Genomic DNA, 115,343 nt, shown 5'->3' on the forward strand with positions numbered 1-115,343 from the left:
TTTCGATCTGGGTCCCGATCTGATTCAGGTGCGCCTTATAATGCTCCAGGTTTTCTTGGTCCGGTTCATTGTTGAATACCAGGTAATGGTGGGTATCGAGCATGACGTTATCGAAAGTCCGGTCCTTGAAAAACCCTTCCCACGCCATTAAGTCAAAACCGTCATGGAACACGATGGTCTTGTCGGAAGGCAGAACCTTACGCAGCCGGTCGTAGGCTTCCTGATAAAAATCATAGAGAAAGGCAAACGATATCGGTCCGCTGCCTTCAGCGAGCTCTTGATCTCTCGGCTCGAACTGGTCCTGGGGATCGATGATGTCCCACATCTCAGGAGTCAGCGGTTCGTTCAGGACTTCGATGCCAAACAGGGCCGAATCGTCTTTATAGCGTTCGGCCAGCCGCGTCAGGACATCCAGGACGAACTCGACTTCTTCAGGATGCTGGGCCCACTTACAGACCCCGGAGATCCCGCCGTTGTCGAAGGCATTCTGACTGTATGGAGCCGTGTGCAGATCGATCAGCACCTTCAGTCCATATGCACGTGCCCAGTTGAACGCCCGGTCCAGCTCGTCGATGCAGCCAATAAAAGGCTCGCGGTCACCGAAGATGAAATGCGGCACCGGGATGCGCACCACATTGAAACCGGCCGCAGCAATCTTAACAAAATCGCCTTCTGTAATAAACGTCGCTCGGTGGGTTTTGATTTTTTCTTCGTAAGCCGCTGGATCCATGTCATGCGCTAAGTAATATTCGTCGGTTGAAGGTGTTCGGTCGAAAAGCCGCGGTGTCATCCACTTCTCCAAGACCAGCCAGGCGCCCAGGTTCACGCCTTTGATTTTTTCTTCCATTAATCAATCGTCTCCTTTTTCTGCAAAATACATCTCTATTCGTCAGGTCTTGTCTTCCATGTCGCTCATTTAACCCTGAAGGCCGTTTGCTTCAATGACCTTCTGATACCAGGCAAAGGATTCCTTCTTCCGGCGTTCCAATGTCCCATGGCCTTGGTTGTCTTTATCGACATGAATAATGCCGTAGCGTTTCTCCATCTCGCCGGAGCCGAAACTCACGATGTCGATGACTCCCCACGGCGTATAGCCCATCACGTCTACACCATCAATAGAGATGGCTTCATGCATGGCTTTGATGTGTGCCTCAAGGTATGCGACCCGGTAGTCGTCACGTATCTTGCCGTCGGCATCTATCTTATCATAAGCACCCATCCCGTTTTCTACGATAAATAGCGGCTTATTGTAGCGCTGATAAACGGTGTTCAGTGTATAGCGCAAGCCATCCGGGTCGATCTGCCAGCCCCAGTCGTTCGTGTCCAGATACGGGTTCCCGACCACTTTGGCTTCCGGGAAGTCTCTGACTGGATCACCGTACACGTCATCAAGGGTCGTGACCGCTTTGGACATATAATAGCTGAAGCCAATGTAGTCCACCGTCCCTTGTCTCAAAGCATCCAGTTCCTCCGCAGTGTATTTGATGTCGAACCCTTCATTCTTCCAGCGCTTGAGGGCATAAGTCGGGATCTCGCCGCGCACGTGCACGTCACTGTAAAAGAAGCGGCGCTCCATCATCTTGCTCGAAGCCAGCATGTCTTTCGGGTGGCACGCATAGGGATAGACCGGGACATAAGCCATCATGCAGCCGATCTGAAAGTTTGGGTTGATCTCTTTTCCAATTTTAACTGCCTTGGCACTGGCGATCAGTTCGTTCAAACTCGCCTGCACCGTCACTTCTTCTTTATTGTCCCCTTCGTCAAATAAAACAGCCGAATTCGTCCAGGTATGCAGCTCATCAAACCTATCCAGCTGGTTGTTGATCTCGTTGAAGGTCATCCAGTATTTCACTTTATCCTTATACCGGCGCATGACCGTTTCCGCATACCAGGCAAAAAAGGTAATCAGCTTTCTATTCTTGAATCCGCCATAGTTCTCATAAAGCGCGTAGGGGATCTCAAAGTGGGACAGGGTCACGACCGGTTCGATGCCATTTCTAAGCAATTCATCGAACAAGTCGTCGTAGAACTTGAGTCCTGCTTCATTCGGTACACTGTCATCCCCGTTTGGAAAGATCCGTGCCCAGTTGATGGATGTCCGGAAGGCTTTCAGCCCCAGTTCCTTGAACAGTTTGATGTCTTCTTTATAGCGGTGGTAAAAGTCGATCGCTTCATGGTTCGGATAGTATTGGTCGCTCAATACCCCCTTTGTGATCTGACGTGGGGTCTTCTGGTTACCCGCCGTCAGCACATCAGCCGTCGACAGGCCTTTCCCGTCCACATCATACGCCCCTTCGACCTGATGCGCAGCGACCGCCCCGCCCCATAAGAAATCCTTGGGAAATTCGTACTTCCTTTCTTCCATTATCCACACTCCATTCATTTACTTCATTCACTCATCAGTCTGCGGGTTCAATGCATGCTGGCATAAACGGCGCCCAGGATGTTGGAATTGTTCTTGAAGGCGCAGGTATCGATGACCAGCGGTTCAAAAATCGTTCCAAATACTGGGGAGAGGGTCCTCAGTTCCGCATACTGCCGCTTGAGTTCTTCAAGTACGATCGGCTGCGCACTGATGCCTCCGCCGATCAGGACTTTTTCCATATTCAAGATGGCCTGAAGGTTCACGATGAGGTTCAGGAGTCGGGTTATGTAAGCCGAAAACAACGCATTCAGAGCGGGGTTGTTTTTCCTGTTTATGGCTTCAAAGACTTTCTCGCCGTCATAAGGCTTTTGCATCCTAAGCATTTCGCCGCATCTTGCGATGAAATCGACCGCCGACAGTTCATAACCTATGATGTTATTCTTATTGGGATCAAAGGGATTCTTTGTAATAAAGCTCAGTTCCCCAGCCTGAAAGGTATTCCCCTGGTGCAGCTTCCCGTCAATGATGACACCGCCGCCGACGCCTGTGCCCAGGATGATCGCGATCCCGTCTTTGACGCCTTGAAGGTTCCCCAGCCAGAGTTCGCATAAAGCGGCTGCTTTGCCGTCATTGATGATCGTACAGCGTTTCCCGTACGTTTCCTTGAAATACGTTTTGAAATTGAAGGTGTGCAGATACTTGAGGGAGCCGCCGAAATACACGATCCCTTTTTCGGAATCGACTTTCCCCGGCAGACTCATCGCTACAGCTTCAACTGAATCCATGTCGACTTGTCGGCAGATCTCGTCGATCGTTTCTAAAAAGCCCTTTAAATTACCGGGCGACGGCACTTTCTGTTTATTATCCAGCATGCCGTCTGCATAGACACAGGCAGATTTGATATTCGTTCCGCCCACATCGATGCCAAGCGTACAGGTTTTATTCATATTATCCCTCCATATCGAACAATTATGTTAAGCGCTTAACTGAAAGCGCTACAGTTATTCCTATTATACGCTAAATCGGTTGGAAGTGTAACCGGGTATTTATAAATTCTCGAGACAGACGGCTCAGCGGTAAATCTACGCCGTTTCGTTTGTGAAGGTTTCTAAGTAATTTTTCGCCTTGTGCTAAATATCCTTTTATTGAAGGTCCAGTATGTGCTATTCGTAAGTGACTGCTTTTTTTGGATCCGCTTCTAGCAGTAAATGCTTCTCGGTATAAGTGCAGCTTAAAATCCTGTTCACTTGTACCGAATAAGGCTATTCGATATGAGTGCAGCTGATAATTCCATTCACTCATACCGATAAAGGCTTTTCGGTATGAGTGAGGCCTCCTTTCTTCCAAACTCCTCCCGAATAAAATGGAGCGAGTGGATACTATCAAAAAACGTGCATCACATTACCCGCATGTATCATAAGCGGGTAATGTGATGCACGTCTTATTGCTATTTACAGATTATCGATGATTGAAAAGCAACGCACTCCCAGACATATGCTCTAGAATATGTCTGGGAAAGGCGCAAGGTAATCATTCAATACAAGAGCCTTGTTCCTGACTTTGTCCCTTACAAACGAACCAGCCTTCAACTAAGCCAATCCATAGTCGTTGTCGAACCGTTCTTGGGCTTTGTGGTAGAGCCTTTTGAGTCCTTCTCTTTCTCCGCGTATTTCTTTGACGACGATGTCGGCGGCTTCTTCGGTGGTGAAGATGCTGAACGGGAGCTGGAGACGGTTCATGGGCGTAATGAGTTTCGTTCTTAAGGCGTCGTCAGTCAAGGCGTTTTTCAGCTGATAGGCCTTGATTTTTTCAGTGATGTGAGAAGCCACAGTGGCTCGGGATTTCGTGTATGGGAAGTAGGCCGCTGCGTAAGTTTCCAGGTAGTCCATGCTGAACCCATTGGAGACCCCGCTTAAGTCGATGCGGATGACTTCTGCTAAATAGATGAAGGCGGAATCGTCTTTACCTTCTTCTTCAAGAAACTCGGCCATCTTGAACCGGCAGTTGCGGTACTTGCCAAACTCGGAATGCTTATAGTACTTCAGGCTTTTCTTGTTCATGTATTCCCAGATGATGTCTCTGTAGGCATATCCCGGGTTATCTTTAACTTTTTCATCCAGGGACCAGATATCTAAATGAAGGATGCTGTGGTGGTGGATATAAGGAATGTGTCCGTTCGCTGCCAGGACTTTTTTCCCCAGATCCGTCAGCTCATAGGTCCGTCTAGGAAACAGGCTGTCGAGCTGGGCTGCCGAGAGCTCTTCCATTAAACGCTGCACGTGATCCGACTTCCCCCCAAAAACTTTGAGATCCTTGGCATAGAGAACCTCTTCCAGGTTCTCTGTCGTTTCATTGCTGATCGCTGACTCGATGGACCCGACTTTAAGAAACCCCTGTTTTTTCAACGATTTCAAGAGTTTATCGATATTTTTCACTCCATAGCGAGACCACCAGAAGGTCGGGTAGGACTTCTGATCGATATAGTACGTTGGCGCGTAAGACAGAAGTAGGACTTCATGCGGGTATAAACCGGCTTCATTGGGTGAGCTGTTCTTGAGCATCTTTTTTACAGGTACGACATCCCGCTGCTCAGATCGCTTCATCCCCTCTAATTCTCTTGTGTCAGTCCTTCGGTTCTGCTGCTTTCCTTTGAATATATTGAATAGTTCCATCTTCACTCTCCCCTTCATTAACTATACCACTTAGATCAAATCACTGTGAACGTTTCCAGTGATAACTGGTTATATACATGAAATCATACTAAGATAAACGTCAGTTAAAAATGACCTATACTGTGTTTTTTAAAAGTATAACTGTTTTTAGGTGAAAAAGCAACAATTTTCACAAACTAATTTTAAAAGATTCTTGCCAGAGTAATTACTCGGAACAAAGGTTTTCTTGCAGTTGTTTAATGTTTCCATACAGCATTGATCAGCAGACTTTGCTCAATCGATCGATTCTTTCATTCATTTTTTTATCACAAGCCGTCGTTTTTTCTGTCTTCAAAAACTCCTGTCCCCTCCGCATACCTGACGACTGTACCACTGTCATTACTTTCATTTTGATTATAAAAATATGGATGGGTTCTCTCTTCAGGAGCTATGGAGGAAGTGTCTTGGGAGACTCGGCACAAGGCATTTTTGTCTTTTCTGCAAAGGACTAGCGCCGCTGATCACTATTCCGCTCAACGCTCCCTCACTGTTTCTTTTGTAGGGGTTTCTTATACGTTGTGATGAGTCTTTATCAACCTGCTTGAAGTAAGCCGCAAAAGTGGTGAGCTTCCCTTCCTGCTGGATACGCTGACGTAGGTCATCCTCTGACCAGATGTAATAAAAAAAGAACCTGCCGTTATGAGCTCAAGGCAGATCCTTTCTTCTGATCGTTTGATTTGATTAGCTAACACTCACATACACTGGACTGGCAGTGATGAAAAACATCTTCCCTTTCGAGTTCTTTACTTTATACTGTGTTCCCCGTCCGACACTCACTTTCTCCAGAACAGTCGGAAAGCCCTGTCCTTTGGTGACATAACCAAAGACATCCTTGTCTTCCCAGCTGGGTTTAGTGTAAAAGCGGAGCTGGCCGTCATGGTGGCTCACCAGTCGCTTACCGCTATATTTCTTAACCTGTATTTCATTCTCTACCTTACTGGAACCAGTTACCTCTGGACTACTATAAGCGACACCGATTTTCTGACACAGACTCTCAATGACTGCTTCAGCGGCTGCATAGAATACCTCGGTCTTTAAATACGCCTGATGATCCGTCACATTATCGATAAAGCCGTACTCGATGATCACAGTCTCGGTCTTGCCGGTCAGCCTTTGCATGTAGTAGTAATCGACCCCCGGCTTCATAGTCCGTGAGAACACGCGGCGTAACGGGAGTTGTGTCGCTTTAACCAGACGTTCAGCCAGATCTTCTGCAAAAGCCGGCTTGGCGTGGACAGAATGAATCACTTCGATTCCCCGTGCCTGTCCATTAAAGGCATTCCAGTGATTAGACACACAGACGGCATACTGATTCTTGATCCGGGCCACCCGCTGCACATGTTCTAGCGTCAGGTCTCTGTCTCTCGTCAGGTGGACATCGGCACCCAGTTCCTTCAAACGCTTGTACTGATACAATGTAATTTTTAAGTTCCAGTCTTTTTCCAGTACCCCAAAACCGCTCGCACCCGGATCACTTCCGCCGTGTCCCGCATCCAATATAATAGATTTACTCATTCCTTTTCCTTCTTTCTCCGATTAATTTTTTAATACCGTCTTGTACTGCACCAGCCTCTCAGCCACACGTTGACGCCAGGCATATACGGTCTTCCGGCTCACACCCCGTTTCTTTGCAATATCCGTGACCGACAACTGATGGATCACCGCATCGTTCAAGTACGTCTGTTCCACTTCAGTAAGACACGAAAGCATCGACTGATACACATCCCGCATCAGTACATCTTCATCCACCCCAGACCTGTCCTCCACGACCATCGGCTCAAAGTCTTCCGGCATCGGCATCTCCCTTTCAGCCCGGCGGACCATGATCCGGATCTCATCAAGGACACCCCACTTCACTTTCTGAAAAGCATAGCCTGTGAACTGATAGAATGCCTCTTCTTCTAATAAATCTTTCGGGAAGGCTTCATACGCCTCCACCAGTTTCAGCCGTCCGATCTGGACATAATCCTCGTAGTCCGGATGATTATACGGAATCTGACATTTCTTCAGTGCCCCGTAGACGATAGCATCGTGCACAAAGAAAAAGTCAGCCGCCATCTCTTCCGTCAAATATCGTTTCTTCTCCTGCGTTTTCATCTGTTATCCTATTCCAGAAGATCTTCTAAATATATTCGTACATGGCCTGTGTACACCCTTAATTTACGCTGGAAAGCTTTCTCATTCAAAGTGACGGAAAGGAGCATTTAAAGGACGAAACAGACTGAATCTGGTTATTTGGTTGTGGTATAGGGTAAAACGTCAGTGAAAAAGCTATTATTTCAGTGAATTTTAATAATTTATTTTTGAAATCTTTACAAGTGAAGCCAAAATCTTGGGTCACTTGTCATGTTTTCCGTTAATCGTTACAAGTGAACCTACTTTTTATTCCGACTCGTTAAGTTTCTGCTTAATCGATACAAGTGAACCCACTTTTTCTCTTCATTTGTAACAAGAAAAGCTTTAGATGTTGTCATATTTTTCGCCGGGCGAAAAATTACCTCATTTATTTTCGTGAGATTTCATTTCTTTTGCATATATATAGTATGTAGAGCAATCAATGACTTAAAAGGAGTTTGATGACATGATACTTAAAGAACGTTCGAAATCGGTCATTCACCGCATTCTAGAATCTTTGAATCACCGAACGGGTTTGTCACATGCAGAGAAGGTACAGTATGAAAACCAGATTAAGGGTTTTGACGGGGAGCTGGCATTTGACCGTATCCTAAACGAGTCGGACATTAGCGGTCTTATACTAAATGACCTGTTGCTAAATACTAAAGATACTTTTTACCAGATCGATTCACTGTTGATCACAGATGAAACCATCCATTTGTTCGAAGTGAAAAATTACAGTGGGACGTACGTTTATAAAAACGATTCTCTCTATGCATCGTCCGGTCATGCACTGCAGGATCCGGTTGCTCAGGCAGAACGTAAACGGGCTTATCTACACAATTTACTGATAAAGCTGGGGCATACCCTCGACATTCAGGTATGCGTCGTCTTTATTCATCCCGATTGTTACATTTACGATCTACCAAAGAGAGAAACGATTTTGTTTTACGGACAGCTCCCTGGTCACTTGAAAAAACTGGCTGGAACCTTGCCGAAACAGTCAGATGAGAACCTGAATCTTGCCCAACAGCTCATCATTAGGCACGACGATTTATATCGCCCGACTAACTTGCCTGCCTACTCCTTCGATCAGCTGAAAAAAGGGATCCGCTGCTTTAACTGCGACTCTTTTTCTTATAATAAAAGCCGTCAGAATATTTATTGCAATGTCTGTGGTCACAAAGAAGAGGCTACTAAGGCGATTTACCGCAGCATTGAAGAATTCAGAATGCTTTTTCCAGACATCCCGCTGTCGAAAGAGGTTGCGCATACCTGGTGCGGGAATGACTGGAAGAAGTCTAGAATACGAAGAGTGTTGGAGAGTAACTACCGAGTGCATAACCGTGGACGCGGCAGTTACTATACTGATGACTGATCAAGATGTTATTTTTCGCCGGGCGAAAAATTTCCTCCTTTTGCTCTGAAAACGTGACAAGTGAATTAAATAATTCGCTTCACTTGTCACGTTTCGGCTTAATCTTTACAATTGACCCCACTATTTCTTTTCACTTGTTAAGTTTTCGCTTAATCGTTACAAGTGAGTCCTAGATTTACTCTCGCTTGTAATGATTCAACTGTTTCGTATGTCAGAACCTCTGTGATTTCTACACCACTTTTGGTATCATAAAACTACAAAAATCAAAGAAGGTGCGAGTATGATCTATCAATTCAAAGTAACATTGAAAGACATTGGGATTCCGGTGTGGCGGCGGCTTCAGGTTGACAGTGAGGCGACGTTTGAGGAGTTTCACTACATACTTATGGCGGCTTTTGACTGGATGGGATACTCCTTATATGAGTTTGATATAAGAAAGACACGCGGTAAAAGATTGAACGGTACCCGGATCGGTCCTAAGGAAGGTACCCCAATGACAGAAAGCAATCCGCTGCTGCTTATGCTTAGACAAAGGCTTGCAAATCCGGAAGACTATGATCTCCCCCGATATCTGATTGACAAGAACGAAAAGTTGTCGGACTGGTTCAAGCAGGAAAAAGACCGGGCGCTTTTCACCTACGATTTCAGAGACGACTGGGAACACGAGATCGTTCTAGAAAAGATACTGAATCCTGATCCCAATGTTCAGTACCCGCTCTGCACGAAAGCGAAAAATGATGCACCTTATGAAGACGGCCGCCGTGATCTGATGACCAGTCAACTCGATTTGACTAATCCGAACGGCAAAGAAATCGTTTAAGACATCAACGACACCTACAGATACGACGGCTGGAAAGACGAGTTTATGAACCGAGATGACTTTATAGAATAACTATCGTACTGATATAGTAAAACCAGAAGCCAACTCAATTACCGATCAAAGGTAACTCTAGATATAAACAAAACAACCATCGAATCAAGGATAATATTCCTTGATTCGATGGTTGTGTTTATTGTAATACTTTTTAGTGTTTACTGAAAAGCGACTCTATACCAGTCCTATTCTTGGGCAAAAGTTAGAGTGACTATTATTAGAATGGCAAATCATCTTCTGCTTGGAAACGTCCTTTATACATTAAATGGTTATCAAATTTTAATGTGATATCATATTTATCCCTTGGCTCTTTAAAAGGAATAGTAAGTACTGATTTAGCTGTCCAATCCATTATAGTCTGTTTTTTCACAGTTCCGTCAGCTTCTCCTAGTTCAGCTTCCAAGTCAAACTGTACAGGTTTTGAATTATTTAGATACTGCTGGCTGATCCTTAAGTCAAACCTCATATATTCACTTTTTAGTTGAGCAGTATGAAAATAAGTCCATCGACTGAAGAATATAACGTTCGAGGTATCGATTTGAACATACTTTTCATATTTCTCTCGAAGGTCCTCACTCATTAAAGCTAACAACGTTTCTTTTTCTGCCGGTGTCCGTACAACGATTTTCATTAAGTACTCATCTAATGGCAATGAATTGGGAACTATAATTTCTGCATGACGGTGGCCAATGATTGAGCGCTTTTCATCATGAGATAAGGCTCTGTCGTGATAAATTTTATCGAATGGTAACTTCTTGAATTCTTCCGGTGTTGAATAAAGAGAAACGGGTCCACTTCCAGCTAAACTGGTTTCAGTAAATAAGCACTCAGGCTGGGATAAAAGCTTTCGTATATCCAACAACAGAAAAACTGGAACAGCACACTGTGCTCCCAGCTCACTGATTTCCAGTTGTTCCCTCGTCTTAAATCCCTCATTATGATACTGTGTCGGTGACTTGGGTCTAAAGTAGAAACGGACATAGTCTTTATATTCTGGATTAGTTTGATCGATTACTTTTTGACTGGCATTATCACTTTTCATTTTTCCTTCTCGTATGGCCTGGTTTCTGGATAACAGCCTGCCATCATTTAAAATAGAGACGATATTCTCCACATGAGAGAAATGGTAGCAATACTTAAACCAACCTCTTCTATTCGAATTATGAATACCCGTATATATTTCTCCAGATTCTAACTGATCTAAGACAGTGTCGAAAGATAGGCTCATCCAAATATCAACTCCGTTTGTTCTTGAGAAGAGACTGATTGTTCCTCATCAGGAAGATTGATTTTTTTGACTGCCACTCCTGTGGTTATCTGTTTTTGATGGTTAATAGACTTAATCGGTTCAATGTAAGGCAATAAAGTTAGAAAGCGTAATATATTAGTACTTCTATTCTTTTCCCGATAATTTTCAGGTAAGTCACGAGAGAACACATAGCCGAAATCTCTTAGCTTTATCCACAAATCAAAAAAATCCTCTTTATTGAACTCAATATTATCATCTCGAGTGTGTATCAAAAGTTTGGATTCCTCTTTCTCATCACCCACTAAGCTATCAACTGACCATCCGAAGATTTTCAAATCGGCATGTGTAACAATGTGAAGCAAATCTTCCCAGACAAACTCTGCACTTAAAGCACTGGGTTGTTTGCGAAGCCATTTTCTGGTTTCTTTTATATTTTTATGTTCAGTAAACGTTTCAAATCCGTCTACGATGTGCACAAAGACATCGATCGGTAGATTTTTAAGGTATTTTTCCATTAATGGCTTCACTTCTGTTTCCCAATCCAATCCACCATTACCTGTCCCTAGCTGAGGGAAAGATATTGAATAGATGCCTTTTTCTTCATAGGTTGAAACAAATTTTGCCAGACCTTTTTCAATATACTCGATTTCAGATGGATTTCTCCAGTGTTTCTTTGTAGGAAAGTTTAATACCCATTTCTTTTCATCCTTGTATAACCATAATTTTCCAATATCCAATAAGCCCTGTTCACAATAATGACGGTATTGTTTATACATGTCAGGATAAAGCTGCTTATATTTTTTGGCAATACCTTTTCCCATAACACCGACCGTATTCACCGTATTTACAATAACTTGTGCCGGACTTTCAAAAATGTCTTGCTTGACGTAAAGCAACATCTTTCTCACCCTCTCTTTAAACAAAACATGGATGTCTTCTATATTATACCATATAAGCAATACTGTACATATCTATACAACCATTTAACTCAGCGTAGAAGAAGGAAGACTAACCTTTGGGTTGTGGTTTCATAAAGAAAAAGCTGGCTCTGCCAGCTTTTTCTTTATGACAAAATCGTTATAAGTGAGAGGCAAATAACTGTTCGCTTGTAACGTTTCTTCTTAATCGTTACAAGCGAATCCAAATTTTCTAGCGACTTGTTAAGTTTCCGGTTAATCGTTATAAGTGGACCACAAAATCGTCTTCACTTGTAAAGATTCCTTCCTTTACATCTACAAATGCCCCTGTCTCACGGTTTGTCGGTGAAAAAACTGTTAGAATGCAGGGGTTTTATGGTACACTTGTTATATCTGGGTAAAAGGAGAAAATTAATTATGAACGAACAGTTAATCGAAACAATCAAGGAAATGGAAATCAAGGGTGCGCCTGAGGAACAGACACTAGAGGCAGCACTCAACCAGTATACAAAGAAGCAGCTGGCTCATTTTATCGAGCGTCATGATTTGGACATTGCTAAAAGCTGGAAAAAGGCAGAGATCATCGAGGCCTTGATCGAGTGGATGAGTTCAGTTCAGCCGGAACTGATGGAGTCTGACGAAGACCTTAACGCATTTTATTCAAATCAAGTCGTGAACGCAGACCAGCCGCTTGAAATCAGCGACGACCTGTCTGAAAAAGATCAAGAACGTGTCTTGAAACTTATCGAACACGGACTCGTCTTTAACGCTGACAATGAGCTATGGACGCCTGAAGCAGTCGCTCAAACGGTTGATTCAGAATCAGAAAAATCAGCTGATTCAAATGAATCTAGTAAAGAAACAGCTTCTCAAGACGAAGCAGCCGAAGTCAAGTCACAACCAGCGCAACCTAGAAAACAGCGCAAACAAACATCAGCTCTCTCGCTCACTCCTGAAGAGCGAATCGCGCGCGAGAAAAAAATGCGCTTAAAGTACTTCAAAAAACAAGCCAAAAAGAAAAAGAAGAAAAGATAAGCAAACGACTACTTATCTTTTCTTCGCAAAAAAGCGTTGAGCGAAATTTCAGCTCAACGCTTTTTGTATTGCAACACTTTTTTGTTGTCTTTCATAGCTCTTCTTAACTCGCGTTCCCGATTTAGTCACATACCACTAGACAGCACGTGTTAGCTGTTGTTTTTCGCTGCAGCGAAAAAGTTCATACTTTCAATAAAGACCTTTGAATTCGATTTTCGGTACAAGTCAGCCGCTAATTCAGCTCCACTCATGCCAAATACAGATTTTCGATATTAGTGAAGCCTTAATTTTCGTCCACTTGTATCGATTACGGCTATTCGGTATAAGTGACAAGGATTTTTTTACTCAGTACTATCGATTAGCCTGCACAAGTCCCTTTTTTTGATAACCACTGTCTGTATTTCAAGCTATCATATCTCATTCTAACCATGCCCAGCATTCAGCCAAATTTTAGACTGCTTTAAAAGCACGTCATTTGGCGACTGGTAATCGAGCGACTTTTTAGGGACTGAATTATAAGAGTCAGTCAATTTAGACTGAAAAATTTTATTCGGTTCAAGGTTCATCAATTTTCTATTCACATGTTTTGCCGCGACCGTGTTTTTAGAAAGCTGCTTTATTCCGCTTGACGATGTGAAAACGAACCCTTCGGACTGGTCCGTATATTCTTTTATAAATAGATTAGAACACTTTGCCAGTAAAAAGAGTTGTTTGATAGCCGGAGGTAAAAAAGCATCTAACTGATTTTTTACTGTCACACTATCCTTCATATGAAAGGCGGCAGCGACCCCTGAAACATCATGAGTCAATAGCAACAAATCAGCCCCGTTGACCTTCAAGTTATTCAAATGCCAGTGCAACATTTCATCTCGGATCGCTACTTCTTTTACAAAAGGAGACTCATTACTATGGTCATTGAATAACCCCGATTCTCTTAAGACTTTCTCTGCTTTCTTTGTGCAGTGGATAAACACTATGCGGTCGCTCCTTTCCCTAAATGACTAAGAAGATTTTTTCTAGCCTCAACCGCTCCTCATTGCCAGTACGTTTTCATCTCATTCTATACATCTTTATCATACTATTCTCCAGCCTTGACACGTTTAAACGGGTTGTTCAGCATCATAATCAACCATTTTCACAGTGTGTTCTATATTTAAATTTAAAATTTTCTGACTACTGCCAGCGAAATATACGCTCCCGGACTCAGACTTTAATACCTATGTCTTCACAGTAAAAGTGTCCCATGTCTTTACTCAAGATGGAACAATAGAAAGAATCGTTACGAGTGACGCGATTATATCTGGCCACTTGTCACGTTTTTACCGAAACGTTATAAGTGAGCCGTAATAAACGAGTGACTTGTAAAGATAACCGATAAACGTGACAAGTGGACCCAAACGACACGCTCACTTGTCACGTTTTAAAAATAAAGCGCAACACAGTTTAAGCCTCTTCGTAGTTTCGCCACTATAGTTGAGTCTTAGCTTCCTGACAATAAATTTTCAATCCAGCTATCCCCTCTATATTTTCGCCTTAGTCAATTCGTCCATAAAGGCAGGTTTCCGGCTGAATGTTTTTCGCAGGTTTTCTGTGACTTCTCGCGCAGTATCTTTTCCTAGAATCCGGCCGCACTCTTTTACCAAAACAGCAATCGCCTTGTACTGCGAACGATTTGCTGCATCGGACGCATTGTGGACGATCAGCTGCTTGTATGCTTTGACGACGAGTTCTTTGTGTGTATCAACTAAGGCTCCTGCGTAGTCCCGTACATATCTGACATCTGTGGTGACTACTTCAGCGAGGGCTTCGAGGTCTTGTTCCTCCATTATCAAACTAAGATAGGTTTGACTGTAGCCGGAAAAACGGTAAGATTCTTTTAGCGTCTTTTTGAGTGTTTCATACAAGGTACTTTCATCATTCTCAGATAGCTTTTTCAAATCAGCATAGTAATCAAAATCGCCAGCCAAGAAGAGTTCTTTTGCCAATAATCGTTGCTCTTCCACCATGACCGCCTTCTTATATGCATCATATTTAGCAGTTTTCCAGGTTTTCACATAACCTGCATACTCTTTATCGTGCCGTTCTCCTTCTTCAGCTAATTGAATCACTTTTAGATAATCTCTTTTTTCAGCATAGATGTCGATCAGCTTCATTCTGAACGTCCCATATTCTACATGGTTTAGCAAGAAGAGCAGCTGTTCATCCTCGTCGCCAGTTTTCTCGATTAAACGAAAGACCTGATTCAAATAGCGCTCATTATCATATCGTACTGACCAGCTGTTTCCCTTCTTTACTCGTCCCATCAATTCTTCAATATAGGCTTCTCTCAGGCTTTCTTCCTGTGCAATGACTAAAAGTGCTTCAAACAACGGTTCCTGATAATCCGTCCACCACACGGACTCGCTATCCTGATTCAAATTTTCAGTGATTTTCTGATACAAAATCTGCTTACTCTCTACTGTCAGCTCACTGGAAACAATACTCTTCACGACTTCTATACAACCATCCACTACTTCTCCAATTGCCCAGTCATCATCCTCGATATATTCTAACCTTTCCACCGCTTCATTCATGACTAGGAACGCAATATCACAAGCAACTAACGGATTATTGATCGCTACCGTTCTATTAAGTATTTGTCCCATCTCTGCAGCGTAATCAGAAATTCGGTCCGCATATATAACTTCTCTATAATCGCTGTACTTTTCACTTATCGCCTGAAGTAATCGTTTGCTTTCATTTATCTCATCTTCAGGAGAAAGTTTACCGAATTGCAAGCGTAAGTGATGTTCCAGGCTTAAATCGTCAGCTGCCCTTTGCGTAATTAATCGAACAAGCTCTTCCTTCGGTAAGGAAAGAAGAAGCTCTTTTAGTGTCCGGTCACTGTTTCTATTTTCTTCGTTCGGCACCCTGACATTATCCTTATTATCTAATTGTTTTCTCAATTCATAAAATGCCGCAACCTCGTGTTTGCAGACCTTTCCCCTATTATACGGACACGTGCAGGAAGATAGAATGTTATTTTTATTATCTTTTTTTACTTTCACGCAGTAAGTTTCGGTTCCAAACACTTCGCATTCATATGTATCGGGATCTATTCTGGAGACTTTTTTTACAAACCCCTCCTCGTAATAACCTTTCCCTCGTTTTAAAATCGTCGCATTCACTTGACTCTCAAATCGATTTAAATTGATCATCTGCCCACCCTTTTCCATTGGCACAATCCGGTTTATCTATATTTTATCACACGACGACTCATATAAGAACCAGCACATTACCTTTCATTATGAAAACTACAAATTACTGAAATATGCTTGGAAGACGGTTCAAAGTCGACCCCCATGCGATTGAATATCAATAAAAGTGACCTATGTATGAAGTTAGATAAATACGGTATGAAATCGTTACAAGTGACGTGATTGCAAGTCCCCACTTGTCACGTTATTGCTGAATCGTGACAAGTGGGTGATGTTTAACGAGTCACTTGTCATGATAAACGGTAATCATGACAAGTGAGACCAGAAAATATGTTCACTTGTTATGATTCTGGGTTCAGATGACCATTTCTACACATTTGTACCCTGGCTCCAACTTTCTTCCCACTGTTTGCCAAAGAATGTACCACCTTTTGCCAGCTTGATGTACCACTAAAGAAATATCCCATAACCACTATGATTTAAGTTGGTCATGGGATACTATTACGGTGATCGGAAAAAGCTCCACTTAAATCAATAAACCCCTCGACCCATTATTTATCAATGAATCGAAGGATGTCCCTTTATATAAAGTGTTTTTAATAATACATTCTACTCATAATCATCTTTCAAATTCTAGTTACTCTTACAATAGTCTGAGTAAATCGTAATTGACATACACTTTGTTTTTTCTTTTTCTATTATCTACATCCAGTAATCCCAATTTCACTAATTTATTTAATCCATTTCTTGAAGTGGATACTGCAATACTCAACTCATCAGCAACTTCTTTAACAGTTAAGTAGGGTTTATTAAACGTAGCCAACCAGATATTGTTTATAACATTCCTATCACTATTTATTCTAGATAATCCTTCAGATGCTAATGCAGTAATACTTTCTAATTTATTCAACATACTGTCAACCATTCTTTGACACGCATCTAAAAAGAAATTAATCCAGGCAAACCAATCTGGATTCTTGCCTCTTACACCATTTAATAAGTTATAATATCTGATTCTTTCTTTTTCTAATTCTTCACTAACAAAGAAAACGGGTTTATCGATAAGTCCATCCTGCATCGTATTCAAGACAATAAGAATCCTTCCCATACGTCCATTTCCATCTAAAAAAGGATGAATGGATTCAAATTGGGCGTGCGTAATAGCAGTTTTAATTAAAGGATCGGAAGTCTCATCTAACAATACTTCATAGCCGTCATTAAAATCTTTTTCAAAAGAGCGGTGTTTCTCAGAATTTATAAAATATTCTAGATTAGTCATGTAGTCCCCAATTTCCTGGGCACTAACCGGTATATATACAGCATCTTCTATTTTTTCAGTCGGTCCAATGAAATTTTGAATTGCTCTGTATTCTCCTGAAACAGATGTTGTCCCTCGCGTATTCTTTCCCATTAATATTTTATGCAGTTGTTTTATCAAACGGGAAGAAATTGGCGTTCCATTGTTTATTATATCAATTCCTTTTGACAAAGCTTCCATATAATTATTGACTTCAACCACTTCATTACTTTTATTTTTCTTGGTTGCCTCTTCAATCATATCTGCAAAAGTAACTTGTGTTCCTTCTATTCGAGTTGATTGTACAGACTCTCTGAGACTTAACATCTGTATAAGCTGAGATTTAACAACAGAGTGTTCTAACTCTGAATTAAGTTTCCCAATAGATGATTTAATTTTTGCTATTTTCTTGTAAAGCTGCAATACTTGTGAAACACTTACTTTTGGTGGAAGTAGTTCTATACCTTTTACTGCACTCACCTTTGGAACCCCCAATCTATTTTTATCTACTTCATTATCTTATTTTATTTGATTAATATCAATAATAATAATCAAATAGATTGCTTGAGTAGAAAACAAATCATTCTCTCGTACATTTTATTTATACGACTGAAATCCTTTTTTCTTCTCCTCACTCCGATAAGGGTGCATACTAATGAATGGTATTCCTAACAAAAGAGTATGATAATTAGTAAGCGATGAAAAGCTGAGTACCTACAAATAAAAATCGGACACCTCTATACTGAGTAATGTCCGATTTTTCGTCACTGGATAGGTAGTCACTGATCAGTTCCAGCTGCAGCCGTGCAGGTCTGATATCATTTAGTATTTTGCTGTTTTTCTGCTCCACTTTAATGATTTTAAAACGTATCTCTTCACAGTAAAAGTGTCCCATATCTTTATTCAAGTAGGATTTGAATATTGTGAACGAACAGAGCCACTTGTGCGGAAAAATGAGTCAGCAATTACGGCCAAGTGAGCCACTATAGATATATAGCTAAATCAAAGAAACCTTCTGTATATTGTAGTACATGCCTGCCGACATGACACGATATATAGAAGGTTTCATATATGATGTTCTATTTTAGCACTAACTGGTTATAAACTCAGATTCCAAAATTCGATTAGACTTTGCTGTACTTTGAATCTTTGCGACATCTATTTTATTTCTGTTTTTCTTTTCTCTTCAAACCGAACAAATTAAAACGCTTTCTTTGTTGTCCATACATCTGCTTGTTGACTATACTAAGTCTCAATGCAATAGCCAAATTCAACTCTTCACAGCCATTGGTTCACTCTTTTGATAGTCAGCTATCCGTTGATCGAGGATTACTCCCTTGTCTACGATGAACGCGTCTTGTAATGTTTTATTCTCTTCCCACGTATCTTCAATGAGTAGATCAATATAATCGACTATGACATTGCTGAAGGATTTTGACCCGGTTTGATAGAAGATACTCGGTGTATGATCGACAGCGTAATGCAGGACACCTTCTGTATAGTAAACCGGTTGGTCAAAGGATGTCGGTCTAGAGCTTTCAATTGCCCCATTATGATCGCAGCTGACATCAACGATCATCGCTTGACGTTTCATGTTGGTTAAATCTTCAGTGTATAGGATATGATCGTCTCTGGCTGTGTCCCACGCCACACAGTTGACGATGACATCAAATCCGCTGATTTCTTTACGTAAAAGAGCTTCCATTTTTCTGTTATATACCTTGATGTCCGCTCCCAAAGAGGCTAAAATCCGGTAAGCTCCTCGTGACGTATTGCCTCTGCCGATGACGGCTGCTTTACATTCATAAGGAAGTTTCCCGTATAAGGAGAAGGCATGCATCATGGCCGCTTCGCCGGCTAGTTCATTATTTCTCCAGAAAAGATGTCGCCCGTCTTCGTTCATATCCTCCCATGCGACAGCAGACAGCGCGTTCTCAACCATCAGGTCGGTCACCTCTTTGTTTTGTACCGCATGGACATAGCCAAATAGCATCTGATTTCTCAACTCCCCCAAATAATCCGCATCACCGACTTTAGGGTCACAAATGATATCCTGTTTCAGTGCAATATCTTTGGTTGTGACGTTAACGCCCGCCTGTTCATACTCACGGTCCGTATAACCCAGAACATCCCCGTACCCTGATACCATATAGACAAATGCCTTGTTCTTTATTTTCCCGATATCATCCGGAATCAAGGCACGTCTCTTCTCGTTATGTTTTGTACTTTTCATAAAACTGATCGTATTCATTCAATTCCTCCTGAGTTGACGTCTAGTCAAACTACACGTTAATTAACTTTCTTGCTTTCAACGGGTATTGAAGCGAACAGTAATCGTTGATCTATGGATATTTCTTATTCCCTTAGCTAAGTATAACACAATACAGATAAGCGCATTCCTATCACAAGCCTATCTCCTGCGTCGTATGCGTTCAAGGGTGTCTTGGATACTTTGTTCCGTTGCAGCGTCAACGGGCTGGTCTAAACAAGTGTCGTCTGAAGTCACCCACTTCGGCAGTGACTCTTCCCTAGGTTTCGGTTTGGTAAAAGACTGCTGTGGTGTTTGAACGAGCGGTCATAGGCTTCGATGTTTTTCAGCGTCTTGATATCTTTCTGCTTGAAAACAGTCAGGATGGCATTTAAATAATTGAAAGACTTGCCGTTCTGTTGTGTACGTGTCAGTGCTTCTAAAATAATCTCCGCATCAAAGACGCTCAGCCAGTTCTTCAGCTTCATTAGCCGCACAAGTCTAACCTCTTTCTGCATTTTGTCATGTTCCTGCCTCCACTTTTCATCATCTAAAAACATGTCTCTAGTTAATAAACGTGTATCATGTCTTCATACAGATGAAATAAAGGAAGAAAACATAACAAGTGAGGAAATTGCAGCAGCTCACTTGTGACGTTTCCACCGAATCGTGATAAGTGGGCTGTGCCAGACAAGTGACTTGTTAAGATAAAGGATAAACGTGACAAGTGAGACTAAACGACACGCTCACTTGTTAAGTTTCTGAGATCAGGAACTTAATACAGTTGAAAAGTTATTTTTCGCTCTGCGAAAAATGTCTGCTTAAGATTTTACTCAACCTTTTTTTAATCAGATCTCCTAGCGGATTTCTGATAAGATTGTCCGATTTTTTTATCAGGTATGCTATGAAATGAACCACGTTTTCAAATTAACTCTGTTTTTTATAACTAAAATAATATTTTTCTCATAATGTTCAAAAAATAAAAAATATATATTATAATAATTAGTGAAACCGCTAACAATAAGTGGTTTATTATTTTGCTGGAGGAATGTTTATTGGATTATGATAAAAAATACAACGACAGCATGATGGACCGGTTCGATGCCGTCATCAGATGTTCAGAAGCAAAAAAGACGAGGCCTTATACTCTGGTCCCGGTACAAGCAAGTACAGATTCGCGGGTATTGTCTATCACGGAAGACAGCGTGCTCGACTTTTTAGACGTCGCGCTTGAACAGACTTATCTACTGCTCGATGACGACTCGTTTTACATCTGCGATTTATCTAAAGAAACCAGTAGACATTACAATACCCTGGTCTTTCAGATCAATGGCAGCGTGCTTAAGTCCAAAGAGACCACGACCCACGTCATCACCCGCTACATGAAATACATAGGTGTAGACTATCAAGCAACGATGCAGCTAGGCAAATCACTAGGCATCTTAAGTCAGTGCCCATTTGTCTGCTGTTCACTCTGCTTCACACCACTTAACGGAGCGAGCAGGAAACCCGTCAGCTGGATCGGTCTGCATCATGTGCAGGCTATCACGCCGCATTTGAAGGCGACGTATTTCAATATCGACGCTAAACATGAACTGATACTCAATATCCCGCACAAAAAAGCCAGCCGTTTGATCCGCCAGACAAAAATTTTGTCCGATTCCCTGAAAAAGATGGCTACTGAATGGCTGACACTCATGCATCACCAAGAAGCATTCAGCAGTCGGCCAAACGTCGTGACACGCTGCACTGTAAGCAGTCATTTCTCACAGCCCCTTCCTCTCCTGTCGACTTGGCTGATGACCCAAAGTTTCCTTCAGGGACGCTGGATGGTAAAGGACATGCTGAAAGAAGGCGATCCCCTCCTGGATTATCTGCCACCGGAAGAATTAAGTAACGACAATGAGATAAATGACGAAGACTGATTGTTAATCTCTACAGGACTGCCGTACCTTTGGTGGTCCTACTTTAGTGTTGCCGTTTTCCCCGTATACGATTAAGTGACTCAGTGATCTTCTGATTCATTGACTCATCAACAGGATCGTCTACATCGGTGTAGCCTTCTTTCGCCCACTCTGGTAGAAATTCACTCTTTGGCATGTGGTTAGTAAAAGACTGCTGGCGATACTTGAATGACTGGTCATAAGCTGCAATGTCTTCATAAGTATGCACACCCTTCTGCTTAAAGTCAGTCAAAATAGCATTCAAATAGCCAAAAGATTTGCCATTTAAATGTGTTCGCCTGATGGCTTCTAGAATGACTTCCTTATCCAAGGCTATCAGCCAGTCTTTCAGCTGTTTTTCTATTTGGGTTGTAGGAACTTGGATCTTTGATTCAAACTCTTGAAGTATATGTAATAGATCATCATCGGAATCATCTGATCTTTTTTCACTTCTTGATGATGATTTACTTTCTTTTACTATACTTTCCTCTACTTTACTTTGTGTAGTTAATGTAGACATTAATTCCGTTGAGTCCACATCACTGTCAACATGATTAGTTTCTGCTGGTACTACAGGAAAAAGTGAGACGATATTTAAATTAGGGTATTTCTCTAGTTCCTGTTCGCTTAGAAGTACATATTCTTTGACAACAGGAACGTCTTTGCGTCGACCAACGGCTTCAAAATACCGTTTTTGAATACCGCGACTGGTTAATATATTATAGTCATAGAAAAGAGATAAATCAAATATACCCCAGCGCAGACCGGCCTCAACAATGTCTGAAACTGTAGTGGCAACAACCCCGGTCCTTCTGCTAAAAAGCTTCACTTCTTTCTCGCCCCAGTGATAGCTATACCCTTCGGAGTAAATCTTCATCAACAATTTGACGATAACTGAAAAACCTTCGATGCCAAAATCGGATTCGATCAATGCAATCTTATCATCCTGATCAAACGTAACATCCAGTGGAAAATAATTTAAACCTGTTTGTAGTGGTCGCGCCATAGTGAACACTCTCTTTTCTTCGTTATATTTTAGGAAATAAACCTTCCCTTATTAATAACGCTATGAAGAAGGAAATTGTTACCAGAATTGCATTTTGCCGTCTGCAGAGTTGTGTCCTTTCACCCTGCAATCTTATGTATTTTACCTTGCCATAAACAGCAATATTCAAATAGTATAACTGAATCGACTAATTTTAAGATAAAAAGTGCAGAATCTTATTTAGCAATATCTGTTGTTTTTAGTTTATCATTCACAACTTCAAGCTTAATCAAGAAATAAATAATGAATCTTTCAAAAAAATGAAGAGTACATCTCAGCTGAGCCGACTCCCGAAAGTTAGACCTAAAAAATCTAACTTTTGAGGGTATTTTTATGGCTTGAATATAGCTATGAGTTAAAAATGAAAATCATACAAGATTATTTTGATCAAAGAGGAGGATATTTATTCCTTGCCAACAAATATAGTGGATAGGTTACACTGAGTTGGACAGAAAAGATAAGGTGTGTATACTATAAGAAACACACTGGAGGAATCTATCATGTCAACGCGTAGAAAGAGACGCCATTACTCAGATGAATTTAAACATCAAATCGTAGATCTGCACAAAGCAGGAAAACCTAGAAATGAAATCATTTCAGAATACGAACTCACCCCTTCCACTTTCGACCGCTGGGTCCGTCAAAATACTACCTCCGGTTCTTTCAAAGCTCAGGACAATCTGACCCCAGAACAAAAAGAACTGAGAGTCTTAAAGAAGCGAAATGCTCAACTGGAAATGGAAAATGATATTTTAAAGCAAGCGGCGCTGATATTCGGGCGAAGGTCGAAGTAATCAAAGCAAACAAACATAAGTATTCTATATCAGCGATGTGCCGCGCCCTCAAAATCAACAGAGGTTCGTATTATTACGAAGCCAAAAAGAAAGAGAGTGAATCAGAACTCGAACAAGCAATCATTGAAGAATTCGCAAGAAGTAATAATGCCTTCGGCACGCGGAAGTTGAAGCCTGTACTTGAAAAGAGGGGGTTTACTGTTTCACGCCGCCGTATCGGTCGTATAATGAAAAAATTTAATCTCGTCTCAAAATATAATCGTCCCTCGTACAAACCCCAGAGTACCGGTGTCAATCAAGCCAGAATTGAAAACATACTGAACCGTGAGTTCTCCCAGGAAGAGCCGATGAAAGTAATCGTCACAGATTTGACTTACGTCAAAGTCGCTACCAGCTGGTTTTATGTGTGTTTCATCCTTGATTTATTTAATCGTGAAATCATTGGTTATTCCGCTGGACCGCATAAGACCACTGACTTAGTCATGCAGGCATTGGCGACAGTTAAAGGCGATCTACATATGGTGGACACTTTTCATACTGATCGAGGAAAAGAATTTGATAACCATACGATTGATGAATTATTGGACACCTTTGACATTGAACGCTCGTTAAGTAGGAAAGGAAATCCGTATGATAATGCCGTTGCGGAATCGACATATAAATCGTTTAAGTTTGAATTTGTCTACGACAACCGATTCGATACACTCTATGACCTGCAAGTCCAACTTATGGACTACGTCCATTGGTGGAATAAATTCCGTCCACACGGCGCACTTGATTATGCATCACCCATTGAGTATCGCAAACGTTGGGAAGAAGAACGGTCTGAAAATGGAGACTCTGAGTCATTCGTCTATCGGTCGGCTACTTCGTCAAAACAGTGTGAGGCCAGGACGGAAAGGGTGGTCTTGCCCTTGTAGTCGTGGACACACACTGTTACATTAATGAGCCGATCGGTTGAACGAAAGGCTTTCGCCATTCGGTTGAGAGAGGCAAAAAGAAAGTGAACTTAAACATTTTTTACACTTTATAATTTCTGTTCAAAAATGTGTTGACATACCATTGAATTGGCCGCGTAACCAGAACGAGATTCAAAAGTTAAGTGCGCAACAGCTGCGTTGGCTGCTTGAAGGATTATCTGTCAACCAAAAAGTCACCATTAAACCTGCGGTTAAAGGGAGTATAGCCTAAAAAATGAGAGAGAAATTGATAAAAAAATCAATGACTCTCTCGTTTTCTTTTCCTGATTAATGTAAAATATAAGTACTATTTATGCGAGGAGAAGCAGACATGTCTATCAAGAGCGAAAAACAGTTTGAAGTGATTATTGAAAAATTAGATCAGCTGTTAGAAGAAAACAAACAACTGAAGACCCTTATCGCTCAAAAAGATGATGAGCTTTCCTTACAGAAAGAACAAATCGAGTTCTTAACTCAGAAATTGTACGGCCCAAAGAAGGAAACGTTGAACGGTGATCCCAACCAAGGCAATCTCTTCAACGATTCCCTTTTTAGCGAACCAGAGCAGACTGGTGACCAAAGCGACGAAGATGAAGTCATTATTACAACAGAACGTCGCCGCAAAAAACGTAAAGGATTAAAAGATAAACAGTTGTCATCTCTTCCTACTGTTGACCACATTCATGAGCTTGAATCTTGCACGTGTCCAACATGTAAGGAAGCAATGAAAGACATCGGCACGCAACTCATCCGTCAGGAAGTTAAATTTATCCCGGCGAGAGTTGAAAACCACAGACATTTCCAGAAAACATATACCTGCGCAAACTGTGAGAAAAGTGGAACGCGCACGCCGTTTGCGAAATCTGAAATCCCCAGACTTCCTTTAAATAATACAGCCGCTTCTGCGTCATTGATAGCGGAAACCATGTATCAAAAATTCGAGCAAAAAGTCCCGGGCTATCGCCAAGATGCTTATTGGAATCTGCTGGGCTATCCGATCCCCCGGCATACCATTGCGAACTGGCACATTAAAACGTCCCAGTATTATTTCGAAGCACTCGTGGCTGTAATGCGACAAGAACTGTTGAACCAGAAGGTTCTACACGCTGACGAAACGACATTCAGAGTACTGAATGATAAAGACCGACAAAAGTCCTATATGTGGTTATTCAGTACCGGCAAATACAGCGAACGTGCCATACATATCTACAAGCTTGGTCCATCACGCAGCGGATCTGTCCCTAGAGATTTCTTAGAGGAGTACACTGGCTATCTACATAGTGATGGATTCTCCGGGTACAACAATCTTCCAGGGATGACGATGATTGCCTGTCTGGCACATATCAGACGGAAGTTCTATGACGCCCGTCCAAAGAACTATTCCAGTAAGAGTGTCGCTCATAAGGGAGTCACGCTGTGTAACGAGTTATTTGCGTTGGATAAGTCCCTCAAGGACTTAACTGTTAGCGAACGGTATGATCAGCGCTTAAAACTAGTGAAGCCGAAACTTGAGGCCTTTTTTGACTGGTGTGAATCCCTGACTGCGCATGGGAAACTTGGCACAGCGATCAACTATGCACTGAGTCAGAAAGAGCGGATGATGAACGTTCTGGCAGATGGCCGTCTCGTGCTATCCAACAATCTAGCCGAACGCGGCATCAAGTCACTCGTTATGGGCAGAAAGAACTGGCTGTTTTCAAAATCGTTTGATGGCGCTCATGCCGTTGCGACTATTTTGAGTCTCGTTGAGACGGCCAAATCCAACGGATTACATCCACGAAAATATCTGGACTACCTCTTAACTTACCTTCCAAATCGACAAAATACACCTTTGGAGGCTTATTTGCCATGGAATCCAAAGGTGCAGATGGAATGTCGCTAGACATTCAGTATATTATACTCTTCGGACATTTCTCATTATAGAGGTGTCCGATTTTTATTTGTAGGTACTCAGCTATTCATCGCTTACGAATGAAAGAAAAACTTAATTGGTTAAGTCCGATTGAATACCGTTTATTACCACCTTCTTTAAAACAAAGCGCATAAAAAAACAGAGTAGGATTATCTACTCTGTTAAAAAGTCTAACTTTTTGGAGTCACTATAAGCTGCCTAGGCAGCTGAGATGTACTCTCCGAAAATATAAAAATGTTTGGTTATTATTCTTCACCAACTTTAGTTAACGTAGAACCATTAATGGTCTAAATGAATCCTCATCTTTGCATCATTTTTTTGAAAGTACTGAAGTAATTTTCTTTAAGTCATCTTTATTTATAACAATTAAGTCTAGCAGGTTTAATGAATATTCTCTTTTAAAATCTAACAAGAATGCTAAACCCGCTATAGAATAAGATATAATTGATGAATAAGCAGCTCCATTGATGCCCCAAATAGGTATCATTAAAAGATTAAAGAAAATATTTGATATAACTGATAGGCTTAACACTATTGCATAAAATTTCCATTGTCCTTTAGCAATATAGAGTGTACCTATTATCTTAGTATAAATCATACTATAAATGCCTAGGAAAATAATTACTGTAACACTATAAGCATCTATAAATTCATTTCCGAATAGTATTAAAATCATTTTTTCCCCAAATGTTACAATTCCTATATAAACAAAAATCATCGTTGTTGATGAAATTCTTAGGGAAAAAGTCATATTGTCAATATCATCTTTAACTGCAGTACGATTTATCATTACATCCTTAAAAATATCAGGTACTAACCATCCATACTCAGCTAATGATACCCCCACAGTATAAAGTCCAATTAAAAGTAAATTTATATTAAGAGTTTCTAGTAATATGACATCAATTTTATAGTTAATGGATATTAATAATGTAGTATACATTGGAACTAAACCATAAGTAATTATTTCTTTCCACATTTTAAAGTCAAAATCTTTCCAGACGAGTTTCCTTTTTATACTCTTGAAAGATAAAACTATAATTATTGAGTCTTTTAATATATAGACTATATATGCGAAAAGCAAATTAGATTCTGGCAACATATATATAACTAAGATGAATATAAAGTTAAAAAAGGCGGCAATAATTGTAATGTAACTATGAGAATGAATATTTTCAACTAAATTAAAATAGTTCAATTGCATTCTAAATACACCTATAGCTGTAAGTAAGATTATTAGAAAAATAGCTGGATCATTTGTAAGTAAAAATGAAATTGCGCTTATAAATAAAAGAAATACAAATTCAAATATACTTAAAGCTTGAAATATTGGTAAATAGTTCTTATCTTGACGGCGTTTGAAACTTGGATAGGTCAAATTAATTCCAAAATTTAATAGTACTACTAAAATATTTGCGATACTTAAAATATATGCATATTCACCTTTATTAGTAGGACCAAGGTATCTATTTAGTAGGGCAGTTGAGAATATACCAAAAAGAATTACATTGAATTTTTTCAGCACAGAAATTGTATATATATTACTTGTTAATTTTTTATTTATTTTCATGTCAACTACCTACCGATATTTTATTTGATACGATTTTTTCCCAAGTATCTTGTGTAATGTAAAATTGATTTGATAAACCATAATAAATAATACTAAATTCATACTCATATCATTGATTATATTCATAGTATTTTGTCCCATAAAAAATCCAAATCTAACCACAACTAAAGTTAAGAAATAATATATTTCTAAATTATTCGTATTATTCAAAATCTTTTCAAAATAATAATAGATCCTTATTAACAACATTCCAAAAAGAGGTGCTAAAAAGAAACCAAAAAACAGATTGCCTTGCCCTATCATAGGTATGATTTGCGATCTTCTATCTACATTTAACCACATCCTTTTATTATAAAAAATATTAGAATAGGAAAAAGGAAGATTCTTAACTAAAAGATTAACACCAATCATCGGTCTGAAAATATCAAAAAAAAGTACGCTTAAATCATTCGAACTAGGAAAATAATCTTTAGTCTCTATCGCAATTGCTACATTATAAACTCCACCGGTATATACTTGAAAAGTATCAGTTATATCTATGATAGAATTTGATCCATTTGAAATACTAATGTAATTTCTAGCTCCTGAAACAATAGCAACAAGAAAAAATAAGATAACAAGACCAACAATTATATATTTTTTCACTATTTTACCGAATAATTTATATAAAAGAAGAAAAGAGACAATAGCTGATATTATTATGTCTGATCGATTCGTTCCAAAATATATAAATATATTTACTAATGAAATTATAAAACTAATTGAAATATAAATCCTATTTTTTTTCAATTTATATTTTTTGTACATCCTTTTCAACAGCATTATAAAAATAAGTTGTTTAGAAACAATAATACAATATAGTATAAAATTTTGAATAAAACTTGGTTCTACGTTGTTCGATAAACTACTAGGAACTATAATATTTATGAATGATAGTACTGATGGAAAGAATGTGATTCCTATCAAGGTAAACAAAATGAAAAATATATAACCGATGTGGTGATGATCAAGTTTAAAAGTTTGATTTTTAATATTTGAATCAGTGGTATTTATTTTACTATTTCTTCTTACTTCCATAATTTTGATAAATAACGCTGTAATCAACAACTCATAATTCATCAATAAAATTGCTTTAAAAAAAGAGTCCGAACTAGGCTCGACAATAGATCTTCCACCATAATATTCTGTAAAAGATATTAATAACGGTAATAAAACATACCTAATCGCTGAGACACCAGATAAAATTATAAAAAAAAGTCTTGTATTATCTTCAAAAATAATAGTACTATACACGAATATAAACACAATTAGATATAGTAAAGGTTGAGTATACAATAATTCATAGCCATGATAGTTCTGGAAAAACCAAATTAATACTGAAGATAATATACAAATAAAAGAAACAAAATAGTTTAATAATACTTTTCCAAAAGTCTTTTCACTATATCTCAACATTTTAATACCAACTTCCTAACTAATTATTCAAAGGTTTGATAATTTTTGCTGGAACTCCTCCGGCAAAGCTATTTTCTGGAATATCTTTTGTCACAGCCGAATTAGCTCCAATTATACATCCAGCTCCGATATTAATATTCATAGTAAGAGTAGAATTACTTGATATCCAAGAGCCATTTCCAATATTAATTGGACCATTTTCTGAAGCTACGAGGCTTACTGCACCGTTAACATACTTATGCTTAGTAGTTGCAATAACTACTTTAGGTGATATAATGACACCATCTCCAATAATTAACCCACCAGTACCGTTTATCCAAGCATCATGAGCTATATAGACATTATCTCCAATTTGAATATTTCTAGGTAGATTTATTATAGCACCTTTTGCGATTTGGAAATTTTTTCCACATTCTTTAAAGAAAGGCTTAATTAAGAACCCTCGAATTTGATTAGAAAGCTTAAAATTAGGAAGTAGGTTAAGGACTCCTAAAATTAATTGCATTAATAATATATACACTAAGAAATTATAAGCTTTCTGTAATATATTTCTAGAATTCATTTGATACCTTCCATTCTTTCAATATCAATTTTAAATTTAGTAAGGAACTTTGAACGCTTATCTTCAATATTATACTTATAATATTGTCTAGCTTCTTGAAAATTTCTTTTTGACTGTAGTATTTGATTTTGAGGATCTTCTACCATATTTAATATTTTTTTCGATAATGAAGTGTAATCTCCCGCTTCAATTAACCAATCAGAATCAATTAATTCAACAATGCCTCCTACCTTGCTTGAGATTATTGGACAACCTCTACTCATTGCTTCAATAATACTTCTTCCCTGTGCCTCAGCATAACTTGGTTGTAAAATAATATCGATTTTATCCATCCAATTATAAACAGACTTCCCACTAGGTAAAGTTCCCACAAAAAAAACATTGTCAGTCATATTATTGTTTTCTAATAGTTTTCTCCACCGATTCTGATCCCCTTCACCTAAAAATTCGACTTTGAAATCTGGCAACTTATCTTTTATTAATCCCAGAGCTTTTATTACTGTTTCATGCCCTTTATAATCGACATCTAATGAACCAATTAGTCCAAATCTTAAGTAGCTTCTTTTTTCTATAATTCTATTCAATCTTTCAAACAGAACATGACTGTTGACGGGCTTAATATTTACATTTGGGCAGACTTCAATCTTCCCATTTGTAGGGTATCTTTTCTGTAAAAAATTTTTAGTTATATATATTGTGTACTTCGAATGTTTTATATGAAATCTATTAGTTAAGTAATCATAAGGAGCTAATATTTTACCTGCCAAATTACCATAGTTTATATTTGCATCCCATGCACAACCAACAACTTCAACCATATAAGGCTTGTTGTACTTCTTTGCATACTTAATCGCAAGATTTCCAATCAAACTTGGTAACCTAGCAATAACACAATCAGTTCCTTTAACCGCTTCTCTTATAACTCTCTTTGCTCTAAATACCTTATACATTTTTTTTATTGATTTGTAATTAGGAACTTTACAAAATTTGACATTTTTTCCACTAGCAAGTGTCAAGTTTTTATTTACATCGTCAATTTCTACTTGTCTTGAAATTATTTGTAAATTATCAAAGACGCCCAAGTAACGAGATAAGACCTCATACGACAACCCACCATTACTTAAAAATGTTTCATCAAACTTATAAAAAATATGATCATGAGCGAATAGTGCATTCATTTTATCTCTCCTTAATCTTTTTTCCTGGCACTCCTCCGTAAATATAATTGCTCTCTACTGTATTCTTTATTACAGCTCCTGAAGCAATTATAGCTCCTTCATTTATAACTGAACCAGCCAATATTCGAGCTCCTGCTCCTATCCATACGTTAGATTTTATGATTGTTTCACGGTAAATAACTCCTTGATTTTTTATTAAAATATCACAATCAGTATATTTATGTTCTGAAGACATTATTGTGGTACTATGTGCAATTGAAACGTCATCTCCAATTTCAATTCCACCAATTGCATCGATATAACACATTGGATGAATACTAACGTTATCACCTACAACCAAATTTTCTAAATGAAATATGTAAACCCCTGGATGTATACTCACATTATAACCACATTTATTTGTCAGTGATCTTAAAAGAATATACCTAATAACCAATCCTGGTATTCCATTCTGATTTCTAAAACTATTCATGAGCAACATTCTCAATCTTCTTGGCAATACAGAAATAATATTTACTAATAAGTATATAATGTTTTTGTATTTATCAAACTTGTCTCTTCCTCTTGACTTGTTCTCCATATTAAATATTGTCCTTATACCATTCTATTGCTTCTTCAATACCACGACCGAAATTCCAACTCGGATTATAATTAAGTAGATTTTTTGCTTTCTCAATATCTGCATTACTATGTTTTATGTCACCTTTTCTATCCGGCCCAAAAATAGGTTCGATTTTTTTATCGAGCGCTTCAGATAATGAATTATACACATCAATAAGATATTCTCTTCCACCGTAAGCAATATTAAAAGCTTCTCCCGCCACTGCAGAAGATGCTTTACAGGCTTTAAGATTTGCTTCAATAACATTTTCGATATATGTGAAATCTCTACTTTGTTTGCCATCACCGTTAATAGTTGGGCGCTCATCATTTAATAGTTGTTTGATAAATTTTGGCAAAACTGCTGCATATGCCCCTTCTGGATCTTGTCTTTTACCAAACACGTTAAAGTATCTTAGACCATAAGTATCTAACCCATAAAGCCTAGAATATAATTTACCATATTCCTCATCAACTTTTTTTGTGAGCGCATATGGAGATAACACATTACCTTCTCTGCCTTCTTGCTTAGGAAGCTTTGGTTCATCACCGTATACTGAGGAGCTGGACGCGTAAACAAACTTTTTAACTCCATTTTGTCTGGCAGCCTCCATCATGTTTAAGGTACCTCTGATATTTACTTCTTCATATAGTAGAGGCATCTCTATACTCCTAGGTACACTTCCCCAAGCCGCTTGATTTAATACGTAATCAACACCTTTACAGGCATCCATACAAGTATTTAAATCCCTAATATCACCTTTAATGAATGTGTAGTTAGGATTATCTATGAATAAATCTATATTGGCTTGTTTACCGTTAGATAAATCGTCCAAACACCTCACGTTATAACCTTTATCTAGTAATACTTCACACAGGTTAGAGCCAATAAACCCGGCTCCGCCTGTGACAAGAAAGACACTATCTTTTGGAAATTCTACATTTTCATATCCCATTAATAATCCACCTTTAAATTAAAGTCTCCAGTATCTGTATCCAGCTATCTCATATTCTTTTCTGTCAAGAATTCCTTTTATATCGATTAGTACCTTAGTATTATTTGAACCTTCCTTAAATAATTTACTAATTTCATCTTGAGTTAATTTCAAAAATTGATCGTGTCCGACGGCTAATATTATTGTATCCATATTCTTAATATCTTTTAAAGAATTAAACTCTAGCTCATATTCATGCTTGGCTTCTTCGGCATCTGCTACAGGATCAGCAATCAGCGGTGTGATTCCATATTCGTTTAATTCGTTATAAATATCAATAACTCTAGTATTTCTTGTATCTGGAGTATTTTCTTTGAAAGTAAAACCAAGTATTGCCACTTTAGCTTCTTTCACTGGGACGTTAGCTTTAATAAGGTTTTTAATAACGTTTTCAACAACGTATTTACCCATGTTGTCATTAATTCTTCTTCCAGATAAAATTATCTGTGAATGATAACCTAACTGCTCTGCTTTATAAGTTAAGTAGTATGGATCTATCCCTATGCAATGACCACCAACTAAACCAGGTGAGAATTTCAAGAAATTCCACTTTGTTCCCGCTGCTTCTAATACAGCTTTCGTGTCTATATTCATTTTGTCAAAAATAATTGATAATTCGTTCATGAATGCAATATTGATATCTCTTTGAGAGTTTTCAATAACTTTTGCCGCTTCAGCAACCTTAATAGAAGCTGCTCTGTGCACACCGGCGTCCACTACAAGTTCATACACTTTTGCGATGGTATCTAGAGACTCATCATCCATACCTGAGACAACTTTAACAATTGTTTCTAGTCTATGTATTTTATCGCCAGGATTGATTCTTTCTGGAGAATAGCCTACTTTGAAATCAACACCACATTTTAATCCTGATTCTTTCTCCAGTATCGGAATACAATTATCTTCCGTGACTCCAGGATATACTGTAGATTCAAAGACAACGATTGAACCCTTAGTTAAGTTTCTGCCAACTGTTCTGCTAGCTGACTCTACTGGTCTTAGGTCAGGAGTATGGTCTGAATTTACTGGCGTAGGCACTGCTACAATATGAAACTTAGCTTCTTTTAGCTTTGTTTCATCTGCAGTAAATTCTACAGTAGTATTCTTGATTACTTCATCCCCAACTTCTTTAGTTGGATCGACGCCATTTTTATAAAGTTCAACCTTTTCTTTACTGATGTCAAACCCAATGACTTCAGCTATTTTTGCAAATGATACAGCTATTGGCATACCTACGTAACCAAGGCCTATCAGTGATATTTTTTCTTCTCTATTTTTAATCTTGTCATATAAATTCATTTTACATTCTCCTTTGTTATTTTGATTTGCTTTAGATAAGATTGTATAACTATATTTCTATCAAATTCTGTCTCTATTTTTTTTCTTCCTGCTGCCCCCATATCCTTCTTTTTTTCATAAGGAAGATTAATAAAAGTTTTTATAGTTTCTACTAATGACTCTGTTGACTTAACATCAAAACCAAAACCACTTATTCCTTCATCAAACGTTTCTTTACATCCGTCTACGTTTGACGCAAGGACTGGTCTACCAGCAGAGGCAGATTCGAGCAAAACATTCGAGAGGCCCTCATGGTAGGAAGGTAATATCGTGGCGTGAGCGTCCTTGATAAATTTATGTACATCATTTTGTTGCCCGTGATAATGTATTACTCCTTCATCGTCTAATTCTTCCAATTCCTTTAAATAATTCTCTTCACAAAATCCTACTATATGAAATTCTAGCTTATTATTATCTTTGAATCTTCTGGATGCATCAAGTAGCTCATCGATTCCTTTATTTTTCATGATTCTACCTATGTATAATAACCGGATAGTATTATCTTCCAGAGGATACTCTTCAATTTGATGTTCTTCAAGATTTACTCCAGACCCCGGAATAACAATAGGAGCACTTTTTAATATTTCTTTTTCACAGAAGAATTCTTTATTTGATTTATTTTGGAAAAAAACAGAGTCTGCTTTCTTTAAACCCATTTTATAAAGAGATAATGTTAATTTTTGCATCATCCCCTGATTCTCTATTGCAGTGCCTAACCCTGTGATATTGGGAAGGTAAGGTGTATTAGTAAATCTACACGCCATCCCACCATAAATATTTGGCTTGATCGTATAAGTAAGAACAATATCTGGTTTTATATTATGAATCATCCTTATGTAAGAGAGCATCAATCTTATATCAGAAATTGGATTTTTACCTCTCCGGTCTAAATTTGATTCAATATAATTGCAACCCATACTTTTTAATAATGGAATATAATCGTCATCTGGCAAGGACACATAAACATTGTGACCTTGATCAATCAATTCTTTTAATAATTCTTTTCTGAATTTATATAGACCCATACCAAAGTTTGATAAAATTAATACTTTTGACATTAGAATGCTCTCCTTGCTGGCACACCAAAATACGTTCCGGGTTCTTTGATATCATTTATAACCAACGTACCTGCACCGATTAAACACCCCGGACACAAGATGATATTGTTACTTACTACACTGCCTGTGCCTATCCAATTATTCTTACCTACCTTTACAGTACCTGCTAAACTTACTCTAGGTGAGATATGCACAAAATCTTCAATTATATTATCGTGATCGATGTTAGAGCTAGTATTAATGATACACCCTTTCCCTATTCGGGTTGAACTATTGATCACTACACCTGCCATGACTACAGATCCTTTATCAATTTCGACATCAGTACCAATCGTTGCGTTTGGATGTATCAACGTGGTTACTGATAATTCCTCATCCGTCAGCATACACTGAACTTTTTCTCTAATCTTATTGTCTCCTATAGCCACAATAAATTCTGCTATATCTTTATATTTAAAAGCGTCTTTAGTTTTACCAATGATATTCAAACCCATAGTCATGTTTTTTGACTCGTCATCATCTAGAAAGGAAATGTTAGTCCATTTATTAAGTTTTAATGCAATATCCGCTATAACTTTTCCATGCCCACTTGCACCAATAATTAATAATCTCTTTCTCACTATTTACTACAATCCTTTCCACATTTTTAGTTGTAAAAAGCTTTATCATTACCTTCGAATTTTTCCATGGTAGAAGAAGAGTTCGAACTAATCCCTTCCCTCACGAATACCTTTTTTATAGTCCGAAAAACGATCCTACAATCAGTAATAAATGTGACATTATCAACATATTCAACATCCAAATCAAATTTATCTTCCCAGCTGATCTCATTGCGTCCATTTACTTGTGCATGACCGGTAAGTCCTGGCCTTACTTCATGTCTTCTTTTTTGATGGTCGTTATAAAGATCCAGATACTGGATAAGTAACGGTCTTGGACCTACTATGCTCATATCACCTTTAATAATATTGATCAGTTCCGGAAGTTCATCTAACGATGTGGATCTCAGTGTTTTTCCAAAGTTCGTGAGTCTTATATCGTCAGATAACAAGTTACCATCTTCATCAGTCTCATCTGTCATTGTTCTGAACTTATACATGGTAAAAATCTTTTCATCAAGTCCGGGTCTCTTTTGCTTGAAAAGCACCGGGCTGCCCAGTTTAATTCTTACTAGTACGCCAACAATTATTAGTACTGGACTTAGTACTACCATCGCTACTAGTGATAAAAATAAATCCAACAATCTTTTAAAGTTTTTTTTATATACACCATGGTTCGCTGTATTATCTTTTATCATTATTATGACCACAAATCCTTGATAATTGAACAAATTTTCTCAAGGTCTTCATCTGTCATCTTTGTATCTGATGGCAAGCAGACACCATTCTCAAATAGTTTTTCACTTGTGTTTGATCCAATGTAATCATACTCTTCAAAAAACGGCTGCATGTGCATGGGTTTCCAAACTGGTCGGGATTCGATATTTTCTTTCTCTAATGTCTCCATCACGTCTAAAGGTCTAATTTCACCATTTAAAGTCATAACACTCAGCCAAAAGTTTGGCTCATTCCAATTATTGACAGGCATGAATTCTACACCTTCTAAATGCTCTAGTTCTTTTTTGTAAAAATCGAAAATGTACTTCTTCTTAGCGACTCTTCGGTCTAACACTTTAAGCTGTCCCCTGCCGATTCCTGCAACAACATTACTCATGCGGTAATTAAAACCTAATTCACTGTGCTGATAATGTCTGGCTGTATCTCGCGATTGAGTAGACCAGAATCTGACCTTGTCAATTTTCTCTTCATCATCTGAGACTAACATTCCGCCCCCAGACGTTGTAATGATTTTATTCCCATTGAATGAGAATATCCCATATTTTCCGAACGTACCTGTGTGTTTTCCTTTGTAATAAGCCCCCAGAGATTCCGCCGCATCTTCTATGACTGGCACATTGTACTGGTCGCATATTTCAATGATTTTATCCATATCTGCAGAAAAGCCATATAAATGAACCACGATTACAGCTTTAACGCGCTCACCGTATTTTTCAAAAGCTTCTTTCAAAGCATTAGGATCCATGTTCCATGTTTCATAATTACTATCAATGAATACTGGTGTAGCATTCTGATAAATGATTGGATTGGCAGACGCAGAAAATGTAAGGGTTGGACAAAGGACGATATCTCCTTCTCCTACTCCAGCTGCTTTTAACGCTAAGTGAATAGCCCCTGTGCCAGAAGTAAGTGCTGCGGCATGTTTAGAACCCACTTTTTCAGCCAACTCTTTTTCAAATTCATTTACGTTTGGTCCTAGTGGCGCAACCCAGTTCGTATCAAAGGCTTCCTGCACGTATTGCTGCTCGTAGCCTTCTTTACTCATATGTGGAGAAGCTAACCAGATTTTTTTATTTTCTGCTGTCATATTCGTCACCCTGCCTTATGTATGTGTTTTACGATTAACTATATCATTATGTATTGAAAGGCCCCACCTACTTAGCGTAGCTAAAGCCTTTACCCTTACGCATAGACCATTTCTGTATCTTCATTTGTGTCGGGTTCATCTAGTTTGATCTTGTTGTTAGCGAATGCCACGAGCTGTACTTTAAGTTCTTCGTCAGAGAGTCGTTCTAGCCTTTTAACAAAATTCAAGACTTCATTAAGCGGTGCATTGGTAACTTTACCGATAAAGATTTTTTCATAAACTTGTTTCTTCGTATTCTCACTCTTACTTAAAAGTTCTTCATACAGTTTTTCACCAGGACGAATCCCTGATTCAGTGATCTTTATGTCTTTGTTCTTCGCTCCGCTGAGCTGAATCATTTGTTTAGCCAAGTCAACGATCTTGACTGGCTCGCCCATGTCCAGAACAAAGATTTCTCCTCCACGAGCCAGTGATCCTGCTTGGAGGACTAAACGGCTGGCTTCAGGAATCGTCATGAAGTAGCGGGTCATACGGAAGTCGGTGACAGTGATCGGTTCGCCTTTTTTGATCTGATCTTTAAAGACTGGGATCACACTCCCACGACTGCCTAGGACGTTCCCAAACCGTACGGCTACGAAGTTTGTTTTGCCTTCTTCATTCAGTCCAGTCACGATCATTTCGGCGATTCGCTTGGTGGCGCCCATGACGTTAGGTGGGTTAACGGCTTTGTCCGTTGAAACCATAACGAAACTCTGGACCCCGGCTGCTTTAGCCCCTTCTGCCATGTTCTTCGTACCGTAGACATTATTCTTGACTGCCTCTGTTGGATTATACTCCATTAGAGGGACATGCTTGTGTGCTGCCGCATGATAGACACGGTCCGGTTTGTACTGGGCCATGACTTTAAAGATACGGTCGCGGTCCTGAATATCTGCGATAACAGGGACTAAATCGATCTCGTTCTTGTCCGCAAAAGGTTTTAGTTCTCTATTGATCAAATAAATCGAATTCTCTCCGTGTCCCAGAAGCAGGATACGTTTTGGTGAGAAACGGATGATTTGACGGCAAATTTCTGATCCGATCGATCCGCCAGCTCCAGAAACAAGAATCGTTTGACCGGAGAGCTGTGTCGCGATTTTTTCCATGTCTAGTTTCACTTCGTCACGACCGAGCAAGTCGGTCACATCAATCTCTTTGAATTCATTGACTTCATACGTGCCTTGAACCATATCTTCCACTGAAGGCATCTGGTTCACTTTGATATCTGTCTCATTACAGTAAGATACGATACGCTCTAAATCTTTAGATGAAAGAGATGGGATAGCGATCGTCACCTGGTCGACATCATACGTATCGATCAGCTTTTCGATGTCTTTCGTCTTGCCTAGTACCGGAACGCCATATACGGTTGTGTTTTTCTTGTTGTCGTCGTCATCCACGATACCGACAAATTCAATCGCCGGATCGTGCTGAAGGTTACGGATAAATAGTCCACCGCCTTCACCTGCTCCAACGATCAAGGTACGGAGTTTGGTGACGTCTTCGTTTCCGTTCAGCTTTTCTTTCTTCATGCGGTGCTCCATCAAAATCCGCCAGCCCACACGACTGGCAGGAATGATCATGGCTGTCAATATGTACCACAAGAACAGGAAACGCATGCTGAGGGGAGCGAAGGACATCGTGACGATATCACTCACTGTGAAGGCGAGGGTGATGATCAGCCCATGTACGATCGTCTCTCTGATACTCGTGTAGCGGTTGATCTTATCGAACAGCCTAAAGTAAAAGGCCAAGCCTATGTAGATACCCGCACTGACTAAGAGTGACCAGATCAGTGGCTCAGAATCTAAAGCGACAAGCGGACTCAAGAACAAATAGGCAAAGAGACCGGTCAGATAAAAGACCGTCAAATCCAATGTGATTAAGGTGATGCGTTTCATTGTCCGATTCATGACTGTTTCCTCTCCTACTATTTATTTGAACCATTTTGATAAAAATGACTGTTTGACTTCCTTGGGTGTTGGTGCGACAACGAGTTCCCCGTTGATCAAGTCTTTTGTCACTTTGTGAAATTCACCAAGTTTATTGGTACCGTATTCTTTGCTTAATCTATCGTAAGCGTCCTGCATGTGGAAGGCTCTGTTCGTGACATTATGAGCATCGGATGCGAGGAAATGGACGAGATTCGCTTCGATCAGCTGCTTGGAGAATTTCTGTATCTTACTGCCAAAGCCGCCCGTATAACTGGCTGCTGTGAGCTGAGCCAGTGCGCCTTTGTCGATGAAGTCTTTTAAATGGTTGGGATGTTTCAGTATTTCATGGTTTCGTTCAGGATGAACGATAATGGGTATCTTCCCACTGGACTGCAGATCGAAAAAGAGTCGTTCAGCGTAAGTCGGGATCGTTGCAGTCGGAAATTCGATGAGTATGTACTGCTGCTGTTCATCGGTAAAGAGGATCTTGTCCTCTTCTATGTCTTTAATAATGTCACCGTAGAGACGGATCTCCTGACCGGGGAAGATCGTCATAGCGATCTCCTGCCGGTCAAGTTCGGATTGTAGTTGGTTGACGAGCTTGATGACGTCCTGCTTTTCATTGAACCAGCTGCGGTTCATATGATGCGGGGTCGCCAGGATATGGGTGATGCCTTCTGAAGCAGCCAGCTTGGCCATCTCCACAGATTCTTCCATCGTTTTAGCGCCGTCATCCACGCCCGGTAAAATATGACAATGCAAGTCGATCATCCGCTCGTCTCCTCTCTCTTAATCCAGTCCGTAGTAGTACGTATACGTGTCTGTGTCTTCTACTTTATTCAATACGGCGCCTAAGACATTGGCCTGTACTTTATCGAGCAAGTCTTTCGCCTTCAGGATACTGTCTTTATGTTCCTGGCCTTTCGGTATGACAAACAGCACACCGTCTGCGCGGGATGCCATGACCTGAGCATCGGTGACGACCAAGACCGGCGGCATATCAAAAATCACCAGATCAAAAGCGGCCATCATTTCTTTCTCGACTTCTTTCATACGGTTGGATCCAAGCATCTCAGCCGGGTTCGGTGGGATCGCACCGCTCGACAGGACATATAAGCCTGCTGAACGGGTCCTTACAACCAGGTCATCCAGTTCTGCTTCCCGGTCAGTCAACAGCGTGGTCAAGCCTTCAGTGTTTCTGACTGAAAAGATTTTATGTACCGTCGGTTTTCTCAGATCCGCATCGACGAGCAGGACTCTTTTTTCTTCCGAGGCAAAAGTCGACGCCAGGTTCGCAGCCAGGGTCGATTTCCCTGCATCAGAATTTGCAGATGTCACGACGATCGATTTCAAGGTATCATCGATCATTGAGAACTGAATGTTCGTGCGGATCGTTCTGAACTGTTCAGAGATGTGTGACATCGGCTTGTTCAATGTAACAAGTCCCGGTGATGTTTGGTTCAGTTGTTTTTTCTTTTTAAATAACATGGGCTCTCTCCTCTATACGCGTGACCGTGTGCGTCTTGATTCTGCTGGCTGGAATGTCAGCGGCTGATGCTCGTCTGCCTTTAAATCGTCTGGGTTCATTTTTGAGACGATACCCAAGCTTGTCCATCCCAGCTCTTCTACGATGAAGTCTTCATCCTTAACCGTGTTGTCCAGGAATTCCAGCAGGAAGGCTAAGCCGACGCCGACCATCCCGCCTAAAACCAGGCCAATGGCCAGGTTCAGTGTATTGTTTGGTGAAACTGGGCTGGTATCAGGTACCGCAGGTGAAATGACCGTTATGTTATCCACGTTCATGATTTCATTCAATTTTTCCTGAAACACTGAGGCCGTTGTATTGGCTAGCTCAGCTGCCGCATAAGGGTCTGTATCATTGACCGTGATCGAGAACACCTGTGAATCACTGGCGTTTGAGATTGAAATTTTGTCGGCAACTTCAGTATGCGTTAGTGATAAGTTCAAATCTTCTCTCACGTCGTCTAAAATGACCGGTCCTTTGATGATGTCTTTATATGTATTGATCAATTGCAGGTTCGTATTGATATCGGACTGCTGGATCATTTCAGTCTGCTGCGTCCGGTTCACCAGCAATTGTGTGGTTGCGCTGTACTCCGGTGTGGCAATAAAAAAGGTGTAGACCGCAGTAATAAGCAGGCCCAGTAATGTTAAGTTTATAATAAGGGCTAATCTCTTCTTGATAATGGCGAATAACTCGACCAAACTAATTTCTTCTTCCATCTTTTCCTCCTGAAAATCACTAAATTTACTTACTTTAGGTTCATTTACCTATACTTTATATAACAGTTTTAATAGTACCATATTTAGCTGTGTTATTTTAAGACGTTTTAATAAGTTAAACATTTTTGTTTTTTAGCCCGACAAATTTCAGACAAAATTGGTATCGCTTCCAATGTTTGTTTGTAATTTTAGAACTTTTTAGCAAAAAAAACATTCAAAGTTTCCTAGAGAAACTTTGAATGTTTTAATGACTATCCATATAATAGATCAACAATTAAATAAATGGGTACGATATTGTATTTCTATCTAGTTATTGTTGTATAAATCTCTGGTGTAGACTTTTTCTTTCACATCTTTAATATCGTCTGTGATCCTATTGGCGATGATAATATCCACTTCGTCCTTGAACGACTCGATATCATTGTTCACTTTTGAGTTGTAGAACGTGTCTTCTTGAAGAACGGGTTCATACACGACCACTTCGATCCCTTTTGCTTTGATGCGTTTCATGACACCCTGTATCGCGCTTTGTCGGAAGTTGTCCGATCCTGATTTCATGACCAGACGATAGATCCCGACTTTTTTAGGATTTCTGGCAAGCACCTGTTCTGAGACGAAGTCCTTACGGGTACGGTTGGCATCCACGATCGCCTGGATCAGATTGTTCGGCACTTTGTCATAGTTGGCCAAGAGCTGTTTCGTGTCTTTCGGCAGGCAGTAGCCACCGTAACCGAATGACGGGTTGTTGTAGTGATCCCCGATACGCGGATCTAGTGATACCCCATCGATGATGGCCTGTGTATCCAGACCATTCACTTCTGCATAGGTGTCCAGTTCATTGAAGTAAGCCACACGCAAGGCGAGATAAGTATTCGCAAACAGTTTCACTGCTTCCGCTTCTGTTGAATCCATCAACAGGACATCGATGTCTTCTTTTTCAGCACCTTCTACTAAGAGATCCGCAAACTTCTCGGCACGTTCTGATTTCTCGCCTAAAATGATCCGGCTCGGGTGCAGGTTATCATAAAGCGCATGCCCTTCACGCAGGAATTCCGGCGAGAAGATGATGTTCTCTGTGTTGAACTTTTGGCGTACATCATTCGTATAGCCGACGGGTACCGTAGACTTGATGATCATCGTGGCTTTCGGTGCATATTTCAAAACGTCTTCAATAACTGTCTCTACTAGAGACGTATCAAAATAATTCGTTTTGTCATCATAGTTCGTCGGTGCAGCGATCACGACAAACTCAGGGTTGTTCGCGTAAGCGACCGCTTTGTCTGTGGTCGCTTCCAGATCCAGGTCTTTATTCGCTAAGTACTCGGATAATTCCTTATCGACGATCGGTGATTTTTTATCATTCACTAAATCTACTTTTTCCTGTATGACATCAATGGCTTTCACTGTGTTGTTTTGTGCCAGTAAAACGGCATTAGACAGACCAACGTAGCCTAAGCCCACTACTGTTATATTCATTTCCTTCATTCCTCTCAATTTTCATTCGTCATTTTCAATTTTACCACGTCCCCATTTTTATCACAATGCAAAAGGAAAGAGCCCTTCTTAATAGAAGCGCTCCACCTATTTTAAAGCTCCAGTTCATCCTTCAAATGCTCCTGCACCCGGGCGATTTCTTCGTCCGGGATGATTTCATAGTAGATACCGTCGATCATCGTGCCGCTGCCTGACAGCTGGATCTGCTCGACTTCGTTCACGGCGCCGCGGTACTTGTTGAACATATCCACCATATCGTCAAAGGACATGTTGGTCTTCATCGAACTGCTCATCGATTCCAGAACAGAGCTGTAGTTGCGCACGGAATCCAGCGTGGCGATCTGCTTCATCGTGGCTTCAATGACCTGCCGCTGCCGGTACTGGCGCCCGTAGTCCCCTTCAGGATCTTCGTAACGCATGCGTGAATAAGACAGGGCCTGAGCCCCGGTCATGTGGGTCTCCTCTCCGGCGACAAAGGAGTTGCCGGAATGTTCGAAGGAGAGCGGTGGGGTGATCCTGATCCCGCCGATCGCATCCACGATGGTCTGCATGCCTTCCATGTTGACGGAAAGGTAATAATCGACAGGGATGTCAAAGAGGTTCTGGACCGTGTTCATGGCCATGCTGGTCCCGCCAAAGGCATAGGCATGGTTGATCTTGTCTTTAAAATCTTTGCCTATGATTTCTGTATAGGTATCTCTGGGGATACTGACGATACTCGTCTTTTCCGTATTCGGGTTGACGGTCACCAGCATCATGGTGTCGGAGCGTCCCGTGTATTCCCTTCCCAGATCCCCAGTGTCCACCCCCATGATCAAAACGGAGAACGGATCCTCCCCTTCATCCACGACCAGCGGTTTTTTGAGACGGCTTTCATGCGGCTCCTGTTCTTCCGCCGGTTCATACATGACTTCGGTCGTCTGTTTCACATCGTCATATACGCGCCAGACCACATAGCCGCCTACGCCTGTGATAAGGACCAGCAGTCCTAAAAGGATACTGAGGAAAATCTTCGTGGCCGATTTTTTCTTTTTGGAGCTGTTTCTCTGTGTCCGGTTTGACTGATCATCCATCTCTCTCCAACTCTCTGTAGTTTTTTTTGATCGAGCAGTTACTATATCTGATTGACCGTTGTGCAGTTACTTTATATTATACCACGCCTGGAGATGATGTCATTTGAAATATCCTGAATGCCTATCGGAGATACATTTTAATAAGAGAAAAAAGCCGCCAGCGCTGGCGGCTTTCCTTATATCCGTCACTGATCGGTACAAGTGAACGACAATTTTCAGGTCACTTGTCTCGATTCAGTAAAAACGTGACAAGTGAGGCTCAAAACTGCGGTTCACTCGTCACGCAAACGGGTTATCGGAACAAGTGAGCACATGATCCAGCTCCACTTGAGATGATAGCATTCATTTACAGTTCCAGTTCAGTTTTCAATTGACTCTGTATGCGAGCGATTTCTTCGTCCGGGATCACTTCATAGTAAACCCCGTCCATCATCGTGCCGCTGCCAGCCAGCTGGTACTGTTCGATATCTTTGGCTGCCCCGCGGTAGTTGGTGAACAGATCCTGCATCTCGCTGAAGCTCATGTTTGTTTTCATCGAGTCGCCCAGAGTCCCCAAGATGCTGCGGTAATTCATGATCGAATCGACCGAGGCTAAACTCTTCATCGCCCCTTCGATGATCTGACGCTGACGGAACTGGCGGCCGTAGTCGCCTTCTGGGTCTTTCTTGCGCATGCGGATATAAGCCAGCGCTTTTTCACCTTCCAGATGCGTCGGTTCGCCTTCCGTGAACTGATACTCGTCTTGAGTAAACGACAGCGGCGGGGTGACTGTGATCCCTCCAACGGCATCGACCATCTGCTGCATGCTGTCCATGTTCACAGACACATAGTAATCCACCGGGACGTCCAGGAGGTTCTGGACCGAGTCCATCGCCATGCTGGCTTTACCGAAGGCGTGCGCGTGATTGATCTTGTCTTTGGTGCCTCTGCCGACGATTTCTGTATAGGTGTCTCTGGGGATGCTCAGGATGCTCGTCTTTTCCGTATTGGGATTCACAGTCACCAGCATCATCGTATCGGAACGCCCGTACTCGACAGAGTCGCCCTCGTTATCGATCCCCATGATCAGGACGGTAAAGGGATCCTCTCCCTGGTCGACATCCACAGGCTTGGCCTTACGCGCGGTGTGTTCCTGGCGGTCTTCCGCCCCTTCGTACATGTCATCCGTGGTGCTCTGGAGATCACTCCAGACCTGCCAGGCCACATAGCCTCCGCCAGCCGTCAAAACCAGCATAAAGAACAGAACGATGCGCAGAACGATTTTACCCGCTGTTTTATTTTTACTTTTATGATTTCTTTCAGAACGCGTTTGCTTAGTCATACGATTCCCGCTTTCCTCTTTTTCATTCTTTCTTATGATACCAGTTTTTTCCAGCAACTCAATAGACTGGACAAATAATTCACGAAATCCTCACACATGAAAAGGGCTGCCTCAGTCAAGAGACAGCCCTTTTTCGTTATTTTGGAGTCACGTTGTACACAGGGATATCGAAGTTCAGATGCAGATCGTATTTCTGCGACACTTCGACCAGTGTGTTCAATGTATGGGTCTGCTTGTACGCCCAGCCGATATCGGTGGCATACTGGTGGGCACCCGGATCAAGCGGGTTCCATCTCATCTTGTACAGGGTATCCTGCTTGTGTGTAGCATGGTTGACGTACTGTTTGGAGATCCATTCAGCACCGCCCATGATCGCTTTATCCACCGTGTCCCAGCCCATCTTGTAGGCATACTCGGAACCGGATTTCAGCGGTGAGCTGTCAAAGGCGGCAATACCGAACATGTTATAGACGACTTTCGGTTCGACTGCCACTCCATCCACTTCACTCACTTCGATTCCTTGAGCCAGGGAGGACGAACCGTTCCCTGTTTCCAGTTTCGCATGAGCCAGCAGATAGATCTCGTTAATGTTATAGCGCTGGCTTGCTTCCAGGAAGATGTGGCCTTTGCCTGTCAGGACGCCGCTGTTTCCGATTTCCTGATTCAGCTTCACTTCATCGATACCTGAGGACACAGACAGTTTCAAAAACTGCAGCAGGTCTTTTTCAAGCGTGTTGGATACGGTGACGTAATCCCCTGAGACCCAGCCAAGCTGGCCGTTGCCCAAGTCGAGCTGATACCAGCCGCTTTCGCCTTTTAGGATCGTATAGCGCTGACCACTGTTCACCGTGGTGATGATGCTGTGGCTCGTTCCCGGTCCCTGTCTCACATTCAAGGTCGTAGCCGTGATGCGTGCGACCGGGTTATAGGCTTCATTGAAGTCATGCTTGACTGTTTCTTTGCTGTCTTTTTGGACATAGTCGCCGTGGACCCAGCCTACCCGGGTCTCGCCGGAAACGATATACACGATTTGATACCAGCCGTTGTCTTCATCGATGATCGTGACAGATTGGCCCGCGTAGACCTGATCGATGGCACTGTAGCCCGTTCCGTTGCCACTGCGCACATTCAAGGCGCTGGCGGTGACTTCTCCGGTCACTTTGTACGCGGCTGCTTCAGTATCGATGCTCTCAAGGAAGTTGGCCGGGTTCAGGTAATATTCTGTCTGCTCGCGTGACGCATTCACCCAGCTGCCGCCTGACTGAGTCTGTGGGGCACGGCGCATCTGCTGATCAAGTGCTTCGTCTAAGGTCGCGAAGTAGTAAGAATTCTGATAAGACGCATGGTTCGGGATCAGATCGTTCAATGCCAGGATCTTGTATTTTTCGGCGATGTCTTCGTCATCATACAAGTCAGCCGGCCCATGGATCAGAAGATCATAACGCTGGACGGACCGGTCATACTGATAGGCTTTATGCAGCGTGATCGCTTCATCAAGAATGTTTTCGGCCTGAGCGGTAATGTAGTCTGAGATCCGTGTGTCATCCGGATGGTCTACGACGGCTTTGGCCGCCATCTCCCAGGCGATGATCTGATTCGGCTCTTTCAGTATTTCCTGATAGACATAATCGGAATCCATGAGCCGCAGCATCTCCTCTTTCGAGTTGAACGCCCGAGTGTACAAGTCGTTCGGCAGCCACGGGGCATTCAAGACTCTGTCATAGTACAGGATCGACCCGGCCGCATTTCCTTTTGCCTCGAACGTGTCGGCATAATTTAAATTACGCACAGCCGCTTTTCTAATGGCATCCTGGAAACGTGTATCGGTCGGGTACGTCGTGTAGCCTTCGACCGCTTTGTTCCAGGCTTCGGTCACCGTCGATGCATTGATCGAAGCATTGTATAAGGCCGTTTTATTTATTTCTTCGATGACTTTCAGCATGCGTGCCTTCGATGTCTCAGCGCGGTCTAAAAGCGCCTGGGTCATCCACGGGGCATCCAGGGTGCGGTCGTAATAGGGGATAGCACTTGACGCTTTTCCTTTTGCTTCCAGTGAATCAGCATAGTCCAGGCTGCGGATCGCCGCTTTTTCGATGGCGTCTTTAAAACGGGCATCGTCAGGGTATTGATTATAGCCTTCAAGGGCTGTGTACCAGGCCGTCGAAACGGAACTGGAGTCAACAGACGCCTTGTAGAGGGCTTCTTTCTTTTCTTCTTCTATCGCTTTCAATACACGTGTTTTAGAGGTTTGCGCACGCTCTTTTAACGCAGCGCTCAGCCAAGGGCTATCCAGAGTCCGGTCAAAATAAGCGAGTGCTCCGTTCAGATTGCCTCTCGCTTCCAGAGAGTCAGCGTAATCGAGACTGCGCTCGCCGGCTTTCTCGATCGCATCTTTAAAGCGGGCATCGTTGGGATACGTGTTGTACCCTTCGAGGGCTTTATACCAGGCCGTCGTGACGGATCCGGACGTGACAGATGCAGTATACAGTTCCTGTTTCTTCGCTTCTGCTTCGGCCGCTACTTTCTTCTCCACACGGTCCTGTGATGTCAGAGTCCGTTCTGTCAAGGTCTTAGACAGCCACGGACTGTCCAGGGTCCGGCCATAATAGGCAAGTGCACCGGCATAATTACCTCTGTCTTCCAGGCGGTCGGCATAGTCCAGGCTGCGGACACCGGCTTTTTCGATCGCGTCTTTAAAGCGGGCATCGTCGGGATAGGTAGTGTATCCTTCAATGGCTTTATACCACGCTGTTGTGACGGATCCTGAGTCGACCGACGCTCTGTATAAGGCTTCTTTTTGTTTTTCCTCTTCACTGTTCAGTAAGGCATAGAGTCTATCATAGGCACTTTGTGCACGCTCGGTCAGCGTTTCTGAAAGCCACGGGCTATCCAGCGTACGACCAAAATATGCCAGCGCACCTGACAGATTGCCTCTGTCTTCCAGACGGTCGGCGTAGTCCAGGCTGCGGACACCGGCTTTTTCGATCGCATCTTTAAAGCGGGCATCATCAGGATAGGTAGTGTATCCTTCAATAGCTTTATACCAGGCTGTCGTGACGGAGCCCGAGTCGACCGACGCTCTGTATAAGGCTTCTTTCTTTTCTTCTTCGCTGCTGCTTATTGAGGCATGGAGCCTGTCGTGGGCGTTCTGGGCCCGTTCAGTCAAAGCGGCTGACAGCCACGGACTGTCCAGCGTCCGGCCATAATAAGCCAGGGCGCCTTCTACATTGCCTCTTTCTTTCAGAGAATCGGCGTAATTCAGGCTGCGGACACCGGCCTTTTCGATGGCTTCTTTGAACCGTTCGTCTTCCGGATATTTACTGTAGCCTTCAAGAGCGGTGTACCAGGCTGTCGTGACGGAGCCGGACTGCATCGACTTATTATATAAGTCCGTTGCTTCAGTGGAACTGGAGATCGTGACGACAGTTTCCTTGGCATCACTCTCATCCTCCGTTACCTCTGGTTCTGCTGCTTCTCTGCTCACGACTTGATCCGCTGTAACAGCGGCTGTCTCGACAACCGATTCTTCTGTTGGTTCAGCTGTCGCTTCTGCTGCGTCCGCTACCGGTTCTTCGACCAGCACTTCTTGTTCTGCAGTTTCCAGCTCGGGAGTCACTGGCGCAGTCAGCAGCTCAGCCGTCTGATCGCCGGTGAGGATGATGACCGTTTCATATTTAGAGATCTGTTCATCATTCAGTGTCCATTCGACTGGCTCGGCTTCATTCAATGCTTGTGTTTCATTGGTATGTATTTGCTTCAGGACTGCTTCATCAAGGTCAGCATATGTAGATAGGAAACGGTATAACTCTGTGACCTGTTCATAGTTCCCTTCCAGGTGCAGTTCTCTTGCCGTCATCATCAGTCTGAGGAGAGACAGATCCTGACCGACTAAGTCTTCATTATTTACCAGTACGTTTTTCATCATTGATTCAAAATTGTCTGCTTCCATATTTTCTATAGAAACGTTCGTATCGACAGGCTCCGTTTCTTGAGCCTTTGCTTCCACTGAAGGTGAAAGAGCTGCTAAAACGGCACTGCTGTAAATCAGATTCTTGAACCTGGAACGTGTTTTTCCAATTTGTTTCACTATAACTCCGCCCTTCGATCGTATTTATTTGTAATAATTGTCTTACATCACGAATTATATCATAAAGAAATAAATATTCAGAGATATTATTAAAATATTTGTATTTTTATACCCAAATGAAACAATTTTTTGACAAATGAGAATCCTTATCTAATAAAAACCCACATTACATTTATGACAGGTACATTTATATACAGTTGTACCATAATTAATCAAAAAACACACCCTCTGATCAGCTGGAGATCTCTCTCTCTGCTGACTGGTGGTGTGTTTTTTTGCCTGTGTTTAGTGTTGGCTTAAACTGATTTATAGGCTTTTTTATATTCCTTTAGTTCGATGGCGACGATTTTGTCCCAGTCAAATTTATCCACTACTCGGTCCCGGTACTTACTGGTTTGTGATGCGTCGTCCAGGAGCGCATTGACCCGTCTGGCCATGTTTTCCGGCAGCTGTTCATCAAAGGGAATGATATTTTCTTCAAAGCCGATGGCTTCAGGTATCCCTCCAGAACTTGTACCCACGACGGGGATATTCATTGCATTGGCTTCCAGGATGACCAGGGGCAAGCCTTCATTCCGGCTGGGAACGACCAGCACATCGATCGTCTTCATGATTTCAGGGATCTCATCGTAATCGACTAACCCGAGCAGCTCACAGTCGATATCCATCTGAGCGATGTTTTTTTCTACCTCTGCCCTTAAAGGACCGTCGCCGATGACGGTGAAGCTCACGTCACGGTCCGCTTGATGAATCTTGTGAAAGATATCCGGAAGGAAATCGGCCCCCTTGATTTTTTTCATCGATCCGATAAAGCCGACGCGCTTGTGTTTCTGCATTGTCTGCTGTTCAAATAATGCTGTATCTACACCGTTGTAGGTGATCACGGAATTTTTCCCAGAGTACCCGAGTGCTTTGGCCTGTTTGAGCAGGCGTTTGCTCACAAAAAAGCAGGCATCGGCCTGTTCCATCGCCTCGACCAGACGGCTGATGTTATGCTTCCATACCTTGTTTACGTCACTGCCGTGAAGCGTAATAAAATAAGGCTTGTCAAAGATCTGACTTAATCGGTAGGCGATATAGCCGTTCGTCCAGCCAAAATGCGCATGGATCAGATCTGTACTTTCCAGTTCCTTTTTGTAACGCTCTGCATAATAGTCGATCATACCGTTCTCGGTAGATTTCAGATGGAGCAGCCGTTTCAGGTAAAAGAAAACCGTACGCTTATAGTTGGCGTTAGTGATCTCTATGTTTTTGTAGTGGCTCTTATCCGGTTTTCTGTTCCGGATATCGTTCATGCGCAGCAGCTTTTTCACGGCAGTAATGGTCGTGCTGTCATAAAAATTGTTATTGATGATGCAGGTACTGTCCACACGTTCCTTCATCCTTGAGATGCGTTCGAAGGTGGCTTTAAACAACCCGCCTTTGACATGTAAATTTAAATTGGCAATATACAGGACTTTCACCCGGTATCCTCCTTACTTTTCTGCTCGCATACCTCAGCGTTTTCTTTTCTTTCGTTCGAGCCGGCGTGTCTGCAGGCTACTGTATAGTCTGCTCTTATATAGAAACGGGAACAGCAGCTTCGTTTTTACTTTCCGGTACTTTGTCTTCCGAAAAGCCGGCAGCAAGTCGTTTTTCCTGATGGCCTTCAGTTCAGCAGCCAGCCGCTGATAGGTCTCTTGACGTTCGGTCCTGTCCTCGATCTGAGGGATCTTGGACAACTGGTCGGAGTAATACTTGAATTTCAGGGAACTGAACAGCTTTTTACTGTAGCGTCCGGCCTGACGGTAGAATGCCTCCACATCGTTCAGGCTCCTGATCGTTTCCAGAATCACCGGCGAGACTGTGTGACTGATGCTGTTTGCTCTGATCCGGTACAGGTAAGTGGTATCCGACGTCGTGCACACTTTGTCAGCGTATGAAAGGAATTTGAGGTAGAAATTCAGATCCTGGGCCCGCTTCAGATCACTGAAATAAAGATCCTTCTCTCTCAGCAGTTCGGCATTATACAGCTTGTTTCCAGGGACAGGCGAAAAGAAGAATAATCGTTCCAGGCTGCTTGATGCATCAAAAATACCGTCTTTGGTGAACGCCATTTTTTTAAACTCTAAAGGTTTGCCCGTTTCATCGATCGTGTCGTACTGGCCGATGACCAGATCTGCCTGCTGCTTTTGAGCGACCCGATAGAGCCGTTCGATCCCGTCTTCTTTCAACACGTCATCTGAATCGACGAACATGACATACTTCCCGTGTGATTCTCTGAACCCGTGATTCCTTGCAGCCGGGGCGCCCTGATTCTGCTGTAGATAGTAGCTGAACCGAGGATCGTTCAAACAGAATGCCTGAGCGATCTGCGCCGATCCGTCTGTGGACCCGTCATCTACCAGCAGCACCTCAAGGTTCGCGTAGGTTTGCTTCTTTATAGAGTCTAAATTGTCTCTCAGAAATTCTTCGGCATTATATATCGGCATAACTACGGATACCAGTTTCTCGTCTTTCATCATTCTACTCCTTTTCATGCATCTCACTGACGCTTTTTTACTCGTCTTAAGTTCAGACGATCATCCCGTTATTTTTTGAATTTATGCACACCATATTTTAAGAAGGTAGCGAGATAATACACATATGACTGTTGAGTCAGGGCATTGGCCAGTCCTCCACCTGAAGTCAGCGAGATATCTAACAGTTCAGGCCACTGCTTTGCTATGATCATTTCGTGAATAGCCGTGTCGACACGCTTGGCCCGCGGAATAGCTGACCAGCTTTCGATCAGGTGACGGTTATTAAAAATGAGGACAGGATCGCTCATCGTATCATAGTTGGCCATGTTATTAGGCAGCCAGCGGCCTAAACGCATTTCCCAGAAAAAAAGATCGTACAGGGAGACCTGATTTTCATGTGCTGATCCTTTGACCTCATTGAGCCATTCCGTGATCCGTGCCTTGTTTTCTTTGGAATAGTTGTGTGTCTTAGTCACCAAATAACTCGGCGTGGCAAGTTTTTCCGGAAGTTTCCTGCCGAAATTACTTTTAACGAGCGGGATGATGTCCCCTGTGACAAACGACTGGTCACGGTATTCTGATTTTTTCAATGTCAGCGCATTTTCCAGTATCCGTTTGTTTTGTGTACCGGAAAACATTGTCTGGTAGTGTTTATAATCAGATTCTTCCAGCTGTTCTCTTGGAAAGACCCGATAGGTCAGTCCAAGCTTTTCAGTCAGCTGTTTGGGTATGCGGATGTCATCCGGTTCCGGGCTCTCAGGATGATGGTTGAATGTGTACAACTTGATCCTGTCCTGATACTTTCTAAAAAAAGACAGGACGAGACGGCTGTCCTTCCCTGCAGTAAGCGGGATGATGAGCTCGCGCTCTGCCATGTAATTGTCTACAACATTCTGGGTCAGATGTATGGTTTCTAAGGCAACTTCCTCCACCGTTTTCTCCTGCATTTTATACGAAGGAAAATGTCTGACCGCTCTCTGTTCGTTCACGTTCAAGTAATGATTGGGGATTACGGCCTTCATTTCATCATACATCGCCGAATCATACGGCAGCGACTGCTGCTCTTCAGCTGACGCTTTGATTTTCACAGCAGATGCTGACAGCTCAAATCCCAACACGTCGGCTATGCGCTTCTGACTGGAAGCCACAACTGTTTCATGTCCGGTCACCGTATAATAGACAGGGACCGAACTCGTGGCATCCGGCAGGACCCATAGCTCCTCTTTCACCCTGAACAGAATGACATAACGTCCGGCCAGATATCTTGAATATGCGAGGAGCTCAGTCATGTTTTCGGCTGCCAAAAGATCAGCAGCGATTTCCCGGGGAGTCAGAGCGGCATTCCGGCTGTCAATGACTTTACCGTAAAGGATGATGCTTTTGTCTGCATGGTCTATCTGAGTAAACAGCTCTGTTGCTTCATAGTTAAAGATAAACGGCCCCAGCCGGCCGTATTGGTCAAAGGATCTATCTCTGTCTTTTCTGATCAGATAATCAGCGTGCATATGCATGTTCCTTCCTTATGTAACGAGAGGCTGCCACTTTGGCACCTGCTCTGTACCTGTAAGTTAAAGAAAGAGACATATCCTAAGCAGGACCTTCTTACTCAGCATATGTCTCTTCATCTCATTGACGTGGTCTAGTAATACTTGTACTCCAGTTCCCGCCGGTCTGATTTCGGTACTTTATACTCATCGACGTAATTGCCGATACCGATAAACATAATAAAGTTTTCATAATCCGGTATCTCAAAGGCGGCTCTTAAATTATTTTCCTGATTCAAATTCAGTGAGCCACTTAACGGCACGGCAGCAATATCGTAATAATGCAGGGCATATAAAAGGTTCATGGCATACATCCCGCCGTCGATATTAGCCTGATTGCGTTCACGGATGCGGTCATAATACTGCACGTCTGCAGTGATGATGATGAACTTGTCGATATAATCACCGAACCCGCGGTTCCCGTTCTGGTTCTTCTGGATCGTTTTCTTCAGCTTCGGATCTTCAACGACACGGATCTTCCAGGACTGTCTGTTACAGGCTGAGGGTGTACGTTTTGCCAGTTCGAACGCTTTTTCAAGAATAGACCTGTCCACAGGTTCTCCGGAATAATCACGGACACTGTGTCTGCTCTCGGCAAATGTCTTGAAATCAGCTTTGGACTGTTCCATGACAGTCGCTTTCGTTTTGTACAGGATACCACCGGAACAGGAATCCTCCAGACCCGATTCCAGCTGTTTGACTTCTTCTTTCAGCTTATCGACATTGAAGCCCGCTTCATCATGAACGGCAATATAACTGTGCAGATTACTCAAGGCAGTCTGATACACATGAGAGTCTAAGGGATACCCTTTTCTTCGATATTCTTTCATCAGATTCAACACATTTTCAAGGACCTGCTTGCCGAAACCTAAACGCAGTTCTTTATATGACAGTCCTTTTTCAATGGAATGGTACTCTTTCGTCAGTCGGGCTTCGATCTGGTTGAAGGCTGCAATGTCTTTTTTACCGAAACTGTACTTCAAAAAGCGTTTCTGATCATTTTTCATTAATTTCTTCATACGGTATTCCTTGATCCACTTGACTATCTGAAGTCGCAATGAATCGGGAACCATTTTCTTGATCAATTTTTTCATTGGTTAATCCTTTCAGTCATTTATCGTTTCACGACGAGGTCTTTCATGCCAGTCAGTGTTTGTTTATCTATCAGGACATAGACGCCGAGATAGGCCGCTGAACCAGCGAGTATGCTGATGATCATCTCTGCCAGCTCACCCACATTCCCAACTGCGAAGTAACGCACGCTGAGGACGGCTGCCGTCATCACGAGAGAGGCGATCACCGTGTATTTGAACAAGGCCAGGTAGCTTCGGAAGGTGGAATGCAGATACATCGTCGTCATGAACTGAAGCGTCATCGTTTTTACCACCAGGTAGACAGCATAGAGCGCAACGACAAAGTAAATACCCATTTCCATCCATGAAAAGACCAGCAGCAGCAGGATATAGATAGAGTTTACAACAATATCCGTATATAAAACAAGGTTGGGTTTATTGACCGAATACAGCAGTGACGTGGCCAGATTGGCTGTCAGGATATACGGGATATACGCCAGTGAGAGGACAACAAAGAATGGCGTGCTTTCCAGCCACTCAGATCCAAACAGTACAGGAATGAACGAATGCGCGGTCAAGGCGATCCCAATGAATATCGGAAAGGCAAACACGCCTAAGTATTTTGAGATCCTATTGTACGCATTGGTCAACCTGGCACGATTGTTCTTGACCTTGGATAATACCGGGAACATCACTTTGGCAAAGGACGTCGTGATCAAGATCCTCAGTTTTCCTAACATGTTTTTGGCGAAGTGATACAGCCCCAGCGTTTCCGCGGACAGGAAGTAACCAATGATCAGTTCATCGATATGATGGGTGATCTGAGTCATCATCTGCTTGGCCGCAATGAACGCACCAAATTTAATGAAAGGTTTGATTTCCTGGATATTGAAATGCCAGTATAAATGCAGCAGATCCACCCTGTAGGCTTCGATCATTATCAGGATGGCCATCACGCCAACTGAAACGACCTGCCCGATGACCACACCGTACAGACCAAAATCCAGCATCAGCAGGATCACGGTGGCGATCACAAGTGCCGCTTCCCTGATGATCTGAATGATAGATAAGGCCTTGAAGTGCAGTTCTTTTTCAAGAAAAGCCGTAAAGAGGATGACCGGTCCGTTTAAAAAGACAGATAGACTGAGTATCGGTAAAAGTTCCACTAACGCACTCATATCGTAAAAAGATGAGAGGACTGGCGATATCAGCACGATCAGTATGCCAATAATGATACTGAACGTTGTTTGGAAAATGAACAGTGACGAACGTTCATTTTTGGTGATGTCATCTTTCTGAATGATCGCCGTGCTGACCCCAAAGTTTTCCAGGACAGATATCAGCGAAACGAACACGCTGATGATAGCCATGACACCAAACTCAGCTGGTGAAAGGTACCTTGCTTTAAAAACGAGTAACAACGGTGCCGCTAATGAATTGACTGCGGTTTTGATCGTTGTCCACATAATACTGTTTACTGCTTGATCTTTTAGTTTTGACATGTGATGTTTCTCTCCATTCGATCCTTAGAAAACTTTAAATAAATTCGTTGAATTCTGAACCTCAACGAGTTTTTCACCGATCACTTGTGATTCTTCCTGATAATTATTCAAAAGCTTCACCACAGCGGCGTTCAGCTTGTCTTTATCCAAGTCTTCCCGCACATCAAAGATGTAGTCATACTGGTTGAATAATTTCAATAGTTCATGATACTTTGTTGCCCAGCCGATCGCAATACACGGCACGTGATTCTTGTATGAGTGAACGATGGAATGGAAGCGTGATCCGATGACAAAGTCCAGCTTTTCGACCAGGTTATCGAATTCCAGCGAACTGATGTCTCTGTCCAGCAGGATGACTGCCTCGTTGTCTTTGAACATGTTCTTGATATCCAGACACACCTGCTGGTCATTCTGAGAGTGTCTCAGAAGATAAACCTTTCTCCCGTGTTCAAGTGCCGTATCGATCGCATACTTGTACGCTGCGTAGACTTCTTCGTTGTCGGCGCGCTTGAAGTTTTCTTCATTCGGCACAACTCCGATGGCACTTTCGACGTCTTCATATGTCGGGAAATCAGGAACCTCTGTGTAAATGTTTTTCAGGTTCAATTCCTTGTTCATCAGCACCATATCATAGGTCCGTTCAACGTTCTGCAGCTTGCGCTCCTTTGTCAGCAAATCATAGCCTTCCTGTTCTCTGGCATAGATCCTGACTGGATACGGCAGCGTTTTTTTCATCAAGTAATCAAACAGATACTTGTTCTTGCCTTCATATGCGAAGGGACCGAAAGACTGAGGCATGATCGCCATTTTGATATTGTGACGCTTGGCCGTTAAAATACGCAGCAGAAAATCCAGCGAACGGTTGGATGCAAACTGGGAAGACAAGGCGTATCCGCTGATATCGATCCAGGCCACGACATCGTTGAGCATGCGGCCGATCGTTTCTTTTTCAGTACTGAATTTGTCTTTCGACGGTTTTTTCACCATATTTTTCAGACTGTAAACTGTGCCTAGGGCTCCCCCGACATAGTCATATATCCACCCTGTAGAAAACGGCAGAATCGTAAAGTTGTAATGGCTTTTATCTTCTTCAGAACGTTTATAGTCACTCGTGGACAACAGGACGATTTCCGCATCAGGAAAGCGTCGCTTCATCTGGTCAACGGCGATGAACGTCATGGCCTGAGCACCTTTATTGAATAATTCTCCACCCGAAATAAATACGTACTTTTTCATAATAACACCTCTGTCATAAATTTTATTTGTAAACCAAAGTCATGCCCCATGAAAGCTCTGCTGCTCAATGGGGCATGGTTCTGTTTTCATTGTACTTGACTGTCAGGAATTGATTTGCACCACTTTAACAGGCAGCTGGTATGTGTCTGCAAGCAGCCGCTGTTTTCTGTACCATTTCTTCGAGTCATTCAGACTATCGATCATTATCACGACTTCTGTTCTATCGGACTTGACTGAGGCATCAGCCATTTTTGGTACATAATCGACAGATTGCGGCAGACTTTCTGATTTCTTTTCAAGAGCGTCTTTCAATGCATCCGGCAACCTTGAGTGATGGATGACAATTTTATTATAATTCAATGGATAAACAATAAGCTGCGCCACTTCGTCCGCATTGTTTTTATCTGCATCATACAGCAGGAAAACATCGTCGCTTCCCCGGTTATAAGTGAAGGCATATAAATCTCTATCTCTCAGCAGACTCCAGAAAATCAGGACAAGGGTAGATATGATGAAGCCAAAGACCGTCCCGATGGCCCAATCGATCATATAGTCAACGACCGTTGTATCTCCGACGTCATTGCCAAGGTCTCCGCTTTCAGGAACAGCATCTTCAGCGTCGCTCAGCACTTGCGGTTCACTCCATACGTGAAGCTCTTTGCTCTCGAGGAAACTCACATCCTCTGTGGTCAGCTCATCCAGGTAGAATTCTGCGACCGCCACATTCTCGCTGTCTGTTCCCACATTGACCAGAACAGTAAAGATGTCGGAGTAGGTTCCTCTGATCACACCGAGGACACCTCTATCGTCTCCAGACTTTTCAAACCCAGTAGCTTCAAGTTGTTCTATTCGGCTTAAAATTTCAACACCGGTGCTTGCTTCTGCTTCTTCAATCAGTTCAGGCTGAAGAATATATTCTTCCAGCAGGGTCGTGTTGGCAAAGGATCTGCCATCATCATATTCGATATAAACCTGAAACCCTGAATAATACTCTGCCAGCTCTTCGGTGACTTCCAGAGTGTCGTCAGTCTCATACATGCCATTTTGACCCATCAGCATATTGGCTGCTAATGTATAAATCAGGCCAATAACTACTGACAACACGATCACTTTTTTTACATTGCGTTTTATGAAACGTTTGATTTCAGTCCATAATATTTTTTCCATTATTCTCTCCTACTTTTTGAAGTATACGCTCAATTATTTAAGCATTGTTTAAATTGACATCATCACGGTAGTACAGCATTCTTGACGACTGTTTCACCCGTGTGCGCTTATCGACTTTGGATGAAGAGGCAGACAGGAACAAGGTATATACCGTCGGGATCAGCGGAATGACCACTTCGCCTTTCACTTCGAAAACGAACAAGATGAAAATCAGAAGAAAGGCAAGGAATCTGTTTTCCTTCTGCATCGATCCGACACCCAGCGCCATCAATACCGGAACCAGATAACTTTGGATCAGCATCGGCAAACCTCCAAATAGTATCGGTCGGAGATACCCGACATCGATCCGCATATAATAGGTCCCCGTTTGAAGATTGGTGTAAAACCCATCGCCTAAAAGCAGGGTTCTCGGTTCAGGAATAAAGTACATGCTCCACAGATGATTCGTGGAACCCACATTGAATGAACCCGTTGTCACAAGATTCTGAATCGGGGTGACGACCCAGCTGTACCAGTCCGCCAAGGTTTCATTATACGCCTGCAGGAAAGTAAGCACGAAAAAGAGCAGTACAAGCAGTCCAGCAAAAGACAAGGCCATCTGGATTTTTCTATACCGGATAACAATGTAAAGAGCGCTGAGACCGATCACAGCCACGGACGTCAATAAGCCCGACCGACCGTAGAAAGCATTACCCATCAGCAGAATGACTGTATTGAACAGATCACTCTTTCTGATCGGCTGCAGTTTGCTGATATCTTTTAAAATGAACGTCATGGAAAAAATCACGGCTATCGTGATCATAAAAGTCACGGCAAAACCTGAATAGCCAGCCCAGCCGAACCGTGCAATGTAGGCGGAATTGTTGGTGATCAAATCCAGGCTTCTATCATTGATGAGTATGACGCTCGCCCAAAAATCTTTGATTTGCGGGACAGTCAGCATCAATACGGAAACCAGTACATAGTTTCTGGATGACAGGACGAACAGCCTCAAAAAATTATCCTTCAGTTCGCTTCTCCCCATCCATCTCTTTATTAGATCAAGGAGCACCACATAAGAGACCAGGAAAGACGCATATCTCACATGCACAGAAAAATAGGTGAAGTCATACGTCTTATACAGTATCGGCGTGAAGAAAGAAAATAATATTGCTGATATATAGAAAAGATTACTCATCATGAATATCGTTTTGTACCTTCCCACATTATGGAAAAATTCCCAGATACTTTTAAAATTCACGATGATATACAATCCGAGCATTCCAAAAATGACGAGCTGCTGTAAAGCAGTGCTGACAAAATCGAAATAAAACCGGTAGATAAAAAAGTGAGACACTAAAATCAGGATGAGTTTTTTCTTTTTATCAATCAATATTAGCCTCCTTTCTGTCTTGTAGTACCTTAGCGTAGTTTTCTTTATGTTCCTCTGAAATCGTCTGCCAGTTGAACAATTTGTACTTCTCGATTGCATTCGTAGAGATCGTTTTATAATCCTTGATGATATCAGCCAGTCTGTCAGCGATGTCTTCAGGTTCATAAGGATCCACCGGGAAACCGACCTGTCCGTACTGGAACTGGCCGTCAAAGCCCTGTCCTTTTGAATAGATGACGGGCAGTCCCTGACTCATCGCTTCAGGATAGACGAGTCCGAATGTTTCTGAGTAGGACGGCATAATGAAGATATCACTGTTTCTATAGAGATCCAAAAGCACGTCCTTGCCCGCGGGTGGCAGGAGTTTCACCGGCACGTCTTCCACGGCGGCCAGTTCATCATGGATGTCCTGATCCACGATTTTTCCGATGAACGTGGCATTGGCCTCTATGTCGTATTTATCTTTAAGTATCCGCATGGCTTCGACCACACTTGGAGCATTCTTGGATTTCTTCAGTTTGCCTACATACAGCAGGTCCACTGATTTATCCGACCTCATCTCTTTCGGTCTGTACTCATGTTCGAACCAGAAATCATCGATACCGTTGGGAATGACCTTGGATTTCTTTTGTAGAGCCGTCCGGTCATTTTTTATGTACTCGGAAAGCAGCGTCTGTTTATTGGCTTCTGAGAGAAAAACGATACGTGACGCATCTTTCAGAATCCTTCTGCCGCGGGCTCGTAAGTTGATCCGCTTTTTGAAGAAGCCGTCGATGTCCGTCATGCCTCTCACTGTCACCACGTAGGGAATGTCATATTTTTCTGAAAGATAATGCGCCACGTTGCCGTCCGTGAACAAGGTATGCGCATGGATGATATCGATCGTTTTGAAATCATACAGTTCTTCCATTTTTCTGATGATCTTGTGCTGTTTCCAGGTAAAGATGAATTTATCCCGGTCTTTAAACGTCACCGGTGCCTTTACATCGAAGCGGGATTCATAAAGGAACTCATCGATCGTTTCTTTCTTCACCGGCATATATATCGTATTGTGTATTCCCTTGTTTTCAAGTTTCTCGACCAGGTTCTCGTGGAGTCTTGACGTCAAATAATTTGAATTGATATGAAAGACGTTTACCATCTGTGATCACCCTTTATTTCTTTTTAAGAACGGTATAGATTTTATGAAAAAGTAAAAAGACAGATTTCATGACAGGCAGTTTTTCAATGTCCCTGTACACTTTCCACTGATATTTGATCAGTTTCTTTTTATCTTTGGACAAGGAGCCTTCTCTGACTCTGTAATAGGTCAGGGCTTCAGGCAGACCATAGACAACCTTGGCTTTCTTGATGACCTGCAGCCACATGACAAAGTCGTTTCTTCTTTTGATGTCAGGGATGAAAAAGATCCCCAGCTCCTGCGCGTTATACATGACCGTCGAATTACCGGGACAGTACTTCAGCACCCCTTCATAGTCAAGTTTGGGGTGAGATTTGACCACTGTTCCTGTCTTTTCACCGGACTCATCGATCTCCGCATAATCGGTACTGGTAAACAGATAGTCATTTTCTTCCATGAATGTCAGCTGTTTGCTCAGCTTCTCTTTATCCCATAGATCATCGCTGTCCAGAAAAGCAATATATGCCCCGGATACGTTCTTAAGAGCCGTATTCCTGGCGACCGCTGCTCCCTGATTCTTTGACAGTTTGATAAGATGGATCCGGTCGTCGGCATAGGCGTTGATGATCGACACAGTTTCATCCGTTGAACAGTCATCGACCACGATCAGTTCCCAGTTCTCATAGGTCTGGCTGATGATGGAATCAATGGTCTCTTTGATGAACTGCGCCGCATTATATGTTGGCATGACGATCGACACTAGCTTATTCGTACTCATAATTATCCCCTACTATTATACTATTTGTTGTCCTTGTTGTTTAGTTTATCCACAAAGCGTCTCAGTTTCTTCAATAATGGCCGTCTGTCTTCTCCGACCAAGCCGATCAGCTCGATAAATATCTCCAGTCCGAGCAGTAAGGCAATGGTGATCAGGATCGATCCATAGAGTGAAGATAACGGATAAAGCAGCGCGATCATAGAAAAGATCCCGGCGATCAGGTAGATGACCAGAACCGTCTGCTTGTGGGTCAGCCCCAGAGACATCAGTCTGTGATGCATGTGATGTCTGTCCGCACTGGACATAGGCAGTTTATTCAGCTTTCTTCTCAGCATCGCATAGACCGTATCTGTGATAGGGATACCCAAGATGACGATCGGAATGATCAGGGTGATCAGGGTGACGTTTTTCAGGCCATATAACGACAGGACTGAAATCATGAAACCTAAGAACAGTGCCCCTGTATCTCCGAGGTATATGCGTGCCGGGAAGAAATTATAAGGCAGAAAACCAGCGATCGCGCCGACTAAGGTGAAGATCATGATGCTGGTCACAAAACTTGTTGCATCCAGAAAGAACACACCAATGATCCCCATCGTGGTCAAGGCAATGACCGAGACACCGCTGGCCAGTCCATCCAGTCCATCGATCAGATTGATCGAGTTGGTGATAGCCAGGATCCAGAAGATGGTCAGTGGGAACCCTATCCACGTGGAAAGGAAAATATCGTCTCTAAAAGGGACACTCACCTGGACCACCGTCAGATCATTCATTAAAACAACCAGGACTGCTGCAATGATCAGACCGAGCATTTTCGCTTTGGGACTGATTTCTTTGATATCATCGACGACACCTGTCAGCAGCACGATCGTTGACGCAATGAAGATCGGAACGGATATACTGAACTGGACCGGCTGCAGGACGAAGACTGAGAAAAAGAACGTCAGATAAATCGCCAGCCCTCCCATGGAAGGCATCACTTTGGTGTTTACTCTGCGCTTGTTAGGTACATCTACCGCACCCACTTTAAACGACAACCTCCTGACGAGAGGTGTCAGGGTCACGCTTATTAAAATCGTCAATAAAACATTGACGAGTACTTGATACATATCATACATAAATGGATGCCTCCTTTCATTATTATAGCCTGTCCTGCTGCTGTTCTTTTGTTAAGCCGTATAGAAAGACAAACAGGAGAAACAGCCAGAACGCGGGATTTAAATAGCCGCCTTTGGCCATGTTCATCATCACGAAAAAGATGAAGGCCGGCAGGCTGTTCATGAGTACATATAAAGTCAGTCCGAGATAAGGTATAAAACCGATCAGGCCAAAATCACTCAATATGTAGGCGTAAATATTTGTGATCGGCGGGGTATGTCCGATCCCGTTCCCCATCAGCAGGCGGTCTGGTTCGACATACTCCCAGGCTCCAAAGAGACGGATGTTCGCTGACCCGTCTTCCCCGCTGAGGATAATTCGCGTCCGTTCGATGATCGTCACATCGATAAAGTCCCAGAAATAAGTGACCAGTGCCCCCAGTAAGACTAAGGGTGCCAAGTACCAGTACGACCAGGCGAATTCCCCTTTCAGCATGCGTGAAACAAGCAGTGTCATGCTCGTCAGCACGAAAATGAGGATCATGCTGTAGCTCAGCGTCAGCAGTATCCCTGCCGCCAGGATGAACAGCACTGTTTTTTTCGTTTTGACTTTCCTGTCCATCACATTCGCGAAAAACAGCGTATTCAGATAATAGCCCAGGTGCGCCGGTTCGGAGAAAAGGCTCCGGGTCCTGACGATGGCATCGTTGCCGGCATACAAGTAACTTCTCGTATCCTGACGCGTGAATGTCCAGACGAAATGAGGCAGTTCAAGATTATCCAAGTATATGGAAAGGGTCAATAAGATGCCGATGACTACAGCGATCGTCGCCAATCCATTGTTCAGTCTCAAAAAAGAAGGGCTGAGCTGGTTCTGTTTGATATAGTTGTATATAAGGACTAGCGACACTGAATAGAAAATCAGTTTCACTGTCGATAGCAGCGCCCGCTGCAGGCTGAACCAGTAATCATTGTAAAGATAAGAAAGTATAAAGGTCAGCGCTAAAATCGTGAAGATGACGGCGAGCGCAAGCATCTGTTTCTTGTCGATATGGACCTTTCCCAGCAGGAAAATCAGCAGCACGGCGAAAGCCAGCAGGAAATCTCCAAAAGAGGAGTAAAGGATGGCCCAGTCGCTGACTAAAAAGGTCAGGGATACGAGAGATAAAAAGAGCGCTGACCAGCGTTTAGGGTAACGTCTGTAAACGTTCGTTTCATTAAATGAAATGTCCAAAGTCCATGTCTCTCCTTCACTCGAAGTACTGTGTGATTTCTTTTACGATCCTGCTGCTTGCCAAGCCGTCTCCGTATGGGTTGACTGCTTTGGACATTTTCTGATAAAGCTTCTGGTCATTCAGCAAGGCGGTGACTTCGTCTTTTACATTTGCCTTCTCTGTACCGATCACTTTTAAGGTCCCGTTTTCCAGACCTTCCGGGCGTTCTGTTTTATCTCTTAAAACAAGGACCGGTTTATCCAGCGCCGGTGCTTCTTCCTGCAGACCGCCTGAATCGGTCAGGACCAGATACGCTTTGTTCATCGCCTGATGGAACACATCCACTTCCAGCGGTTCGATCAGATGGATGCGTTTATGGTTGCCCAGATGTTTTCGGGCCAGTTTCTGCACGACCGGACTCAAATGCACGGGAAGCAGCACTTCCGCATCCGGATGCGTGTCGACAACGTCCACTATAGCTTCGAAAATATTGCGCATCGGTTCGCCGTAATTCTCACGCCGGTGTGACGTCAGGAGGATCCATTTCTGATCGGGTTTGGCATCCATCAGATCCAGCGCCGAATGATTGACCAGACTGTTTTTTGTGTAATGGATCGCGTCGATCGCGGTGTTGCCTGTGACAACTATCTGCTGTTCGTCCTTGCCTTCTTTAAGAAGGTTCTGTTTCGTAGTCTCCGTCGGAACAAAGAACAGATCGGTGATTGTATCGATCAACTGTCTGTTGCCTTCCTCTGGAAACGGGAAATATTTATCATGGGTCCGGAGTCCGGCTTCCACATGTCCGATCGGGATCTGGTGATAGAAGGCCGCCAGGGCAGCCGCAAAACTCGTGGTGGTATCCCCGTGGACGAGGACCATATCCGGCTGTTCTTTGACAAAGACCGTTTCGATCCCTTTCAGGACATCGGAGGTGATATCCGATAAGGTCTGGTTGCGTTTCATGATGTCCAGATCGTAATCCGGGGTGATATCAAAAACGGACAGGACCTGGTCGAGCATTTCTCTATGCTGGGCAGAGACGATGATGCAGGGTTCAAATGCACTCTGATATTTTTTCAGTTCAAGAATGACTGGCGCCATTTTGATCGCTTCCGGTCGTGTCCCGAAGACGATCGCGATTTTCTTTTTCTTCATCTCTGTCTCTGCTCCGTTCTCTTTATTCATTATATTCAGTATCTCTAGTGTGACACAATCAAAAGCCATTTTACCATAAAAAGAACCTCTACCGACAAATTTTCAGCGTATTGTCATAATCTGGTAAAGGGAAGTGCTTTCTTATTCACTTTTTATTCTCATCTTTCCAGGTGCTGTTTGAGTCTTGCCCCCAGCACGAACAGTTTGTCTTTGAACGTCACCGTTTTAAACTGTTTCAGCTGGCGTTTCATCTCCGGATGCACGTCACTGACCACAAGGGCGTTATAGATGGAAAGCAGCTGACGCTTGATGAACTGTTTCTGCAGTTTTGAATAGTCAGACAGTTTGTACTCGGCTTCCAGCGCCTGGAACACTTTAATGTAGGAATTGAACGACCTTAGCTTGTGCTGTTTCGTCTGTTCCGTCATGGTCGATGCGGTCCGGTAGCGGCGGTGGTAATAGTTTTTGTTCAAGTAAGTCATGCTTTGGGTGTTCGCAAACAGGACGGTCGTGAAGTACTCGTCTTCATGCAGGACCCCTTCAATGAATGACAGGTCGTTCAAGTCGATCACAGCTTTGTTGACCAAGTAGAGACAGGGGGACGGATTGAAGGCTTTTCTGTTTTTTAAAAGGGCCTCTTCTCCTTTGTAAAGCATGTTGTTTTCAAGCATGCCGGAAAAGTCGTAGTTGTTCTCCCTGATCAGTGCCTGATCGCCCTGATAAAAAGCTGTGCCATTGAAGCGGACCAGTTCGGCGTGAGTGTCCTCAGCTTGAGAGACGAGTTCTTCTAAAGCCTCTTTTTCCAGCCAGTCGTCGGCATCCATGAAATAGATGTACTTTCCTTTGGCTATCTGGAGTCCCTGATTGCGGCGTGCCCCCTGGCCTTCGTTCTTTTCATTTTCGATCAGGATGATCTCTTCGGTGTACTGTTTTAAAAGATAGACGGTCGCATCGGTCGACGCATCGTCCAGGACGATGATCTCGGTGTTCGGATAAGTCTGAGCGAGCAGGGCATCGATGCACTCCTCGATATATCTTTCTACATTATAAGTCGGCACGATGATCGAGACTAACGGTTTTTCCATGTCCTTACCCCTCTCTATTTTGATGATTTCTACTGGACCGGTTTGGTGCCGCGCGCACGCTGCAGTTCCAGCTTCAGCCGGTTGAATTCACCGGTGACGAACAGGCCGATGACCCAGACGACAAGAAACACGACCCCTTTGACGACCAGACTGAAGAAGACGTTCAAAGGCAGTTCCGGCAGCAGCCAGAATGCTCCGACCTGCATGACCGCGAGAATAAACGGTTTGGTGAGCACTTTGAAAAACTCCAGCAAATTTGATTGAAACATCTTGATCATAAGCAGATAGTTGGCCTGAATAAAGTTCAGGCTGAACGCCAGGACCAGAAAGCCGGCGACGTATTCGATCTGCCCCATCAGGATACCGATCACGATGCCGGTGATGTTGAAGGCGGTCGACAAGACGCCTGACAGCAGCAGAAGATCCGTCCGGTTCCCCGACTGGAAGATGCCGCCGGTGCTTGAGAGGATCATCTGGATCCAGATCGACAAGGCCAGTATCTGAAAGGCCTGCACACTGCCGTCCCATTGGCCCCCAAAGAGGAACAGGATCACTTCTTCGGCGGCGAAGAACAGAAAGACCGATAGCGGCATGCCCAACGTTGCCAGCAGATTAGAAATCCTTAAGTAGACACGCCTGATGCGTTCCTTTTCCTCTTCATAATCGGATAATATCGGATGGATCACCGACGTCACCAGACTCGTCAAGACCTGGTTGGGATACAGTGAGACCTGATAGGCCTTGTCGTAGTAGGCCAAGGCACTGGCACTGAAGTAGCGCCCGATCAGCAGGTTGTCCAGGTTTCGTGAAAAGTAGTTGATGAAATTGAACAGGAACTGGTTACGCGAAAAGGCAAAGATCTTCTTGAGCGGGCCCCTGTTGAATTTCAGACTGAACCTGGTGTCTGTCTTCATATAGAAGACGACGAACAGCGTGAAGGCTTTAGCCGTATTGCCGATGATGATGGCGTAGTAGCTGAAGCCTAAAAGTGCCAGGCTGATGGCGATGATGCCGGAGACCGACGCCCCGATGACTGTCGTGATGTTAACGAGCCTGAAGTTCTTTTCCCGGAGCAGGATAGACTGCGGGACGACCAGGATGCCGTAAAAGAAGACGGCAATGGCCAGGATCCGGCTGATCGGGATGAACACCTCGTTGCCGTAGAAAAGACTCATCGGGTAACCGAGAAAGACGAACACGACGGCTAAGCCGAATGCTATGTACAGACTGAACGCGAAGATGGAATTGACTTCTTTTGTGTTCAGGTCCTTGTTCTGGATCACCGCCGGGCCGATCCCGAAATCCGCCAGCAGCTGGAAGAAAACGAGGAAGATATTGACGGCCGCCACGATCCCGAATTCTTCCGGCGTCAGGATCCTTGAGACGATCGCATTGACGAGCAGCTGGACGACGACGATGGAATACTTCCCTATGGCTGTATAAAAAAGTGCATGTTTGAACTGTTCCATCATAGCGGCTGACTCCTCGACTGTCGATTTCTTTTTTGTTGAAACGGATTATTTCGTATAGCATTCTGACATTTGAGTTCTTAATGACTGCTGGGCCGTTAGTTCTTAAAGAACGTCCGGACCGTGCTGAAGACTTTCGTGTAGCGCTCTGCGACCTGATTGCGGCTCTTCATCAGGAACAAGGCCTGACTGAAGTTCTCCTGCTTGTAGGTCTTTAAAAGCAGGTTTCTGAACGGGTTATGGTCGCCCTGTTTATAGGGACCGATTTTTGTGGTCCCGATGGTCCGCCAGATGTCACGCAGACGTTTGACTTTCTCTTCGTCAGACAGGGGACAGTCTTTGTGGACCAGATTGGCTGTTTCCAGATAGAGGGCATGAAAATACTCTTCACCGATCAGATCAGTGAAGGTCCCTTCTTCGCCCCACTCACTCATCAGCTGTTCAAAGGCTTGAGCGATGTTCTGCTCCATGAGATAACGTTCCGGACGGTACCGGTTCACGGATGACCCTTCATGGGACACATAATGGTAGTAGGCCTGCCGGTTCACGGCGACGGATGACAGATGCTTATACACCTCGATATTGAAGAGGGCATCCTGGCCGGTCTTTTGGCTCGTGAAACGGATATGATGCTTATTCAGAAATTTTCGTTTGTACAGCTTGTTCCAGAGGGCATACGGCGAAAACTGGTAGACATTGCCAAAATGCCGGCGGAAATCCTCCTGAGACGTCAGCTGCGGAAAGTTCGGCCGTTTCACTTCCCGCTCTGAAGGATCTGACGCCTTTTCCTGCGTGTAGCCGAAAACGACCATCTCGGGCTTGGTTTCTTTGGCCAGACGCAAGTTACTCTGCAGGAGTGTGTTGTCAAAGTAATCATCGGGATCCGCAAAATAAATGTACTTCCCGATCGCCTGGTCCAGCCCGGTATTGCGGGCGGGCCCTGATCCTTTGTTTTCCTGATGGATCACTTTGATCAAGAGAGGTTCGCGCTCCGCATAGTCGTCACAGATCTCTGCACAGCCGTCCGTCGACCCGTCATTAACAAGGATGATCTCCGTGAGTATTTCTTTCTGATTCAAGGCCGATTCGATGGCTCGCGCCAGATGCTCCTTGACGTTGTAAACAGGCATAATGATGGAAACTTCAAACATAACTCAAGTCCTCTCTGTAGGGTGCTGCTTCTTGAAACGCTTTTGTCCTTTTTATTTATGATTTCATCTACTCGCATTTTTCAATTACAGCAAATTATACCACAGTTTTTATTTATACGTAGTGTTTTCATTAATTCTTTACATTTGTTTAGAGAGTTTAACCGTTTTGTTATCTTACACGAAAAGCAATGCACAGAAGCAGAAGTCTGTGGTACAATAAAGATGGTAAAAAAAGAGTAAAATTTAGTAAATAACTGACTTATGAAGGAGCGAAATCCATGGCTATATTAGTTACAGGTGGTGCCGGTTATATCGGGAGCCACACGGTCGTTGAACTCATCGAAAAAAATTACGATGTGGTGATCGTGGACGACTATTCCAACTCAAAACCGGAAGTCCTGACCCGCCTGAAAGAGATCACAGGAAAAGATATCCCGTTTCATGAAGTGAACATCTGCGACAAGAAAGCGTTAAGAGAAGTCTTTGAGCAGCACGAACTGGACGCTGTCATCCACTTTGCCGGCTACAAGGCTGTCGGCGAATCCGTCGCCCAGCCCCTGAAATATTACAGCAACAACCTTTACGGCACGATCGTTTTGATGGAACTGATGAACGAGTATAATGTGAAGAAAATCGTCTTCAGTTCAAGCGCGACGGTTTACGGTATGACGAATGAAGCGCCCTTCACCGAGGACATGCCGCTGTCGACCACGAACCCTTACGGGACGACGAAAATGTTCATCGAGCAGTTCATCCAGGATCAGTATCTCGCTGACAATCAGTGGAGTGCGGCATTATTGCGCTACTTCAACCCGATCGGCGCGCACGCATCCGGACGCATCGGCGAAGACCCTAACGACATCCCGAACAACCTGATGCCGTATATCACCCAGGTCGCTGTCGGCAAGCGCGAGAAACTGTCTGTGTTCGGTTCAGACTACGACACCCATGACGGGACCGGTGTGCGCGACTATATCCACGTGGTCGATCTGGCGAAAGGGCATATCAAGGCGCTGGAGAAAGTCATGGGCATGACCGGCGTTGAAGCGTATAACCTGGGGACCGGTAAAGGCTACTCCGTGCTGGATGTGATCCATGCGTTCGAAAATGCCAATGAAGTCGAGATCCCGCACGAGATCGTCGACCGCCGTCCCGGCGACATCGCGACCAGCTACGCCGACGTCACTAAAGCCAAGAACGAACTCGGCTGGGAAGCGACCTATTCGATCGAAGACATGTGCCGCGACTCCTGGAAGTGGCAGAAAACGAACCCGAACGGGTACGAAAGTTAAGAGAGTATAAGGAAAGCCGCCAGCGCTGGCGGCTTTTTTCGTGTGATGAAGGTTTTGCGGAACAAGCGGGACCGTTAATGATCTTCACTTGTTTCGAATAGCCGGCTGCGACATAAGTGGCGCTGATTTTAGGGCCCACTTGTACCGGAAACAGCTATTCGGGACAAGTGAGCCTTCTTTTCCGTCCCACTTGTCCCGCAGTAGTCTTTTCATGATGGTCATACGCGCACGTCTGCGCGTATGGTCCACTTTTGAAGGTCTTTGGGTGGGAACTTCAGGAGTTTTCGGATTATAGTATTGTACTTCTGACGTTTCCCGGTTATCTTAAGGACTTTCGCTGTGTGATAGAGTCACTTCTTAAGATCAGGTCTGATCTTAAGAAGTGAGGATCAGAATAAAGAAAACTGATGAACTTCTTCTTTGTTTTTATGTCTCAAGGTCAAAAAGACCCTCTTTTAATAGAAAAAGCGCGGCGAATCGACGCACTTTTCTCTCTTAGAAGATATTGTGATGTTCATACGCGCATGCCTGCGCGTATGCTCCTCTTATTCAGTTCTGTGAAGCGGTTTGGAACAAGTGGACTGTGTTTTTTACAATGAAACTTGTCCCGAACAGCCGGCTGCAACCCAAGTGGTACTGATTTTGAGACCCACTTGTTCCGGAAACAGCTATTCGGGACAAGTGAGCCAGATTTTCCTAATCACTTGTTCTGTAAATAGCTTTATATGATTTTCAAATGCACCCACCTGCGCGTTTGTTCTATATACAAGTATATTAATGCGAAACCCTGCTTTTTCTGCTAATTTTATGCGTTTATTATTTAGATTATATTGGTTTTCTCATTTGTCCTTTCCTTGCTTAAGCCTTACAGCACCAGGGACTTTTCACTTTTTTGTCACTTAATGCATAAAAAATAACAGCATTTTATAAACAGCCTTGACTCCCTTCTTATTGAGCGTTACATTAAACTCAAATAAAGAAAGGATGTATTAAAATGCTCCCAAATCTGATGTCTGTCCCTTGCAGCAATCCGGAGTGCAGATCAACCCTAAAAGGGACTAAGTTTAAAGAACACCCCCATCATTCCTATTGTTATACTCAACGCTGCCCTAAATGCAAAAAGAAAACGTACATCAAAGCAGACGGATCCCCTTACGACCTGTAATACTCTTGAAGTCTTTACAGCGCTTCTTTATTTCGTAATTCAGGTAAGACATTATACCATGATATACCGATCAGTATCTATTATAAGGAAAGCCGCCAAGCGCTGGCGGCTTTTTTCATCTTAATTAAGTTCTTTTGGAACAAGTGGGACCCTTTATCGCTGGAACTTGTCCCGAATAGCCAGATGCGACACGAGTGGTGCTGATTTTGAGCGCCACTTGTTCCGGAAACAGCTCAGCGGGACAAGTGTGCCAGAATTTCCTCGTCACTTGTCCCACAAAAGGCTTTTCTTGATGGTCATACGCGCAGACCTTCGCGTATGGTCTACTTTTTAAGGACTGTCCTGTTCACGTAGTCATCCAGCATATAAAAACCGATGCCTGAAGCGATGGGGATCGTCAGAAACATTAGTACATACACGATCCCGGTGAAATCCGGCAGGCGTTCGTGCAGGAACCAGAAATAGAACATCTGAGTCAGGTAGATATGGAGCGACGCCTGACCGATCAGGATGAACGTCCTGTCCAGCAGCGATGCCTGGTCCACTTTCAGATACTTCATGCCGATCATGATGATGAACAGCACATAAAAATAAGACGGCGCATGCTGACTGTGCCAGTATTCTTCAACGATCAGTTCCCAGTTATAGTAGTGAACCGCCGTGATATAAGTCAGACTCGCTGCGGCTGGGATCACGACCCACTTTAGCTTGATGGTCGACTTTTCCAAGGCATACCATATCCCCAAGGTCACTGAAAACAGATGCCGGATGATCAGGATGCGGTATAAGCTCCCGGAGATGTTCAGCCAGAAAGACATCAGATCGATCAGCAGACTGACGAAAAACAGCAGGATCATCATTTTAGTCGGCTGCTTTTTCAGGATCAGATAGATGAACGGGATCAGGATCGTTGCCTGGATCAGCAGCGGAATAAAGTAACTGCCCGGACCGTATCCGCCTTCCAGAAATCTCAGTAAGAGTTCGCCTATATTCCTGTTGTCAAAGTAGAAGAACTGGATCAGCACCTGCATGAGCCAGATGACGCCAAACGGCAGCAGGATGCGTTTGGCTTTGTTCAGAAAATAATGGCGGGCAAAGATGTCAGGAAGATTTTCATATCCCTTTCTCATAAAGGCGTTGGCGGCGTTAAAGCCCATTAAGATCATAAACACCGGAACTGTCTGCCAGATGTAAAAAGGCGCATAAATATCATACAGCGTGGCATTGGACAGGCCGTGGATAAGGATTACGGAAATGATCGCCAGTGCCTTGATGACATCGATCGTAACATTTCGCTTTGCCATAGTACACCTCTTTCTTAAGAAAGAGTATACGGCCTTATGATTTTTGGGACAACTTAAACGCTTGTATCCAAACAACGCAAAAGCGCGTGTCAGGATAGGTGGTATCCTGACACGCGCTCTCGCTTTCAGCTGATCTTGCTTAGTCTTTTTTAAAGACTTTCATTCCCAGTCCGCCTGCAAGCCCGGTCAGACCGAGTGCACCGACTGTCCAGATGCCTGTTGCTGTGTCAGGCAATTTCTCGCCGTCTTCATCATCAGCGTCTGATTTATCTTTGTCTTTCTCTTCATCCTTGTCATCGTTCATATCGTCTTTCTCGTCATCTGTTTCGTTTTCTTTCTTATCGTCGTTCTGGTCGTCTTTACCTTCTTCACCATTGACAGGGGTTTCGCCATCGACAGGTGTGTCGCCGTCTTCAGGGTCTTCTTCGTCCACAGGTTCTTCTTCATCTGCAACGAACTCGACTTCTGTCAGGCTGACATTGTCGATCATGACATTGTAAGGCGTTTCCAGTTCTTCTCCATCCGGCAGTCTGCCTAAGCCAAACAACAGCTGTAGGTCTTCACCGTTTTCGATCTCGACGATTGCTTCATAAGTGTTCATGTCTTCGTTCACCGTAAAGTCCATGACTTCAAGTCCTGAACGAACGAGTTCGACGCGCACGTTTCTTTCTTTATCCGAAGCCATATCAAAGGAGAGTCTGTAGGTGCCGTCTTCGATTGCACCAAGGTTCTGGTACAATTGGATCTGCCACCAGTCCCAGCCGACCTGGGTGATCTCAGCATTGACGACACCGTCAACGACTGAAAACCCTGCCAGACCTGCCCAGTTTTCATAGTCGCCCTGGTTATGGATGTTCCATGTTGACAGGTCATCCGCAGTGCCGAAGTCAGTTGTATTATCAAACATACCGTCTTCGATCAGGTTGTCGCCGACTTCGACCCATTCGCCGTCTTCTTCATCAGGCGCTGGTTCTGCCGGTGCTTCTTCGACAGGCTCCGCTGCTTTCAAGACGATGTTGTCCAGGGTCATGTTGTAAGGAACTGCCAGCTCTTCTTCGTCGATTTCGCGACCAAAGCCGAACATGAGGCTTTCCGTGTCCGCGCCGACGTGGAAGACCATTTCATATGTTTCTTCTGTTTCATCGACAGGGAAGACTTTGATTTCATCGCCTGACCCCACTAATTCCACACGCATGTCTCTTGCCAGCTCGGAAGACATATCGAAGGTCAGCTTATACGTGCCTTCTTCCAGTTGCATGTGCTGCATCAGTTGTATCTGCCACCAGTTCCAGCCTACTTGCTGGATCTCAGTGTTCAAGACGTTGTCGACAACAGAAAAGTCTGCTTTTCCGCCGTTTGGATCATGATCCGCCATCAGGAAAGTCTTCCATGTGGCGTCGCTGTCAGGGTCTCCGAAAGTCGTTGTCGTATCAAACGATCCGTCTTGGACAAGGTTCTCGCCGACGCCTTCCCAGTTTGCAGGATCGCGGTCCAAGTCGTCTGACGGTTCTTCAGGTTCTTCGACCGTTTCTTTTAACGGTGATGGAGACTTGTCATAGTTGGCATTGGCATCTTCATAAACACGGACATAGTCCACTTCGACTTGTCCCGGGAATGCTGTTGACGCATCCGGTTCGCCGCCGTACCAGCCGCCGACAGCCAGATTCAGGATCATGTAGAAGTCCTGGTTGAATGGTGCTGGATATTCGTAATGCTCTGTATACCAGTCGCCTGTTTTATAGTACAGTTCATCGTTGACATACCATCTGATTTCTTCCGGTTCCCATTCGACACTGTAGGTGTTGAATTCTGTCGTGCTTCCTGCGTCAAAGTGATAATCGCCGGCCAGATAGGTGTTGTTCGGCCATACATCGCCGAAGTGGATCGCTCCGCCGATTTTATCCGTATTGGCCCCGGCATTTTCCATGATGTCCAGTTCTCCGGACGCTGCCCAGCCACCGTACGTATCGTCCTGCGGCATCATCCAGAAAGCCGGCCAGTAGCCTTGTCCTTCAGGCAGTTTCATGCGGGCTTCAAAGCGTCCGAACGTCTGACTGAACAAGCCGTCTGACAGGATTTTTCCTGATGTGTAGTCATAATCTCCCTGTTCATCTGAGATCTGTTCTTGTCTTGCTTCCAGGATCAGTTTGCCGTCTTCAACGGTGACATTGTCTTCATGGTAGTACTGCTTCTCGTTGTTCCCCCAGCCGGCTATCCATTCGTCGCCGCTCCAGAATCCGTTACCTTCGTCGATGCGCCATTTGGAAAGGTCAAGGCTCTCACCATCGAATTCATCGGCCCAAGTCAGTTCCCATTCTTTTTCGCCTGTATCTTCCTGCACTTCACCCAATGAGACGAGTGACACATTGTCAAAGGTCAATGTGTGTTCTTCTTCCGGCGTCAGTTCGCCTTCATGCTGCACGTTCCCGATCAGGAATTTCAGGTGCATCGTTGCCGCCTGAAGGGTTTCGAACTCATGCGTAAACGTTTGCATCTCTTCGGTCACATAAAAGTTCTCTTTCAGGTTGCCTTTGAAATTCGTATATTCCAGAACGACTGGACGGGCGATGCTTGATTTGGCATCGAATGAAAGTTTGTAACGGGTGTTTGCTGCCAAGTCGACGTTTTCCTGAACGAACTGGGATGACCAGCTGATCGGCACGCCCCACTCTGCGTGGATGCCGGCAATCTTATGTACCGTTACCTCCGCCTGATCGTTCACGGTCGTAAATGTTGCCTCTCCACCGAACTCATGCATCAGACCCCAGCTGTCAGTTCCCTGACTGAAGTCTCCATTGGTCAGAAGGTTTGCATGTTCTTCTGCTTCCACTGTCATGACAGCGTCTTCATTCTGCAGTTGACTTAAAACTGCCGGTCCCATCAACAATAATCCGCAAATCACGGCCACTCTTTTCTTGTTCTTCATCTGTTTCCTCCATTTTTTGTTGAATTTTTTTATAAAAATAGAGAAGGTGCTACACCTTCTCTATTCACTTATAAACATAAAATAAAACTATTAGATGCTTCCAAATGCTGCTATTCAACTTTCTTTTAGAAGGGGGCGTCTCCGCTTTCGGAGACGTTCCGTCTTATGTCTTAACTTTTCTGAACCTGAACGTCAGGAGTAGCGACTGTTTTAGTCAAAACTCCTTTAGTTTACACCGAATCTACAGAAGTTTCGGATGTTTTTGCGTCCACTCCTGAAGTTAAGCATTAAACTTCAGGAGTTTCGGCTTAAAAGTCGGGCACTTCTTAAGATAAAGCTTAGTCCAGCGCGACAGTGATCGCTTTAACTTCTTTGTTTCTGATTTTCTCTGCCCATTCGCCTGTAACGCCATTGGCATCAAAGGTTTCTGTTTCACCGGATTTAAGCTCGACGGTGTAGGCGTTTGGTTTCACGCGGTCTTCACCGTACGTCGCTTTGGACGTGTCGTTGATGTAGGTCACTTCGATTTCACTGAATAAAGTGAAGGTGATTTTTCTATCAGAAAAGAAATCAGCAGGCAGGACTGGCTCGAGTTTAAAGGTCAGTGCGTCTTCCATGGTGAATGGGGCTTTACCGATGAACATTTCTACCCACATGTTTAGGAATTCGACTGTCGAACCGCTCAATCTTGCCACGAAGCCTTTGCCGTGCAGACTTTCATCCGGGTTGGCACTGCTTGCGATAAAGGATGAGTTTTCAAGGATGCTTCGACCATAAACTTTCGGATCATTGAAGACCACGAGTCCGGTCTTGATTTCTTCGTAAAATTCATCGTACAGGCCAACTTTGACCAGTTCCAGCAGATACTTGTAAGCCATGTGCAGGAAGACCGATTCGTTTTCCAGCCACCCTGGGGTGAAGAACTTCGCACGGCCCAGTTCGATCGGCTCGTCATTGATGCTGGCACTTGTTTTATACATACCCAGTTTCTTGTCATACAAGTCACTGGCCTTCACTTTACCGTATAACTCACGCGCTTCTGTCGTATCGCCGGAGATCTTCATCTTCTTGACGACACCTTCCAGGAACGGTGTCACAGGATGCGGCTGCATCTCAGTGATTTCGCCTTCTTTAACGGTCGCTTCAAAGTAGATGTACGTTGGAATGATCTCTGTATCCAATCCTTCCACATTGTCCACTGCTTTTTCCATGACTTCTTTGAACAGGCTGATGACCTCTGCGGCCATGTCTTCTGTGCAGGTCACCAGTTTAAAGCTGTTCTTGCCTGCGATGGACGCGCGGTAACTTTCACGGACTTCCGTCAAGGCTTTCCAGGCATCCAGATCAAGCGTGTCGATGTCGCGGAGGACATCTCTTAAATGCAGCAGGAATTCAGAGGCTTCTACAGGTAAGGCGATACGCTGCTTGTTGTCCACGTCACTCAGACGGTCGACCAGACGTTTCAGTTCGAAGAGTTCAGATGTTCCGGCACCAAACATGCCCGGCAGGCCGTTCATGGCGTCGTTCCAGCCTGGTTTGCCGCCTTCCATCTCTACACCGAGACCAAAAGGTGCCAGCGTGGAGACTTTGTTGGCTGCAAGTAAGATCAGCTTGCTGAACAGACTCGTTTCAACAGGCTTGCCGTCCGTATCTGTCTCGATCCACATGTGTTCGCCTTTTTTATGGGCGGCCATTTTTTCTTCGTCTTCATGAACAGCGTCGTACTGGCGCCAGCCGAGCTTGCCCTGCTTCAGTTTTTCGCTGAGCGGACGGACACTGGCCGGGCTGTTGAAGAAGCGGTAGCCGCCGCCAAAGTATGCATCGTCCGCTTTGTCCGGATAGATCGCCAGGTAACTATCGATAAGATCCAGGTTGTATGTCCAGTGATCGCTCCAGAACCCTTCACCGTGATCGGCTTCCAGGGCTTCCTTGCTCGCACTCAGGACATCGGTCAGGAAGGCTTCAAACGATTCCGTTAAGGTGATGTCTTCTTCTTCCACGAATTTTTTCAGACTGCCTGGTGTATACCCGTCTTTTGATTTTTCAAGCCAGTTGTCGGCCTGCTCTTTAGAAAAGCCGAAGCCTGTGAAGTCAAAGCTGTCATCTTCCAGAGTATATTTCACTGTTTTGATGGACAGCGGGTTATAACCGTCCAGCTGGATCAGGCTCATGAACTGACGCAGGTTGCGGTCAGCCACTTTCGGTTCGAAGAAGGTGTCCAGACGTCTGTTCTGATTCATGTCGCGGTAGTTCCCGTTCCCCTGTGAATAGTACTCAGGTGAGATCGAGAAGAAGTTGTAATCGCGCTCCAGATCCCCGTGCTTGCGGGAGTACAGGTAGAAGACTTGTTTAGCCTGGTCGTTTTCAAAGACGACCGGGAACCCGCCGCGGATGCCGTTATCCAGATAATTCTGTTTCACGTATTCATCAAAGGCTTTGTTCGCTGTCTTCGTTTCCACACGGCTGGTGAATGCTTTCGCCAGTTCCATGGCAGACGTTTTGTATTCAGAAAGCTTTTTAGCGGTGATATGTTGTTGAATAAAGTCGGCAGCTTTTTCTCTGTCTGTGGTCTGACCGAATACGCTGGTCAGTGTCATGGCGCCGTGGCCTTTCAGATCGATGTCAAACGGTGTAAACGCCGCACTCACTTTGTTGGTACCGATCTGTTTTGTCGTGTCGAGCGCATCTTGTCCGTAGAACGCTTTAGGTGTCAATAATGTCAGATCATTGCCGAAAATCACGTCACGGTCAAAGACGGGGGTCATGAATTCTTCCTTGTTCTCTGTCTGCATGAGCGAGACGTAGAAGTTTCCTTCGTCATTCTGATCGACTTTCGCATCGTCTGCTGTACTTCCTCTTAAGAAGTAGTAGGCAAACTGGTCTTGTTCGACTGAGGCATCGAACCAGCTCTTGAAGGTGTTGGAGATGGATTTATAGCCTGCATCATCCACGTGTGCCGGGAACATGCTGGCCAGTCCGTCTACCCCTTCGATAGAGATGGGTTCGTCACGCAGGTTCTTGAATGTCACTTCGCGGACCAGACCGGGAATGGCCTGATGCGGCAGTGTATAGTACACGACCGTCATTTCAATACCTAAATGCTTGTGGGTATGTTTCAGTTCCAGATGATTATCCGAAATGATCATCTCGTCCTGTATGACATCACTTTCTTCATTGAATGGTTCATACTGGAACCGTTCTTCTGAACGTGTCCCTTTCAGGAATGTACGGAAGCCTTGTGTCCCGACATACTGATACGCTTTGTTTGCCGGAAGGAATTCCAGCATGGCGTTGTCTTTGTTCTCGACACCAAAACTGGCCATCCCCTGTCCTCTATTGACATAAAATGCCCACAGAGGGATACCGTCTGTTCCGGAGATCCCGGGAAGGAAACTGGCAAACGGACTTGCCGCCTGGAAATCTTCGATCTTGAATCGTCCGTCTTCTAATAATTTATACACGCTTTGTCAACCTTTCTATTGCAAATCTTTACGCCTGTTCAGATACGACCGTCGTGATGCTGTGAGCCGGTACGTGAACAGCTGCTCCTTCGTTATCAAGTGATAAAACTAAATCGGACGCTTTGTCTGTTTCGTTCAACAGGACAGTGACGAGCGAACCGTCTTCGTTTTTGAATGCCACAACGGATAAGTCGTCCCCGCTCAAGGTCACGTCTACACGCTCGGCACCGGGTCTGATGTACTTGCTCAAGTGACCGATGAAATAGTATGAGCTGTTGTAGTGCGCAACTTTTTCTTTTGTATCAGCAATGATCGGTGCGTCACAGTAGTTGCCAACGTGGTTCGGTCCGCCTTGTTCATCCAGGACGATGTTCCAGTCCAGGAATCCTTCAAGCCAGTTGTTCATGTCGCCGATGATATTTCTGGCGTAGCGTTCACCTGTATGCCAGGCGCCTAACTGTACGCCGCCTTCGATACAGCCTTCGGTAAAGATCATGTGCTTGTCCGGGTATTTGTCATGGACTTTTGAAAGAGCTTCGAAGTCTTCTGACATATACCAGTGGTTCCCCACGCCCCAGACCCCTTTGTTGGCTTCTGGATCGCTTAACACGGTGTCGGCACGCTCAAAAATAATGTCGCGGTTGTGGTCCCAGATGATGATGTTGACATCGAGGTTCTCTTCTTTGAAGACGCCGGACAATACTTTGACCATTTCCGCTTCCTCTTCCGCTGTGAATTCACATGAATCCCACGTCTGAGTGGCAGCCGGTTCGTTCTGAACAGTGATCGCAAAGGTTTCGAAACCTTTGTCCTTCATTTCTTTCAGGTAACGCGCAATGAACTGCGCCCAAAGCGTGTAATATTCTTTTTTCAGCTTGCCGCCGTTGTTGCGTTCGCCGTTCGTTTTCATCCAGGCAGACGGGCTCCACGGTGAAGCAACGAGCGTCAGTGGCTCGCCGGCGATTTCCTGAGCACGACGCAAGGTCGGCAGGACCCATTTTTCTTCGCGGTCCATATTGAATGTTTCCAGTGTTTCGTCATTCTCTTCGATATAATCGTAATTTTCAAGAGAAAAGTCACAGCTGGCAATGTGCAGACGTCCCAGCGTGTAGCCTAACCCATTCTCTTTATTATAATAGGCCTGAAGGATGCTTTCTTTCTTCTCTGCTGGTAACTGGTCCATCGTATACGTCGCTGATTCAGTCAGCGCACCGCCAAACCCCATCCAGGTCTGGTATGTTTGTGTGGAATCGACCGTGACATGTGTGGTCGAGTTGTCCGTTACTTCTTTAATAGAAACAGGTTGCCAGAAACTGTTGTCTGCTTTCACAGACTGAACAGCTGTTACAGTACGTTTCGTCATCTTTTAAATCATCCTTTTTTGTTCGTGAGTGAACGTGATTTGAATAGTGTTCTGTTGGAATAAGGGTATATTTTGGCTGGAATTTTCCACAAAAAAAGTACTATGCTCTACAAAACACATAGATGATAGTACTTTTAATGTCCAAGCTTACCCTTTAACTGCACCTGCAGTGATACTTGAAATAATATATTTAGACAGGAACAGGAAGGCAATCATGATCGGCACCACGGAAATGGCGATACCCAGGTAGATCGCACCTAAGTTAGACGCAACCGGAGACCCTTGTAATTGACGGATCATGATCGGCAAAGTGTACAGTCTTGGTGAGCGAATGATGACCAACGGGAACAGGAAGTTATTCCATGAACCGATAAAGGTAAAGATACCCATCGTTGCGATCGCCGGCATCAAGATCGGCAGGACCAGTCTGTGGAACATATAAGTCTCGCTGGCACCGTCGATTCGACCGGATTCCAGGATAGACATCGGCATCGTCGTGATGAGGAATTGTCTAAAGAAGAATACGGTGAAGGGTGCTGCAATCGCCGGAATGATCAACGGCCAGTAAGTATCCAGGATACCGAATGTGCTGGCCAGGTCGTATAAACCGATCAGACCGAGCTGGCCGGGAACCATCATCATGACGATGAACGTGATGAAAATGACGTTTTTCGCTTTGAATTCATATACGACAAGGGCAAAAGCTGTCAGTGCCGAGAAGTATGAATTCAATACTGTGACGGATACCGCAATGATCAGACTGTTTCGGAACCCGATCCAGATGTTGATATAGCTGTTCAGGATATCATAGTTATCCATCAGCGCATTGCCCGGGATCAGCGTGAATCCTCTTAAGATCTCAGAGTTTGAACGGGTCGCATTGATGATCATCATATAGAAAGGGATGAAGCAGATGATGACAAGTAAAACGAGGAAGAAATAGATCACGCCTCGTGCTGTTTTAATTTTTCCCATGATTATTTTCTCCCTCCTTTTTTGACTTTCACTTGACTGCGGTACATTGTTTTAAATGTAATGGCTGAGAAGACGATGGTAATGATAAAGAGTCCATAGGCGATCGCAGCGGAATAACCGAAGTTGGCATAACTGAATCCCTGGTTATACAGATAGATAACCATCGTGTTCAGTGCGCCTCGGGGTGCGCCGCGCCCGTCTGTCATCAGCAGCGGCAAGTCGAAGATCTGCAGTCCACCGATGATGGAGGTGATAAAGACGTAAAGCAGGATCGGCTTCAGCTGAGGCAGCGTGATTTTAGTGAAGGTATCCCACCAGTTAGCGCCGTCGATATAGGCTGCTTCATAAAAGTCTTTTGGAATACCAGAAATACCGGCCATCAGGATGATGAAGGTATTACCGAACCACATCCAGGCACCAATCAAGGCGACCCATCCCTGTGCCAGCACAGGATCATTCAGCCAGTTGATCGGACGATCGATCAGGTTTAGGGTTAAAAGCATCTGGTTCAGTGAACCATAGTTCCAGTCCAGCAGGATACTGAACAACAGCGCGACCGAAGCGATCGTGATGATGTTCGGCAGGAAGAATAATGCTCTGAACGTATTCAGACCCTTCAGTTTCAGACGCATGTCCGAGAATAGAAGTGCCAGCCCCATCGCGATCGTGATTTGAATGGCAAAGTTCACACCCCAGATTTTTATCGTATTGAAGAAGGCTTCATAAAAGAATGAGTCTCCTATCAGTCGGGCGTAATTCTCAAATCCGACAAAATCAGCATTTTCGATACCGCCCAAACCTGTATAGTTGGTCAGGGAGTAATAAAATGTCAGTAAAATCGGATAAATGTTGAATGACAGAAATACGATGACAAAGGGTGCAATGTAAAAATAGGGATGATTGTGGTTCTTTTTCTTGGTTTTTCTTTTAGAAACTGCAGCAGTCGAATCAGCAGCAACTGTCTGATCGTCAGTTTTATTCATAATCAATCGTTTCCTTTCTATGTGTCGATCATAAAAGCATGTCAATTCTGATTCGACACACTTGGCTCAAAACTTCTCACTTCTATGCTTTAACAATTAATATAGGGGGCTTTAATCAAGCCAGCCCCCTATGTTTAATTGTTCTTCGTTTAATTATTCTTAGTTAGATTCAGGTACTTCGATGTCTGGGAATGCGTTCTGTACTTCTGCATAGAACTCTTCCAGTGCTTCATCTTTAGTCAGTACGCCGTCAACATATGCACCAACGGATGCGCCGAACATTTGGTCTAAGCGCTGGTCGTAACGTGTGACGTTACTTGGGTCGATTTGTTCCGCACGTTCCAGGAAGAATTCGTAGTGGTTCTGTCCGCCAAGGTAGTCATCTGAGTAATCTTGAGCAACTTCTTCCATAACTGGTTTGTAGCTCAATACGTCACCTGTTTCTTCTACCCATTGTGTCAGGAATTCTTCGTCGTTGACTAACATTTGGATAAAGTCGAAGGCTACGTCTTTGTTTTCTGATCCTTCATAAATACCGATCCATGTTCCGCCCTGGAAGTATGCTGATGGACCGTTTGTGACTGCCCAGTCGCCTGCTGTTGCCTGTGCGTCTGTTTTCAGTACTGAGTGCAAGCCCCATGTTGGCAATGATACACCGAAGACTTCTGTTGTTTCTTCGCCTTCTGCCATCTCTTCCCAACCTGCATTATATGTGATCGGTTCGTTGAATGATGCGTACCATGCTGGTGACCATGCTGGTGCAAGAGCTGAATACTCGTTGTCACGAAGTTCTTTAGCATAGTCGAAGTAAGATAGACGGGCATCTGTCATTTGCAGTTCGTTGTTGTCGTTGACCCAAGGCTCAGGGTTGTTGCCCATTGTGTAAGGAGCGATCGATCCTTCATCCGGGAATAAACGGTATCCAGCGTTTGCAAGTTCTTCACCGGCATCCAGCAGGCCGTCCATTGTTGAGAACATTTCGCCGATTTCGTCCGGATCGTCTGTGCCGAATACTTCATCAGCGATGCTTCGACGGTAGTAGATGCCGCCTGGTGTTGTCTGCCATGATAAAGCTTTCATTTCGCCGGCTTCGTTACGGCCTAATTCCCATACATAGTCAAGATAGTCGTCTGACCATTCGTCAACGTTGTATTCGTTCAAGTCCATCCAGTAGTCCTGTTCGATCCAGTCTAATAGGTAAACGATCTCACCTGTGAAGATATCTGGTGCGCCGCTGCCTGATTCAAGAGCCGGACGTAATGTATCCACATAGTTTTCAGTCGGGATGATCTGCAGGTCGATGTTGACGTCTGGGTTTCTTTCTTCAAATACTTCGATCGGATAAGCTAACTCGTCGGTAAATGAGTTGATGACTAAATCAACACTGCCTTCGCCTCCGCCGTTTGAATCGCCGTCTGCGTCAGATCCTGTATCTGTATCTGATCCACATGCTGTCATTAATACTGCTCCGCATAATAAGCTTGCTAATTTCCATGAGTTTTTCATTGTTTTCCTCCTAAATTTGGGTTGTTGATGTGTTGCTGATTGATATAAGTAGTGATGATAGAACTGCTGCAGGCAAGCGTTTTGAGTTCGTTAATTAGACTAACGATCATTAAGCGCTTAACCTAATGAATAAATAAAAAAGTAATGCAATTTCGACTGTTCTTTCTTTTTGTAACGCTTACAATCTCTTTATTCTATTCATTTCCCCCTTTATTTCATTGAAAATCTTTTCCACCTTGCCTTAAGCGCTTAACAATTAAATATAAAATGGTACCTTGCTTAAGCAAGGCGATGTACCGAATCTCTTTTGATCAATGATACAGGCACCATTTTTTTATCCACATTTTGAGTTGAACCTTGTGTGTTGATTTTGTCGAGCAGGATGATTGCAGCCTGCTGTCCGATCAGTCCTTTATCCTGACGAATCGTCGTCAGTGCCGGATCGACATGCTTTGCAAGTTTGATATCATCAAACCCTACAAAAGAAATGTCTTCAGGAACTCTGAGTCCCCATTCTTTCGTGACTTTCATGGCTGCAATAGCCATAACATCACCGGCAACATAAACCGCTGTCGGTCTGTCATTTAAAGAAAGCAAACGGATCATGGCCTCTCGACCACCAGCGTGCGAATAAAATCCGCCATCGACCAGATATTCCTCTCTGACGGGCAATCCTTGTTCGCGCATGGCTTTTTTAAAGCCTTTCGCCCGTTCAATACCCGCGAAGGTCGTCTGTTCACCCATGATATGAGCGATTTTAGTGTGACCGTTTTCAACCAGATGATTGACTGCCAGCTTGCTGCCGGTCAGATTGTCACTGTAAACCGTTCCCGGTTCGTTCGTCGGTCTGTCGATGTACACTGTCGGGATCGCATGGTTAAGCTTCCCGATTTCATCTTCACCATGCGACTGGACAATGACGATACCGTCGACACCCCGGTGAAGCAGGTGTTTGTATGTCTCCTGGCCGAGTCCCATGTGTCTTGAGACAAAAAGCAAATCATAATTGTATAACTCTGCGTGCTTTTTGAACCCTTCGATCACCTGGCTGAAGAATGGATGGGCGATCCCGATTCCGAGATTTTCACCGAATACCACCCCGATCATCCAGGATTTGTTTGTCGCAAGTGTCCGAGCAGAAGAATTGGGTGTGTAATGCAGTTCTTCAACTGCGTCCAAGATCTTTTGTTTCGCTTTTTCACTTACCTTTTTGTTGTTCAAGGCTTTGGATACCGTTGCGATCGAGTACCCCGCATGTTCAGCGATGTCATAAATTGTAACCATCTTGTTCTTCTCCAATCGAAAGCGCTTTACATGTGTAACTATATCGTAATATGAAATCGATGTCAATAACTATTTGAAACTTTTTTTCTTTTTATTCTTCTGAATGTTTTTGACATGATCCATTGTGTGGCGATTGCATAAAACGAAACGGAGTAGAACATGATCAAGGCCGGTACGTAAGCATAGATCAGGATGCCGATCAGAAACGCGTGCACGATCATGATGCCTGCGACGGGTGAAATAAGCGTCAGCCAGAATGCATCACTCAGGCTCTTCATTACTGACTCACCAAACTCAAAATAGAGGCCTAGCGTGAATGTCGCGACGATGATTACTAAAGCGCTTAATATCAGCAGGGACGGCAAGACGACTAGCTGGATGAATGTGTTCTGCGGCAACGCCTGGATGACTCTTATATCGACGTAGATAAAGAGTGTCGCAGCAGTCAACAGCCAGAAATAGCGGTTCCCTTCTTTAAAGTGCTCTTTAAATTCCTTCTTGAATTTCGTGAACACGTGTGACAGATCGCCCTGATTCATTTTCTTTTTGACCAGTGCATTGACAGCGAACGTCGCCGGTCCAGCACCGAAGATGATGCCTCCCATGAGTGTGAAACCCAGCCACAATAAATTGAGAAAGGCCAGCGTAGCGATCCAGTCGAATCCTTTCATGAAGAGGTTTAAAGATCCACCCTCTGCATTGTCCATTTGATCACTCCTTTCTGTTGACTGACATCTTTGAGCTGAGGATCATCCCGCGTGTTTCCGCTTTCCCCTCTCTCAAAGCTGTCAGTTGAATTCATGAGTCATTTTAATGGTTATTATAAAAAAGTGCAACGGTTATATTGAATTTTGTGTAATCGTTTACCTAAATATGACAACTTTATGACACACTTATTTGCCGTGAAGACGGGATTTGACGTCTTGACCTATACGAAACCATATGATCATCACAAAATTTTTTCAAAGGGGATCAGTCTCGCCTTGAAGCGAGACTGCACAGCTTTACAGTGATTTTCTCGGGTGACCAGTCTTGCTTCAGCGATTCTCAGCCAACTTGAACATCCATAAAAAGAAGCTTTATTGTACTATACCCGCCGCGGGCGGGTATACACATCATGAAGAGCAGTTTTCTCTGGTGGTTCGGTTTATTCACTGACGTACAGGTTCATGGAAAGACCGAACAGTAGAAGGATCAGTCTTTCCGCAATGAGATATAAACTGAATAAGCCGAAATATGTTATGGTTTGGCTTATTCAAATTCTCTGCTTGGGCGGTGGCACCGAAGAGCTTCGTCTTCAGGGTGTACACCGTTCACGGTAGTTGGAATAGACCGAATCTCCTCAAAGTTCGGCTTATACATTCACAGGAAACTTCAGAACAGGCCGAACGAGTCACTCTTCGGCTTAACCAGATAGTTTAATCCTTTGAATGAACCGAACCTTGAACCAAACCCACCCGAAAGCATCGATTCAACCTTTTTGCTGCCGTCGAGCATAGGCACCGGCAGCGTATATGCTCAGCTCATGAGTCCTCCCTATGCGGTTCTTTGTTTCTTTACTTCCTGTACAGTGATCATACGAAATGCCTTCTTGATCTATAGGATCGTTTGGTGCATGACTTTACCGGTCGGCTCCGGGCATCAACGCCTGTACCAGAAAGGCATCCATCCGGTCACGTATGGTCTGCGGGGTCACATCAGTCCGGCCAAATATTTCCCAGCCGGCGTAAACGACGGGGGATTCTTCGGAAAAGACATTCAAAAGAGCTTCCAGATCCCAGTAGTGGTCGTACTTCTTGATGCCGCTGTGCTTCAAGTACTGAATCAAAAAGGCATCGGCTGCATCCACGCCTTCGAGCATCGCCAGATTCCAGCGGCAGTGAGCCACGTCGACTTCCCTCGGGCCCATGCAGGCATTCGGCCAGTCGATCACGCCGTTGACAGTCGTTCCTTTGAATAAGACATTCGTCGGATGGAAATCGCGGTGGATGAAAATTTTCTCAGACTCGGGCTGAGGCGTATTCTTTACATGACTGAACGCTTTTCTCCATAGCTGCGGCTGACTTGACCAGGCTGCTCTGACCGTTTTTTCTAGGTCAAAGTAGCGGAAATAGCTGTGTTTAACGTGTGCTTTATTATTATGTAAGGCTGCGAGAGTTTTGGCCAGTTCATCCAGCCACTCTGCCATATTTTCCGGCTGAAGCATGACCTTCCCTTCTATATGACTCATTACGACCGTCGGATGGGTCGTCACCTTGGCATACGGATCTGCTGCAAGCAGAATCGGTGCAGTGACTGGTGATTTTTGAGCTGTTTTAAGGTTCAACGCTTCCTGTTCTGCGATCCCCGGTTCCAGTGCCAGCCACTCCTTATCAGTGTATTCTCTCAGAACGACCTTTATAAATCGAGCGTTCTCCTCCCTTATCGTTATCAGCCACAACCGACTCGACGTCCCACCCAAAAGCGGTTCACTATTGACTACTTTTATATCTAATGTTCCCTCCAGCCACTGACGGGTCTCAGGGGAAAGTTTCATTTTGAACGCCTCCTTTATAAGACGATGATCGATCACTCGCGATCATTATTCATATAGTTTAACACGCTTCTGCACGATAATCTCTTATGACATTATTGTTTTACCTAGCTTAATGTTTTAAAACAAAAAACACTGAACGAGCCGCCGTCTTTCCTCCGGGCCACTCATTCAGTGTGAGACTTTAATATCTTTTACTTATACTTCTGCTGGAAGCCGGTGATGGCGTCATATTCCTGCTCGAATAATCGGCTCAGCCGGATGTAAAGCGGCATCAGTTCTTCATAGACAGCCACTTCTTCTGCTTCCGGCTCGGTGATTTCTTTGGTTTCCACCATATGTCTGACTTCCGTCAGGTCAACGATCTCACCAATGGCATATTTGCCTAAGACGGCCGCTCCCAGACAGGCCCCTTCTACTGTCTGCGGGACATGCACTTCCTGGTCGAAGATGTTGGCCATCATCTGGCGCCACACGGCAGACTTCGCAAAGCCGCCCGTCGCATGGATCCGATCCGGTATCCCGATCACTTCTTCCAGAGCCAATAGGACCATATACAGGTTCATGTTGATCCCTTCAAGGACGGCACGCATCATGTGCTCGCGTTTGTGGTGAATCGCCAGGCCGAAGAAAGACCCTCTGGCATTGGCATTCCAGGATGGTGCCCGTTCACCCGAGAGATAGGGATGGAAGACCAAACCGTTCGCACCTGCACGGATCTTTGCGATCTTATCCGTAATGAGATCGTAGGGATCCTTTCCCTGTGCTTTCGCTTCGCTGACTTCTTCAGCACACAGTTCATCCCGCAGCCAGCGCAGGATCATGCCGCCATTATTGACCGGTCCGCCGATGACCCAGTGCTTTTCAGTCAGGGCATAGCAGAAGATGCGGCCTTTCGGATCCGATACGGGTTTATCCGTGACCGTACGCAAAGCCCCGCTGGTCCCGATCGTCACAGCGACGACCCCGTTTTCGATGGCATTCACACCCAGATTGGCCAGGCAGCCGTCGTTGGCACCGATTACGACTTTCATATCGGGATGGATACCCATGCGCTCAGCCAGTTCCGGATCCATATCCGTAAACACGGCCGTGGTCGGCACAAGTTCAGATAACCGGTCCCTGGTCACACCGGCAGTTTCCAGGGCTTCCTTGTCCCAGTCCAGTTCATACATATTGAAAAGACCTGTTGCGGAGGCGATGGAGTGATCCACCACATACTTATTGAAAAAGTGGTAAAAGACGTACTCTTTGATCCCGATAAACCGGCTGGCTTTGCTGAATATTTCCGGTTCTTCCGCTTTCAGCCACATCAGCTTCGTCAAAGGAGACATCGGATGGATGGGCGTGCCGGTCTTCTCGTAAATGGCCGTGCCATTGGTTTCTTTCAGCTGTCTGGCATAGGGTTCTGCGCGCTGATCCGCCCAGGTGATGGACTTGGTCAACGGCTTCCCTTCTGCATCCACAGCGATCAGGCTGTGCATCGCGGCACTGAACGACAGGACCGTGATGTCTTCCCTGTCGACTCCAGAATTTTCCATGACGTTCTGGATGGCTGTCACAACGGCTTCCACGATCTCATCCGGATCCTGTTCTGCCGCTTTGGGTTCCGGTGTCAGCAAGGGATATTCCACTGTCGCCTGATAGACGATGTCCCCCTCTGATGTGAATAATACCGCTTTGGTGCTCGTTGTCCCTATATCTGCACCGATCGAATACTGCTTCATTTCATGACCCCTCTCTGTACTTGAATCTAAAGAAGAAGCCTCTCCTGGAGAAGCTTCTTCTGTTTTGCTGATCCTTACGTCTTACATAAAGAATACGCCTAACAGCATCGCCATGGCAAGCCCGGTAAAGCCGATGATGGTCTCCATGACTGTCCAGCTTTTCAGTGTGTCTTTTTCATCCAGGCCGAAGTAGCGTGAAACCAGCCAGAAGCCGGAATCGTTGACGTGTGAGAAGGCGGTTGCTCCGCCGGCGATGGCAATAACGATCAGGGCCAGGCCGGGTCCTTCAACACCCAATGACGGTAATACAGGCGCCATCAATCCGGCCGCCGTGACCATGGATACGGTCGCTGAACCTTGAGCGATACGGATGGCAGAAGCCAGAACGAAGGCTAAAAGGATCGGTGGCAGTGGTGAAGCGGCCATTTGCTCCCCTAATACCTGTGCCACGCCTGAATCGATCAGGACTTGTTTGAATACACCACCGGCACCGGTCACAAGGATAATGATCCCGACAGGTTCCAGTGATTTGGTGGCGATGTCCTGCACTTCTCTACGGGTATAGCCGCGTTTCGTCCCTAATACAGTAAAGGTGACGAGCGTAGCCAGCAGCAGAGCGACGATCGGATGTCCGATAAAGGTCGAGATACTGCGGATGATGCTGTCTTCTGCAAATAGAACAGTTGATAGGGTATTAAACAGGATCAGGGCTAAAGGCAGCAGGATGATCGAGGCGATCATGCCGAAACTTGGCAGTTCTTTGTCCCATTCTTTATCTTCCAAATTCATGTATTCAGGGATACCGATCTTGATCCGTTTTGATATCCATTTACCAAAGACTGGTCCAGCCAGGATCATTGACGGGATACCGGCGATGAAACCGAACAGGATGACCCAGCCTAAGTCAGCGCCGACGAGATCTGCGACAGCGATCGGACCGGGGGTTGGCGGGATGTATGAGTGCGTGACGGCCAGTCCGGCTAGAAGCGGGATACCATAGTATAGCAGTGAACGGCCTGTTTTTCTCTGCAGGCCATAAACGATCGGCACCAGAATGATGAAGCCGACATCGAAGAATACCGGGATAGCGACCAGGAAGCCGGCGATGCCTAAGGCCCACTGCGCTTTGTCTTCACCGAATCGGCTCAATAGACTGCTTGCGAGCCGTTCGACACCGCCTGAAATCTCAAGCATCTTACCGAACATGGCCCCAAGACCCACGACGATGGCGACAAAACCGAGAGTCCCGCCCATCCCGCTGATGACAGAGTCGATGACCCCGTTAAGCGGCATGCCCGTTGCGACACCGACGATCAAACTTGTTAACAGCAGTGCCACGAAGGCATGCATTTTGAATGCGATGACCAGGAATAACAAAACGGCGATCCCAGCCAGCGCCATGAAAATCAATAGTGTTCCATCCATTATAATTCCTCCAATTTAAATGTAATGATATAGTGATCGTTCGATCTTAAATGTATTGATCTTTTAAATTGTTCGACCTTCAATGTAGTGATACATGAATGGCTCGATCCTAAATGTATTTATGTCAATCGTTCAATTCTACTGAATGGCCGCCGAACTGATTACGCAGCGAAGCAACCACTTTCCCGCTGAACGTATCAGACTCCAGTGAGCGGTTCCGCATCATCAGTGACAAGGCAATGACCGGGGCAGCTGCCTCCAGTTCCATCGCTGTCTCGACGGTCCATTTCCCTTCGCCGGATGCATGAACGATCCCTTTGATCTCTTTCAGTTTCGGATCGTCTGCGAAGGCATATTCCATGAGTTCCATCAGCCAGGAACGAATGACCGACCCGTTGTTCCATACTCTAGCGACTTCTTCGTGGTCGTAGTCAAAGGCACTTTTTTCGAGGATATCGAAGCCTTCCCCGATTGCCTGCATCATGCCGTACTCCACGCCATTGTGGACCATCTTGAGGAAATGTCCGCTGCCGGATTTCCCGGTGTATAAGTACCCTTTGTCGACTGAGATGTCCTGGAAAACCTTTTCGATTTCTGCGACGACCTCCCTGTCACCGCCGACCATCGTACAGGCGCCTTCTCTGGCCCCTTCCATACCGCCGCTCGTGCCCACATCGACATAATGGATGCCAGACTCTTTCAGCCTTTCATAGCGTCTCATCGTGTCTTTATATAATGCATTCCCGCCGTCCATCAGAATATCCCCGGCAGAAAGCAGCGGCGTGATATCGTTTACAAGACTTTCCGTGATGTCTCCAGCCGGGACCATCATCCAGATGATTTTCCTTTCCGGCAAGTGATCCACGACCTCTTTTAGTGACGCGGCTCCTGTGGCACCCTTCCTTTCTGCTTCAGCAATCAGTGCCTCGTCGATATCGTACGCGACAACGTCATGATCGTGATCCAGCAAATTCAGTACCAGGTTCATGCCCATTTTTCCTAACCCACAAATCGCTAATTTCATTTTTCATCCTCCTTTATGAAATATTTTTCTATGGTGTAAGTATACAAAAGAATTTTATTCCATGCAAGCCTTTTCAAGAAAAATATTTCTTTTTTCTGTTTTTTACTTTATACTGGAAAAAACGACCTGAGAGGTGAGTGTATGAATCAGTCTTTCCAGAATAAAAATACTCAGATGCGCATCCGATCTATCTACTCTACTTTGAGCGACAAGGAACGTCTCATGGCGGATTTCATCCTGGAACATCCGGAAAAAATCATCCACGGGACGATCAACGAGATCGCTGAAGAATTGAACCTGGCCGACTCTACCGTCTTCCGCTTCACAAAGAAGCTCAGTTATAAAGGCTTTCAGGATCTGAAGATCTCTCTGGCCACAGAGTCGGTGAACGCGATGAAAGACGTGCATGAGAAGGTGTCTAAAAGTGATGATGAAAAAACGATCCTGGAAAAGGTCTTTTGTTCCAATATCAAGACCCTGCAGGATACGCTGGAAGTGATCGATGATATCGCTTTCGCCCGGGCCGTCGACACGATCCTGCATGCCAACAAGATCGAACTGTTCGGGTTCGGTGGTTCGAACGTCATTGCGATGGATGGTTACCACAAATTCATCCGGACCGGTCTGACCGTCAGCGCTCAGACCGACTCCCATATGCAGCTGATCTCGGCGTCCCAGTTAACAGAAGGCGATGTCGCTGTCTTGATCTCGCATACGGGGCATTCCAAAGATATCCTGGAGATCCTGGAGACCGTCAAAGAGCAGCAGGTTGCGACCATCTGCATCACCGGCTTCACCCAGTCCCCGCTCAGTCAGGGATCAGATATTTCTCTTTATACCTTGTCAGAAGAAACCGATTTCCGCTCGGAAGCGCTGGCCTCCCGCATCGCCCAGCTGAGCATTTTAGATGCGTTGTACGTGAATGTCATGGCCTCGCTGGATGACAAAGGGCAGGCTTCTCTGCAGCATGTCAGAAAAGCGATCCAGAAGAAACGCCTGTAAAGTTTTTAGATATTGGAAAAGGCTTGAATCTCAAGGGATTCAAGCCTTTTTTGTCGGTTCGATGATGCTGCGGAAAAATATTTTTTTAGTGTAAACTAGTTGACGGTGTCTTTCAAGAAAGCCAGTGCCTCATTTTTGAGCAGGTCTCTCAGTACCGCCTGCGGTTTTTCCGGCAGCGGAAACTGCTTCATTTTGACCGGTTTCCCTTTTATGAAGACGGCGATATAGCCAGTGCCGGACAATAGCTGGCCGGATGTGTTGGGCGTGATTTCAGCTGTGACGCTCAAGCCGATAGCAGTCTGGAATGTTTCCGCACATTGTTCAGCTGTCATTTTGGCCGCATCTGCTGCTGAAGCGTCAGACAGGTCCTCGAGACCGAGCTGGCTTTCTGTCATCTTGTCGTTCAGGGAGACCAGTCCACCTTCGAACACGGCAGACACGCCGGCCACACGTGTGAGCGAACTCATGACCAGCCCTGAAGTGAAGCCTTCTAAAATGCTCAAGGTCAGGTTCTTTTTTTTCAGCCGGTCGACGACATAGGTTTCGATCGTCTGGTCTTCCCCGTAGCCGATGAAGTGTTTGGAAAGGATCTCTTGGATCTCCTCCGCTGCTTTCTGGTTCATTCGGGCCGCTGTTTCGGCATCTTTGGCACTGGCAGTGAGGCGGATCGTGATGTGACGCGGCTTGGCGTACATGGCGATCGTGGGATTCGTCTGATTTTCGATTTTATCATTCAGAAGCGTCGCCACTTTCGACTCGCCGATCCCGTTGAAATTCATAAAGAGGGATTCAATGACGCCTTCGTCCTGTATGATTTCCTGAAGATAGGGTTTCACCTTGTTTTTCAGCATATGCGCCATTTCGTAAGGGACGCCCGGAAGCAGAAGGATGTGCTGCTTCGTTTCTTTATTTGTCTCCCGTACATAGGCGGATCCGCAGGCGAGCCCAGCCTCATTGAGCAGGGTCTGTCCGTGCTTGAATGTCAGGGCTTCGCGGTAGACTTTTTCGTCCGGTTCTGTGCCGCGCTTTTTGAACACGCCCTTTATGATATCCAGCTGTTTCTCATCTAAAACCAGCTCGTCGCCTAAAACATCGGCAGCGACTTGTTTAGTGATGTCGTCCTGCGTCGGCCCCAGTCCTCCTGTCAGGATGATGATATCGGACCGCTTTGATGCCAGTTCCAGCGCATCGCGCAGGCGGTCCGGGTTGTCCCCTACAGTCTGCTGGTAATAGGTCCCGAGGCCGAGGGTCAAGAGTTCCCGGGCGATCCTTCCGGCATTGGTGTCCACCACATAGCCCATTAGGAGCTCGGTGCCGACTGAAATGATTTCTGTTTTCATAGCTGCTCTCCTCTACAAAGTGTTTCTTCTCTCCTTCATTGTATCAGAAGTGAGGAGCTAAACGAATGCGTCCGGACTCTATTCTGCTTTTCGGGACAAACGTACCGTGATTTTTTTCGAAAAAAGAAGTGCGCGGCTGCGCACTTCTTCTGTATTCTATTTCATTGGGTCGGACTATTCGCCTTCCTGTTTCGTCAGGATCCGCGGACCGTCTTTGGTGATCGCAATGGTGTGTTCGTACTGACAGCTGAGTCCGCCGTCTTTGGTTCGGGCTGTCCAGCCGTTGCTGTCCATTTTTGAGCGCCATGTGCCGGTATTCACCATCGGTTCGATCGTGATGACGAGGCCTTCTTTCAGGCGTGAACCTTTGCCGGCTTGACCGTAATGCGGCACACTGGGTGCTTCGTGCAGGGTCGGGCCGATACCATGTCCGATAAATTCGCGGACGACCGCAAAGCCTTCTGCTTCAACATACGTCTGGATCGCATGACCGATGTCACCGATACGGTTACCCAGTTTGGCCGCTTCGATGCCTTTATATAAGGCTTCTCTCGTGACGTCCATCAGTTTCTTAAGTTCCGGCGTCGGTTCGCCGACACTGTAGCTCCAGCATGAATCGGCTAAAGCGCCGTTCAAATTGACGACCATATCCACTTTGATCAGATCGCCCTGCTTCAGGACGTCTTCACGCGGGAAGCCGTGGCAGATCTCGTCGTTGACGCTGACACATGTCGAGTACTCGTAGCCTTCAAAGCCTTTCTGCTCCGCTGTCGCGCCGTATTTTTCCATCAGTTCTTCTACGTATTTTTCGATAGCCATGCCGGTAATGCCCGGTTTGATAAAATCGCGCAGATGCTCATGGATCTTAGCCAGCACGTCACCGGCTTTGTCCATCGCTTCGATTTCGCGAGGTGATTTCAAGGTGATCACAAAACATTCTCCTTCACTATTCATTTCCCTTACTATTATAGCGAAAACCCCGGCTTTTAAAAACCTTTTTCTTGAAAAGAGTGATGTCAAGGATGAGCATACGCGCTGACGGCGCGTATGGACCGCCATTGAGGGTTGTGGGTTTGTGGGTTTGATGGTATTGGAAGAATATATTGAGGTCCGGCTTATTGGCGTTATTAGATCCAGTCGTATAGACCGAAGTTCAATGAATTCGGTCTATACGACTGTAATCCATTTATGAACACGCCGAAGTTTAGGTAGGTTCGGTCTATTCAAATCCAGGAGAATCATGTATGAGCTGAAGATGACTCAGTTCGGTCCAACCAGTGAAACAGAATTTTTGAATAAGCCGAAGCTTCATCTCCTTCGGCTTATTGAGTGTAACTACCATTATGAAAAGACCGAACATTAGAATGTTCGGTCTTTTCACGATCCTTTTCAAGATGAATAAACTGAAACTATCGCAGAACTGCTTTTTTATTATATTCATACGCGCTGAAAGCGTGTATGTTCAACTCTAAAAACTTATAATGTCGAAACTGGCCAGCCAGTTTCATCTTATTGAAATAACGAAAGCTACTAATCATGCTTTATACGTAATACACGTTGCTCGTCTTTCCTCTTTTTTCATACTGTTCAATCAGAACTGTCCTTACTTTCCTGTGATAGATTCTTCCTCCGCACCACTGATGGATCTTTTTCACTGTTACTTTTTCATTAGGAAAAAGGAGTATGAATTCACTAATATGCGCCTCTAAGAGTTTATCGATTGTCATACTCAACGTACAGCGACTGCAATACGCCCGGCGTTTAGTCAATTTAATTGAAGCACTGCTACATTTCGTGCAATATAGTTCTCGTTTCAAATCACCGATCTGATAATCAGGTAGATATTTCTGATAAGGCACTTCCTCTCTATGTTCCTGCATTAATTTATTTGCCAAGTAACGGTGTTCTTTTGATAAGGTAAAGCTCTGTTGACTTATTCCTTTCAGGTATGTTTCTATCTGGTTTGGAAGAATAAAGGGATCCGATGGTTTTGCTAAATATAAAGAAAATGAGGGATTGATGAATACAACCGACGACTTCACATTGAGACCTAAACCAAATTCTTTGATCATTTCTTTCATCAAGGCTTTTGACCGATTGATCTGACCAACAGGACTAACGATCTCCTGCCCCGTCACTGTCAGAAGTTGACCGGAAGTAAACTGATACTTTCCCTTATAATTCTTTATTTCATGAATATATAGGGTATCGGAAGTAATGAGGATACTGTCTACCTGAAAACTGTTTCCGCCACTGACCAGGAGTAAATCATTTAGTACAAGACAATCTGTTTTCAGATACTTTTTGACTAAAGAGTCAAAAAGTTCCTCTCCATCATACCCTTTTTCAAGATTCAGCAGATAATTCTTGTCTGACTCCGATAGATTCATACGTTTGTCCAATGCCTGAAGCCCTAATAGTAGTTTAGACTTATTTCTCTCTTTTAATATCAACATTAGTTGATCACCTCCACTCTTAAATATTTACAAAAGAATGAAAAAATCACGAAATTAGTTTTTTTCAGCTTATTCAGATCAAATTAATGTCACGACTAAACCGAACTTTTGTAACTTCGGTTTATACAAGCTAGTCTATAGCGTTGAACAGGCTGAATTTATAACAGGTTCGGTCTATTCAGATTCGAGCAAGTACCGTATACGCTGAATACGGAGCTGTTCAGTCTGTACAAAGGCATGCTAGAAATAAATGAGCCGAAGTAGGACCTACTTCGGCTCATTCTACATAACTATTTCCATGATCAGACCGAACTTTCATATCTTCGGTTTTTATGTTCAAGTTTTACATTTGAATAAGCCGAACCGGCTGAAAAACCGTAAAACCGCTCTCTATAATGCCCATACGCGCCAAAAAGCGCGTATGTTCCGTCTGAACCTCTTGTAATGTTGAAACTGGCCAGGCCAGTTTCGTCCTCCCTGAACCCAAAACAAAAAAGAAGCCTTCGACCGGGGTCGAAGGCTTTCCATATGATAATAAGGTTATTCGTTGTCGTCGATGAATTCGAGGGTGTAGCCCTGGGTCTCGAAAAAGGTTTCGATGGCGTCGCGGCGGCGGGTGTTTTCTGGGATCATCACGATCATGTCTTCGGTCGTCTGATACCCGTCAAAAACCGGCAGACTGTCTGAATGTATGCCGATGGGTTCCTCAGAATCTTCCGGCTGGAAATAGTCGTCTTCGGACATACCGTTGACTCTATAGGTCATCATGCTGTCCTGCGCCGCATATTCCACTGAGTCCATTTCGTTCATGAGTATCACATCATATTCGCCTGCAGAGAACTGTGCCAGGAAACGTTCGACCGATCGGCCATGAGGGGTAAAGGTTGCATAAGCTGTTTCTTTGCGTCCCTCCGGCTGCATCAGTTCATTCAGTGCCTCCGTCAGCTGCTGCTCTTCTTCATAGTCGACTTCTGATGCCAGAACACCAAGGTGAAAGATCGTGACCGGTCGATTTATCCAGTCGACAAGCAAATAACCCGCAAAGAATAACCCTGACACCGCGATAATCACGTGCCAGCGATAATATCCCCACAGGTAATCCGCTTTTTCTTTTGGTGTATCGTTTGACTGCAGTATTTCTCTCACTTTCGTTTTTGCCATAAAAGACCGTCCTCTTGATTGATTTTTCTTCGCTCATTATCAAAATTTGTCGTGTTCGTTGAATCTTTATCTTAACTATTTTCCTCTCCTATTCTAGCATAGGGGGCAACGCTTATTCAATTGAGGAAATAGGTTTGATTTTTCTTTGAACAGTGAATTTTAATAAGAGGACGGTCCGTCTGGTAAGAAAGCCACTTCAGGAACCAGGGCCGGGTTTTAAGCCACTCCCTAGTTCTCACCTTGAGTATACTCCCTTTAATCCGCCTTGTCAGGTACAAAGACTTCCATATGCTGCTTAAATACTTTTAAATCGATCGGCAAATAATCCCCCTCGTCCCCGTCGACATTGGTTATGAGGGATTCGTACTTTTTCTCATCAGTAAGGGAGATCTCAGCCTCGGTAAACTTGCGGTAAAAGACTTCATCGTCTTCCGGGATTTTTCCGGAAAAAATCTTGGGAACGAGATTCACTTGCTGAGCTAGATTGTCTGCTTTGACTGCCAGGAGATGCAGATAGCCGTCGTCTTCGCTGGCCTCCGGGATCATGGTCGGAATACCGGCCACGGAATTGGTCAAAGCGATAACTACTAAAAAGGAATTCACTTCTGATACTTCCCCTTCGATATCGAACTGGAACGGGTAAACTTCCTTTTCAGACAAGGCTTTCAACCCTTCCATGATATAGGCAAAGGGACCCAGCTTGGTTTTTTCTTCCACCGGAACGGAATGAACGGCCTCGGGGATCGACCCGATGGCCACGATATCGACAAAGTATTTCTGGTTGATCTTTCCGATATCGATGGCTTTCTTCCGGCGGTTCGTCAACTGTTTCACAGCCTTATCCGGATTCATCGGGATGCCCAAAACGCGCCCCAGGTCATTGACGGTACCCAATGGGATAAAGCCGAACGGCGGGCGATGCTCTTCTGGCGCGATGCCGTTGATACATTCGTTGACCGTGCCGTCTCCCCCTAAAGCATAGATCGCATCCACGTGCGCGCGAGCGGCTTCCCGGGCAAAGTCGGTGGCGTCGCCTTCTTTTTCCGTCCATCTCAGCTCCACTTCGTCATAAAGTTTTTCAAGTTCAGTCTGTACTTTCGGACCATACTCTTCTCCCTCGGCCCGCCCGCTTGACGGATTCACGATCACTACTGCTTTAGTCATATCATCAATCTCCTTTATGTAAACGTCCTTTTACTCTTACTATTTTACTGTAAAGTCTGTCGATATGCGAAAAAATGGTCTCGAGCCCCCCGAGACCATTTCCTTTCTTCTATCATAAACCTTTATTAAAGTTCCTGACCGTTTGTTTCGATCACTTTTTTGTACCAGAAGTAACTGTCCTTCTTGTAGCGTTTGAGCTCTTTTTCGTCCAGTTCTTCGCGGTCCACATACACGAAACCGTAACGCTTCTGATAGCCGTTCAACCAGCTCAACAGATCCGTATAGCTCCACGTGCAGTAACCTAAGACCTCGACACCGTCAGTGATCGCTTCCTGGATCGCCCTGACATGGTTTCTCAAGAAGTCGATGCGGTAATCATCGTGGACACTACCGTCTTCTTCCAGGTCATCATAAGCACCCAGTCCGTTTTCCGTAATTAAAATAGGCAGCTGGTAACGGCTGTTGATACGGCGCATGGCCACACGCAGGCCGGTCGGATCGATGTCCCAGTCCCAGTCCGTTTTTTCAATGAACGGGTTTTCGGCAGATTTATAAAGGCCCGGTACACCGCTCGCTTCACTGGTTCCTTTTTTCCCGGACGTGTTCATTTTGCCCGCGCCGACACCGTCTATAGGATTCGCTTCCACAGTGGCTGTCTGATAATAATTGAGACCCATAAAATCCGGTTTGCCGGCTTTCAGCAGTTCCGTATCGCCCGGTTTGATCTCAGGAGCCAGATCGTGGCGCTCCAGATATTTCCAGACCACAGATGGATACTCGCCCCGGACATAAATATCCATCCATAAATGAGCATTAAACTCTTCATTGTTCTCGGCAGCCAGCTGGTTTAAAGGATGACTGTTCAAGGCATACGTCGGACCATAGGCGAAACTCGGACCGATCTGCCCTTTTATGCCCAGTTCTCTGAAGCGCTTGATGACTGAGGCATTGGCCAGATGGGCGATATGGTTGGCCGCATACATGCGTTTTTCATCCGTGACGTTCGGTGGATGGGCCGCCATCCGGTAGCCCAGCATGATGAAGATGTTCTGCTCATTCAAGCTGACCCAGTAATTCACCTTGTCGTTGTAGCGTTTGAACAGGATCTCGGCATAACGTGTAAAGTCCTCAATGACCTGACGGCTTTCCCAGCCCTGATATTTATCCTGCAAGGCCTGCGGAATATCCCAGTGATACAAAGTGACAACAGGTTCGATGTCGTATTTTAAAAGCTCATCGATAAGGCTGTCGTAAAACTCGAGACCTTTTTCATTGACTTCTCCGTCACCATCCGGAATGATCCGTGACCAGGCGATCGAAAAGCGGTAAGCTTTCAGCCCCTGTTCCGCCATCAGTTTGACGTCTTCTTTATAGCGGTGATAATGGTCGACCGCCACTTCACCGGTCGTTCCTTTAAAGGTCTTTCCCGGGATCTTGACGAATCGGTCCCAGACGGACTCCCCTTTACCGTCTTCACTCATTGCCCCTTCGACTTGATAGGCAGCTGATGCAGATCCCCATAAAAAGTCTTTCGGGAAGGCATCGTGTTCTTTATGAAACATTGACTCACTCCTTGATCTGATTATTGTTTCTAAATATATAAAACCGTATACATTTCCTAATACCAGACAGGATTTGTCCAGTAAAACATTCCGGATCCCTTCCAAAGAGGTGGGATCCGAAAGCTGTTGTCATGCTTACAATCGATTGGTCTTCTTATTCATCCTGCGTGCGACTCTGGCGATAATGATCGGCATACCGACACTCGTCAGGACTGAAACAAGAAGAACCTGGGTCGTTGCCCCTGACACATATTGTTCGACCTGCGGGAATGTAGCGGCCACAATTGCAGGAGATGATGTCGATAGACCTGCCACAGTCATCAAAGCCATTCCATATAACCCGTCGTTTTTCAGGATGTTTTTATCCAGAATGATCAGGGTCGACATGGTCAGAATGAAAAAGACTGTCAGCAGCACGCCGGGCAAGCCCGAACGGATCGCTTCGATCAGATTGACGCCCTGACCGACATTCCAGCCGAGAAATGGCAGGATCGCACTCACCCCGGGGGCGAATAATTCTGTGAAATCCTCGTCCAGGTTCCCAAGGATCACTCCCAGGATCAAAGGGATCAGGATAGAAAACACCGGGGTCAGATCGATAGCTGAGCCTCCGCCAGAATAGAGCAGACTGTACAGAATGATCGGCAGTACAGGCAGACTCAGTACCCCGAACAAACCGTATGCACCCGTATCCAGTTTTGTGCCGTAACTTTTTGCAGTGAGCAGGTAAATCGCTGTATTGACGCTGGTGATCGTGGAGGCAAATGCCAGTCCACTGACTCCTAAGATACCGTCCTGCCCAAATAAGAGGATATATCCCCATGCCAGAAGCATACTGAAGACCGCTTTATAAAGAAACAGGATCCCCTGTCGCTTGATAAGATCACCCAGCTGCTTGACATCGATCAGTGTACCTGAGAAAAAGGTCAGGATGGCTGCGATAAAGCCGACACTCTGGCCAGAAAACAGCGCTTGTGTCAATCCCCCGATCATAAACAGATTCGGCCAGATCGTGTACGTGATCATACTCAAAATGAGCGGCACTAAAAACGTTCCTGCCGGTATGCGGCGGATTTTTGCTAACATAAAACATTCTCCTATACTTTGTTTGTTCTACAATGAACGTCTGTCGTCACATTAAGTAAAACCTTCTATATCTACTAGTATACCTGTTTTCATCAGCTAATTACACCATAATTATCTTAATCCCCCCGATTGTATCTGTGTCCTCCGTTGAATCTTAACCGTTTAAATGGTATTCTTTTTTAGACAAGCTTTATACGAAAATGAGCAGTTATATTATATAGAGAAAGAAGGATATCAAGCTATGCCTAGTGTAATGATCGTTTATGCAAGTCTGACAGGAAATACCGAAGAATGCGCGGAGATATTAGAAGAAGCTTTTCAGGAACTGGGAGCCGAAGTCGAACTCGTCGAAAGTGTCTTTGCTGATCCGGAGGACTTTAAAAATGCCGACATCACAGTCGTTGGTACTTACACCTATGGGACGGATGCAGATTTGCCGGATGAAATCGTTGATTTCTATGAAGAACTCGAGGATGTCGATTTAACAGGAAAGATTTACGGTAATTTTGGGTCAGGCGATACGTTTTATGAAAAGTACTGTAAATCAGTCGATGACTTTGACGAGCAGTTTGAAAAGACGGGGGCCACAAAAGGCGCCGAAAACGTAAAAGTGAACTTGAATCCTGAAGAGGAAGACATTGAGAACCTCAAGGCATTTGCAGCTAAACTGATTCGTGCTTTCGAAGATCAGTAGGGTCAGGTCAATATAATAGAAAGATGAGCAGTGAATGATGGATACTTGTCACCGGCAACTTTGCAGTGATGAGTGACAACTCCCTCTTTCGCTGCTTTTTTTTAAGTACTTATATTGGCACTCGCTTTCTTGTTTCGCTATACTTTTTACAGAGATAAAAATACAGTGGAAAGTGGGAATGCATACATGTCATTAACAGACGGGTATCAAATGAACAACGGTCTGACGATCCCGAAAGTCGGTTTCGGCACCTGGCAGGCCAAAGACAATGAAGCCAAACAGTCCGTCCTTTGGGCACTGGAAGCGGGTTACCGTCATATCGACACAGCACAAGGCTATAACAATGAAGAAGAAGTCGGTGAAGCCATCAAAGAGAGTGGTGTGCCGCGGGAAGAAATCTTCCTGACGACCAAGCTGCACAACAAGAAACACGGCTACGACAACACAGTTGAAGCGCTGAACGATTCTCTGCGCAAACTGGATACGGATTACCTCGATCTCGTTCTGATCCACTGGCCGAACCCAAAGTATTTCCGTGACAACTGGAAAGAAGCGAATGCGGAAAGCTGGAAAGCGATGGAAGAATTTGTGGCCGCTGGCAAGATCAAAACACTTGGTGTCTCCAACTTCCTGCCTCACCATCTGGACGCCTTGCTTGAAACGGCGAATATCAAACCGGCAGTCAATCAGATCCTGCTCAATCCAAGTGAGATGCAGCCAGACGTTGTGGCATACAACACTGAGCACGACATCATCAACGAAGCCTACAGTCCGTTGGGGACAGGCAAGATATTCGATATCGACGAACTGAAGGAGCTGGCTGAAAAGTACGATAAGACCGTTGCCCAGCTGGTCCTGCGCTGGAGTCTTCAGCATGACTTCCTGCCGCTTCCTAAAACAGTGACCAAAGAGCGGGTCTTTGAGAATGCGGACATTTTTGATTTTGAAATCAATGCAGACGATATGAAGGTCATCGACGGCATGACTGGACGAGCCGGTTCCGCCACTGATCCAGATACTATTTCTTTCTAATAGGACAAGCAGCAAAAAGACTTGACTAAAAGGTTTCATACCTCTTAGTCAAGTCTTCTTTCATTTTAGCATCCTCAAGCTATTTTGGATTGTTTCCAGGCAGCGAGAGAATGTGTCACGATGTGTTCCGCCTTTTCGTTGATCGTCTGCTCATCGTACTCAAGCTGACCCTGGGCGGTAAGCACGGCCGTTCCGTGGATCGACGGCCAGATAATATCCAGAAAGGCTCTTCTTTCCTCATGATCCTCGAGTTCTTCCATATCGTTCATCAGCTGATTCAGAGAATCAAGTGCACAGGCATGTAACGCCCGGACAGGATAGTCTCTTCCCATAAAAAGTGCACAGAACAGCGTGGCTTCTTTCTTGGCGAAATGGATATAATTGGCACAGACACTTACGAGATCGATCTTGTCCTTGGTCCCTTTGAAAACCTCTTGCCGAATGTTCTCTTTTACGTATTCGAGCAGATTTTCTCTCAAGTGATCCATACTATCGAATTCTTTATAGATGGGCTGCGTCGAAGCATTCAAGTATTCTGCAATGCGCCGAGCGGTAAAGTTCTGAAACCCTTCATCTTTCATTAGTTCTAAAGCGGCCTCCAAAATATGTTCTTTCAAAATTCTCCTTTTTCGTGGCAAACCCTTCACTCCCCTGCTAATATATTAGTATTATAACAATACCTATTTAGCGGTTTGCATATAAGTATAACACGTTTAACATATACTGGGAAGGGGTCTGAAACATGTTAACATAATAACTTCTGTCCGTTTTGAAAACTGACAGGATTTAGTAAAAATCAAACATAACTGATAATTTTGTCCGTCTGCCAAACCCAAAGATCAGACGATAATGGTTTTTGGATTGTGACATCCTGTCATCTGTGCTAATATTATAAAGTAATGATAAATTGTAGGAGGAAAATTAATGGTCTTACCAAATTTTGAAGAGAATCTTAAGAAATATGCTGAGTTGCTTGTATCAACGGGTGTGAATGTTTCTGACGGACATACCGTTGTATTGAGCGTTGATGTCGATCAGGCTCCCCTGGCCCGTCTGATCACTGAAGCCGCTTATCAGAGAGGCGCGAAAGAAGTGATCGTCAAGTGGACGGACGATCAGGTCACCCGTTCCACGTTCAAACATGCATCGGAAGAGGTCGTGGCTACAGTCGAACAGTATAAAGTCGACGAATCTCTAGATCACATTGAAAAAGGTGCCAGCCGCATCAGTGTCCGTTCATCTGATCCCGATTCATTGAAGGGACTGGACAGCAAGAAAATCGCTGCTGCTCAAAAAGCAAGAGGCAAAGCCTTCTCAGCGATGCGTAAAGCCACACAAGCCAATAAAGTCAGCTGGGTCGTTGCCGCAGCTTCCGGAGAAAAATGGGCAGAGAAAGTCTTCCCTGAACTGGATACGGCTGAAGAACGTGTCGACGCTTTGTGGGATGCTATTTTCAAAGCGATCCATTTGTATGACGAAGACCCGGTTTCGACTTGGGAAAACAAAGACAATACACTGGAATCTAAAGCTGATGAGTTGAACAAAGAACAATTCGTTGCGCTGCATTACACTGCTCCAGGAACTGACCTGACAGTCGGCCTGCCAAAAGGTCACCGCTGGGAAGGTGCCGGAAGCTTGAACGCGCGCGGCGAACGTTTCATGGCCAACATGCCTACTGAAGAAGTCTTCAGCGCACCGGATGCCAACCGTGTTGACGGAGTCGTTGTATCGACCAAACCTTTGAGCTATGCCGGAAACATCATCGAAGGCATGGAGTTCCACTTCAAAGACGGTAAAGTCGTTGACGTTAAAGCTGAAAAAGGTGAAGATGTCATCAAGGAACTGATCAAAACCGACGAAGGTGCTGCACGTTTAGGTGAAGTGGCTTTAGTTCCTGATGCTTCCCCTATCTCCCAGTCTGGCCTGACATTCTTTAATACACTATTCGATGAGAATGCTTCGAACCACCTGGCATTAGGGTCTGCTTACGCCTTCAACCTGGAAGGCGGAACAGAAATGTCTGAAGACGAACTGAAAGCAGCCGGCTTGAACCGCTCTGACGTTCACGTCGACTTTATGATCGGTTCCGACCAGATGGACATCGACGGTATCCGTGAAGACGGCACCCGTGTCCCAGTCTTCCGTAAAGGCGCCTGGGCATAAGAAAAGAAATGTAATTTAAGTTCGGTTGACACTCATGAAAAATAGCAAATATAGCCTGAATGAGCATACTGCGCAATGGCTATATTTGTCTTTTTTCATGAAGGTGTCAAACTTAAATTACTAGACAAGAATAAGGTCGCGAATCTCATTACAATCGATTCGTACTGCGGTTCTACGTCATAAATGACTAGAACCTCACCAAAAAGCAATTTAAGTTCGATTGACACTCATGAAAAATTGCTGTCCCCCTAGCCAGTACCAGGGGAGCAAAGCGACCGTGGTTTCCTTATTGTCCAGTCAAAATTAAATGACTGGACAAGATTAGAGTCGCGAATCTCATTCCATTCGATTTGTACTAGAACTCTAAATATTAATAATAAAAAAATCCCCTGGCTTCTTTAGGGGATTTTTTTGTGAAAGGATAATCTATATGCATTATTTTATGGGGATTTATGACCATCCCTTTGAATTAGTGGCCTCCGGGAAGAAGACCGTAGAGGTGCGGCTGTTTGACAGAAAGCGCCGTAAACTCAAAACGGGTGATCTGATCACGTTCAACAAGCTGACCAATCCACTGGAAGATGTGACGGTCCGGATCAAGGATCTGACCCGCTTCCCTACGTTCAAAGAACTGTACGAAGCGATTCCTGCAAAGGCTGTGGGAGCAGAAGGTTCTTCGCTTGAGAAGATGCTGGAAAAAACCCATACGATCTACTCCCCTGAAAAAGAACAAGAGTGGGGTACGATCGCTATCACCATCGAAAAGCATGACACTGACTGATCAACAAAAGCTGCCTTCGCGGGCAGCTTTTTTGCATTTCATTCGGCTGTTTTTGCTATGATATCGGGTTCGAACCTTTCCGGTTTGATCCTGTTGATGATTGGCTTTATATCCGTCAGCAGGGTCTTGAAGCTTTCTTTGTCAAACGCGTTTTTACTGCACAAGAGCTCATACTTCTTCCCGCCATATGCCAGATCATATCCTGTTTCATGAAAACCATTCTCTTCATAAAATTCTTTTTTCTTTTCGCGATGCGCTTCGAGAGGGTCAGTCTGAGCCATTTCTTCCAAGTCCAGTACGATCTGCTGGTGCGGGTAATAGTCTTTGATCGCATTCAATAGTTGTCTGCCGTAGCCTTTTGACGACTGCTTTTCAGTGACCGCAAAGAAAAAGATATACGCACTGCCTGGATTCTTAGCTATAAGATAAAACCCTATAAAGGTCTCCCCCTCTTTGACTGCCAGAAAATCGAAGGTCAGCGACCTGGAAAGCGCCAGCAGCTTGGTGAAAGCGATCCTCTCTTTTGTGGGAAAAGCTTCTTTATTGAGTCGTTTCATTCTTCGGATGTCTTTATTTTCCAAATGGGCGATGGGGGTGACGTCCATGATTTTGCCTCCTTGATTGAATGATTGCAGAAAATCTCAAACTCATAATGGGGCTCACTGGTTTTCTATTTTTCGATCGTCTGCCGGGCTTTTTTCTTATCTTTATGAGTTTGCGCTTATTTCCCGCAGATGTCAAACGTATCGAAAAGCCCTCGTTGTGCTAGCTCTTTAAACTCATATTACAGCAGGTTGGGTACTTATACGAGTAGTGTGTCACTTTAATACAGATGATCAGGTCAATAATTTCGAGCCCTTTAATCCGTCATTTCGCGCCCCGATTCGTATGATCAGCTGGAACTTTCTCCCGACTTAGTCACCTGCCTCCTGATCCTTGACCTACCTAGCCTCTACGCTTTTGACCGAATCATTCTTTGAAGGTCATTTGATTTTAAGAGACTCATTTTCATCTGACTCTCTTGCTTAGGTCTAAAACTTTGAAAACTGTTACCGTTTTCATTAAAATTAAACTATTCAACTACGCAAGGAGGACAATAGACAATGGGCAAATCATTTACCGATTCTTATCAATTAAATGATGACAAGACGATTCCTGTGATGGGGTTCGGGACGGCCGGTCTGAAAGGACAGAAAGCCGAACGGTCCGTCGCCTACGCACTGGAACTGGGGTATCGTTTGGTCGATACATCTCCCAATTACGGCAATGAAGCGGACGTAGGCAAAGGGATCCAAACCGCACTCAAACGCTCGATCAGACGGGAGGACTTGTTCGTGCTGACTAAAGTGGAGCGTGAAGATATGAGCGCGGATGGGGTGAGAACATCCTTGGAGGAAAGTCTTGCGAGACTGAACCTCGACTACCTTGATTTACTGATCATTCATGCGCCTGACGATGAAGACCCTGTCAATATAGATACCTGGAAAGGATTGGAAGCTGTTCTTGAGACCGGAAAAGTCAGATCCATCGGGGTATCCAACTTTACACCGGATAATCTGGGGCCTTTACTGGAAAATGCGGCGGTCAAGCCTGTGATCAATCAGGTCAAATTCGCGCCGGGAACGGTCGATTGGGAAACGAAAGCGTACTGTGAAAGCCGGTCCATTTTCATCATGGCTTATTCGCCAATCAAAAAAGGAAAGCTTGACAGTGACGTGATCAGAAAACTGGCGAAAAAGTATAAAAAAACACCCGAACAGATCGCCCTGCGCTGGACGATCGAAGCCGGTACGATCCCTATTCCCCGTTCCGGCAACAAAGATCATATCAAAGAGAATGCCGATCTCTTCAACTTTTCATTAACAGAAAACGAAATCAAGGCGGTCAATGAGTTGAGTTAAGTAATAAGCCGGTCCCATTTAATCGGGAACCGGCTTTTTCTCTGTTTTTTTGTTTGTTTTACTGGTCATGTGACGTTCTACTTTTTAGAAGCTTTACTTTCCATAGATCCATTCGAGCGCCTGTCTGATCGTCATTTCCCAGAATTTCCAGTTATGCTCGCCCGGCGCTTCGATGTAATCATGCGCAATGCCCTCTTTTTCCAGCCACTCATGCAGGAGTCGGTTTTCTTTGTAGAGAAAATCTTCTGTGCCGATGGCCAGGAACAGGTCCGGTCTTGTTTCGGCATGCCTGATCACTTCATAAATATCCAGTGTATCATCCATTTCCCCGAACACGTCACCTTGAATGATATATCTCAGTTTCGTGTTGACGGCATTCTCTTCGGACAGATCGTGTACCTGATCGTTTTTGTGCAGGACGCTGCTAGATAAACCGATAATTTTACCAAAGGTCTTATTGTACAGATAGCCGTTTCTCAACGCCCCGTAACCGCCCATAGACAGACCCCCGATAAAGGTGTCCTCACGTCTGGTTGAAAGTGGGAACAGGTTACGCGTGACATTGACTAGTTCTTCGCCAATAAATTGACCATAGTTCGAACCATCGACATGATCGACGTAGAAACTGTTCTCGCCGGCCGGCATGATGACGGCCAGATTGTACTGGTCAGCCAGCTTGACGATAGTGGAATTGATGATCCAGTCTTCGTGGTTGCCATTCCAGCCGTTGAGCAGATACAGTGTCCGGAACCCTTCCGGCTTGACTTCTGCCTTCGTTTCATAGTCATAGAGAGACTTGGTGGACGTCGGGATGACAGCTTGGAACGTCACGTTGCGCTGCAGCTGTTCGGATTGAAAGGTTGTTGTCAGTGTCGCCATTGATTCAGCTCCTTATTTTTTAGGATCTGGGACATCTTCGCCGTTCAGGACGACTTTATAGCTCAAGTCGGCATTAAGGGAATTGGCCACAGAACAGTATTTCTGATCGCTCAACTTGACGGCACGCCACACACGGCTTGCCGGGATGTCTCCGTCTATATTGATCGTTATAGCGACTGATTTAAAGTATTTAGGTGCTTCGTCATTGCGTTCGCCGTCCGTGTCGATCTCAAGGCGTTTGATTTTATCCGCATAAGGTTTCAGGACCATCACGATATCGATGCCCATGCATCCAGCCAGGCCGCCCAGCACAGATTCCATCGGAGACACCCCGTCACCGTTTGGATCCAGGTGCATCGTCTTGCCCCTCGGATTCGTCATCGTGTAGGCCATGTCGCCTTCCCATTTTGTTGATACTTTCATCTCTAACCACTCCATTCTAAAGTAATGATTACTTACTCAAGTATAGCATACGCTACACTCTACTTGCATAACTAAAACTCTTTAGTCTTGGCTGGCAAAAGAGGCTCGTGTGACTATAGAATCATAGAAAGAAGCAGTTCTTCTATACTGAAAAAGAAATCAGGCTGTTCAAGGCTGTTCATACTCGCCCGCTGGCGAGTATGGTCCTTCTAGACGTGTTAACCTTTTTTTGCGGATAGAAAATCTGTCCCTACATCCAGTATTAGTTCATTCATGCCGCTGTTCGACACTTTGAAATCTCTTCTATCTCGCTAAGTGTCGAATACAGGGAAGTTCGGTCAGTAGACGGCGAATGTATCCATCTAAGTGTCGAAGGTGGTATGGGTTCGGTAGGTTAAAAAGTCGAAACAACAGCTAGTTACCGAACTTGGCAACATTCGGTAACTAGCTGATTAAATCTAATTTAAAAGTGTCGAATATGCACGAACTTCGGCAGTTAGGATCAAAGCTGCTGACTCAACTTACCGAATACCTGTCTCTTCGGCACTTAGGAAACAACGTGATCATCCTAACTACCGAATCAGAAAAAAATGAATCGAGCAGTCTTCTTTTGTTCGTAATTTTCCAGTTAATCTGATATTGTTATACTAGTGAACTTTTAGAAAGGAGATTTTTATGGGAAACAACAGTTTATCAAAAACAAAAGGCATGTGGCTGGGTATTATCGGTATCTTTGCGGCTGTCTTGGGTTACTTCACTTTCCAGATGCCCCTGGGCTTTCTTGCCATCGTGTTAGGGATCATCGGTCTGGCTTCACCTCAAAAAACACTTAACTGGATCGCTATCGTTCTCGGTACCATCGTCCTTGTGTTAGGTATTATATAATTCGTATCCTTCAGAAAAGAAGCCCCGCAAGGTCAGTGCAATACTGATTTGCGGGGCTCCTTCTTATTTTATCGAATTATTTAGCGTAAGTGCTTGTACGCCAGATTTTGGTATCGAATAAGTCACAGTATACATCGACTGAGCTTACGCCTTTGAATTCTGTTTCGCCGGCCAGTTTCTTAACTAACTCTTCCATCGTGACTTCCATGCCGTCATAGGTGTTGATGTATGTGCCAACTTGTGGAACGTCAGCCAAATCGAATGGATTCTGAACGGAAACGAACAGAGTCGGAACTTCGTGAACGTAGAACGGGATGTCCGGTGTGCCTTTTGAAGCCGGCCATACGGTACGCTGGATGGTTCCACCGCTGTTGACGTCAGAAACGTTGATGATCAGGTCATAGTTTTCTGTGAGTTTGGAGATCGGCTGTTTCTGAGCATAAACGTTCGCAATGGCTCCGGCACGTTCGCTTTCAGGCAGTTTCATGATACGCTCTTCCGTATTTTCCCAGATCGATACCTCATGCCCGCGTGCTTCAAGCAATTTCTTCAGGTGATCATGCGCTTTTGGCTTGTTGCCGGCGATCATGGCACCGAATCCGCCCGTCAGCCCTTGAACAGGAACGAGTAAAATGCGTTTGTACCGTTCAGGTGTTACCGGGAACAGGTCTTTCTGCTCATCTTTGACCAGTGTGATCGCTTTGTCAGCCACTTCGCGAACGACAGCCTGGCTTTCTTCTGTGTTGATCAGGCTTAGTGCTTCATCTTTCGGCTTCATGATCTCTTCGCGCTTGCCTTCATAGTTGTGCAGGCCAAGTTTCGCTTTCAGTCCTAACGTACGGCGCAGGGCGTCATGCAGACGTTCGTCAGACAAGAGTCCGTTTTCGTAGCCTTCTTTCATCCACTGGAAGTCTTCATCCGGATCGTTGAAGAACAGGAACAAGTCACAGCCTGCTTCGATCGCTGTCGGGACCATTTCACGACGCGGCATAGCAGCAGTCATACCGACCATGTGTGAAGCATCAGTAACGATCGCGCCGTTGTAGCCTAATTTGTCGCGCAGCAGTTCGGTTAATAATGTTTTGTTCAATGATGCAGGCAGGAAGTCTTTCTCATCACGTTCAGGGTGCAGCGCTTTTTCGTATTCAGGCAAGTGGATGTGTCCAGCCATGATACCTGGAAGTCCTGCGTCTGATAATTCTTTATAGATGCGGCCGAACGTTGCATCCCACTCTTCAACGCCCATCGGGTTGCTTGCATAGGACAAGTGATGGTCGCGTTCGTCGATGCCGTCTCCCGGGAAGTGCTTGGCAAAAGGCATAATGCCGTATTCCATGATCCCGCGCATGTATTCTTTTGAATAATCGATGGTCTGCTGAACATCAGCACCCCATGTACGGTTTGAGATGATCGGGTTTCTCCAGTTGCGCGTCAAGTCAACGATCGGTGCAAAGGATGCGTTACACCCAACAGCTGATGCTTCGATTCCTGAGATACGTCCCAATTCGTAAGCGTAATTGACGTCGTTGGTTGCAGCAACTTTAACTTCGTCCCCAACTTTGGTTCCATCAGTGACTGCACCGTCTCCGCCTGCTTCAGTGTTTGCTGCGATCAGCAATGGAATATCACTTTTTGTCTGTAAAATTTTGTTCTGATCGTAAACCTCTGATGCTTTTCCTTTGTTATAACGAACGGCTGCGATGTGATAGTCGTTCATCACTCCAGTCAAGTATTCCTCTGAGCGCTCAGCACCCATATTTACGAATAACTGTCCGATTTTTTCATCCAGTGACATGTTGGCAATGGTATCTTCTACCCACTTGACGCCCTTGTCATCCAGATTAAATGGTTTCGCTTTCAAATTGACCACTAAAATTCCTCCATTCAAATATTGTTCATCTTTACTCATATACTAGTATATCAGATAACGCTTCATTTAACAAAGGATTTCAGCAAAGTTTTCATCAATATTGTTAGCCCATCCATTTTTCGATGTAGCGTTCTAAGTCCTTCCGCTGTTCCTGGCTTCCCAGCCAACCGATATAGCCGTCCGGCCGAACGAGGAGCCACTGCTCTTTGAAGAAGCCTTTGTCTCGCGTCTGGTTCGTCCATTTGCGCATCACCCATGTGATCCCGAGTCGGTCACAGGCTTCCTTGATGTCTGGATCGATCGGTTTAAAGGTATGCAGCTGCCAGCCGGCTTCGCGAATGAACTCAAAAGGTTCGCTGTCGACATAGGGCAGTCGCTGCCCCGCTTTTAGTCTTTCGCTCGCTCCTTCGCTTAAGTCACTGTTTTCATAAGCGATATAGAGCTGTGACAGGAGGGTATACAGAATTTTCTGCATAGGTGGTGCGTTTTCAACCAGACTAGCGACAGTCGGGATCAGCAGCTGACGCGTCAGCCGGCTCCTGATCGCGTCACCTACGACGAGATCGAACAGGCGGTCTGTCGTTGTGACCACGAACTCAGCTATGCCTTTCCGCTCTTCTTCATAAGTGTCCAGCAGTTCTGCTGGTCCTTTTCGGTTGATCACTTCGCCCAGTTTCCAGCCCAAGTTGACCGCATCACCGATCCCCAGGTTCATTCCCTGGCCGCCGATCGGGCTGTGGATATGCGCAGCGTCCCCCGCCAGGAACAGATTGCCTTTTCTAAAATGTGTGGCCGTTCTCGCATGGATCTTGTAATCCGAGAACCAGTTCATTTCTAATATTTTGATTTCAAAGGCTGCTTCCAGCCTCGGCTTCAGGCTTTCATAACTCAAATCGCCGGCTCTGGATAAGTCGGGTGGGAACATGCCGATGATTCGTGTCGTTTCTCTGTTTCGCAGCGGGAAAAATAAGGCAAAATAATCTTTGATGAAGGAAAAGCCGCCGGCATCATCTTCAACGATTTTTCCGTCCACTTCTGCATCCAGGACATAAAAGACCTGTTCATAGGTCTCGCCTTCAAAGTCGATCCCGCTCTGTTTGCGGACTTGACTCGAGGCGCCGTCACAGCCAACGACATAGTTAAATGGTTCCGTTTTAACTATACCGTTTTTCCTGATGGTCACCTCCGAGTGTGCTTCGACCTGTTTTAAGCCGACCAGCTCGCTTTCCCATTCTACACTAATCCCAAATTCATTCAGCTTATCCAGAAGGACCTGTTCATGCTGATCCTGAGGAAAAGTGACCAGATAGGAATAGAGGCTCTGACCTTTGCCCATGATGCCTAAGGGTAAGGAAGCGATGCGCGTATTCCTGCTGTGAAAATGAGCAAAATCCGGTATGATCCCTTGCCGAGTCACAGTTTGCGCCAGTCCATACTTCTGGTAACTTTCCAGCACATTGGGAACGACCAGCATGGCCCGGGACGTTTCGCCAGGACCTTTAGCTTTATCGATGATCTTAAAAGGGACCTTACGGTAAGCAAGTTCCAACGCCAGCACCAGTCCGGTCGGGCCGGCACCCGCAATGAGTACGGGTCCTTTCGTCATTTTTTTCTGCTCCTTTCTCTATAATCAGTCTGTATCCAATTTATCACCTTAAGTATACGGACTGGCTGGCACTTTACCAAGACATACACGTTTAAAAGAAAAAACACCGGAGATCCAAGTATGGCGGATCACCGGTGTTTACTATAGTAGAGCTAGCCGGAATCAAACCGGCAACCTTTTCCTTAGGAGGGAAATGCTCTATTCAATTGAGCTATAGCTCTATGTTCGTTCTTTTTTATTATACTACAAGACGGCTGCTTTGACTAACATAAATTTGCATCGGTATGGATAGGATGATTGCGTATACGCTCTCGTAGTTTTCAATGACGTTTATTGACCTTGATCACTCATGACAATCTGGCTGTGCCAGATTGTTCCTCATTCACAGCCTTTTAAGTTGAGTTCAGAAACCGTATTTTTGAGTTCAGACTAAATCCGGAACGCTGTACTTCACTTTCAGCCGATTTCTTTTTATATGGCGCAGCTGATACACCAGCTGTGTCTAAAATAAGCCAGAACGCAGTCAGACACGGTTTGTTTTCTTAGAGTTTTCTTTTTTACATTGACTTTATCTTTTTTTAATCTTAAGATGGATAATGGACAAATTTTTATAAATGAGGTATATCTATGAAAAAAATCAAAATAACATATTCGCTGATCGGTACGATCTTTATCGCCATGGCAGTAACGGCTTTCCGTTTAGCCAGTCTGGGGACCGATCCTTATACGACGTTCAACTTAGGTTTCAGTATAGTACTGAATATGGAATTCGGCATCTTCCTGATGTATTCCAGTCTCCTGATGCTCATCTACGTTTTCTTTGCGAACAGAGCCCTCATCGGTATCGGCACGATTTTCAATATTTTCATCGTCGGTAACCTTTCGGATGTCTTCGTCAATCTGATCACCAGCACGCTGGGGACGTTTGAAGGACTGCCTATCCGCATTTTCATCTCGATCCTCGGTATCCTGTTCCTTTCAATGGGAGCTGCCTTGTACATCGAGGCCAAAGAAGGGGTCGCACCCTATGATGCCATGCCGATCATTCTAGCTGAGAAAGCCGGCTTGTCTTACCGACTGGCCCGTGTCATCATCGATGTGTCGATCACTGTTATCGGCTTTTTACTCGGTGCCGGCCTAGGCGTCAATACAGTCATCACCGCTTTCTTCCTGGGACCCTTTATCCAGTTCTTCCGTGATATCTTCAAGAAGGACCTGGACACCCGAGCACTGAACTATTCTTCAAAAAAATAAACCAGCAGAAAAGCCATTGTTCCCGATTCACGCGGACAATGGCTTTTTGTTATGCCGGAACAGTCTGGCCTTTCTTCTGCATTTCATACATTTCTGAATAGGCGCCTTGCTGATCGAGCAGTTCTTCATGTCGGCCCCGCTCAATGATCTCACCCTGCTCCAGCACCAGGATCTGATCAGCATGCTGGATCGTCGACAGCCGATGGGCAATGATAAAGGTCGTGCGTCCTTCTTTCAATAC

Annotated in this window: 92 protein-coding genes and 1 tRNA gene (2 of these 93 cut by a window edge); 15 read left to right on the forward strand and 78 right to left on the reverse strand. The window is 44.4% G+C overall.

The annotated features are described in order from the left end of the window. The 6 genes from BM049_RS03855 to BM049_RS03880 form a co-directional block, all read right to left on the reverse strand. Nucleotides 1-847: the 5' portion of a glycoside hydrolase family 5 protein gene (locus BM049_RS03855; RefSeq protein WP_091528803.1), read on the reverse strand. It extends 269 nt beyond the left edge of the window; only the first 847 of its 1,116 coding nucleotides appear in the window; it begins with the start codon at nucleotides 845-847; its stop codon lies off the left edge, out of view. 69 nt (nucleotides 848-916) lie between these two features. Continuing rightward, complete coding sequence (locus BM049_RS03860) at nucleotides 917-2,365, reverse strand: 6-phospho-beta-glucosidase (protein ID WP_091528805.1); 1,449 nt, start codon at nucleotides 2,363-2,365, stop codon at nucleotides 917-919. 47 nt (nucleotides 2,366-2,412) lie between these two features. Next, complete coding sequence (locus tag BM049_RS03865) at nucleotides 2,413-3,312, reverse strand: ROK family protein (RefSeq protein WP_091528808.1); 900 nt, start codon at nucleotides 3,310-3,312, stop codon at nucleotides 2,413-2,415. A 642-nt stretch (nucleotides 3,313-3,954) separates the two neighbouring features. Further along, entirely contained in the window at nucleotides 3,955-5,037 is a 1,083-nt protein-coding gene (locus BM049_RS03870) for a hypothetical protein (protein WP_091528810.1), read from the reverse strand. Nucleotides 5,038-5,757: 720 nt separating this feature from the next. After that, nucleotides 5,758-6,591: an N-acetylmuramoyl-L-alanine amidase family protein gene (locus tag BM049_RS12080; RefSeq protein ID WP_091528815.1), complete on the reverse strand. Its 834-nt coding sequence runs from the start codon at nucleotides 6,589-6,591 to the stop codon at nucleotides 5,758-5,760. Nucleotides 6,592-6,612: 21 nt separating this feature from the next. Continuing rightward, nucleotides 6,613-7,173, reverse strand: coding sequence for a sigma-70 family RNA polymerase sigma factor (locus tag BM049_RS03880; protein ID WP_143079449.1), 561 nt, complete (start codon nucleotides 7,171-7,173; stop codon nucleotides 6,613-6,615). Between the two features lie 484 nt (nucleotides 7,174-7,657). Here BM049_RS03880 and BM049_RS03885 point away from each other — a divergent pair, with 484 nt between their 5' ends. Next, nucleotides 7,658-8,569 (forward strand): nuclease-related domain-containing protein, encoded by a 912-nt coding sequence (locus tag BM049_RS03885; protein ID WP_091528818.1) that lies wholly within the window; start codon nucleotides 7,658-7,660, stop codon nucleotides 8,567-8,569. Nucleotides 8,570-8,849: 280 nt separating this feature from the next. Next, a complete protein-coding gene (locus BM049_RS03890) occupies nucleotides 8,850-9,389 on the forward strand; it encodes a plasmid pRiA4b ORF-3 family protein (protein ID WP_091528820.1) in 540 nt (179 codons plus the stop codon). A 271-nt stretch (nucleotides 9,390-9,660) separates the two neighbouring features. Here the strand turns inward: BM049_RS03890 and BM049_RS03895 are convergent, their stop codons facing one another. Together BM049_RS03895 and BM049_RS03900 are read right to left on the reverse strand one after the other, a co-directional pair. Then, complete coding sequence (locus BM049_RS03895; RefSeq protein WP_091528822.1) at nucleotides 9,661-10,671, reverse strand: DUF4433 domain-containing protein; 1,011 nt, start codon at nucleotides 10,669-10,671, stop codon at nucleotides 9,661-9,663. After that, a complete protein-coding gene (locus BM049_RS03900; protein WP_091528823.1) occupies nucleotides 10,668-11,591 on the reverse strand; it encodes a macro domain-containing protein in 924 nt (307 codons plus the stop codon). Before BM049_RS03900 ends, BM049_RS03895 begins: the two co-directional genes overlap by 4 nt. Before the next feature lie 435 nt (nucleotides 11,592-12,026). Here BM049_RS03900 and BM049_RS03905 point away from each other — a divergent pair, with 435 nt between their 5' ends. Beyond that, entirely contained in the window at nucleotides 12,027-12,644 is a 618-nt protein-coding gene (locus BM049_RS03905; RefSeq protein ID WP_091528825.1) for a hypothetical protein, read from the forward strand. A gap of 422 nt (nucleotides 12,645-13,066) precedes the next feature. On the opposite strand, the gene BM049_RS03910 is transcribed toward BM049_RS03905, so the two are convergent. From BM049_RS03910 to BM049_RS03935, 6 genes are all read right to left on the reverse strand, one after another. Beyond that, nucleotides 13,067-13,618 (reverse strand): DUF6933 domain-containing protein, encoded by a 552-nt coding sequence (locus BM049_RS03910; RefSeq protein ID WP_091528827.1) that lies wholly within the window; start codon nucleotides 13,616-13,618, stop codon nucleotides 13,067-13,069. Between the two features lie 546 nt (nucleotides 13,619-14,164). Next, nucleotides 14,165-15,841 carry an SWIM zinc finger family protein gene (locus BM049_RS03915; protein WP_091528828.1) on the reverse strand — a complete coding sequence of 559 codons (1,677 nt, stop codon included), beginning with the start codon at nucleotides 15,839-15,841 and terminating at the stop codon, nucleotides 14,165-14,167. Between the two features lie 643 nt (nucleotides 15,842-16,484). Next, nucleotides 16,485-17,618, reverse strand: coding sequence for a Fic family protein (locus tag BM049_RS03920; protein ID WP_091528830.1), 1,134 nt, complete (start codon nucleotides 17,616-17,618; stop codon nucleotides 16,485-16,487). A gap of 208 nt (nucleotides 17,619-17,826) precedes the next feature. Then, entirely contained in the window at nucleotides 17,827-18,033 is a 207-nt protein-coding gene (locus tag BM049_RS03925) for a hypothetical protein (protein WP_143079450.1), read from the reverse strand. A gap of 375 nt (nucleotides 18,034-18,408) precedes the next feature. Continuing rightward, a complete protein-coding gene (locus BM049_RS03930; protein WP_091528834.1) occupies nucleotides 18,409-19,389 on the reverse strand; it encodes a N(5)-(carboxyethyl)ornithine synthase in 981 nt (326 codons plus the stop codon). A 251-nt stretch (nucleotides 19,390-19,640) separates the two neighbouring features. Continuing rightward, nucleotides 19,641-19,874, reverse strand: coding sequence for a DnaD domain protein (locus tag BM049_RS03935; protein WP_245751863.1), 234 nt, complete (start codon nucleotides 19,872-19,874; stop codon nucleotides 19,641-19,643). Nucleotides 19,875-20,441: 567 nt separating this feature from the next. Here BM049_RS03935 and BM049_RS03940 point away from each other — a divergent pair. Then, nucleotides 20,442-21,311: a competence protein ComK gene (locus BM049_RS03940; RefSeq protein ID WP_091528837.1), complete on the forward strand. Its 870-nt coding sequence runs from the start codon at nucleotides 20,442-20,444 to the stop codon at nucleotides 21,309-21,311. 43 nt (nucleotides 21,312-21,354) lie between these two features. Here the strand turns inward: BM049_RS03940 and BM049_RS03945 are convergent, their stop codons facing one another. Beyond that, the gene (locus BM049_RS03945) at nucleotides 21,355-22,335 is read right to left on the reverse strand and encodes a Lin1244/Lin1753 domain-containing protein (protein ID WP_091528838.1); all 981 of its coding nucleotides are present in this window, start codon (nucleotides 22,333-22,335) and stop codon (nucleotides 21,355-21,357) included. Between the two features lie 539 nt (nucleotides 22,336-22,874). On the opposite strand from BM049_RS03945, the gene BM049_RS03950 reads away from it, so the two are divergent. Then, nucleotides 22,875-24,088, forward strand: a protein-coding gene (locus tag BM049_RS03950; RefSeq protein ID WP_245751854.1) for an IS3 family transposase whose coding sequence is annotated in 2 segments (ribosomal slippage) — nucleotides 22,875-23,160 and nucleotides 23,160-24,088 — 1,215 coding nt in all. Because the reading frame shifts where the segments join, the coding sequence is not laid out codon by codon here. Nucleotides 24,089-24,458: 370 nt separating this feature from the next. Beyond that, nucleotides 24,459-26,009, forward strand: coding sequence for an IS66 family transposase (tnpC, locus tag BM049_RS03960; RefSeq protein WP_177188586.1), 1,551 nt, complete (start codon nucleotides 24,459-24,461; stop codon nucleotides 26,007-26,009). A gap of 340 nt (nucleotides 26,010-26,349) precedes the next feature. Here the strand turns inward: tnpC and BM049_RS03965 are convergent, their stop codons facing one another. The 35 genes from BM049_RS03965 to BM049_RS04135 form a co-directional block, all read right to left on the reverse strand. Next, nucleotides 26,350-27,609: an MATE family efflux transporter gene (locus BM049_RS03965; protein WP_091528843.1), complete on the reverse strand. Its 1,260-nt coding sequence runs from the start codon at nucleotides 27,607-27,609 to the stop codon at nucleotides 26,350-26,352. A 9-nt stretch (nucleotides 27,610-27,618) separates the two neighbouring features. Beyond that, entirely contained in the window at nucleotides 27,619-29,064 is a 1,446-nt protein-coding gene (locus tag BM049_RS03970; protein WP_091528845.1) for an O-antigen polymerase, read from the reverse strand. Between the two features lie 19 nt (nucleotides 29,065-29,083). Beyond that, the gene (locus tag BM049_RS03975) at nucleotides 29,084-29,626 is read right to left on the reverse strand and encodes an acyltransferase (protein WP_091528847.1); all 543 of its coding nucleotides are present in this window, start codon (nucleotides 29,624-29,626) and stop codon (nucleotides 29,084-29,086) included. Continuing rightward, on the reverse strand, nucleotides 29,623-30,804 hold the full coding sequence (locus BM049_RS03980) for a glycosyltransferase family 4 protein (protein WP_091528849.1): 1,182 nt from the start codon (nucleotides 30,802-30,804) through the stop codon (nucleotides 29,623-29,625). Before BM049_RS03980 ends, BM049_RS03975 begins: the two co-directional genes overlap by 4 nt. A gap of 1 nt (nucleotide 30,805) precedes the next feature. Next, the gene (locus tag BM049_RS03985) at nucleotides 30,806-31,384 is read right to left on the reverse strand and encodes an acyltransferase (protein WP_091528850.1); all 579 of its coding nucleotides are present in this window, start codon (nucleotides 31,382-31,384) and stop codon (nucleotides 30,806-30,808) included. A 1-nt stretch (nucleotide 31,385) separates the two neighbouring features. Then, complete coding sequence (locus tag BM049_RS03990; RefSeq protein WP_091528852.1) at nucleotides 31,386-32,360, reverse strand: SDR family oxidoreductase; 975 nt, start codon at nucleotides 32,358-32,360, stop codon at nucleotides 31,386-31,388. 18 nt (nucleotides 32,361-32,378) lie between these two features. After that, nucleotides 32,379-33,698 (reverse strand): nucleotide sugar dehydrogenase, encoded by a 1,320-nt coding sequence (locus BM049_RS03995; protein ID WP_091528854.1) that lies wholly within the window; start codon nucleotides 33,696-33,698, stop codon nucleotides 32,379-32,381. Next, on the reverse strand, nucleotides 33,695-34,795 hold the full coding sequence (locus BM049_RS04000) for a glycosyltransferase family 4 protein (protein ID WP_091528856.1): 1,101 nt from the start codon (nucleotides 34,793-34,795) through the stop codon (nucleotides 33,695-33,697). The genes BM049_RS03995 and BM049_RS04000 overlap by 4 nt, the downstream gene beginning before the upstream one ends. Further along, the gene (locus BM049_RS04005; RefSeq protein WP_091528858.1) at nucleotides 34,795-35,415 is read right to left on the reverse strand and encodes an acetyltransferase; all 621 of its coding nucleotides are present in this window, start codon (nucleotides 35,413-35,415) and stop codon (nucleotides 34,795-34,797) included. The genes BM049_RS04000 and BM049_RS04005 overlap by 1 nt, the downstream gene beginning before the upstream one ends. 26 nt (nucleotides 35,416-35,441) lie before the next feature. Then, the gene (locus BM049_RS04010) at nucleotides 35,442-36,092 is read right to left on the reverse strand and encodes a sugar transferase (RefSeq protein ID WP_091528860.1); all 651 of its coding nucleotides are present in this window, start codon (nucleotides 36,090-36,092) and stop codon (nucleotides 35,442-35,444) included. A gap of 2 nt (nucleotides 36,093-36,094) precedes the next feature. Further along, the gene (locus tag BM049_RS04015; RefSeq protein ID WP_091528861.1) at nucleotides 36,095-37,219 is read right to left on the reverse strand and encodes a DegT/DnrJ/EryC1/StrS family aminotransferase; all 1,125 of its coding nucleotides are present in this window, start codon (nucleotides 37,217-37,219) and stop codon (nucleotides 36,095-36,097) included. 95 nt (nucleotides 37,220-37,314) lie between these two features. After that, nucleotides 37,315-39,171 (reverse strand): polysaccharide biosynthesis protein, encoded by a 1,857-nt coding sequence (locus BM049_RS04020; protein WP_091528862.1) that lies wholly within the window; start codon nucleotides 39,169-39,171, stop codon nucleotides 37,315-37,317. A 21-nt stretch (nucleotides 39,172-39,192) separates the two neighbouring features. Continuing rightward, the gene (locus BM049_RS04025; RefSeq protein ID WP_091528864.1) at nucleotides 39,193-39,963 is read right to left on the reverse strand and encodes a tyrosine-protein phosphatase; all 771 of its coding nucleotides are present in this window, start codon (nucleotides 39,961-39,963) and stop codon (nucleotides 39,193-39,195) included. An 18-nt stretch (nucleotides 39,964-39,981) separates the two neighbouring features. Next, the gene (locus tag BM049_RS04030; RefSeq protein WP_091528865.1) at nucleotides 39,982-40,680 is read right to left on the reverse strand and encodes a CpsD/CapB family tyrosine-protein kinase; all 699 of its coding nucleotides are present in this window, start codon (nucleotides 40,678-40,680) and stop codon (nucleotides 39,982-39,984) included. A gap of 12 nt (nucleotides 40,681-40,692) precedes the next feature. Beyond that, a complete protein-coding gene (locus BM049_RS04035) occupies nucleotides 40,693-41,436 on the reverse strand; it encodes a YveK family protein (protein ID WP_091528867.1) in 744 nt (247 codons plus the stop codon). A 306-nt stretch (nucleotides 41,437-41,742) separates the two neighbouring features. After that, nucleotides 41,743-42,912, reverse strand: coding sequence for a nucleotide sugar dehydrogenase (locus BM049_RS04040; protein WP_091528868.1), 1,170 nt, complete (start codon nucleotides 42,910-42,912; stop codon nucleotides 41,743-41,745). A 110-nt stretch (nucleotides 42,913-43,022) separates the two neighbouring features. Further along, complete coding sequence (locus tag BM049_RS04045) at nucleotides 43,023-44,003, reverse strand: LCP family glycopolymer transferase (RefSeq protein ID WP_091528870.1); 981 nt, start codon at nucleotides 44,001-44,003, stop codon at nucleotides 43,023-43,025. Nucleotides 44,004-44,349: 346 nt separating this feature from the next. Beyond that, nucleotides 44,350-45,324, reverse strand: a complete 975-nt coding sequence (locus tag BM049_RS04050; RefSeq protein WP_091529190.1) for an LCP family glycopolymer transferase — start codon at nucleotides 45,322-45,324, stop codon at nucleotides 44,350-44,352. Between the two features lie 136 nt (nucleotides 45,325-45,460). Then, nucleotides 45,461-49,411 (reverse strand): N-acetylglucosaminidase, encoded by a 3,951-nt coding sequence (locus BM049_RS04055; protein ID WP_091528871.1) that lies wholly within the window; start codon nucleotides 49,409-49,411, stop codon nucleotides 45,461-45,463. A 296-nt stretch (nucleotides 49,412-49,707) separates the two neighbouring features. Next, on the reverse strand, nucleotides 49,708-50,874 hold the full coding sequence (locus BM049_RS04060; protein ID WP_091528873.1) for a glycosyltransferase: 1,167 nt from the start codon (nucleotides 50,872-50,874) through the stop codon (nucleotides 49,708-49,710). A gap of 33 nt (nucleotides 50,875-50,907) precedes the next feature. Beyond that, nucleotides 50,908-51,912, reverse strand: coding sequence for a glycosyltransferase family 2 protein (locus BM049_RS04065; RefSeq protein ID WP_177188587.1), 1,005 nt, complete (start codon nucleotides 51,910-51,912; stop codon nucleotides 50,908-50,910). A gap of 68 nt (nucleotides 51,913-51,980) precedes the next feature. Continuing rightward, nucleotides 51,981-53,423, reverse strand: a complete 1,443-nt coding sequence (locus BM049_RS04070) for a hypothetical protein (RefSeq protein ID WP_177188588.1) — start codon at nucleotides 53,421-53,423, stop codon at nucleotides 51,981-51,983. 128 nt (nucleotides 53,424-53,551) lie between these two features. Continuing rightward, nucleotides 53,552-54,550, reverse strand: a complete 999-nt coding sequence (locus BM049_RS04075) for a nitroreductase family protein (RefSeq protein WP_091528877.1) — start codon at nucleotides 54,548-54,550, stop codon at nucleotides 53,552-53,554. 20 nt (nucleotides 54,551-54,570) lie between these two features. Beyond that, nucleotides 54,571-56,031 carry a lipopolysaccharide biosynthesis protein gene (locus BM049_RS04080; RefSeq protein WP_091528879.1) on the reverse strand — a complete coding sequence of 487 codons (1,461 nt, stop codon included), beginning with the start codon at nucleotides 56,029-56,031 and terminating at the stop codon, nucleotides 54,571-54,573. 24 nt (nucleotides 56,032-56,055) lie between these two features. After that, on the reverse strand, nucleotides 56,056-57,267 hold the full coding sequence (locus BM049_RS04085; RefSeq protein WP_091528880.1) for a polysaccharide pyruvyl transferase family protein: 1,212 nt from the start codon (nucleotides 57,265-57,267) through the stop codon (nucleotides 56,056-56,058). Nucleotides 57,268-57,369: 102 nt separating this feature from the next. Further along, nucleotides 57,370-58,434 carry a hypothetical protein gene (locus BM049_RS04090; protein ID WP_091528882.1) on the reverse strand — a complete coding sequence of 355 codons (1,065 nt, stop codon included), beginning with the start codon at nucleotides 58,432-58,434 and terminating at the stop codon, nucleotides 57,370-57,372. A 37-nt stretch (nucleotides 58,435-58,471) separates the two neighbouring features. Continuing rightward, complete coding sequence (locus BM049_RS04095; protein WP_091528883.1) at nucleotides 58,472-59,806, reverse strand: hypothetical protein; 1,335 nt, start codon at nucleotides 59,804-59,806, stop codon at nucleotides 58,472-58,474. Beyond that, the gene (locus BM049_RS04100) at nucleotides 59,799-60,947 is read right to left on the reverse strand and encodes a glycosyltransferase family 4 protein (protein WP_091528885.1); all 1,149 of its coding nucleotides are present in this window, start codon (nucleotides 60,945-60,947) and stop codon (nucleotides 59,799-59,801) included. Before BM049_RS04100 ends, BM049_RS04095 begins: the two co-directional genes overlap by 8 nt. A gap of 13 nt (nucleotides 60,948-60,960) precedes the next feature. Next, a complete protein-coding gene (locus BM049_RS04105; protein ID WP_091528886.1) occupies nucleotides 60,961-61,704 on the reverse strand; it encodes a glycosyltransferase family 2 protein in 744 nt (247 codons plus the stop codon). Between the two features lie 20 nt (nucleotides 61,705-61,724). Further along, nucleotides 61,725-62,813, reverse strand: coding sequence for a glycosyltransferase family 4 protein (locus tag BM049_RS04110; protein WP_177188601.1), 1,089 nt, complete (start codon nucleotides 62,811-62,813; stop codon nucleotides 61,725-61,727). 31 nt (nucleotides 62,814-62,844) lie between these two features. Beyond that, nucleotides 62,845-64,035: a hypothetical protein gene (locus BM049_RS04115; RefSeq protein ID WP_091528890.1), complete on the reverse strand. Its 1,191-nt coding sequence runs from the start codon at nucleotides 64,033-64,035 to the stop codon at nucleotides 62,845-62,847. A 16-nt stretch (nucleotides 64,036-64,051) separates the two neighbouring features. After that, the gene (gene wecB / locus BM049_RS04120; RefSeq protein ID WP_091529192.1) at nucleotides 64,052-65,170 is read right to left on the reverse strand and encodes a non-hydrolyzing UDP-N-acetylglucosamine 2-epimerase; all 1,119 of its coding nucleotides are present in this window, start codon (nucleotides 65,168-65,170) and stop codon (nucleotides 64,052-64,054) included. Nucleotides 65,171-65,328: 158 nt separating this feature from the next. Next, a complete protein-coding gene (locus tag BM049_RS04125; RefSeq protein WP_091528892.1) occupies nucleotides 65,329-66,255 on the reverse strand; it encodes a glycosyltransferase family 2 protein in 927 nt (308 codons plus the stop codon). 29 nt (nucleotides 66,256-66,284) lie between these two features. Then, entirely contained in the window at nucleotides 66,285-67,727 is a 1,443-nt protein-coding gene (locus BM049_RS04130; RefSeq protein WP_091528894.1) for a lipopolysaccharide biosynthesis protein, read from the reverse strand. Nucleotides 67,728-67,822: 95 nt separating this feature from the next. After that, nucleotides 67,823-68,875, reverse strand: a complete 1,053-nt coding sequence (locus BM049_RS04135; RefSeq protein ID WP_091528895.1) for a glycosyltransferase family 2 protein — start codon at nucleotides 68,873-68,875, stop codon at nucleotides 67,823-67,825. A gap of 278 nt (nucleotides 68,876-69,153) precedes the next feature. On the opposite strand from BM049_RS04135, the gene galE reads away from it, so the two are divergent. Next, nucleotides 69,154-70,167, forward strand: coding sequence for a UDP-glucose 4-epimerase GalE (gene galE, locus BM049_RS04140; protein ID WP_091528897.1), 1,014 nt, complete (start codon nucleotides 69,154-69,156; stop codon nucleotides 70,165-70,167). Nucleotides 70,168-71,655: 1,488 nt separating this feature from the next. On the opposite strand, the gene BM049_RS04145 is transcribed toward galE, so the two are convergent. The 13 genes from BM049_RS04145 to gnd form a co-directional block, all read right to left on the reverse strand. Further along, nucleotides 71,656-72,636 (reverse strand): acyltransferase family protein, encoded by a 981-nt coding sequence (locus BM049_RS04145; RefSeq protein WP_091528898.1) that lies wholly within the window; start codon nucleotides 72,634-72,636, stop codon nucleotides 71,656-71,658. Between the two features lie 139 nt (nucleotides 72,637-72,775). Then, a complete protein-coding gene (locus tag BM049_RS04150; RefSeq protein ID WP_143079451.1) occupies nucleotides 72,776-75,562 on the reverse strand; it encodes a glycoside hydrolase family 16 protein in 2,787 nt (928 codons plus the stop codon). 338 nt (nucleotides 75,563-75,900) lie between these two features. Next, the gene (locus BM049_RS04155) at nucleotides 75,901-79,023 is read right to left on the reverse strand and encodes a hypothetical protein (protein ID WP_091528900.1); all 3,123 of its coding nucleotides are present in this window, start codon (nucleotides 79,021-79,023) and stop codon (nucleotides 75,901-75,903) included. A 28-nt stretch (nucleotides 79,024-79,051) separates the two neighbouring features. Next, nucleotides 79,052-80,386 carry a glycoside hydrolase family 30 protein gene (locus BM049_RS04160; RefSeq protein WP_091528901.1) on the reverse strand — a complete coding sequence of 445 codons (1,335 nt, stop codon included), beginning with the start codon at nucleotides 80,384-80,386 and terminating at the stop codon, nucleotides 79,052-79,054. A 147-nt stretch (nucleotides 80,387-80,533) separates the two neighbouring features. Continuing rightward, on the reverse strand, nucleotides 80,534-81,361 hold the full coding sequence (locus BM049_RS04165) for a carbohydrate ABC transporter permease (RefSeq protein WP_091528903.1): 828 nt from the start codon (nucleotides 81,359-81,361) through the stop codon (nucleotides 80,534-80,536). A gap of 2 nt (nucleotides 81,362-81,363) precedes the next feature. Next, a complete protein-coding gene (locus BM049_RS04170) occupies nucleotides 81,364-82,344 on the reverse strand; it encodes a carbohydrate ABC transporter permease (protein WP_091528904.1) in 981 nt (326 codons plus the stop codon). 159 nt (nucleotides 82,345-82,503) lie between these two features. Continuing rightward, nucleotides 82,504-83,850, reverse strand: a complete 1,347-nt coding sequence (locus tag BM049_RS04175) for an ABC transporter substrate-binding protein (RefSeq protein WP_091528906.1) — start codon at nucleotides 83,848-83,850, stop codon at nucleotides 82,504-82,506. Nucleotides 83,851-84,129: 279 nt separating this feature from the next. Continuing rightward, nucleotides 84,130-85,134 carry a LacI family DNA-binding transcriptional regulator gene (locus BM049_RS04180; protein WP_091528907.1) on the reverse strand — a complete coding sequence of 335 codons (1,005 nt, stop codon included), beginning with the start codon at nucleotides 85,132-85,134 and terminating at the stop codon, nucleotides 84,130-84,132. A 62-nt stretch (nucleotides 85,135-85,196) separates the two neighbouring features. Next, complete coding sequence (locus tag BM049_RS04185) at nucleotides 85,197-85,841, reverse strand: YesL family protein (RefSeq protein ID WP_091528909.1); 645 nt, start codon at nucleotides 85,839-85,841, stop codon at nucleotides 85,197-85,199. A 914-nt stretch (nucleotides 85,842-86,755) separates the two neighbouring features. Beyond that, nucleotides 86,756-87,670, reverse strand: coding sequence for a phosphotransferase family protein (locus BM049_RS04190; RefSeq protein WP_091528910.1), 915 nt, complete (start codon nucleotides 87,668-87,670; stop codon nucleotides 86,756-86,758). Between the two features lie 191 nt (nucleotides 87,671-87,861). Further along, complete coding sequence (gene gntK, locus BM049_RS04195; RefSeq protein ID WP_091528912.1) at nucleotides 87,862-89,394, reverse strand: gluconokinase; 1,533 nt, start codon at nucleotides 89,392-89,394, stop codon at nucleotides 87,862-87,864. An 81-nt stretch (nucleotides 89,395-89,475) separates the two neighbouring features. Beyond that, nucleotides 89,476-90,819 carry a GntP family permease gene (locus BM049_RS04200; protein WP_091528913.1) on the reverse strand — a complete coding sequence of 448 codons (1,344 nt, stop codon included), beginning with the start codon at nucleotides 90,817-90,819 and terminating at the stop codon, nucleotides 89,476-89,478. Between the two features lie 124 nt (nucleotides 90,820-90,943). Then, nucleotides 90,944-91,843: a phosphogluconate dehydrogenase (NAD(+)-dependent, decarboxylating) gene (gene gnd, locus BM049_RS04205; protein WP_091528915.1), complete on the reverse strand. Its 900-nt coding sequence runs from the start codon at nucleotides 91,841-91,843 to the stop codon at nucleotides 90,944-90,946. A gap of 141 nt (nucleotides 91,844-91,984) precedes the next feature. On the opposite strand from gnd, the gene BM049_RS04210 reads away from it, so the two are divergent. Then, on the forward strand, nucleotides 91,985-92,845 hold the full coding sequence (locus BM049_RS04210) for a MurR/RpiR family transcriptional regulator (protein ID WP_091528917.1): 861 nt from the start codon (nucleotides 91,985-91,987) through the stop codon (nucleotides 92,843-92,845). 95 nt (nucleotides 92,846-92,940) lie between these two features. Here BM049_RS04210 and BM049_RS04215 read toward each other — a convergent pair whose 3' ends face one another. The 7 genes from BM049_RS04215 to BM049_RS04245 all read right to left on the reverse strand — a co-directional run bounded on the left by BM049_RS04215 (nucleotide 92,941) and on the right by BM049_RS04245 (nucleotide 101,614). Beyond that, nucleotides 92,941-94,185 carry a CinA family nicotinamide mononucleotide deamidase-related protein gene (locus BM049_RS04215; RefSeq protein WP_091528919.1) on the reverse strand — a complete coding sequence of 415 codons (1,245 nt, stop codon included), beginning with the start codon at nucleotides 94,183-94,185 and terminating at the stop codon, nucleotides 92,941-92,943. A gap of 174 nt (nucleotides 94,186-94,359) precedes the next feature. Further along, on the reverse strand, nucleotides 94,360-95,115 hold the full coding sequence (gene map / locus BM049_RS04220) for a type I methionyl aminopeptidase (protein WP_091528921.1): 756 nt from the start codon (nucleotides 95,113-95,115) through the stop codon (nucleotides 94,360-94,362). A gap of 611 nt (nucleotides 95,116-95,726) precedes the next feature. After that, nucleotides 95,727-96,641, reverse strand: a complete 915-nt coding sequence (locus BM049_RS04225) for a nuclease-related domain-containing protein (RefSeq protein WP_091528922.1) — start codon at nucleotides 96,639-96,641, stop codon at nucleotides 95,727-95,729. Nucleotides 96,642-97,181: 540 nt separating this feature from the next. Beyond that, nucleotides 97,182-97,802 (reverse strand): hypothetical protein, encoded by a 621-nt coding sequence (locus BM049_RS04230; RefSeq protein WP_091528924.1) that lies wholly within the window; start codon nucleotides 97,800-97,802, stop codon nucleotides 97,182-97,184. Nucleotides 97,803-98,057: 255 nt separating this feature from the next. Beyond that, entirely contained in the window at nucleotides 98,058-98,966 is a 909-nt protein-coding gene (locus BM049_RS04235; protein WP_091528926.1) for a diacylglycerol/lipid kinase family protein, read from the reverse strand. Nucleotides 98,967-99,091: 125 nt separating this feature from the next. Continuing rightward, nucleotides 99,092-100,528 (reverse strand): glycoside hydrolase family 1 protein, encoded by a 1,437-nt coding sequence (locus BM049_RS04240; RefSeq protein ID WP_091528928.1) that lies wholly within the window; start codon nucleotides 100,526-100,528, stop codon nucleotides 99,092-99,094. A 135-nt stretch (nucleotides 100,529-100,663) separates the two neighbouring features. After that, nucleotides 100,664-101,614: a 2-keto-3-deoxygluconate permease gene (locus tag BM049_RS04245; protein ID WP_091528929.1), complete on the reverse strand. Its 951-nt coding sequence runs from the start codon at nucleotides 101,612-101,614 to the stop codon at nucleotides 100,664-100,666. 241 nt (nucleotides 101,615-101,855) lie between these two features. Between BM049_RS04245 and BM049_RS04250 the strand changes: the two genes are divergently transcribed. Further along, nucleotides 101,856-102,308, forward strand: a complete 453-nt coding sequence (locus tag BM049_RS04250; RefSeq protein WP_091528931.1) for a flavodoxin — start codon at nucleotides 101,856-101,858, stop codon at nucleotides 102,306-102,308. 186 nt (nucleotides 102,309-102,494) lie between these two features. After that, nucleotides 102,495-103,340, forward strand: coding sequence for an aldo/keto reductase (locus tag BM049_RS04255; RefSeq protein ID WP_091528933.1), 846 nt, complete (start codon nucleotides 102,495-102,497; stop codon nucleotides 103,338-103,340). Between the two features lie 74 nt (nucleotides 103,341-103,414). On the opposite strand, the gene BM049_RS04260 is transcribed toward BM049_RS04255, so the two are convergent. After that, nucleotides 103,415-103,957, reverse strand: a complete 543-nt coding sequence (locus BM049_RS04260) for a TetR/AcrR family transcriptional regulator (protein WP_091528934.1) — start codon at nucleotides 103,955-103,957, stop codon at nucleotides 103,415-103,417. Nucleotides 103,958-104,264: 307 nt separating this feature from the next. On the opposite strand from BM049_RS04260, the gene BM049_RS04265 reads away from it, so the two are divergent. Continuing rightward, nucleotides 104,265-105,503: an aminopeptidase gene (locus BM049_RS04265; RefSeq protein WP_091528936.1), complete on the forward strand. Its 1,239-nt coding sequence runs from the start codon at nucleotides 104,265-104,267 to the stop codon at nucleotides 105,501-105,503. Nucleotides 105,504-105,933: 430 nt separating this feature from the next. Beyond that, entirely contained in the window at nucleotides 105,934-106,284 is a 351-nt protein-coding gene (locus BM049_RS04270) for an ASCH domain-containing protein (protein WP_091528938.1), read from the forward strand. 38 nt (nucleotides 106,285-106,322) lie between these two features. Here BM049_RS04270 and BM049_RS04275 read toward each other — a convergent pair whose 3' ends face one another. After that, nucleotides 106,323-106,889, reverse strand: a complete 567-nt coding sequence (locus BM049_RS04275; RefSeq protein WP_091528940.1) for a GNAT family N-acetyltransferase — start codon at nucleotides 106,887-106,889, stop codon at nucleotides 106,323-106,325. A gap of 498 nt (nucleotides 106,890-107,387) precedes the next feature. On the opposite strand from BM049_RS04275, the gene BM049_RS04280 reads away from it, so the two are divergent. Further along, nucleotides 107,388-108,185, forward strand: coding sequence for an aldo/keto reductase (locus BM049_RS04280; RefSeq protein ID WP_091528942.1), 798 nt, complete (start codon nucleotides 107,388-107,390; stop codon nucleotides 108,183-108,185). Nucleotides 108,186-108,278: 93 nt separating this feature from the next. On the opposite strand, the gene BM049_RS04285 is transcribed toward BM049_RS04280, so the two are convergent. Both BM049_RS04285 and BM049_RS04290 read right to left on the reverse strand, forming a co-directional pair. Next, on the reverse strand, nucleotides 108,279-109,064 hold the full coding sequence (locus BM049_RS04285) for an alpha/beta hydrolase (protein WP_091528943.1): 786 nt from the start codon (nucleotides 109,062-109,064) through the stop codon (nucleotides 108,279-108,281). A gap of 12 nt (nucleotides 109,065-109,076) precedes the next feature. Beyond that, the gene (locus BM049_RS04290; protein WP_091528945.1) at nucleotides 109,077-109,487 is read right to left on the reverse strand and encodes an OsmC family protein; all 411 of its coding nucleotides are present in this window, start codon (nucleotides 109,485-109,487) and stop codon (nucleotides 109,077-109,079) included. A gap of 675 nt (nucleotides 109,488-110,162) precedes the next feature. Between BM049_RS04290 and BM049_RS04295 the strand changes: the two genes are divergently transcribed. Beyond that, nucleotides 110,163-110,372: a DUF308 domain-containing protein gene (locus BM049_RS04295; RefSeq protein ID WP_091528947.1), complete on the forward strand. Its 210-nt coding sequence runs from the start codon at nucleotides 110,163-110,165 to the stop codon at nucleotides 110,370-110,372. 76 nt (nucleotides 110,373-110,448) lie between these two features. Here the strand turns inward: BM049_RS04295 and BM049_RS04300 are convergent, their stop codons facing one another. The 3 genes from BM049_RS04300 to BM049_RS04310 all read right to left on the reverse strand — a co-directional run bounded on the left by BM049_RS04300 (nucleotide 110,449) and on the right by BM049_RS04310 (nucleotide 114,069). Then, on the reverse strand, nucleotides 110,449-112,242 hold the full coding sequence (locus BM049_RS04300) for a glycoside hydrolase family 3 protein (protein ID WP_245751855.1): 1,794 nt from the start codon (nucleotides 112,240-112,242) through the stop codon (nucleotides 110,449-110,451). 103 nt (nucleotides 112,243-112,345) lie between these two features. After that, on the reverse strand, nucleotides 112,346-113,848 hold the full coding sequence (locus BM049_RS04305; RefSeq protein ID WP_091528950.1) for an FAD-dependent monooxygenase: 1,503 nt from the start codon (nucleotides 113,846-113,848) through the stop codon (nucleotides 112,346-112,348). Between the two features lie 147 nt (nucleotides 113,849-113,995). After that, nucleotides 113,996-114,069: transfer RNA gene (locus BM049_RS04310), tRNA-Arg, on the reverse strand. 406 nt (nucleotides 114,070-114,475) lie between these two features. Here BM049_RS04310 and BM049_RS04315 point away from each other — a divergent pair. Then, on the forward strand, nucleotides 114,476-115,102 hold the full coding sequence (locus BM049_RS04315) for a YczE/YyaS/YitT family protein (RefSeq protein ID WP_091528952.1): 627 nt from the start codon (nucleotides 114,476-114,478) through the stop codon (nucleotides 115,100-115,102). 49 nt (nucleotides 115,103-115,151) lie between these two features. Here the strand turns inward: BM049_RS04315 and BM049_RS04320 are convergent, their stop codons facing one another. Then, nucleotides 115,152-115,343: the 3' end of an ABC transporter ATP-binding protein gene (locus BM049_RS04320; protein ID WP_091528953.1), read on the reverse strand. The gene runs 1,566 nt beyond the window's last position; the window shows 192 of its 1,758 coding nt (coding positions 1,567-1,758); the start codon falls outside the window, past its right edge; its stop codon occupies nucleotides 115,152-115,154.

The organism is Alkalibacterium subtropicum (assembly GCF_900112455.1).
In the GTDB taxonomy this organism is placed as follows: Bacteria; Bacillota; Bacilli; order Lactobacillales; family Carnobacteriaceae_A; genus Alkalibacterium; species Alkalibacterium subtropicum.

What these genes read in the sequence shown, in the direction of transcription:
- BM049_RS03860 (WP_091528805.1), bottom strand. Translation starts at nt 2,365, where the DNA reads ATGGAAGAAAGGAAGTACGAATTTCCCAAGGATTTCTTATGGGGCGGG.
- tnpC (WP_177188586.1), top strand. Translation starts at nt 24,459, where the DNA reads ATGTCTATCAAGAGCGAAAAACAGTTTGAAGTGATTATTGAAAAATTA.
- BM049_RS03930 (WP_091528834.1), bottom strand. Translation starts at nt 19,389, where the DNA reads ATGAATACGATCAGTTTTATGAAAAGTACAAAACATAACGAGAAGAGA.
- BM049_RS04305 (WP_091528950.1), bottom strand. Translation starts at nt 113,848, where the DNA reads ATGACGAAAGGACCCGTACTCATTGCGGGTGCCGGCCCGACCGGACTG.
- BM049_RS04150 (WP_143079451.1), bottom strand. Translation starts at nt 75,562, where the DNA reads ATGAAGAACAAGAAAAGAGTGGCCGTGATTTGCGGATTATTGTTGATG.
- BM049_RS03925 (WP_143079450.1), bottom strand. Translation starts at nt 18,033, where the DNA reads ATGGGACACTTTTACTGTGAAGAGATACGTTTTAAAATCATTAAAGTG.
- BM049_RS04185 (WP_091528909.1), bottom strand. Translation starts at nt 85,841, where the DNA reads ATGGACAATGCAGAGGGTGGATCTTTAAACCTCTTCATGAAAGGATTC.
- BM049_RS04015 (WP_091528861.1), bottom strand. Translation starts at nt 37,219, where the DNA reads ATGACAGCAGAAAATAAAAAAATCTGGTTAGCTTCTCCACATATGAGT.
- BM049_RS04285 (WP_091528943.1), bottom strand. Translation starts at nt 109,064, where the DNA reads ATGGCGACACTGACAACAACCTTTCAATCCGAACAGCTGCAGCGCAAC.
- BM049_RS03880 (WP_143079449.1), bottom strand. Translation starts at nt 7,173, where the DNA reads ATGAAAACGCAGGAGAAGAAACGATATTTGACGGAAGAGATGGCGGCT.
- BM049_RS04085 (WP_091528880.1), bottom strand. Translation starts at nt 57,267, where the DNA reads ATGAAAAAGTACGTATTTATTTCGGGTGGAGAATTATTCAATAAAGGT.
- BM049_RS04010 (WP_091528860.1), bottom strand. Translation starts at nt 36,092, where the DNA reads ATGATAAAAGATAATACAGCGAACCATGGTGTATATAAAAAAAACTTT.
- BM049_RS04200 (WP_091528913.1), bottom strand. Translation starts at nt 90,819, where the DNA reads ATGGATGGAACACTATTGATTTTCATGGCGCTGGCTGGGATCGCCGTT.
- BM049_RS04295 (WP_091528947.1), top strand. Translation starts at nt 110,163, where the DNA reads ATGGGAAACAACAGTTTATCAAAAACAAAAGGCATGTGGCTGGGTATT.
- BM049_RS04090 (WP_091528882.1), bottom strand. Translation starts at nt 58,434, where the DNA reads ATGGAAAAAATATTATGGACTGAAATCAAACGTTTCATAAAACGCAAT.
- BM049_RS04080 (WP_091528879.1), bottom strand. Translation starts at nt 56,031, where the DNA reads ATGTCAAAACTAAAAGATCAAGCAGTAAACAGTATTATGTGGACAACG.
- BM049_RS03900 (WP_091528823.1), bottom strand. Translation starts at nt 11,591, where the DNA reads ATGTTGCTTTACGTCAAGCAAGACATTTTTGAAAGTCCGGCACAAGTT.
- BM049_RS03975 (WP_091528847.1), bottom strand. Translation starts at nt 29,626, where the DNA reads ATGAATTCTAGAAATATATTACAGAAAGCTTATAATTTCTTAGTGTAT.
- wecB (WP_091529192.1), bottom strand. Translation starts at nt 65,170, where the DNA reads ATGAAGAAAAAGAAAATCGCGATCGTCTTCGGGACACGACCGGAAGCG.
- BM049_RS12080 (WP_091528815.1), bottom strand. Translation starts at nt 6,591, where the DNA reads ATGAGTAAATCTATTATATTGGATGCGGGACACGGCGGAAGTGATCCG.
- BM049_RS04210 (WP_091528917.1), top strand. Translation starts at nt 91,985, where the DNA reads ATGAATCAGTCTTTCCAGAATAAAAATACTCAGATGCGCATCCGATCT.
- BM049_RS04160 (WP_091528901.1), bottom strand. Translation starts at nt 80,386, where the DNA reads ATGACGAAACGTACTGTAACAGCTGTTCAGTCTGTGAAAGCAGACAAC.
- BM049_RS04030 (WP_091528865.1), bottom strand. Translation starts at nt 40,680, where the DNA reads ATGTTATTTAAAAAGAAAAAACAACTGAACCAAACATCACCGGGACTT.
- BM049_RS03895 (WP_091528822.1), bottom strand. Translation starts at nt 10,671, where the DNA reads ATGAGCCTATCTTTCGACACTGTCTTAGATCAGTTAGAATCTGGAGAA.
- BM049_RS04070 (WP_177188588.1), bottom strand. Translation starts at nt 53,423, where the DNA reads ATGCATATGCACGCTGATTATCTGATCAGAAAAGACAGAGATAGATCC.
- BM049_RS03990 (WP_091528852.1), bottom strand. Translation starts at nt 32,360, where the DNA reads ATGGGATATGAAAATGTAGAATTTCCAAAAGATAGTGTCTTTCTTGTC.
- BM049_RS04040 (WP_091528868.1), bottom strand. Translation starts at nt 42,912, where the DNA reads ATGAATATAACAGTAGTGGGCTTAGGCTACGTTGGTCTGTCTAATGCC.
- gntK (WP_091528912.1), bottom strand. Translation starts at nt 89,394, where the DNA reads ATGAAGCAGTATTCGATCGGTGCAGATATAGGGACAACGAGCACCAAA.
- BM049_RS04170 (WP_091528904.1), bottom strand. Translation starts at nt 82,344, where the DNA reads ATGAATAAAACTGACGATCAGACAGTTGCTGCTGATTCGACTGCTGCA.
- gnd (WP_091528915.1), bottom strand. Translation starts at nt 91,843, where the DNA reads ATGAAATTAGCGATTTGTGGGTTAGGAAAAATGGGCATGAACCTGGTA.
- BM049_RS04235 (WP_091528926.1), bottom strand. Translation starts at nt 98,966, where the DNA reads ATGACTAAAGCAGTAGTGATCGTGAATCCGTCAAGCGGGCGGGCCGAG.
- BM049_RS04075 (WP_091528877.1), bottom strand. Translation starts at nt 54,550, where the DNA reads ATGAAAAAATTGATCAAGAAAATGGTTCCCGATTCATTGCGACTTCAG.
- BM049_RS04165 (WP_091528903.1), bottom strand. Translation starts at nt 81,361, where the DNA reads ATGGGAAAAATTAAAACAGCACGAGGCGTGATCTATTTCTTCCTCGTT.
- BM049_RS04105 (WP_091528886.1), bottom strand. Translation starts at nt 61,704, where the DNA reads ATGAGTACGAATAAGCTAGTGTCGATCGTCATGCCAACATATAATGCG.
- BM049_RS03970 (WP_091528845.1), bottom strand. Translation starts at nt 29,064, where the DNA reads ATGTTGAGATATAGTGAAAAGACTTTTGGAAAAGTATTATTAAACTAT.
- BM049_RS03870 (WP_091528810.1), bottom strand. Translation starts at nt 5,037, where the DNA reads ATGGAACTATTCAATATATTCAAAGGAAAGCAGCAGAACCGAAGGACT.
- BM049_RS04100 (WP_091528885.1), bottom strand. Translation starts at nt 60,947, where the DNA reads ATGGTAAACGTCTTTCATATCAATTCAAATTATTTGACGTCAAGACTC.
- BM049_RS04225 (WP_091528922.1), bottom strand. Translation starts at nt 96,641, where the DNA reads ATGTTGATATTAAAAGAGAGAAATAAGTCTAAACTACTATTAGGGCTT.
- BM049_RS04125 (WP_091528892.1), bottom strand. Translation starts at nt 66,255, where the DNA reads ATGGAAAAACCGTTAGTCTCGATCATCGTGCCGACTTATAATGTAGAA.
- BM049_RS03905 (WP_091528825.1), top strand. Translation starts at nt 12,027, where the DNA reads ATGAACGAACAGTTAATCGAAACAATCAAGGAAATGGAAATCAAGGGT.
- BM049_RS04230 (WP_091528924.1), bottom strand. Translation starts at nt 97,802, where the DNA reads ATGGCAAAAACGAAAGTGAGAGAAATACTGCAGTCAAACGATACACCA.
- BM049_RS03945 (WP_091528838.1), bottom strand. Translation starts at nt 22,335, where the DNA reads ATGGCGCGACCACTACAAACAGGTTTAAATTATTTTCCACTGGATGTT.
- BM049_RS04215 (WP_091528919.1), bottom strand. Translation starts at nt 94,185, where the DNA reads ATGAAAACAGAAATCATTTCAGTCGGCACCGAGCTCCTAATGGGCTAT.
- BM049_RS04065 (WP_177188587.1), bottom strand. Translation starts at nt 51,912, where the DNA reads ATGAAAGACGAGAAACTGGTATCCGTAGTTATGCCGATATATAATGCC.
- BM049_RS03890 (WP_091528820.1), top strand. Translation starts at nt 8,850, where the DNA reads ATGATCTATCAATTCAAAGTAACATTGAAAGACATTGGGATTCCGGTG.
- BM049_RS04035 (WP_091528867.1), bottom strand. Translation starts at nt 41,436, where the DNA reads ATGGAAGAAGAAATTAGTTTGGTCGAGTTATTCGCCATTATCAAGAAG.
- BM049_RS04315 (WP_091528952.1), top strand. Translation starts at nt 114,476, where the DNA reads ATGAAAAAAATCAAAATAACATATTCGCTGATCGGTACGATCTTTATC.
- BM049_RS04265 (WP_091528936.1), top strand. Translation starts at nt 104,265, where the DNA reads ATGGTCTTACCAAATTTTGAAGAGAATCTTAAGAAATATGCTGAGTTG.
- BM049_RS03995 (WP_091528854.1), bottom strand. Translation starts at nt 33,698, where the DNA reads ATGAATTTATATGACAAGATTAAAAATAGAGAAGAAAAAATATCACTG.
- galE (WP_091528897.1), top strand. Translation starts at nt 69,154, where the DNA reads ATGGCTATATTAGTTACAGGTGGTGCCGGTTATATCGGGAGCCACACG.
- BM049_RS04245 (WP_091528929.1), bottom strand. Translation starts at nt 101,614, where the DNA reads ATGTTAGCAAAAATCCGCCGCATACCGGCAGGAACGTTTTTAGTGCCG.
- BM049_RS04190 (WP_091528910.1), bottom strand. Translation starts at nt 87,670, where the DNA reads ATGAAACTTTCCCCTGAGACCCGTCAGTGGCTGGAGGGAACATTAGAT.
- BM049_RS04145 (WP_091528898.1), bottom strand. Translation starts at nt 72,636, where the DNA reads ATGGCAAAGCGAAATGTTACGATCGATGTCATCAAGGCACTGGCGATC.
- BM049_RS03980 (WP_091528849.1), bottom strand. Translation starts at nt 30,804, where the DNA reads ATGAATGCACTATTCGCTCATGATCATATTTTTTATAAGTTTGATGAA.
- BM049_RS04180 (WP_091528907.1), bottom strand. Translation starts at nt 85,134, where the DNA reads ATGGTTACAATTTATGACATCGCTGAACATGCGGGGTACTCGATCGCA.
- BM049_RS04255 (WP_091528933.1), top strand. Translation starts at nt 102,495, where the DNA reads ATGTCATTAACAGACGGGTATCAAATGAACAACGGTCTGACGATCCCG.
- BM049_RS04130 (WP_091528894.1), bottom strand. Translation starts at nt 67,727, where the DNA reads ATGATGGAACAGTTCAAACATGCACTTTTTTATACAGCCATAGGGAAG.
- BM049_RS03935 (WP_245751863.1), bottom strand. Translation starts at nt 19,874, where the DNA reads ATGAAGCTGAAGAACTGGCTGAGCGTCTTTGATGCGGAGATTATTTTA.
- BM049_RS03965 (WP_091528843.1), bottom strand. Translation starts at nt 27,609, where the DNA reads ATGAAAATAAATAAAAAATTAACAAGTAATATATATACAATTTCTGTG.
- BM049_RS04240 (WP_091528928.1), bottom strand. Translation starts at nt 100,528, where the DNA reads ATGTTTCATAAAGAACACGATGCCTTCCCGAAAGACTTTTTATGGGGA.
- BM049_RS04025 (WP_091528864.1), bottom strand. Translation starts at nt 39,963, where the DNA reads ATGATCGACTTGCATTGTCATATTTTACCGGGCGTGGATGACGGCGCT.
- BM049_RS04045 (WP_091528870.1), bottom strand. Translation starts at nt 44,003, where the DNA reads ATGGATGATCAGTCAAACCGGACACAGAGAAACAGCTCCAAAAAGAAA.
- BM049_RS04175 (WP_091528906.1), bottom strand. Translation starts at nt 83,850, where the DNA reads ATGAAAAACTCATGGAAATTAGCAAGCTTATTATGCGGAGCAGTATTA.
- BM049_RS03885 (WP_091528818.1), top strand. Translation starts at nt 7,658, where the DNA reads ATGATACTTAAAGAACGTTCGAAATCGGTCATTCACCGCATTCTAGAA.
- BM049_RS03985 (WP_091528850.1), bottom strand. Translation starts at nt 31,384, where the DNA reads ATGGAGAACAAGTCAAGAGGAAGAGACAAGTTTGATAAATACAAAAAC.
- BM049_RS03865 (WP_091528808.1), bottom strand. Translation starts at nt 3,312, where the DNA reads ATGAATAAAACCTGTACGCTTGGCATCGATGTGGGCGGAACGAATATC.
- BM049_RS04135 (WP_091528895.1), bottom strand. Translation starts at nt 68,875, where the DNA reads ATGTTTGAAGTTTCCATCATTATGCCTGTTTACAACGTCAAGGAGCAT.
- BM049_RS04020 (WP_091528862.1), bottom strand. Translation starts at nt 39,171, where the DNA reads ATGAATCGGACAATGAAACGCATCACCTTAATCACATTGGATTTGACG.
- BM049_RS04290 (WP_091528945.1), bottom strand. Translation starts at nt 109,487, where the DNA reads ATGAAAGTATCAACAAAATGGGAAGGCGACATGGCCTACACGATGACG.
- BM049_RS04270 (WP_091528938.1), top strand. Translation starts at nt 105,934, where the DNA reads ATGCATTATTTTATGGGGATTTATGACCATCCCTTTGAATTAGTGGCC.
- BM049_RS04000 (WP_091528856.1), bottom strand. Translation starts at nt 34,795, where the DNA reads ATGTCAAAAGTATTAATTTTATCAAACTTTGGTATGGGTCTATATAAA.
- BM049_RS04050 (WP_091529190.1), bottom strand. Translation starts at nt 45,324, where the DNA reads ATGACTAAGCAAACGCGTTCTGAAAGAAATCATAAAAGTAAAAATAAA.
- BM049_RS04275 (WP_091528940.1), bottom strand. Translation starts at nt 106,889, where the DNA reads ATGGACGTCACCCCCATCGCCCATTTGGAAAATAAAGACATCCGAAGA.
- BM049_RS03915 (WP_091528828.1), bottom strand. Translation starts at nt 15,841, where the DNA reads ATGATCAATTTAAATCGATTTGAGAGTCAAGTGAATGCGACGATTTTA.
- BM049_RS04250 (WP_091528931.1), top strand. Translation starts at nt 101,856, where the DNA reads ATGCCTAGTGTAATGATCGTTTATGCAAGTCTGACAGGAAATACCGAA.
- BM049_RS04280 (WP_091528942.1), top strand. Translation starts at nt 107,388, where the DNA reads ATGGGCAAATCATTTACCGATTCTTATCAATTAAATGATGACAAGACG.
- BM049_RS04110 (WP_177188601.1), bottom strand. Translation starts at nt 62,813, where the DNA reads ATGTATCAAGTACTCGTCAATGTTTTATTGACGATTTTAATAAGCGTG.